Source organism: Corynebacterium breve, assembly GCF_030252165.1.
Taxonomy (GTDB): Bacteria; Actinomycetota; Actinomycetes; order Mycobacteriales; family Mycobacteriaceae; genus Corynebacterium; species Corynebacterium breve.
The window spans coordinates 514223-629228 of record NZ_CP126969.1 but is presented as its reverse complement, the minus strand read 5'-3'; the positions used below and the strand labels follow the sequence as shown (position 1 = coordinate 629228).

The window sequence follows — 115006 nt, the reverse complement described above, 5'->3', positions numbered from 1 at the left end:
TCGCCACTGCAATCCGTCCATTCGGTGCCTGAAGGGCGCCGAGCTGTCGCACAACATATGCTCCCGAAATATTCGGCCCCCAACCACCTTTAAATTTCGCGCCAGGCAAGTTGCCGATCCCGTACCGGTGTTCCGGTGTGATCTCCCCCATGAGCTGGAGAATTGGCTCCGCACCTTCAACGCACCCGAGGTTCGCCGCAAAATGCGCTTGGCTGGATGTACTCCACGAAGTTTGTCCGAAGGCGGTGAATCCCGGCCGGGTGACCTCCGTATTCAAAACCAATGGCGTATCAGCCTCGCTGATCACTCGATCAGCTGCACTAGGGGGCAGCGCCGCCCAGAGTGTCTCTGCCGCAGCGTTGTCGCTGAATTGGATCGCTAGTGCGGCGGTCTGTTGGAGAGACGGATCTTGTCGCACCGCAGCGATAGCGATGGGAACTTTCGAGGTCGACCAAGCTGGGTAGGCGGTGTCGTCTCCCGCCACGGTGTCCACCCTTCCATCAGAGACCGCGAGTCCTGCGCTTCCCCCGTAAGTTTCAACGCTTTCGTCGACAATTGCCTGAAGCTGTGGCTGCAATCCGGCCGCCGGCGTTGCTGTCGGAGTAGGTACCTCCGGTGAATCTTCCACCGTGGTCGTGGATGTCACAGTCAACGTTTGGCCAGTGCTTTGCGACGACCCCATCTCCTCGATGGTGCAGCCCGACAGCGCAAAGCCGACCGTGGCCGTCAAAGCGACAGTCCTAGTCCAACGGCTTAATTGCATCACGAAATGTACACTACCGCGTTGTTTCCACCTCGACAGGTGACGTACGAACCATTGTCGGTGCAGGTCATTTGGTAGCTTCGGCCAGTAACGGAACTATAGGCCGAAATCGTGCCATTGGTTTCCCCTGTGTTGGCCTCATGTTCCCGAAATGCCTGCCCTACCGACTCTGCGAAAGGTGCGCTGGTGACGCTCGATCCGGTGTAGACATTGAGAAATTCACCCGCCGCTTCTCCTCGCACTGCTTCCCCACTAACTGCTACCGCCCCGCCTGGCAAAGCTAGCGCAGTTGGACGATCGGGTTCGGATGGCGCTTCAGATGACGGTTCCTGAGTCGCAGAACTGGCCGCAGTTTCCGTCACAATTTCATACACCGTGGGTCGCGCGGAATTGCCTGTGCCAAATGCACCCAGAAAGTACGCAATAACTGCGCCGGCGATCAGCACAACCGCAAGTGTCGCCGCGACGGTGGCAGCTATCAGGCCTCCTCGCGACTTTTGTGGAGGCGACGGTTGATGGGTTTCCCATTGAGCGTGGTCGGGATGCGTCATGGTCACTCGCCTGCCGATGCTGTGTTGTGGATGATAGCCATCCTCCCAGCATTTACTGGACGGATCATGCAGTTACCATAACTCATATGCGTGTCCAAAAGCGGGAACTTCGCCACACTTCCCCGCATTTAAGCCACGACAGGAGGAATTGATGTGAGGAAAGTGCCAGAAACCGCATTGGTGTCATTATTGTTAGCGATTGCCCTAGTTGTGGGAGCTTTAGGTACTAGTGAGTGGCGCCGCACCGTGAGTTTCGGCGCTCCCCTGCCAGGGTCCGAAAAGTTGCAGACTTCCACCTTCTTCCGTTCGGGGTTTGACCTTGCCGCAGGACCACTTTGGTTCGCTCTGATCCTGCTCGGCCTCGCAACACTTGCGACGACGATTGGCTGGCGCCGAATCGGAGCCGTCACCGCGATCAGCGGGCCCCTCCCATTGGCGCGATACCTTGTGAGTTTCCATCTTCCTGAAACCAATCGCCTCGACGGAGCTACTCATTACCCCTTGTGGCCAGCCACGGTCGCTTTCGCGCTGGCTGTTATCGCGGCCGCCCTCGGCATCATACTTCTGGCACGGGCATTAGAAATGCCCCGCAGTGAGTGACTACGGGGCATCAAGCGCGATGTAACTAGTGCGCGAAGTGGCGGGTGCCGGTGAGGTACATCGTCACACCGGCTTCCTTCGCCGCTGCGATCACTTCATCGTCACGAATGGAGCCACCGGGCTGAACCACTGCGGTGACGCCTGCGTCGGCAAGCACCTGGAAGCCGTCAGCAAACGGGAAGAATGCATCAGATGCTGCGACAGCACCGTTGGTGCGGTTACGCCCTTCGTCGAGAGTATTTGCGCGCTCGACAGCGAGCTTGGCAGAATCGACTCGGTTGACTTGCCCCATGCCGACGCCGACGGTCGCCCCGTCCTTGGCGATAAGGATTGCGTTGGACTTTACGCAACGAATGGCGTTCCATGCGAACTGCAGGTCGGCCAGCTGCTCTGGAGTTGCCGCTTCGCCTGCGACGAGCTCCCAGTTCTCTGCTTTGTCGCCCTCAGCCTGCAAGACATCGCGCTCCTGAATCAGCAAGCCGCCGGAAATGTGCTTGACTTCCTGGCCCTCGCGTTCAGGCGCTTCTGCCTCGAGGACGCGAAGGTTCTTCTTCTCCTTGAGAAGCTCTAGCGCTCCCGGCTCGTAGCCCGGCGCGATGATGACCTCGGTGAAGATCGGCTTGACCTGCTCAGCGAATTCCTTGGTCACAATACGGTTGGATGCAACAACGCCACCATAGGCGCTCAGCGGATCGCACGTATGCGCCTTCATGTGTGCTTCGGCGATGGAGTCGTCGGAAACGCCAATGCCACAAGGGTTGGCGTGCTTGATGATGGCAACGCAAGGACGCACGTGATCCCAAGCCGCGCGCCATGCCGCGTCGGCATCCTGGTAGTTGTTGTAGCTCATTTCCTTGCCGTTGTGCTGTGTCGCGCCCGCAAGGCCAACACCGTCGGAGAAGAGTTTCGCAGATTGGTGCGGGTTTTCGCCGTAACGTAGGGAGGTCGCCTTAGACAGGGTGGTCATACCGGACCAATCTGCGTCGTCGAGCTGCTCTCCCAACCAGGTTGCCACCGCAACGTCGTAGCTCGCGGTGTGGCGGAATGCCTCCAAAGCAAGGCGACGGCGCTCGTCGAGGGTGAAGCCACCGTTTTTCATAGCTTCGATCACGTCTGCGTAGCGCTCTGGGGAGGATACAACAGCGACGGATGGGTGGTTCTTCGCAGCTGCGCGGACCATGGACGGGCCGCCAATGTCGATTTGCTCAACGCACTCGTCGTACGTTGCACCCGAGGCGACGGTTTCATTAAATGGGTACAGGTTGACCACGACCAGCTGGAATGGTTCAACGCCAAGCTCGGTGAGCTGGGTGAGGTGGTCTTCTTTGCGGGTATCTGCGAGGATCCCAGCGTGCACCTTTGGGTGCAAAGTCTTGACGCGGCCTTCGAGGCACTCTGGGAATCCGGTGAGTTCTTCGACCTGCGTGACCTTGACTCCTGCGTCAGCGATTCGGGCGGCAGTGGAGCCGGTGGAGACGATTTCTACACCTGCCTCTCCTAGCGCCTTTGCTAGGTCTTCGAGACCAGTCTTGTCGTACACGCTGATCAGCGCGCGGGTAATCGGAGTGCGGTCCTGAGTCATGTTTAGAACTTCACCTTCCTAGTGGTGGGGTCAATGGTGGCAGAGCGGAGCGTGTCGACGATCAACTCACGCTCAACAACTTTGATGCGTTCGTGAAGCGCTGCTTCATCTTCGCCTGCGCGGATTTCCACCGCACGCTGGGCAATGATCTCTCCCGTATCCACGCCGGCATCAACGTAATGAACTGTCGAGCCGGTGACTTTCACGCCGTAAGCGAGGGCGTCGCGCACAGCGTGCGCTCCAGGAAACGAAGGAAGCAATGCTGGGTGGGTATTAATAATGCGACCGTCAAAGCGGTTCAGGAAATCCTGGCCCAGGATCTTCATAAATCCCGCCGAAACCACAAGGTCTGGGTCGGTTGCTTCGACAGCGTCTGCGAGCGTGACATTCCAGGCAGCACGGTCCTCCATCATCGAGATAACTCGTGTGGGAACTCCCGCTTTGTCAGCGCGTTCGAGAGCAGCGCATTCGACATCAGCTACGACGTGGTTCACGTAGTAGTGGGAGTCTTGGTTGTCCAAAATGGATTGCAGGAGTGTTCCTGAACCAGACACCAAAACGGTTACTGAGATTCCTTGCGGGCTAGTCACCTGTCCGATCTTAGTACTTTCCACGTTAAACCGGATATTCCGTCATGCCTGCGGGTACGCCGAACGCAAATATTCCTGGTGCCCGATATGATCTGCGATTACGCGGGCGTCATACCACGCGCCCCACACGAACCCCGAGCCCACGCGCATTTGCCTGGGCAATCCGAGAAAAAGCAAGCCGGGTATCGCGGTGATCCCTCGCCTGTGGGCGATGCGGCCACGGTCGTCGATGAGTTCCGGCATGTTGAGCCACGAAATGTCCGGCCGATAGCCAGTTGCCCAGATTATGGTGCCGATCGACTCTTCAGCAACGCTTATCGACGAAGGCCCAGCCCCAGGTAGATCACCGATGTCATGCGCCTGCGGTTCCTCGGGGAGGTCGAGTTTGCGGGTGGCGATGAAGTCATCTATTTGAGTCAAGAAATTGCGGTAGTACAGGTCTCCGTGGGCGATGGTGTCGGCGAGTGAGTCGTCGAAAAGCAAGTGCCCGTCGTTTGAGCCCGTGATACGTCCAACTAGCGTTGCTTCAAGATTTCGGTAGTCAAGGGTGCGTCCGCCGTACGCACCGCTCATCAGGATGCTAGGGGTTCCTCCTGCGGGGATGTTGACGGATTCGTAGTGGTTAAGCACTCCTGTCCACCACACGACATCCCGGCCACGGTAGGTGCGAGGAACACGAGAATGGGTGCCTACGGAGATGAAGACTTTTCTTCCCGCAGCGATGAGCTCTTCGGCGATTTGGTAGGCAGATGTTCCACCGCCGACAACGACAACTGCACCGGGTGCGAGGACTGCGGGGTTGGAGTAGTCCACCGAATGTAGGTTGTTCACCCCTGCGATCGGAGGCAAGGGCATCTTTGGTACCTGTGTTGCTCCGGTTGCAACGACCACGTATCGCGCTTGTACCTCTCCCCTTGTTGTGGTGATGAGAAAGCCATCTCCGCAGCGCGTGACTTCATTAGCTGCGGTGTGCTCATAGACAGTTAGTCCCTGTTCGGCAACGTAATTCTCTAGGTAATCGGCGATTGTATTTTTCGGCAGGTAGGAGTGCGGATCAACGCCTGCGATCGGCTGGTCAGGGTAGCTGCTGGCCCACGCAGGGCCGTTGGTAACGAGGTTATCCCAGCGTTGGGTCCGCCAAGCTTCTGCGATGCGCGCTTTTTCCAACAACACGTATGGAATTTCGTGTGTTGAGAGGTGCCGAGCAAGTGCGATGCCGCCTTGACCCGCCCCCAAGATGGCGACAGTTGTGCGACTCGGTAGTGGTGTCATGGTCGTCACGATACGGCAATGCAGGAAAATTTTCGATTATTCACAATTAACCATAAGGGGTAGACAGGGGGAACATATGGAATTTTTTCCCGCTTTCAGTTGCACAGATCACACATCTTCCCCTAGTTTAGTTATTGATGATTAACTGAAATGCTTCCACTACCGAAAGGACTCCGCGATGCGCATCGTCGTTCTCGTCAAAGAAGTTCCCGATACATACGGAGAGCGCACCCTCAACCTCGAGACTGGTCTTGCCGATCGAGGCGCAACTGAGGCTGTACTCGACGAAATTAGCGAGCGCGCTGTCGAAGCTGCACTCAGACTCGCCGACACCCAAGCAACCGATGTCCAGATTGATGTCATGTCGATGAGCCCAGAATCCGCCTTACCAAGCATCCGCAAAGGCTTAGCCATGGGTGCCCATGAGGCGGTGCACATTGCCGACGAATCTCTTGCAGGCGCAGACGTCACGCTCACGGCTGAAGTACTCGCAGCAGCAATCCAGCAGCGTGGCTACGACCTCGTGGTGTGCGGCAACGTCGCCACCGATGGCAATGGAGGAGTGATCCCTTCGATGATCGCTGAACACCTCGACCTTCCCCAACTCACCGGACTCACCAATATTGCATCTGACGGTTCGAGCGTCACTGGAGAGCGTGACGACGACTTTGGCACCGCTCACCTCACCGCAGAACTGCCTGCAGTCGTCTCCATAACCGAGTCTTTCCCCGATGCACGTTTTCCCAATTTTAAGGGCATCATGGCGGCGAAGAAGAAGCCACTCACTACGTTGACGTGCGCGGACCTTGGTATCGACCCCGAGGATTTCTCCACGCCTCGATCCATCATGACCGAAGTGTCTCAGACCCCGCCACGAGAAGCAGGCACCAAGATTGTCGACGACGGCACCGCCGTCGACCAGCTAGTCACCTTCTTGTCTACGAACAAACTCATCTAAAGGAGCTCGCCATGTCTTTCGCACCAGATTCTATTCTCGTGATTGTCGAGTCCACCCCAGAAGGTGGCCCAGCCCCCTCCGCCGCAGAACTGCTCGGTGCAGCATCCAGCATCGGTACCCCAGTAGCACTCTTCCTCGGCCGCGAGTCGTCGCCAAGCAATAATGAGATCGCCAGCCAACTCGGGGCTATTGGCGCTGACCAAGTTCTCGTCGCGCAAAAATCCGAGTCCACGCTCACCGTCCCTGAAACCGACGCCGTCTGCGCTGCTATTGACGCGGTTCAGCCACAAGCAGTGCTGATCGCCAACTCTGTCGAAGGCCGCGATATCGCTTCCCGCGCAGCAGTACGTCAGAAGCGTGCTCTCTCTACCGATGCCACGGGAGTCGCGCGCGACGATCAAGGCATCCTCTTCCATCACGGCGTTTTCGGCGGCAGCTTCACGGTCACCTCTGCGCCTACCTTCGATGCTCCGATTGCAACAATCCGTCTGGGTGCTGTCGACGAGCGTGCTGGTGCGGCTGCCGGAACACTCACCGAGCTCCAAGTGGAAGCCTCCGGACGGCGCGCAGCAACCATCACTTCGCACGAGCCAGCTCCAGCGAACACCGAGCGCCCGTCGCTTCTCGGAGCCAAGAAGGTCGTTTCCGGCGGCCGTGGTTTTGGTTCCAAGGAAGGGTTCCAACCGGTCTACGACCTTGCCGATGCACTCGGTGCCGCAGTTGGTGCTTCTCGCGCCGCCGTCGATGCCGGATACATCGAGCCAAGCGCCCAGGTAGGACAAACCGGAGTTTCCGTCTCGCCCGATCTCTATATTGCACTGGGAATTTCAGGTGCAATCCAACACCTCGCGGGAATGCAGACCGCAAAGAATATCGTCGCAATCAACTCGGATCCCGAGGCGCCGATCTTCGACATCGCCGATTTCGGGATCGTCGGCGATATCTTCGACATCGTGCCAAAACTCACCGAAGCTATTATTCAGCAGCGCGGGTGATCAACATGACTTCCTCAATTAGAGTCCGCCGAGGTCTTCCACGCCACCCCGGTGCCGCTCCGTGGCCGCCCGTCGATGTGGTGGATTTGGATCGCGTTGTCGTCGATAAGGCTCCGACGCCTAACGCCGAACCTGTGGAACTTGCCCCTTCCGCCCCACAGTTCGAGGTCACACTGCGCCGAGGTCTTCCCCGCGTCCCCGGTGGCGACGGCTGGCCTCCGGTCGAGGCCACCCAGATCACGACTGCCCCGGGAGAAGTCGAAGAAGTCGCATCGGCACCTGTCATTGCAGAACCTGTTCGTCAAGGCACAATGCAGTCCGTCTCCCTGCGACAAGGACTTCCCCGCGTCCCTGGGGGTGCGCCGTGGCCGAGCGCAGTTCAGGCCGAACGAATGGTGTACTCCGTTGTCGAATCAGATGCACCTGCAATAACGTCAGAGCCAGAAGAAACTAGGCCTACCCAGAAGGTTTCCAACGCGAAGCCTGCTGACGCGCAAAAGGAACCTACTTCGACTGCTCAACCTAAGCCGACGAAGTACGGCATGTTCACCAGAAGCCAGTGGATCGCCGTGGGACTAGCAGCACTCGTCGGCGCGATCGCCCTGGTCGCGGCACTCGTTTGGGGTGCGCGTTCTTTCGTAAGTTCCGCTAATGGCACGGCTTTCATCGCCGAGCACCCAGGTCACGCACCTCTCCCCGAAAACGCACCCGTGGGATTTCCAGCATGGCTGGCATGGTCGCATTTCTTCAACGCGTTCCTCATGGTTCTCATCATTCGCTCCGGTATCCAGATCCGTGGCGAACGTAAACCACCAGCTTTCTGGTCGCCGCGCAAAGGCGGGGCAAAGATCAGTCTCACTATCTGGTTCCACATGGCGATGGATGCACTGTGGGTTTTCAACGGATTGTTGTTTTTCGTCCTGCTCTTCGCTACTGGGCAGTGGATGCGCATCGTACCTACCAGCTGGGATGTCTTCCCCGCTGCTGCGTCCTCAGCTTTGCAATACTTCACACTCGATTGGCCGACGGAAAACGGCTGGGTGCATTACAACGGCCTGCAGCAGATCGCGTACTTTGTCACGGTCTTCATCGCCGCCCCATTAGCAATCGCGACCGGTTACCGCATGAGCATGTTTTGGCCAAAGGACAATGATGCTTTAAACAAGGCCTACCCAGTCGAAGTCGCCCGCAAGCTGCACTTCCCAGTGATGATCTACTTCGTCATCTTCATCATCACCCATGTGTTCCTCGTCTTCGCCACCGGCGCGCTACGCAACCTGAACCACATGTTCGCAGCCCAAGGCTCCGTCGATCCATCTGAGTATGCAAATAACTGGCTCGGCTTCATTCTGTTCGTTGTTGCAACGCTCATTACCGTGGGCGCAACAATTGCGGCTCGGCCGATGCTTCTTGCGCCAGTTGCCCGAATTTTCGGCAATGTGACCATGCGCTAAATCTTGCTTAACGACGATTAATCCCCCGGAGGTCGCACCCTCCGGGGGATTAATCGTGTCTGGGTCTAGTTCACCCGTCGCAGTGTGATGCTCTGCTCCGCGCGACCGACTGGCCCTTCCACGTCGTGAAGAACTGAGCTGGTCAGACCAACTCCTTCGCTTCCCCAGGTAACCGTGGTATCTAAGCCTGTCCAGGTGCCTTTTGGCTGGCGGAATAGGTGCACAGTGAGATCGACGTTTGGGTAGGCCCACTCATTGGGTTCCTGGCGCGCAGCGATCCCATTTGCGATGTCGATCCGGCTGAAAAACTCTGCAACAGCGTTTCGCTCTTCGCCATCAACTATCTGGTTCGGTGAAGTCAGCCACGTTGCCGCCCGCCCAGGCCGAGGTACTAACGCATGGCGCGCGTGCACCTGCTTTAGGTGGCCACCTTCCCAGATCTCGGACAGCACCCTTTCCGGGCAATCGTCCGGGTTCGGCAGAAACGGAATCTCGCAGGCAGCTGCCGCTTCCGTTTCCGCAGGTTCAAGAAACCAAATGCGGGCCACGATCGCGTCTCGGTCACCCAACCGCACGGTCGTCTGCACTAGCTCAATCTGCCGGCCTGGGCGGATAGTTTTAACGCTTATCTCTACTTCTCCGTACGGCAGCCTGCCCAAGATGTCGTAGCTTACCCGGCTGATGTGCCTGCTATCGTCGCCACGCACCCGTAGTGTTTCGTGGACGATCAATCCTGCCAGAGAGGCGAAGTGGAAGTCCTCGGCAGACCATGCTCCCTCAGTATTTCTGGTCGGCGCAAAGGTAGTCGAGCCTGTGCGGGTGAACATGAAGTCTTCAGTCATTTTCTGTCCTTTCGAGCGTTTCTGTATGTGCGAAATCCGCAGCACCCGAAGGTACTGCGGATCCCTGCTAATTTCGACGATTCCCTTTAGTCGCGGTACAGCAAAAGTGCGTCGCCCTGCCCGCCACCACCACATAGGCTTACGCCGGCTTTGCCGGTACCCCGACGCTGCAGCTCATATGCAGCTGTCAGTGTCAGACGAGCCCCCGAGGCACCAATCGGGTGCCCAAGAGCAATAGCGCCACCGTAGATATTGCATTTGTCGGCCGAATAGTTCAGTTCGCGCAGTGATTTCACGGCAACTGCACCGAATGCCTCGTTGATTTCAATGAAATCCAAGTCCTCGGCTTGCCAATTGGCTCGTCGCAAAGCTTCTTTGAGCGAATCGGCGGGCTGGGCGTGCAAGGAATTATCCGGTCCTGCGGTTTGCCCCGCTTCTCCTAACACCGCGAGGTACTCCAGATTGCGTTCTTCGGCCCACGAACGTCGCGCGAGAACCACAGCTGCTGCACCATCAGAGATCGGAGAAGCATTTCCCGCTGTAATCGTGCCGTCTTTGGTAAACGCTGGTCGCAATGCCGAGAGGGTCTCAACGGTAGTTTCCGCTCGAATCCCTTGGTCAGTGTCCACAACGATGGGGGCTCCCTTCCGTTGTGGAATCTCCAGCGGCGCGATCTCGGCCGCAAAGATTCCCGCGTCTTGAGCTGCAGCCGCACGTTGGTGAGAGCTCGCAGCGACCTGGTCTTGATCCTCACGTGAGATGCCTAGATCGGCGATGGGTCCTTCAGTAAGCACACCCATCGAACACTGATCAAAGGCATCCGACAGACCGTCCCGCTCCAACGTATCCTCGAGCTGCAATGCGCCATATGCCTTTCCTTTACGCACCCCATGAGCGACGAATGGCGCGTTGGTCATCGACTCCTGACCACCGGCAACGGCAACATCGCACTCGCCAAGACGGATCATTCGTGCTGCTTGTATGACCGCCGTAAGGCCTGACAGACATACTTTGTTAATCGTCTCGGCCGGAACGCTCCACGGCAAACCAGCTTTGATCGCGGTCTGCCGGGCCGGGTTCTGCCCTTGGCCTGCCTGCACCACCTGACCGAGGACGACAAATCCAACATCACCAGGGACTACCCCGGCTCGTTCCACCGCGTTTTTCACCGCGTGGGCACCAAGTTCGACTGCATCAAGACCGGCAAGTGCGCCGAGCATTTTACCCTGCGGTGTACGTGCTCCACCAAGGATGACAACGTCATTGTTCTTGTTTGTTTGAGACATGAGTTAGTACTCCACTTCATCTAGTTCGACGACGAAATCAGCTTCAGTGTTGGCCTCGATATCCTTGATGGTGATGCCAGGAGCAAGCTTGCGTAGAATCAGCAGGTCTTCGCCGACATCGAAGACCCCCATGTCCGTAATGATGCGATCGACAACGCCGGCGCCGGTCAATGGGAGGTCGCACCGGTGTCGCAGCTTCGGCGATCCATCGCGAGCAACATGATCTGTCACAACAAGAACCCGTGGGGTTCCAGCGACCAGATCCATCGCGCCTCCCATGCCTTTGACCATCTTCCCGGGAATCATCCAGTTGGCTAGATCGCCATTCTGAGCAACCTGCATGGCACCGAGCACGGCCATTTTCACTTTGCCGCCTCGGATCATTCCGAAGCTTGTCGCAGAGTCAAAGGTAGAAGCGCCCGTTTGCAACGTAACCGTTTGCTTACCTGCGTTAATCAGATCCGCGTCTTCCTCACCTTCGAATGGAAACGGGCCCATCCCAAGGATGCCATTTTCACTTTGCAAGATCACGGAAACGCCTTCTGGGAGATTGTTCGCCACGAGCGTAGGAATTCCGATTCCTAGGTTGACGTAGTCGCCGTCTTTCAGTTCTTTAGCTGCCTCGGCAGCCATCTGGTCGCGGGTCCAACCAATAGTCGCGGTAGTCATCTAGTTCTCCTTTACCTTCGGACGGGTTGTCGCCTGCTCAATCGGCTTTTCGCGATCGTCAGCCTGAACTACGTGGTCAATATGCACTCCAGGGGTCATGACCAGATCGGGATCAATTTCTCCCAGTGGCAGGATCTCCTCACACTGCGCGATAGTCACCTGGCCGGACTCTGCACAAAGAGGATTGAAATTGCGGGCAGTGCGACGGTACACAAGGTTCCCGCCCACGTCGCCGCGCCAAGCATGCACTAGTCCCACGTCCGCGACGATGCCTCGCTCCATGACGTAGTGCTGGCCATCAAACTCCGCAGTCGGCTTTCCTTCCGCGATTACCGTGCCGTAACCAGTCGCAGTGTAAAACGCGGGGATGCCAGCGCCGCCTGCGCGGAGTCGTTCGGCCAGTGTGCCCTGCGGATTAAACTCCACTTCCAGCTCTCCCGCCAGATACTGTCGCGCAAACTCCTTGTTTTCACCGACGTAACTCGACAGCACCTTGGAAACTTGGCCATTTTCAAGCAGGATGCCCAGGCCCTTGCCATCGACGCCCATATTGTTGGATACGACCGTCAGATTCTTTCGCCCAACATCGCGCAACGCTTCGATGAGCAAGAACGGCACACCACAGAGCCCGAATCCACCAACAGCGAGTGTCATTCCGTCGCTGACGGTATCTGCGATGAGGTCCTTCAGCATTTCAGACGCAAAAGTCTTGTTCAGTGTCATTTAGATCCACCCCAGAACCTTCGGTGCCATTTCGCGCAGATCCACCTTGCGTACCTTGCCGGATACCGTCATCGGGTAACTCTCGACTACGTGGATGTAGCGTGGCACCTTGTGGCGAGAGAGCTTGCCGTGGGCGAACTCCGCTACTTCGTCAGCAGTGAGATCGTCGACGCCGTCGCGCAAAATGACATACGCCATGATTTCTTCGCCGTACTTGTCGTCAGGAACACCAATAACCTGGGCATCGACTACGTCAGGGTGGGTGAAAAGGAATTCTTCAATCTCACGCGGGTAAATGTTTTCACCACCGCGGATAAGCATGTCCTTCAAGCGACCAGTAACCGAAAGGTAGCCCTCGTCGTCCAGCACACCGAGATCTCCGGAGTGCATCCAGCCATCCTCGTCGATGGCCTCTGCCGTCTTTTCTGGGTGCTCCCAGTACCCTTTCATGACCGAGTAGCCGCGCACGAGAATTTCACCTTGCTCGCCAAGTGCCACCGGTTCGCCGGTTTCTTCGTCGACAAGCTTGCACTCGAGGTGTGGCATAATCTGGCCGACCGTGGTCACGCGCTTGTCCAGCGGTGCATTGGTGCGGGTTTGGAACGATACCGGTGAGGTTTCCGTCATGCCGTAGCAAATGGTGATGTCCTGCATACCGAAATCGTCCATGACCTCGCGCATCGTCTTAGTCGGACACGAGGTGCCAGACATAATGCCGGTTCGCAACGACGAAAGGTCGTAGGGGCTGCCGTACTCGCGGTGGTCTTCCGCCTCGTCGAGCTCCTGGATGAACATGGTCGGCACACCGTAGAGGGAGGTTGCCTTAGCCACTTGGACGGCCTTCAGGGTTTCTCGGGACTTAAAGGAGGGCGCTGGGATAACCATGCAGCCTCCGTGCGACAAGATCGCGATGGTTCCCATCACCATGCCGAAGCAGTGGAAGAAAGGCACCGGGGTAACAACACGATCTTCTTCGGTGTAGTGCAGGTTTTCACCTACAAAGTATCCGTTGTTCAAGATATTGCGGTGGCTCAGCGTCGCACCCTTTGGAAATCCGGTGGTGCCCGAGGTGAACTGGATGTTTACCGGATCGTCGTTGTGCAGATCCTTAGTGTGCTCGCTCAGATCATCGATGTCACCGTGCATCGCGTCGTACCACTCGGTGGAGCCGAAGTAGATGATGCGCTCAAGGTTTACTCCGCGCTGTTTGCGCGCCTCATTGAGCATGGTGCGGTAGTCGGAGTCCTTGAAACGCTGCGCCGCAAAGACCATCTTGACGCCGGCTTTCGCTAGTACATAATTCAGTTCCGACTGGCGGTAAGCAGGGTTAATGTTCACCAATACTAAGCCAAGGTGGTGGCAGGCCCACTGCACAATAAGCCATTCCCAGCGGTTGGTGGACCAAATACCGACACGGTCGCCTTTGCGGAAACCATGACGGATGAATGCGCTGGCCAAACGAAGAACGCGGTTGTAAAAGCGCTCGTAGGTAAAGGACACGTCCGCGTAGACATCGATGATGCAGTCGCGGTGCGGGTAACGCTCAACCACCGAACGAAGCATTTGTCCTAACGTATCTTCGCGCAAAGGCGGTGCGCCTTGATCAACACCTGGACCCTTAACCCATGAGATTCTGTTCCCTGCTTCGTCCACGGCGATCGATCCATTAGATACTGGGGTGAAATCGTAGCTGCAGCTAGTCATTGTCTTTTCTGCTTTCTTGATTGGAGAGAGTGAGTTGTAAGTGGTTAGATCCCGGCGCGACGCACAATAGCTTGGGCCTGGCGGAATAGTGGTTCATCAACCATCCGGCCTTCGAAACTAAAGGCTCCGCGGTTGCTTTGGGCCTCACGCAAGAGACGAGATGCCCAGTCGATTTTTTCTTCGCTCGGACGAAATTCTTCGCGAATGATCTCCACCTGTGAAGGGTGAATGCAGCAGGTGCCCGCATAACCGAGGGCCGCCGCATCTGCGACTTCTGCGCGGAGGCCTTCAGTGTCCGGAATGTTGACGTAAACGGAGTCCAACGCGGCCTTTCCATACGCTGCCGCCGCCACCTGAACGTGTGCACGCGCGTATTTTGGCAACATACGGTAGGTGCCGTCAGCTGTGCGCGACGAGGTCCCGCCAAGCCCAGCGACCAGATCCTCGGCTCCCCAAAACATTGCAACCACCGCGTCGTGAGCCGCAATCTGTTGCGCGTTGAGCACCCCGAGAGGCGTTTCGACGAGCGCAATGATCTGTACCTCTGGCAGGGCTTTGGCTAAGGTGTCGACGTTGTTTTCCGATTCCGCTTTCGCCAGCATGACTGTTCGGTATCGAGTGGTTGCTAGGGCCCGGCAGTCCAAGACAAATTCGTCCGTTGTCGTGGGGTTCACACGAACGATGACTTTGTCTGGATCAAGCTCTGAATCCTGGATGTTAGCCCGAGCCTCCTCGCGGTTTTCTGGTCGGCAGCCGTCTTCGAGGTCGAGGATGACCATGTCAGATCGTTCTGCGGCTTTGGCAAACCGCTCTGGACGATCCGCAGGTGCGAACAAGAGCCCTGGCCCAACTGGATTCCACTGGTTCGTCATCATTGGTTTTGCGCCCCTCCTGCTTCCGGGTCACACTGCACCAAAGTGGATCGCACAGCCTTGCACACAACGTCGCCCTTTTGGTTGCGCCCAATGTGCTCCAACTCGACGATGCCCTGTCCTGGACGAGACTTGGATAGACGCTTTCCTACGCACACTGTTTCTGCATACAAGGTGTCGCCGTGAAACATGGGGTTGGGAAAACTGATCTCGGTAAATCCCAAGTTGGCAACAATGGTGCCCAAAGTCAGCTGGGAAACCGACAGTCCGACGACGGTAGACAGCGTCCACATGGAGTTGACTAGGCGCTGGCCGCCAAAGCCCCCCTGCTGCGAAGACCAATGTGCGTCGAGGTGCAGCGGCTGGGTATTCATAGTCAGTGTGGTGAACACGACGTCGTCTGCTTCGGTTACGGTGCGGCCTGGTCGGTGAAGATAGCGAGTGCCTTCCTGGTATTCCTCAAACCACAGTCCGCGCTGTACTACATCAGTCATGGCAGATTCCTTTCCGAGTCTCTACAGTCCAAGCTCGCGTGCAATCAGCATGAGCTGTACCTCGGAGGTGCCCTCGCCGATCTCTAGGATCTTGGAATCACGGTAGTGTCGTGCCACGCGGTATTCGTTCATAAATCCGTAGCCGCCATGGATTTGGGTAGCGTCGCGCGCATTATCCATCGCAGCCTCGGAGGCGATCAGCTTGGCGATGTACGCCTCCTTGCGGAAGTCCTCACCTGCGATCATTTTCGCGGCGGCGTCCATCCATGCGAGGCGTGCTGCGTGGACACGAGCCTCCATGCGCGCGACCTTGAAGGAAATCGCCTGGTACTCGCTGATCTTGCGGCCCATGGAGACGCGCTCGTTGGCGTACTTGACAGATTCGTCAACACAGCCCTGGGCCGCACCGGTGGCAAGCGCTGCGATAGCAACACGGCCTTCAGTGAGGATGTGCAGGAAGTTGGCATACCCACGTCCGCGCTCGCCAAGCAAGTTTTCCTTTGGCACTCGTGCGTTGGCCAGAGTCAACGGGTGTGTGTCAGAGGCATTCCAGCCGACCTTGTCATACGCGGGTTCAACGGTGAATCCTGGAGTGTCCGACGGCACAATGATGGCGGAAATCTCTTTCTTGCCGTCCTCGCGCTGTCCGGTGACGGCGGTGAAGGTAACCAAGGAAGTGATGTCTGTCCCGGAGTTCGTAATAAACTGCTTGGAGCCGTTCATCACCCACTCGTCGCCTTCTTCTACCGCGGTGGTGCGGGTTGCGCCTGCGTCCGAGCCAGCGTCGGCTTCGGTAAGACCAAAGCCAGCTAGCTTGGTTCCAGAAGTCAGGTCGGGAAGGTACTTCTGCTTCTGCTCCTCGGTTCCGAAGTGATAGATCGGCATGGCGCCCAAGCCAACGCCAGCTTCGAGTGTGATGGCCACTGATTGGTCAACTCGCGCGATTTCCTCCAGAGCGATGCCAAATAGCAGGTAGTCGCCATCCATACCGCCGTACTGTTCAGGGAAAGGGAGGCCGAACAGGCCCATTTCACCCATCTGGGAGACAACTTCGTATGGGAAGGTGTGGTCTTTATCGTGTTGTGCTGAGACCGGATCGATGACTTCGTTGGCAAATTCGCGGACGACGTTTTGCAGCTCGCGGTACTCTTCTGGCAGCTGGGAGATGTTGAGGTCAGACATGTTGTGATTCCTTTTCTTGTGCTGTGTGAGGATTATTTTTCGGAGTTATCCGGGTCGATAGTGGCAAGAGCTTTGTCTGCTTGGACTTGGTCGCCAGGCGCAGCGTGAAACGTGACTGTGCCGTCGACGGCGGCACGCAAAACGTGCTCCATTTTCATTGCTTCGACGACGAGAACGGCGTCGCCGGCGCTGACGTGGGCGCCGCTTTCCACCGAATGCGCGATGACCGTGCCAGGCATTGGCGACGACAACACGGTGTCGGTGTTGGCATCCGCATCCGCAGCGGATCGGGCAGCTGCTTCACGACGAATCGTCCACGCGCCGTGGTCGGAGGAAACGATGACCTCGGCTGCTTCTTCGCCATGCTTACCGACGAAGTCTGCGTCCCAATGACCACCGACGCCGTCGATCACGACGCGCCAGGAGTCGCCTTGGCGATATACGGATGCCTGATAGTCACGCGGCTCGTGGTCGTCTTCGTCGCGAGTAATTCCCGGGACGTTTGCCCCTACGGTGACGGTCGCGGCAGTGGGTGTTCCATCGATGAGCACCAATGCCGAACCCTGGCTATCCGCGAGACGGACACGCTGCGGTACCGATCTACCCGGGCGCCAGCCGTCTGGGATATCCCAAGCCGACCCGGGGTTTTCTGGCCACCGGCTAGCCAGCCAGATCATGGCGGCCGCGATGAGTGCCTCATCTGGTGTCCGACTGACTTCATATTGATCCATCACGCGGTCAAGCAGCCCGGTGTCTAGGTCACCCGCAACCACCTCGTCGACGTTGATGAGGAAGCGACAGAAGTCTGCGTTGACTCCCACGCCAGCAACCACGGTGCCCGCGAGTGCCTTGTCTAGTCGATGCAGTGCTTCTTGGCGGTCCGCCCCGTGGACGATCACTTTCATGAGCATTGGGTCATACAGTGAGGTGACCTCGGAACCATCGATGATGCCGGAATCAACGCGCACCCCTTCCCCGCTCGGAGCTTTTACGCGATCAACGCGTCCGCCTGTCGGAAGGAACCCGTTGGCGGGATCTTCTGCGTAGATTCGTGCTTCGATGGAGTGGCCGGTGAGTGTCACATCCTCTTGGGCGACGGGCAACTCCTCACCGCGTGCGATCGCTAGCTGCAGCGCCACTAGGTCCAAGCCGGTGACTTCCTCGGTCACTGGATGTTCCACCTGAAGGCGGGTGTTCATCTCCATGAAGTAGAAATGATCGGGGCGAGCCGCAGGAACAATGAACTCCACAGTTCCTGCTCCGACGTAGCCCACGGACCGCGCCGCATCACACGCTGCCTCACCGATAGCTTGGCGCGTTTCTTCGTCGAGAAGCGGACTCGGTGCTTCTTCGATGACTTTTTGGTGGCGACGCTGCAAGGAGCACTCACGTTCGCCGAGGTGGATCACATTGCCATGGGTGTCGGCGAGAATCTGCACCTCAATGTGGCGCGGTGTGTCAACGAAATGCTCGATAAACAAAGAGTCATCGCCAAATGCACTTGCTGCTTCACGACGAGCTGTTTTCAACGCTTCTGGGAGATCTTTCGGATCCTCCACCCGGTGCATGCCTTTTCCTCCACCGCCGGCTGAAGGCTTGATCAGCACTGGGAAACCGATATTCGGTGCGGCTTCAATGAGGTCGTCGTCGGTAAGCCCCGGGCGAGAGATGCCTGGGACCGTGGGGACATCTCGGGCTTCAACGGCAGCGCGGGCGGAAATCTTGTCTCCCATGGTGTCGATAGCCGAAGCCGGCGGCCCCATGAAGATGATGCCGTTGTCCTCGCACGCTTTGGCAAAGGTAGCGTTTTCCGAGAGGAATCCGTAACCCGGATGGATCGCTTGGGCACCGCTGCGCTGCGCTGCGTCAATGATCTTGTCAATAACAAGGTACGAATCTCGCGCCGGTGATGGGCCGATGTGGATTGCTACGTCAGCTTCGTGAACGTGCGGTGCATTTGCATCCGCATCAGAAAAGACTGCGACGGAACGCACGCCTTCGGCTTTGAGGGTGCGGATGACGCGGCAGGCGATCTCGCCTCGGTTTGCCACGAGCACTGTGGTGATTGGTGTCTTGGTCATGTGCTTTCTCCTTTCTTGTGATGCGGGCTTACATGCGGAAGATGCCGAAGCCTGGGTCGGCCAGCGGAGCTCCAGAGGCTACGTCGAGGGCGAGACCAAGGATGCGACGAGTATCTGCTGGGTCAATCACACCGTCGTCCCACAGTCGAGCCGAGGAGTAATAAGGGTGGGATTCTTCGGCAAATTTGTCTCGGATCGGTGCTTCAAACTCTTCTTGTTCTTCGGCCGACCACTCTTGGCCAGAGCGCTCGATCTGATTGCGGCGCACGGTGGAGAGGGTCATTGCGGCCTGGGGGCCGCCCATCACCGAGATTCGGGCGTTCGGCCACATCCAGAGGAAGCGCGGTGAGTATGCGCGTCCGCACATGGAGTAGTTGCCTGCGCCGAATGCACCTCCGATGACCACAGTGAACTTAGGTACTCGTGTGGTCGCTACGGCATTGACCATTTTGGCTCCGTGCTTTGCGATACCGCCTGCCTCATATTCACGGCCGACCATGAATCCAGTAGTGTTTTGCAGGAATACCAGTGGAATACCGCGCTGGTCGCATAGTTCGATGAAGTGAGCACCCTTTTGGGCCGATTCGGCGAACAAGATTCCGTTGTTTGCGATGATGCCCACTGGGTGTCCGTGAATACGTGCGAAGGCAGTGACTAGGGTTTTGCCATACTCCGCTTTGAATTCTTCGTATTCGCCTCCATCAACGATGATCTCGATAACCTCGTGAACGTCATACGGCACCTTCGAGTCGACTGGGACTACATCGTAGAGTTCCTTCTGGTCGCGAATCGGTGCGATGGTGTCACGTACCTCCCACGGCGCCTTCGGGTTCGGGCGTAGCGTGTCGACGATACGACGCACGCGGTGCAACGCGTCTGCGTCATCTAACGCAAGGTGGTCGGTTACGCCCGAGGTACGCGAGTGGAGATCGCCACCGCCTAGGTCTTCAGGAGTTACCTCTTCTCCTGTTGCTGCCTTTACCAACGGCGGTCCTGCAAGAAAGATGGTTCCCTGCTCTTTCACGATGACATTTTCATCACTCATCGCTGGAACATAGGCTCCACCCGCCGTACAGGAACCCATGACGGCGGAGATTTGTGGAATTCCCCGTGCAGATAGGTTGGCCTGGTTGTAGAAGATGCGGCCAAAGTGATCGCGGTCGGGAAAGACATCCGCCTGATTCAACAGCATTGCTCCGCCGGAATCGACTAAGTAAATGCATGGCAGATGGTTGTCGGAAGCGATCTCTTGGGCGCGCAGGTGCTTTTTCACCGTCATCGGGTAGTAGGTGCCACCGGAGACAGTTGCATCATTGGCTACTACCATGCAGCGGCGCCCCTCTACCATTCCGATACCAGCTACGACGCCAGCGGCAGAAACACTGCCCCCGTACATCTCGTGGGCTGCCAATGGCGCGACCTCGAGGAATGGTGACCCTGGGTCAAGGAGTTCACTAATACGCTGACGTGCCAGAAGTTTGCCACGGCTAATGTGGCGCTCACGCGACTTCACAGATCCACCCTGTGCGGTGGTGTCCATTACTTCGCGGAGATCTGCGATCAAAGCTTCGTGCCTCTCTCGGTTGGTTGCGGGTGCAGTCATTGAGTCTCCCTGTACAAAATCTGCGACGAACAATCGTTGAGTTAATAGCCGTTAACTATTTCCTTGTGACAGAGACTACTTCCCCAGTATGTGTTCCACAACACTATTGGCCACCTTTATGGCACATGCCACCCCCATAGGAGTGGTTTCCGAAACAAAATGACCTCCTTCCTGCAACTTTGCAGGAAGGAGGTCCAATTTCAGTTACCCCCGATTAACTGACTAGTCTGCGAGCAGAGCCCCCATCGCCATAACGCCAGCATGTTCTCGAATCAGATCAGGCCCCGACCAATGAATCACGAATCGCGAAGAGTTCACCAAGCCCGCAGCAAACTGCGTCCGTAGCCGGGCAGCCTTTCGCCCCAAACTGGGGCGGGCGGATAGAAGCAAATCAGTCCAGATTCCCAGGTATGTGCGCTGAAGTGACTTCACCTTTTCCGCTGAGTTGCCATCCAGATTGTTGATCTCACGTTGTTGCACCCGGATCAGATTCGGTTCCGTCACCGCTATCTCGACGTGAAAATCAACTAACGCCTGAAGCACCTGAACAGGATCAGCCTCCTCGCCCTCACTCCCCTGGTGCTTTTCGACGATCTCGCGGGCCCCATCAACCAGACGGATCGAAATATCTATCAGCATTTCAGCCAAGAGATCTTCCTTGCTCGAAAAATAGCGGTACAACGCGGGACCCGAAATACCCACGGCAGCCCCAACATCACTAAGTCGGGCCTGGTGGAATCCCTTGTTCGCCATGATTTCTGCAGCAGCTTCCAAGAGCTCTCGGCGGCGCTTATCCTTGGCTTCTTTCCTAGACGTCACTGCGACACTTTCCTATTTTTCATCGGTAGACTCTGGTTCCTCCGATGAGTGTTCAACTTCATCTGACCCTTCGGAAGACATTGTCTCATCTTCGCCAGTCTCATCCTCCACAGATTCGTCCGGGTCTGCAGGCCCAGCTGACTCATCTACCTCTACATCGACGTCGTCCACGTCAACATCGTCCTCAACCGCGGCCACTTCTTCTACGTCTACAACTTCGTCGTCAAGTACTTCTTCTGGCTCTTGCTCTGGCTCGACAGTTCTCGCTTGCCGGTTACGCAGGACCGCTGCACCCCAAACAATTCCGGAACTCAGGCCGACCCACGCAAGCGCCAGGAGGCCCGCGAGCCACGGCGTTGGTCCGCTAAACCTATAAACACCGAGTACACCTGACGAGAAGTAGGTTGCAATAAGCACTGCGAGGCCAACGAAGACTGCGGTCGCTACGACTGTCGTCGCGTTCCAGCTTCTTGTCACAACAAAGTGAATAACTCCTGCCAGAGGGACAATCATCAAGGCCAGCACCCATTCACTTGCCGCACCCGGGATCGCAGCAAAGAGAGGAAATGCTGGAAGCGGGACAAGGTCAATGGAGAAAAGGCTGACTTGGGCATCACCGATGGTGAAGTTACCGCCAAGTAGTACAGCCAAGGTCGCAATAAATGCGTTTGGAAGATACAGCAAGCAGGCAAGGATGATTCCCGCGATTCCAAACCCTGTCAGCGATGGGTAGGCGCTGACAACTTCATCAATGCGCTGATAACCCGTGGCAAGCAAAATGAGGTAAACAATTCCCGCCGCAACTGCGAGACGCCCGAGAAGCTTTAGCGCATGCGTCGCACCTGCCACCAAGTCCTCTGGAACGCTTGACCGCTTCGCAATGGCGAGCCACAACTTAGGTCCCATTCCTATTGCCATTCCTATTGCATGGATGGCCACAGGATGGAGCACTGTCACCCAGACAGCCGGGGGCTCGACGGGGAAGACTTTGCTGGCGTCCCACAGCATGAACCAAGCGATTCCCGCCAGTGTGAGAGGAATCACAGCGGTCAATCCGAGGAGGGTATATAGATCCTTCATACCAACGCGGTTTTGGACCGATTTGCGCGTCCGCCATGCGACCAACGATGCGACACCTAGCGCCGGCAGCAAGGGAAGCATCCCCAGGGTCGTGGCGTCATAAGTCACTGGCACAAGGTGCAGGACCAACCACGCCTCGGCAATTACCATCGGAAGTGCCGCAAAGGCGCCTCCCGCAAAGAGGATGCCGGCAAAGGCTAGGACGATAACCAGCAGCAACACTGCCAAATTGGAGAATGCCACCGTCGGTAGATAGAACCGCAAACGCTCACTTTGATTAGTGGGTGGCGTCTTTACTTTCTTCTTTGTCGCGCTCGCAGCCGCCCGCGGGACACGCACTCCGGACCGAACGTCGGTAGGCGACTTCCGAGGGGGACGGGAACGAGGACTGGACTTATTACTCATCACGTTCCAGTGTCCCACGAAGCCGTCCAAGGAAAGCGTTAGGACACGATTTGATAACGCCCGTAACATTTATGTTTTTGATACGGATATGACTTTTTTGCTAAATCGGCTTGCCCCCTTAAAGTCGACTCGCTATTGTTACATCTCGGTAGATAACAAGATGGTTACGATCCCGGCACAGAATGGGAATCGTGAACAGACAAAGAAGAGGATTCATGCTTAACTCGACTACTCGCGCAGCACGCACCGGCGGCAAGCACCGCAAGCACTCCCCTAACAAGGGTCGCGTTGCCCTCGTTGCAGTTGCAACTGGTGCAGTCTCCACCGCAGGCGCAGGTGGCGCGGCAGCAGCCAACCTTCAGCAGACCTCCTCCACCGAGGCTGCAAACATTGAATACGAACTAGCTAACGATGTCGACGCTGCAGAAATCGTCGACCAGGTCGTCGAAGCTGCACCACAGATCCTCTCGATCGCAGAGTACAAGCCAACCACTAACCTGGAAGAACAGCTGGGGAAGGCTGTTCAGTACTCCACCGAGCGCGCAGAGGCTGACCTTGCAGCTCGTGCACCTAGCGTTGTAAAGCCCGCCGAAGGTACTTTCACTTCCGGTTTCGGCCCTCGCTGGGGCACCATGCACAACGGCATCGACATCGCTAATGCCGTTGGCACCCCAATCCTGTCCGTCATGGATGGCACCGTGATCGACTCCGGCCCGGCTTCCGGCTACGGCAACTGGATCCGTATCAAGCACGACGATGGTTCCATGTCCGTCTACGGCCACATGGTTTCCCTTGACGTTGCCGTTGGCGAGCGTGTCACCGCAGGTCAGAAGATCGCTGGCATGGGCTCCCTCGGCTTCTCCACCGGCTCCCACCTTCACTTCGAGATCCACCAGCCAGGCGGCGGCCCAATCGATCCGCAGCCTTGGTTTGCCCAGCACGGCATCTCCCTCTAACGCTTTTCACTTAACCCACCTTCGGACTGTGCCCCGAAGGTGGGTTTTTGCATGCTTGGCGACGATCACCTGCGCCGATCCCTTTAGTTAGGACAGGTGACCAACCATGCTGTACTATGCAGTTTTTAGAGCGCTGGCCCGCAGCAAATCGCGCGAAATGGCCCCTCAAATTACTCTTGCGAGAAACTCCGCAATTATTACAGATCAATTACTTCTTACATTTCTTCCCCTGCCGGAATTGTTAAGAAACAAGTAAGAAGCAATATTCTCGAAAACCATTGACCATCGCATGGTTACCAAGTAACCTGATAGTTACCGGGTAACCACTCCCGCGATCCTTGGAGCACCTATGTCAGTTCGTCACTCGCTTCTCGCTCTGCTCGCACACTGTCCAAGCACGCCGTCAAACTTGCAGGGGGCTTTCCACGAGGCCACTAATCACGAGTGGAAGCTCAATATGGGTCAGGTAACCCAAACGCTCGCTCGCCTAGAACGCGACGGCCTTGTCGCCCAATCTGGATCCACCCTGACTCCAACAGGCCACGAAGCCATCGAGTACTCCCTCACCGACCGCGGCATCGAAGAAGTCCAGCAGTGGTGGGCCTCCCCCGTTCTTAGACCGGACTCGGAGCGAGACGAACTGGTCATGAAGGTCTCCCTCGCTTTCGCCTGCGGCGACGTGGACCTCATCGGACTGCTCGATACGCAGCGGCAGGCAGTCTTACAACAGCTGCGAGAAGTGACAAAGCTGTCCCGCAATCTCCCCCACACCCTTTCCACCGATCGACTTATGGCGGAGCGGCGCGTCTTTGATCTCGAGGCAGACGTCCGCTTCTTAGACCGCGCGGAAGCCCTCCTCAACGAATCCCGAAAGGCCTAATATGAAACTCCTACTCGAAATGATGGACGTCACCTGCGTATTTGGCAGCGGGGCTCGGCAGGTCACCGCCTTGGATAGCGTGAGTCTCGTCGTCAAGCCGGGTGAGCTCGTTGCAGTGATGGGGCCGTCGGGATCCGGAAAGTCGACGCTGCTCAATGTCGCCGGCCTTCTTGAGCCCGTCACGTCCGGGCGCATGCTCATGGATGGTGTAGATACACGGGACTTCAGCGCCAACAAGCTCGCAGAATTGCGCCGAACAAAGGTTGGCATGGTCTTTCAGCACTACAACCTCGTGCCGACTTTAACTGTTGCCGAGAATGTCTCGCTTCCGTTGGAACTGGATGGCATCAGTCCAGCAGCGTGTCGGGCAGCAGCCGACAAGGCGCTCGAAGAGGTTGGACTCTCGGGACTTGGCGATTCCTTCCCCGAAAATATCTCCGGTGGCCAAGCTCAACGCGTTGCTATCGCCCGCGCACTGATAGGCACCCGCACCTTGCTGCTTGCCGACGAACCGACCGGCGCCCTCGACACCGCCACCGCAGACGACGTGATGTCAGTCCTGCGCGCCCGCGTCGACGACGGAGCAGCGGCGCTTCTGGTTACCCATGAGCCTCGATTCGCTGGCTGGGCCGACCGCACAGTCATGATGCGCGATGGGCGGGTGAGCTAACAATGAGCGCTTTCTCGGCCGCTACACGACCCACACTTCGCGACATGCGCTCTCACCCGTGGCGCACAATCGCTGGCCTTGTGATGATTTTCATTCCGGTGGCGTTGATTTCAGGACTTATCGTCCACGAATCCAGCGTCAGTACCCAGCAGAACCTTGATAGTGCGCGTACATCGATCAGATTTGTTGAAAGCGCTGATTGCCGTCAAGATATCCACGGTTCAAACTTCGACTGCCCCGGTGAGACTGTCAGTGGCAATGAGTACGACATGCTCACCGAAGAGCTCCCAGAGTTCGATATCTATCTCCACGTTGGCCAAGAAGTTGTGGCCCATCACGAGGACCGCACCGCTGCATTCAACGTCGATCAAGTTGGATATGCACCGCATGCTCCGCTGCCAAGCGCCAACGAGGTGCTTCTTCCAAAATCGACGATGGCAGTGCTGGATGTCGAAGTGGGTGACACCATTACGGTCGATGGTTTCGGCGAATGGAAGATCGCCGGAAGCTCAGCCACCTATCAAGCAATCGTATCGTCCCCAACGCTGATCGAGCCCAGAGAATTCTCGACGATCGCCTCCTCGCCTGTCCAAAGGTACGGAAGTTGGATAGCTGTTGGCTCCGATGAATTCACCTGGGAAAATGTATTGTCTCTGAACAAACTCGGGTTTATTGTCGCATCCGACGACGTGATTCAGAATCCTTCTAGCACCAACGAACAATACGACGAATTCGCCGGCGAAAATCCACCCTATGGTCAGCAGGATGCCCTGATGGGTGCCTACATCCTGGCGATGATTTTTGTCGGCTTTGTGTTCCTCCTCCTTTTCATCATGCCGGTCTTCGCCCTGTCCGCAGTTCGACAAGCTAGAAATTACGCAGTCATGCGCTCCCAAGGAGCGTCGCAACGACACATTCGTCTCACCGTCATGGCCTACGGCTTCGTCACAGGGCTGATCGGAGCGACGCTCGGCCTCGCCACCGGAGCAGTTGCAGGCGCTATTCTCTATTCAACGCGCTACCCTGGTTGGCCATTGGACTTCGGCTGGGGGCAACTTGCCGCCGCCTGGCTGGGGGCTGTCACCGGATCCACGATTGCCGCGTTCATTCCGGCGTGGATCACTGCACGACAGTCGATCGCCTCTGGCGTCCAGGGTGCAGCCCCCGACAAAATGATGAGATTCAGTCGCTGGTTCTTAGCAGGGCCAGTCGGAATTGTGGCCGGTGCAGTACTCTTGGCAGTCCCGTTCGGGCAATTCTGGTGGGAAAACCTGCTGCGACCTTTTGGTTGGCCAATCCTTATCCTTGGAGTGGCTGGCTGCGCGCCGCTCCTGGTGTATCAAGGGACACGTTGGGGATCATCACTCCCGCTCGTGGGTCGACTGGCGATGCGTGATGTCTCACGGCAGGCGCTCCGTTCCGTCCCAGCCATCGCGGTAATCCTGGCCGTCACGACCATCAGTGTCCTCGCCTACTCCACATCGCTTGCAACGATGAAGGCCGAAGCTACATGGACCCACAAGACTTACAACCCAGCTGCGATGTACGTGTCACCGTCATATTACGGCGGCAAGATGGATCCCGAGGCCTTGGATACCATCGTCGCGGAAGTCGAGAGCATCGTTGGCCCTGTTGAAACCTACACGGTCGAAGGTAATGCCGATGCCTACGCCCACACGGATTCAGGCCAGTGCAATTACACCGCCCAGTATGCCGGAGGCTTCGAGGTACAAAAGGCAGCCGACAGCCACGGAAACGACCCAAAGACCGATCCACAGGCTGCCCGCGCATGTCTTGGAACCCTCCGCAGCATTCCAATTTCGTCGCCGTGGGTAGGCGGAGTCACTGTCGCATCCGAAGCAACTCTCAAGGCATATGAGTTTTCCGATCCAGCGGACTACCAACGCGCTATGGGCGCATTAGATGAACCAGCGGTGCTCTCTGCCACAGGCAGCACGATCGTTGATATCGTCAGCCTCGACATCGAGGACTTCAGTGGCGCGCAAGACGTGGCAAACCCCACCGGCGACGTAAAAGCCGTCCCAGCTCTGCCCGAGGCGGAGTTCTACCAACTGATCACCGCCAGTGCGCTCGATAAGCTCAATACTGGCTACTACCCCGTGGGCGCGATATTCGTCGCAAAGCAGCCCTTAACTGCTGCTCAAAGCCACCAGTTGTCGGCCATATCTAACGATTCAACAATGGCGTACAGCGTCAGACCTCTTGTCTCGTTCGAAGCCGAGCGCTACATTTCCTGGCTGGTCGCAGGCGGGTTGTCCGCATTGATCGTGGTTGTCATAGCGCTCATCATGTCGCTGTCTACGCAAGGCACCAATCGCCACTTCGCTTTACTCACCGCGGTGGGTGCAGCGCCGACATTGCCTCGACGAGTTTCTGGAATGTACGCCGCCATACTCGCTTTCGTCGGCACCCTGTTCGGTACGACTGGCGGGCTGATCGCTTCTTGGGCATCCACGATTAGCACCAAATACGACATCAATGGAGAAGTCCTCTCTGTAGGCACCCGCGACTACCTCGCCGTGGATTGGCTTTTGTTGCTCACGTTGCTGGTGGTTGTCCCTCTCCTGTCTTATGGAATCGGCACGCTCGTTCACCGGGAACCACAACCAAACGCCTACAGGGAGACATAAGGCCTTACTTATCGACGATCACCCCCACACCACCCCCGAAACACCAGGTGTCACAAAACTAACTTTTGCCACTTTAGACACTCTGGTTTCAAGTGGGTGAGCTGGGGGTTTCCGGATTCCAGGGGCACAGACTTTCGACAAATGCGCAGTTCACAGCGTTGCCAGGGTGGTTTTGGGGCGTTAACCTTTGATCCGTTGTGCCCATACCTGTTTGAAAAGGACACCATGAAACATCGTTTGATTGCTGTCGCCGCTGCATGCGCAGTTGCCATCGCCCCAACCGCACACGCCCAAGCACTCACCGTCAACCTCGGTGGTGTCCCAGTGGACGATTACTCCGTTGTACTCGACGAGCTAGGCAAGGTTGCCACCGCCATTACCGAAACCGGCGCTACTATCTCCGCCGGCGGGTACTCAATCGTTTATGACCCTTCGACGCTTCTAGAATTCGAGCCGGAGGAAGTACAGCCACATCCTTTGTCCTATCAGGAGGGCGCCACAGCCGATGGTCGCCTCGTCGTCCTTCCATCCGAAGGCACCTACACGTCCGGTTTCGGACCTCGCTGGGGCGCGATGCACCAGGGCATCGACATTGGCAATGACTACGGCACGCCGATTCGCTCGGTGATGGACGGCACTGTTATCAATGCTGGCCCGGCGCGTGGGTTTGGCTACTGGGTCGTTGTCAAGCACGACGGCGGCGAGGTCAGTGTGTATGGACACATGCAGTCCTACAGCGTCGCCGTGGGCGATCGCGTTTCTGCAGGCCAGGTCATCGCCGAAATGGGATCCGAAGGCCAGTCAACCGGCCCTCACCTGCATTTTGAAATCAAGCCAGACGGCGTCAACCAGGTTGACCCAGTGCCATGGTTTGCAGACAAGGGCATCTATATCAGCTAGTTCGGTCTAAAGCTTCTCCATTGGCACGCCGCCAATCATCATCAGGCGGACTGTGCCCGAGGAGCCGAAATCGATAGTAACGGTTTCGCGAGCACCCACCCCATCCACGGCCATGACGGTACCCAAACCGTATTTGGCGTGGTTGACCTTGTCGCCCACCGCTAGCTGCAGATTCTTGTTCACCTTGGTAGAACCACGCGGTGACGAGTTGCGGGCGGGATGGGTGGTGCGTGGCCTGCGTGGTGAGCCCCACGCATCTGAGTTGTAGGAGTAGGTAGGTTCCTCCCTGCGCCAGTCGATGAGATCGTCCGGGATCTCTCCGAGGAAGCGACTGGCCGGGTTGGTCACCGGATTGCCCCACGACGAGCGCAGCATCGCGCGGGTGAGGTAGAGGCGTTCCCGCGCGCGCGTGATTCCGACGTAGGCGAGGCGCCGCTCTTCAGCGAGCTCGGCGGGGTCGCCCAACGCACGCAAATGCGGGAACTGACCATCTTCCCAACCAGTAACAAATACAACTGGAAATTCGAGTCCCTTAGCGGTGTGCAGCGTCATCAACGTCACCACGCCTTGATCATTGTCTGGGATCTGATCGGCATCGGCCACAAGCGAAACTCGCTCCAGGAAAGCCTGCAGCGATCCAGGTGCCGGCTCCCCTTCTTCCGGTTCAAACTCATCGTCGTAAGCCATTTGGTTGGCAGCTTCCGACGAAAACTCGCGCGCTACGGAGACAAGTTCATTGAGGTTATCCAGACGCGCGCCGTCTTGCGGATCGTTCGATGCTTCAAGCTCTGCCTGATAACCAGTCACATCGAGGATCCGTGCCACAAGCTGCCCGAGGTCAGGCATGCCAGTGATCTCGTTTTTCATCGCTGGCAGTTCCGCACGCAGCCCCGCCACCATGTCATTGAAGCCGGAAATCGCATTGCGCGCGCGGGTTGCAAGCATATCGACCTTGCCGTCCTGCGCGTCCAACAATGCCTTACCAAAGCTGATGTTGTTGTTATCTGCGTGTAGCGCAACCATCGCCTGGGCTTTATCACCGATGGCGCGCTTGGGCACGTTGATGATGCGGCGCAGACTAACGGTGTCGTCCGGGTTGTCGATCACGCGTAGGTAGGCGATGAGATCGCGAATTTCTCGCCGCTCATAGAACCTCGTGCCACCAACAACCTTGTACGGGATGCCCGAACGGATGAAGATATCTTCGATTGCGCGCGAGGAGTTGTTCGTGCGATACATGACCGCCATCTCGGAATAATGACGCCCCTGATCCGCCAAAGCATCTACTTCATTGGCGATAAAACGAGCTTCGTCGTGCTCATTGTCGGCGACGTATCCGACGATCTTGTCGCCAGAGCCGTGGTCAGTCCACAAATTCTTCGGGCGTCGGCCTTCGTTTTGAGAGATCACAGCGTTTGCGGCTTCTAGAATGTTCTGAGTCGAACGGTAGTTTTGCTCTAACAAAATGGTCTTGGCCGCTGGATAGTCGCGCTCAAACTCTTCGATATTGCGAATCGTAGCTCCGCGAAAGGCGTAGATTGACTGGTCAGAATCACCCACGACAGCAAGCTCGGAAGCATCCGGACCCTCCCCGACCAAGGTGTGGATCAATTCATATTGGGCATGGTTCGTGTCCTGGTATTCGTCGACAAGCACATGCTTGAAGCGACGCCGGTAGAACTCCGTGACCTGTGGGTGTTGCTTAAAAATGCGAACTACCTCACCAATCAGGTCATCGAAATCTAGCGCATTCGCCGCACGCAGCCGTCGCTGGTACTCGCTGTATACGTTGGCAACTGTGACCTCGAACGGATTTTTGGTCGTCTCGGCAGAAGCTTGGGCTTGGTCTGGATCGATGAGCTCGTTCTTCAAATTTGAAATCGCGTTGGCCAAGGCACGCGCGGAGAACTTCTTGAGATCAAGGTTCATGTCCTTGGCGATCATTGTCAGCAAGCGACGGGAATCATCAGAGTCATAAATAGTGAAGTTGGTGTTCAGGCCCGGAACCAATTGCGCTTGCTGGCGCAGGATCCGCACGCACACCGAGTGGAACGTAGCAACCCACATCCGCTCGGCTTGTGGTCCAATCAATCCGGAGACTCGCTCCTTCATTTCAGCCGCGGCCTTGTTTGTAAAGGTAATGGCAAGGATTCCCCACGGCGCAACCCCGCGTTGGGTCAACAAATAGGCGATGCGTCTAGTGAGAACAGCGGTCTTGCCGGAGCCCGCTCCAGCGACGATAAGCAAAGGGCTGCCACTGTGTTCGACTGCGGCGGCTTGCTGCGGATTGAGTCCTAAAGTGAGGTCAGTAGTCATGATGCTTATTAACCTACTAGCAGTGTCCGACATAGCGCCCACAGCGCACTGTCCCACAATCCGCATGGCACAATAAAGTTATGACCGAAGAGAACCTTGAAATCCGAATGCCATCCGGCACTGATGATCCGTTGTCTGATGCAGAGATTCAGGAATACCGCAAGGAAATCGATCGTCTCAACCGTGTCATCCTCGACGCGGTCAAGCGTCGCACCGAGGTGGCCCAAGCCATCGGAAAAACACGCATGGGCTCTGGCGGCACACGCCTAGTACATACCCGGGAAGTAGCCATCATCAACCAGTTCCGCGAAGAACTCGGAGAAGAAGGCCCGAACCTGGCTGGTATCTTGCTGCGCTTAGGTCGCGGCAAGCTCGGTTAAGCATTTACGACGAACGCCCAATCGCGTCGGTTTCTCACCTTCGCGATTGGGCGTTGCCGTTGATCCACTTTTACTGCTCTAGAGAGTCAAGGACTACTTCAAACTCCAGAAGTTCAGCCATTTGCGACACCGGCTTTCGTGGAGCCTCGCCTTCCTTGCTCGCGTGCTCTGCTTTGCCACGGCCGTCGCGCCACGCAGCATAAGATTCTTCGTCGGCCCAACGAGTGACAACGAAGTAGCGATCTTCACCCTTGACCGGACGCAGAAGCTGGAAACCTTCAAATCCAGGCGAGGAATCAACAGCGTGCTTGCGCTGCGCAAAGCGTTCTTCGAGGGTGGCACCTGCGCCTTCAGGCACGGTGATGGCGTTGATCTTTACAATACTCATGATCACCAGTATGCCCTTTTTCGTTCTGCGGGGTTTCCCGGACTGCACATACTTTCCACTTCAATTAGTATCGTCGGCATGAAACGAGCAGTGGCAGCCCTTTTCATCACAACACTCCCCTTCCTTGTCGCTGGCTGTAAGACGGCCAGCAACGACGAAGCAATAGCCGGAACCGCCCCCGCGATTTCCTGGGAAGTCTGCGGAGGAGACACTGCATGCGAATCTGACATGCGCGCCCTCACTGCTGAGGGAAAGCTGCTTAGCAGTGACGGGGTCATTTCACAAACGGAACTCACTGCTGCCTTTGAGCGGATCAAAAAAGAGAAAGAGGCCTCGGAATCCTCTACCGAATCTGTCTCCGAATCACCCACAGAGGAAACCGCGCAATCGTCGTCAGTTGAGCCGGAGCCAGCGCCCGAGCCGGAGCCAGCACCTGAGCCTGCGACAACTTCCAAGGTTCAACCAGTACCAGCTCCCGAGACTCCAGAGCCTGCTCCCGAACCTGCTCCAGAACCACCGCCAGCCCCCGCACCCGAGCCACCGCAAGTCGCACCCCCACCGCCACCAGAGGCCGCCCCTAAGCGTTTCGAGTGGTTCATGCGCGGCCCCTATGCCTCACTGTGGACGTGCGACCAAGCAGCCTCGACGTGGCCTGCCCTCACAGGAGCGTGCTTTGAAATGCCGGACGGAGCCTACCACTGGGCGCTGCGTCAAGCGTGGCCTCAGTAGTTTTTGCACTCCCCGGCACGAAGTGAATATTCCGACTAGATTTGGGAAATAGAAACCACCAATCAGGAGGAATTATGACTGACATCACTTCGACCGCATCGTGGACTGCGCTGTCCGAACTCTACTCAGCAAAGAAGGACGTCACCCTTCGCGAACTTTTCCAAGAGGAAGGTCGCGCACAGAAATACACCTACGATGCAGCAGGCCTCCACGTCGATCTGTCCAAAAACCTGATCGACGACCAAACCCTCGATGCCCTCGTCGCTTTGGCCCAGCAGGCAGATCTGAAGAACAAGATCGATGACATGTTCGCAGGTCAGCACATCAACAACACTGAAGATCGCGCGGTCCTCCACACCGCCTTGCGTCTGCCAGTGGAAAAGGACCTAGAGGTCGACGGTCAAGACGTCGCCGCAGACGTCCACGAGGTCCTCGGCCGGATGCGCGACTTCGCCTCTGCCCTGCGCTCCGGCGAATGGCTCGGCCACACCGGTCGCACCATCAAGAAGGTAGTAAACATCGGCATCGGCGGGTCTGACCTGGGTCCTGCAATGGCCACCAAGGCACTGCGTGCATACGCAACCGCAGGCATCACCGCAGAGTTCGTCTCCAACGTCGATCCTGCTGACATGGTGAGCGTTCTAGAGGCAGCCGATCCGGAATCTACTCTGTTCATCATTGCTTCCAAGACCTTTACCACTCAGGAGACTCTTTCCAACGCGCACGCGGCAAAGCGCTGGTTGCTAGAGAAGTTCGACGGCAATGAAGACGCGATTGCAAAGCACTTCGTCGCGGTGTCCACCAACGCTGAGAAGGTGGCGGAGTTCGGCATCGATACCCAAAATATGTTCCCGTTCTGGGACTGGGTCGGGGGTCGTTACTCCGTAGACTCCGCAATCGGACTAAGCCTGATGGCCGTTATCGGCCCATTGGACTTTATGCGCTTCCTCGAGGGCTTCAACGCGATGGACGAACACTTCCGCACCGCGGACCTGCGCGAGAATATTCCTGCACTGATGGGCCTGATCAACGTGTGGTACCGCAACTTCTACGGTGCGCAGACCCACGCGGTTCTGCCATACTCCGAGGATTTGGGGCGCTTCCCTGCTTATCTGCAGCAGCTGACCATGGAGTCCAACGGCAAGTCCGTACGACACGACGGCACCGCCGTTACTTACGACACCGGCGAGGTTTTCTGGGGCGAGCCGGGCACCAATGGCCAGCACGCATTCTTCCAGCTGATCCACCAGGGCACCTCGATGATCCCGTCAGATTTCATCGGTTTTGCCAACCCGAAGGCTGATCTGCCGACCATGTCCGGCGAGGGTTCTATGCACGATCTACTCATGGGCAACTTCTTCGCTCAGACAAAGGTCCTGGCGTTTGGCAAGACCGAGGATGAGATCATCGCTGAAGGCATCGCGCCGGAACTTGCACCTCACAAGGTCATGCCAGGTAACCGCCCAACCACTACGATCCTGGCAGAGGAACTTACCCCGTATGTCCTCGGTTCCCTGATCGCTCTCTACGAGCACATCACATACACCGAGGGGGTTATCTGGGACATCAACTCGTTTGACCAGTGGGGCGTTGAGCTGGGCAAGCAGCAGGCAAACCAGCTCGCTGCTGCTGTGTCCGGCGAGCAGGAGGCCGACACCGGCGATTCCTCCACCGATGACCTGATCAAGTGGTACCGCGCGCAGAAGTAATAGCGCATAAATAAAGCTTATCGACGACCCACCCGCCACAGGGGGTCGTCGATAAGCCTTGCAAAGGGCTTAGTTGCCTACATCTTGATCATCGGTTCCCAGCCGACTGGGATGCGGTCCGAATCGACGATCTTGCGGCCGAATGGGAAGCAAGTAACTGGGATCATCTTGACGTTAGCGATTGCAAGCGGGATGCCGATAATCGTAATTGCCTGCGCCGCCGCAGTAGTGATGTGCCCCACCGCTAGCCAGAGACCAGCGACGACAAACCAGATAACGTTGCCGATGGTGGAAAATCCCCCCGTGCCGCCGACTGGCTGCACAACGGTCTTGCCAAATGGCCACAGGGCGAACTTCGCCATGCGGAAAGATGCGATACCAGCGGGAATCGTCACGATGAAGACACACGCGATGATGCCAAAAAAGAAGTAAGCAAGGGCAAGCCAAATACCGCTGAAGAGGAACCAGATGATGTTCAGAATAAAGTTCATGGTTCCTACGCTATCGAAAATCGCTGGGAACCACCCGCTAAGTTGCCTAAAGCACTGATTTTGGTTGCCCAGATCTCGTGTTACTAGTGCAGAATGTATTCGTTATACTTATCCCTTTTGGAAGGACAGCCCGTGCAGGCAATTGTTGATTGGGTCGTAGGACTTATGGAAATCCTCGGCGCCCCCGGCGTAGGAATTGCGATTCTCTTGGAGAACCTCTTCCCGCCTATCCCTTCCGAAGTAGTTCTGCCACTCGCAGGGTTTACCGTGGCGCAAGGCTCGCTGCAGATGCTGCCGACTTTCATCTGGGCTACCGCGGGCTCAGTCGTAGGCGCATACGTACTCTACGGAGTCGGCGCATGGTTGGGCGCCGAACGCCTGCGCCGTATCGCAGATTGGATGTGGCTCGTCGAGCCAGAAGACGTGGACAAGGCATTGCATTGGTTTGATAAGTACGGTGCCGCTTCTGTGTTCTTTGGTCGATTGATTCCCGGTGTTCGCTCACTGATCTCAATCCCCGCGGGTATCGACCGAATGAATCTGGTGACCTTCGGTCTCTGGACGCTTGTCGGGTCCAGCCTGTGGAACGCACTGCTTCTCTACCTAGGTTTCATTCTCGGTGATCAGTACACCAAGGTTGCCGATTACGTTGACCAATATTCCAACGTCGTATATGTGATCATCGCGGTGGCCTTGGTCGCTTTCTTTATCTACCTCGTGATGCGTAAACAGAAGCGAGATAAGGCCCGAGCTTTAGCAGCAGAGCCAATTGAGAGCTAGTCCGCAGCAAGTACCCCGGCAGGATTCCCCGCGTCCTGCCGGTTTCTCTTTCATCCAGTATGGTGACACCACATGGCCCAACCTGATCCGCGCGAAGTAGTGACCACCAAGGCTCTCACTGTCTGGCTTGCTGCCATTGCGGTGTATATCGTTGCCACACTCGGTCGCTCTTCTTTCGGTGTCGCCGGGGTAAACGCGATCGAGCGATTCGAGGTCGATGCATCTGCCATTGCTGTCTTTACCTCGGTCCAGCTCGGAGTCTATGCACTGTCGCAAATTCCCATGGGTCTTCTCATCGATAAATTCGGCCCACGAAAGATGCTGGTCGCTGGCGCACTCGTCATGGCAGCTGGCCAAATCACGCTGGGCTTAACGACGAGTTACTGGGTCGCCATCGCCGCGCGCGTCTTCATCGGAGTTGGCGACGCCACCGGGTTCTTGTCCATCATGCGTATCCTGCCCTACTGGTTCCCGTTGAAGAAGACTCCACTTTTCTCCCAACTCACCTCGGCGATGGGGCAACTGGGCCAGTTCCTTTCGGCGGTGCCGTTCCTGTGGCTGCTCAATGTCCAAGGCTGGTCGGTTGCCTTCGTCAGCTTGGGTGCGATCGGCATCCTCGTGTCGCTAGCAGCGCTCATCGCTGTGCAGGACTCCCCCGAGGGAGCGGCCCCAGAAAGCGCTTCCAAGCCAGAGACACAGCGGCATTCTCTGCGTCAATCTCTGGCCATTGTTTTCACTTCCCCGGTGTGCTGGATGGCGTTTTTTGTTCACTGGATGTCCATGGTGTACATGTTCGTGTTCGGCCTGCTCTGGGGCATGCCATTGATGACTCTAGGCATGGGGATCGAACCTTCTACAGCCGGCATGGTGCTAGTTATCAACTCCATCGTCTCGGTGATCGCCGGGCCATTCATGGGAATCATTTCTTCGCGCGCTGGTTCGCAAAGAGTACCCATCGCTCTTGTTTTCTCCCTCGGCCAAGCCGTGGCATGGTTGATCTTCTTGTCCTCACCCGATCCGCGCGGTCTCGTGGCGGTTATCGTGCTCAACGTAATCTTTGCGTTGTTGACTCCGGCCGGCAATTACGGCTTTGACGCAGTACGCGAGAATCTTCCCAACAACGTGGTTGCCACAGGCACCGGCATGTCCAACATGGGTGGATTCACCGCATCCATGATCGCAGCACAAGGCGTCGGGTTCCTTCTTGACTATTCCTCGAATGGTGCATCCTACGAGTGGTCCGACTTCCGTGTCGCGTGGCTCGCCGTTTTTGCTGTGTGGGCCTTCGGTTTCGCCGGGGCCCTTGTGGCTCGGTCGCAATTCAAAAACTCCACTCGCGGCGTCGTGGTTGTCAACGAACAGGACCCGGCTGGCACTTCGGACACCACCAAATAACCCGCTCCAAGTCACCTTCGCCGCCAAGCATGTCCTTAACGATCAGCGTTCCGCAGCGTCGACATGGCTTGTTGTTCCTGCCGAAGACGTAACTGGTCTCCCCAGCACGCTTGATCCCTGTTGTCACGCGCACCGGCGATTCTCTATTCGCCCACATCAGCTTTCGAGCAATCATAAGGAGCTTGTCCACGTCTACGTCACAGACTTTCTCAGCCGGATGCACACCGGCAATGAAGCACACTTCTGCCCGGTATTCGTTGCCAATCCCTGCGACGTTTTTCTGATCCAGCAGGGCCCGACCGATTTCCATCTCCGGCTGGGATTCAATCCGCCGCAAGGCTTCTTCCTTGTCCCACTCCGACTCCAAAATGTCAGGTCCCAGATAGCCCATTCGCTCGGCGTACTCCCGCAGCGGAAAGACTTCAACAAGGCCCAAGGAGTGTCCCACCAGCTCGATGTCGCGCGAGTTGTCGTCGTCAAGCTGGAGGACAACGCGTGCCGTGTGGCCAGGTTTGCGCCACCGAGTACCAGCGCGATGGATGGCCCACGTGCCTTCCATTTTAAGGTGGGTGTGCAACACATTGGTGCCAAATTGCATGAAGAGGTGCTTGCCGTATGGCCAAACGCGATCGCAGGTAAGACCAGTGAAATCGACGGTGGCGTAGCTCGGCCAGCGAATCGAACACGCGGTAACCGTGCGATCCCGCATGAACTGCAGGCGTTGTGAGAGCTGGTAAAGGGAATCACCTTCGGGCATAAAGGCGAGGATACTCGGGGTCTCAAGGGGCGAACCTGAGCGCCCGCTTGTAACTACTTTTATAACAATTGGTAAACAGCTACAGAAGTTAGTCTAGGTATCCATCCCAGTTTTCCATCCTTAACTAAACTTCAGACTCATGAGAAATCCACAGATCCTTTTCCCAGGTTTTTCCAAGTCCCTTCGTCGTCCCCTACTCATCCTTGCTGTTGCTGTTGGCCTCATCGCGGGCATGCTCGGCGCTCTGCCTAACCAAACTTCGACTGCTAACGCTCAGGAAGCTGCCGAAGAAGGCTGGTGGGGCACCGTGTGGGCGAACGGTGTCACCGTCATCGATGAGTACACACTTGAGCTCAACATGACTAACTCCGACGGTTGTGCTGTTTCCTACCACCCAGTTCTCACCGAGACCGCCGGCACCGTCGAGATCACCATGCAGCGTAACGAAGTCCCTCGCGATCCTAACTTCATGTGCAGCATGGCTCTTCGCCCGTTCACTTTGACCATCGATCTTGAGCAGCCACTGAATGGTCGCGAGATCTACATCGACGGCGTACTGTTTGACCCAGTCTACCCAGAGCCAGTCGTGGAAGAACCGGTTCGCAACGAGTTCTACGACGGCTACCGCGTCGAGGCAATCGACCAGTACAACCTCAACGTCAGCAAGTGGCACCACAACGGTTGCGGCCCAGACAATTACCCACTAGTCCTTGAGACCGCGCAGACCGTCAAGATCTACATGATGGGTAACTACCCTCCTCGCTCTCGCGATATCATGTGCACCCAGGCATTTCGCGAGTTCAGCTTTGGCGTGACCCTCGATCAGCCACTCGGCGATCGCACCGTCATCATCGATGGTGTTGACTACACCCCTGCTGCCTCCTAACTAGTCATCAAAAGAGAGGTCCTCGAGAGCTTCGGCCATCGAGCGGCCTCTCTTTTTGCTTGCCGACGATCCCCCGCGCCCTCCAATTTTCGCGCCCCGCGGGGTCACGGCTGCACCATAATCGCGCAACACGTATGCCGGCTCACCGTTGAGCCGCTCAACGTTCAGTGGCTGGATCAGACCACGCGCAATAACATCGCCAAGACCATCGACAACCAATGGCATGGGATCTTCTGTGCCTTCTGGGAAGCCATCGAAAAACGTAGTCATGGTCTTTCCACCCCGGGTGATGTGGGCGGCCAAGAGGCCGTCGATAAGCACAACAAGTGCACCCGCCGCTCTCGTCGGCCCCTGCTCGGGCCATGGAAGCGCCGCACCATACGGGTTCGCGGGATCCGTTGCGGCCAGCACGGATACCTTTGGATCGTGGGTGCCGGACGGCCATCCCACGACGTCATCGGTGTCTTGGTGGCCTCGCAACCGGTCAATTATCGCCGGCGTGGAAAACTGCGACGCGCCCAGCCCTTCTACCAGATAGCCGCGCATTGCCTTTCCGGATTCTTCGAACCCTGAGAGCACCTTGTAGGCAAGCGCGAAACCGCCCGCGACATCTTCGGCTACGACCGAACCCCGTGTGACTACGCCATAGCGATCAAGCCAGGCCTCTCCTTGAGCGATCGAACGAGTCGTCGGATCAGTGTCTGCCAGCGGTGTCGCAGCCCAGCGGCCTGCCATGTCGGGCGGTGTCGTGGGAGCAAAATTCGTCCTCCCCATTCGGATACGGGAGCGCGAAGGACGCCGCTTCACCTTGTGCGCAGTCTTTCCACCCGCCAGCCGTGCACGAATCGGGGCAAAGGAATCCGGTGCGATAAGCCCGGCTTCGACTAGATCCCACATTGCTTCGCGTAGCTCGTCCGCATCTGTTCCCTCAAGGAAATCAGTAAAGAGGAATCCGCCGCCCGTTCGCGTGCGCTGCACAATCGCGTGTTGGGTTGTACTCAGCAGTGGTTCGTCGACAAGCGGGGTGAGCTGCTCAGCATAATCAGCCGGCAAGAGCATGAGCCAAGGATCGCGCGCACCTGCTTTGCCTTCACCAACTATGAGTACCTCACCAGACAGCGTGAGTTCGTCGAGCATCGTCGGCGAATAGTCGCCCACGCGCTGAGGCAGCACCATCGATTCCCAAGCGCTAGCGGGTAGACGAACTCCGGCTAACTGCTCGATGACGGTATAGACGCCGTCTGCCCCACGCAGTACGGGACGTTGCCCCACGGGTGCAACGTTGGCCCAATCTGCAGCAAACCGTGCCAGCGCTGCCTGAGTCACCGGACGGGTTTGGGCTCGCGCCGCGGCTAGCGAGCGCGAACGGATGATGCGCAGTACTTCTACGGCGCAATACTCCTGCTCCTCAACTCCCTGGCGGTAGCGTCCTTCGATCACCTTTTCTTCGTCGATTAACGGCTGAAGCGCCGAATACGCCGCGCCAATGGCGAGGCCGAATGCGTGCGCCAAGTCGCGCAAAGTAAATGGCCCACGCGTGCGCACCCACCTGCCGACAAGCTGTGCCAACGCGTCAGTGATCGTATCCACCTGAGCAGCCACTCCGGGAGGGACTGGGATCCCAAGGCCATCGCGTAGCAAAGGGGCGTCAAGTACTTGTGCAAGGTGGTCGCGCCCACCGATCCGCACCCGCATGATCCGGCCCGAAAGCGACTTCTCCACGGAGTCAATGGGCACCTCGGTGTAGAGGGCGAGCTCCTCGATAGGCACGGGGCCGGTCATGCGCAGCGTATCCGCAAACTGTTCACTGGTCTTCGCCTTGCCTACGCGGCGCATTGATGAATCGACCTCGTCGATGATCTCGGGAGACAGCAGTTCCCGCAGTTCGACGGTGCCCAACAGCTTGGCCAGCAGCGACGGGTCCAATGCCAACGCCGCTGCCCGCTTTTCAGCCAACGGGGTATCGCCCTCGTACATGAAGGCACCGGTGTAGTTGAACAGCAAACTTGAGGCAAACGGGCTTGGTTGGTCCGTGGTCACCTCCGCGATCCGGATTTTCCGGGTCGCCAGATCCCGCATGACCTCCTGAAGGGAGGGCAAGTCGTAGACATCTTGCAGACACTCGCGCACGGTTTCCAAAATGATCGGAAACGACGGATACTTCCGCGCCACATCCAACAGCTGTTCTGCACGTTGGCGCTGCTGCCACAGTGGCGCGCGCTTGCCCGGATTTCTACGCGGAAGCAGCAATGCTCGCGCTGCGCATTCACGGAATCGCGAGGCAAACAGTGCCGATCCGCCCACCTGCTGGGTCACGATCTCTGCAATGTCATCAGCGTCAAATTGGAACAGCGCGCCGTCCGGGTCCTTGTCCGCTTGAGGAAGGCGCAACACAATACCGTCATCACCCGCCACGGCCTGGGCATCCATACCGGTTTCTTGCGAGATGCGCCACCCGGTCGCAAGCGCCCACGCCGCGTTGACCCCCTTGCCAAACGGGGTGTGCAACACCACGCGCCAATCGCCCAATTCATCGGTGAAGCGCTCCAATACCAAGGTCGTATCGTCGGGCACAACACCGGTCGCTTCTTGCTGCTCAGTCAGGTATTGCGCAAGGTTGTCTTTGGCTCGCTGATCAAGGCTCTTGTCGACGATCTCCTGATCGCCATGAGCCTCTCGTCGAAAAGCACCGAGCGCCTTGCCCAACTCAAACGGTCTGCCTTGGGCATCCCCCGTCCAAAATGGCAAGCGGCCCGTGTGCCCCGGCGCGGGACTGACTTGAACCTGGTCTCTGGTGATGTTTTCGATACGCCAGCTCGACGCGCCTAGAGTAAACACGTCACCCACCCGGGACTCGTACACCATCTCTTCGTCGAGCTCGCCCACGCGACGGGGCACACGCTGGTCTCCTCCGACAAGGAATACGCCGAACATGCCACGGTCAGGAATCGTGCCGGCGTTTGTGACAGCGACGCGCTGTGCGCCAGGACGAGCCTTAAGTACCGTTCCATCAAGGATCGCTCGTGGCCGCAACTCTGCCAAATCGGTCGATGGGTACACACCCGTGACTAGGTCGATGACAGAATCGAATACGTCACGGGCAAGGTCGCGATAAGGCCAAGCGCGCCGGACGGTGTCGAACCATTCGTCCACGTCGAGGTCTTCCATCGCGACAGCTGCGACGGTGTGTTGTGCAAGCACGTCTAGCGGGTTCTTCGGAGTGTGCAGCTCTTCGATCAATCCCTCGCGCATGCGCGGCACAGTTACCGCGGTCTGCACAAGATCCGCTCGGTGCTTCGGGTAGAACGACCCCTGCGACACGGCTCCCACCTGGTGTCCGGCACGACCCACACGCTGCAGGCCCGATGCCACCGACGGAGGCGACTCCACCTGAACGACGAGCTCCACCGCACCCATATCGATACCGAGCTCCAATGAACTAGTCGCAACTACCGCGCGCAGCGAGCCTTCCTTGAGCATCTTTTCAGTCATCGCGCGTTCGTCTTTAGACACGCTGCCGTGGTGCGCCCTGGCGATCACAGGAGCTGCGTGACCGGCGGTGTCGGTGAACTTCATCAACTGCGCAGGAGGTCTGCGTTGCTGTGGCGACAAGGCTCCCGGGTCGTTTTGAGCAGCCCAACGCTCGTTGAGTTGGCTGGTGAGGCGCTCGGCGGTGCGGCGGGAATTCACAAATACCAAGGTCGAACGGTGGGCCATGATCTCGTTGTAAAGTTCAGCCTCGATGTGTGGCCAGATCGACGCTGCGGCTGCGGGCGGCGTGTCGAGTTGATCGTCGATAATGGCCTCACCGATGGTGGAGGCGTCTTCTGGAACGGGAAGATCGCTCATGTCATCAACAGGGACATGAACATTGAGCGACCACCGCTTTTCCGCCGGAGGGTTGATGATCGTGGTGTTTGGGCCCAGAAAATTCGCCACGGCCTCTAGAGGGCGGACAGTCGCTGACAGGCCAATGCGCTGAAAGTCTCCGGCGACGCGGCGCAAACGCTCCAGAGTCAATGCCAAATGAACGCCGCGCTTAGTTCCTGCCAGCGCATGAATCTCATCGATGATGACAGTATCCACGCTGCGCAAAATGGCCGAAGCTTTGGACGTGAGCATGAGATAGGCCGACTCCGGCGTTGTAATCAAAATGTCAGGCGGCTTGCGCAATTGTCTGTTGCGCTCGGCTTGCGGAGTATCGCCAGAGCGCACTGCAACAGAGATGTCCGGCATCTGGCGACCTAGACGCTCAGCTACGCGCGCTATTCCGGTGAGAGGCGCGCGTAGGTTGTTTTCCACATCCACACCGAGTGCCTTCAGCGGAGAGATATACAGCACCTTTACTCCACCGTGCGACGACGTTTTAGCACCGTCGATCGGAAGTGCCTGCTGCCCCGCCCGCTCCACTAACGAGTTCAGAGACCAAAGAAATGCCGCCAGTGTCTTACCTGAACCAGTTGGTGCCACTACCAGTGAGTTTTCCCCCGCCGAGATGGCTTCCCACGCCTGGGACTGCACGGCTGTGGGTGCTGCGAAAACTTCGTGGAACCACGTGGCCACCTGCGGGTGGAAGCGGTTCAGGATGTTTTCGGTCATGGGTTAACCTTAGCGCCCAGCTCGCACCGCACGATGACAAGAATCACTGTAAGGTCTTGAAGTATGACCGCTCAGTACTCCGACTCTCGGTTGACCAACTTGATCGCCCAAGGTACAGGCGAGATTCTCAAAGGAATCCGTGGCGTAGGCCTGCTTCGTGGCCGCGAGCTCGGTGAAGCCGGCGATGATCTTGCACAAAACTGGATCGCACGCGTGTTGCGTCAACACCGCCCCGACGATGGATTCCTCTCCGAAGAAGCAGCCGACAACCCTGCACGATTGGAAAAAGAGCGAGTCTGGATCGTCGACCCACTCGACGGAACCAAGGAATTCGCCACTGGTCGCCAAGACTGGGCTGTGCACATTGCATTGGTAGAAAACGGCGTTCCTACCCACGCTGCTGTTGGCCTGCCTGACTTGGGCGTTGTGTTCAAGTCCTCTGATGTCCGCCACGTGTCTGGGCCATTCGCGGGCAAAATCGCGATGTCTCGCAACCGTCCACCTGCTGTCGCACAGTTTGTCGCTGACAACTTGGGCTTTGCTTGTGAGGGCATCGGCTCCGCGGGAGCGAAGGCGATGCACGTCTTGCTGGGTGATTACGACGCATATATCCACGCAGGCGGCCAGTACGAGTGGGACCAAGCCGCACCAGTCGGAGTTGCACTGGCTGCTGGCCTGCACGCCTCCCGTCTCAACGGCGACGCGCTGCAGTACAACAATGCCGATACCTACATCCCGGACCTGCTGGTGTGCCGACCTGAGCTGAAAGACCAAATCCTCGAATTGCTTGCGAAGTACCACGACGAGCACGGTTCCTTCGAAGGCGTAGCTAAGTAGAATTTTGGCGTTTCGGTTAGAGTAGGCAACTATGACTGTGCCTACTCCGTACGAAGATCTACTTCGTGACATCTTAGAAAACGGCCAGGCAAAGGGCGATCGCACCGGCACCGGCACCACCAGCGTGTTCGGTCGCCAGATTCGCTACAACCTGGCCGATTCTTTTCCCCTGCTGACCACCAAGAAGGTCTTCTTCAAAGGCGTTGTCGGCGAACTGTTGTGGTTCCTGCAAGGCAGCTCCAACGTCAAATTTTTGCAGGACAACAACATCAAAATCTGGGATGAATGGGCCACCGAAGACGGTGAGCTCGGCCCTGTCTACGGCGTGCAGTGGCGATCTTGGCCAACACCAAACGGCGAGCACATCGACCAGATCCAAGTCGCGCTGGACACATTGAAGAACAACCCAGACTCGCGTCGCATCCTAGTTTCTGCCTGGAACGTGTCCGAATTGGACAGAATGGCGTTGCTGCCTTGCCACTTGCTCTTCCAGCTCTATGTCGTCGATGGCGTCTTGAGCATGCAGGTCTACCAGCGCTCCGCTGACATGTTCTTGGGCGTGCCGTTCAACATCGCCTCCTATGCCCTACTGACCCACATGTTTGCACAGCAAGCTGGCCTAGAAGTCGGCGAGCTGATCTGGACCGGTGGCGATTGCCACATCTACAACGATCACCTAGAGCAGGTCAAGGAGCAACTCTCCCGCGAGGCACGCCCTTACCCGCAGCTCAAACTGAACAAGGCCGCCAGCATTTTCGACTACAGCTTTGAAGACATCGAAGTTGAAGGCTATGACCCTCACCCGAAGATTTCGGCACCGGTGTCCGTATGATCGGCGCGATCTGGGCCCAAACCCTCGACGGTGTCATCGGCGACGGCAAAGGCATGCCTTGGCATCTCTCCGAAGACCTGCGCAACTTCAAAGCCACAACGTTGGGTTCCCCGGTTGTCATGGGTAGGCGTACCTGGGAGTCGCTGCCCAAGCGCCCGCTGCCGGGACGTGACAACTACATCGTGTCCAGCCGCGAGCCCGGCTATTGGTCCGACGGCGCTTTTGTCACCTCCGACCTCCCCGAACTGCATACCGACGCGTGGATCCTCGGCGGCCCAGGTCTGTGGGAGGCGTTCATGGGACAGCTCGACGTCATCTCGATTACGCTTATCGACGCTCACCTGAAGGACTACGCTGGCCAGCACACCGTGTATGCGCCCCGAGTCCCCGAGCATGAATTCGCTTTGATGAACGACTCTGGATGGATGGCCTCCGAGAAAGGTCGTCTACTAGATTCCCCCGAATCGGCAGAAACACTTCGCTACAGGTTTTTGCGTTATGAAAGAAAGGTTGCGAAAGACATTGTCTAGCGACGCGCACGTCACCCTCTACACCACTTCCTGGTGTTCCTTCTGCAACAACCTCAAGCGCCACCTGCGACGCACTGAAACCCCGTTTGCTGAGATCGACATTGAAGAGCCCGGCAACGAAGACGCAATTGAATGGGTCGAGTCGGTGAATGAAGGAAATCGCATCGTTCCCACCGTTCGCTTTTCCGACGACACGCACGCGACTAACCCGCGCGCCTCTGCTGTTCGAGCGAAGCTGCGCGAGTTGACCGGCGAAGAATAACTAGTCGTCTGCTTCGCCGAAGAGTTCCACCATATCCTTTGGCGAAAGCGACGCTACATTGCCGTTGAGTTCTCGGGCCGATGCCTCGTTGAGGTAGTTATCGATTGCAGTGCGGAAGCGACGCGCATCGTGCGGGTTCAGCAGCAGGACACGTTCCGAAGACCCGCCTGGGAGGATCTTATCCACCGAAAGCGCAGGGATTCCGTCCTTGGAGACGATCTCCACCTCGATCTTGCGGCGCTGGATATCTGTAAACGTCGGCTGGGTCTGAGCCATTCTGACTTCAGGTCCTTTCCCCTAGGAATTCAATGCAGTGTGTCCAGCCTAATTTATGAAGGCTTACTTCGTTGCGGTAGCCTTACATTTTGTCGCTGAGATGCGACATTTGCTCCTGTAGCTCAGTGGATAGAGCACGGCTCTCCTAAAGCCGGTGTCGGAAGTTCGATTCTTCTCAGGAGCGCTTTTTCTTTTCGTCCTCGCCACCCCCGAACGCAGCGACCAATGAGTTAAGTACTGCCCCGCACACGTACCGCAGGTACGCTTGCCGCCTATGAGTCAGATCACGCCCACTTCGTGGGCTCGCGCAGGTTTTGGCATGTTTGCCGTCGGATTCGGCGCCAACCTCTTCGCCCCAATGCTGCATGTATACCGCAATGAACACGGGTCCAGCGACGCGGCACTCACCGCGATGTTGGGCGCCTACGCAGTGGGGTTAATTCCCTCGCTTCTCTTCTTCGGAGCACTTTCCGACCGCGAAGGTCGCAAGGCCGTCATGCTTCCTGGCCTGTTCGTCTCTATGCTCGGTTCGGCGGTACTTGCGATGGGCGCCTTCGGCGTGGACTGGCCACTGTTCATCGGCCGGGTGATCATTGGCGTTTCGGTCGGCATGGGCATGGCCTCCGGTACGGCGTGGATCAACCAGCTTTCGACGGACAACTTGCGTGCGGGCCCAACGCGCTCGACGATTGCCGTGTCTGGCGGATTTGGGTTCGGCCCGCTGCTCTCTGGTCTCGTCGCCGAGTTTGCACCCGCCCCTCAGATCACTCCGTATGTCGTGCACATCGCTCTGACAGTGCTGGCGATTTTCCTTGTACGAAATTTGCCGGAAACGCAGGAGCGAAGCGACGTGCGTCGCCAGCTCGTCCCACCAACTGTGCTGACCAAGCAGTTCTTCTGGGCCATTGCGGCGTGGGCACCATGGTCTTTTGGAGTTACCACCACTGCCTTTGCATCGACCCCAGCGAATGTCCCAGTCACGGTTAATTGGCCATTGGCGTTCCTCGGTGTCCTAGCGTTCCTCACTCCACTAGCCGGAGTCTTGATCCAGCCAGTTGCCACGCGACTGGGCGCAGGCACCGGCCAACGCCCACTCCCACTGGCTACTGTCGGCCTCGGACTGGCCGCGCTGGGTCTGCTAGTCACCATCGCCACGGTGCTCACAGAATCGATGGGCCTGATGCTGCTTGCTGCATTCGTTTTGGGTGGCTCATACGGCATCATGATGGTCGGCGGTATCTCGCAGGCAAAGCTCCATGCTCCGCCCGAGCAGCTCGGTGGCGTGATCGGGGTGTTTTATTCTCTTGCCTACTTGGGCTTCTTCATCCCATTTGTCACCTCTCTTGTAGTATCGACGATTACTCACCTCGCCGGAGTGGACAATCAGCAGGCGTATATCTGGGTGCTCATATTTGGGATGGCGGTGTGCGCGGTTTCTATCCGGCCAGTTGCCCGAGCAAGCAAATAGCCCCGCGCACGGCGGGGCTAGAGTTTGCGGATCGGCTTGCGACTAGTCGGTTACTGCGGAATCTTCGATGCGCTGCTCGGTCCATTCCTTGATGTTGGAAGGCTCGATCGACTGCTCGCGACCGTCTAGGTCCTCAGCAACGAATGCCTCGTCGTCCTCGATTGCTGTACGCAGCTGCGCAACACGGTCGTCGCCGGTTTCCTTGTCAGCTGCGCGGAAGTAAAGGGTGTCGCCCTCGATCTGCTCAATAACGATTGCGTCTACGCGCATGGTGGTGTCCTTTCAATTGATAAGAGTTTTACCACTAAAAGGATAGCCGTGATGGCGGTCACGTGCTCGTCGAGAAGCAAAGGGTAGCACTTTGTTGCCAGTGTTGCTACCGTGACAAATGTGAATAAATCCATGCACCACACTCGTCGAGGCTTTCTCAAGTCCGCTTCTCTCGCTCTGGCCGCAGGCGCAGTTGGCGCAACAGTGGCACCACACGCTCAAGCCCAAGGTCGAATTCTTGGCACCGTCATCGACTACTCCGCTGGCGTACCTTCCGGCAAGTCCGTCAAGGCGGCTGGCCATCTGGGCGCTGTTCGCTACGTTTCTAATCCGCGTCCTGACGCGCAGTGGATGAAAGGCAAGCCAGTCTCCATCGCCGAGGCCCGCGATTTTGCCAACAACGGCCTTGCCACTGCATCGGTATACCAATTTGGACGTGCCGATACGGCAGACTGGCTCGGTGGAGCTGCAAGCGCTGCGATTCACGCGCCACAGGCCATCTCTTTGCATCAGGCCGCCGGCGGCCCAACCGGACGCCCAATCTACATTGCTATCGACGACAATCCAACGCGCACCCAGTACACGGAGCAGATTCGCCCTTATCTCCAAGCGTTTGGAACGGCCCTAACAGTGGCAGGCTACCGTGTCGGCGTTTACGGCAACTGGAACGTCATTGAGTGGTGCATCCAGGACGGCATCGGCCAATATTTCTGGCAGCACGACTGGGGTTCCGGCGGCAAGATTCACCCGCGCACCACCATCCACCAGAAGGCCAAGTGGCAGACTTATATCGACGGTATCCAGGTGGATATCAATAATGTCTACGCCTCGGATTGGGGCCAATGGAAGCCAGGTCAGGCAGCACCGTCCTCATTCCCGATTGATTTGAACTCCCTTTCTTCGCAGATTTCTCCGCAGGATATTGACAACGCGGTCAAACTCTCCCAGAACATCATGTAAGCCCAAAAGCCTAAGGCCCCGCAGAGATTATTCTGCGGGGCCTTCACTTTGGAGCTAGTGAAGTGGACTCTTAGTGATCCACTGGCTTTTCTACGCCAACACCGGTGAGGGAACGAACTTCCATTTCGGAAGCCAGGTGGTCCAGGTTGTCTGGCTTGCCGACGAAGGTGCCGATGATACCTGCAAGGAAGCCAAGCGGGATGGATACCAAACCAGGGCTGGTCAGCGGGAAGATGGACCAGTCTGCATTCGGGAACATCGCGGTCTCGGAGCCGGACACTGCTGGTGACAGGAAGATCAGTACCAGTGCAGAGATCAGACCGGTGTACATGGAGGCAACAGCACCGGTGGTGTTGAAGCGCTTCCAGTACAGGGAGAACAGAATGGTTGGCAGGTTAGCGGAAGCTGCGATCGCGAACGCCAGGGAGACTAGGAAGGCAACGTTTTGCTGCATTGCGAGGATGCCCAAGATGATGGATGCGATACCGATTACCACAACAGTAATTCGCGAGACGCGCACCTGCTCAGCCTCGGAGGACTGACCATCGCGGAGGACCGCGTCGTAGACGTCGTGGGCGATGGAAGCAGAAGCGGTAATTGCCAGACCAGCAACCACGGCCAGCACTGTCGCGAAGGCAACTGCGGAGATCAGCGCCATGAACAGGGAGCCACCGAGCTCGAAGGCGAGCAGCGGTGCGGCGGAGTTCGCGCCGCCTGGGGCAGCCAGGATCTTGTCTGGTCCGACGAGAGCACCTGCTGCGTAGCCCAGAACCAGAGTCATCAGGTAGAAGGCACCAATCAGGACGATTGCCCAGGTCACGGACTTACGTGCTTCCTTAGCGGTAGGAACCGTGTAGAAGCGCATCAGAACGTGTGGCAGACCCGCAGTACCAAGGCAGAGAGACAGACCCAGGGAGATGAAGTCCAGCTGGCTCATCGCGGTTGCACCGTACTTCAGGCCTGGCTTCATGATGTCTGCAGCTTCGTAGCCCTTCTCCTTGATGTATTCGGAGGCTGCGTGGGTGTTAATCGCCTCGTCGAAAAGCGTGCCGAAGCCACCCTTAACCGCTACGAATACCAGCACCGTCATGATCGCAACGCCACCAACAAGGAGGACGGCCTTGATCATCTGAACGTAGGTGGTGCCCTTCATTCCGCCGATGAGAACGTAAGCAATCATGATGACGCCGACGATGGCAACACAGATTGCCTGTGCGCTAAAGGAGTGCAGGTTCAGCAGAACCGACACGAGGGAGCCCGCACCAGCCATCTGGGCGATCAGGTAGAACAGGGAAACAAATAGCGTACCGAACGCCGCGGCGACGCGAACTGGCTTCTGCTTCAAACGGAAGGACAACACGTCTGCCATCGTGAAGCGGCCAACGTTACGCAGTGGCTCAGCAACGAGCAGCAGGGCCACGAGCCAAGCGACGAAGAATCCTACGGAGTAGAGGAATCCGTCGTAACCAGAGATAGCGATTGCGCCGACAATGCCCAGGAAGGACGCTGCGGAGAGGTAGTCGCCTGCGATTGCGAGACCGTTCTGTGTACCGGTGAAGGATGCGCCACCAGTGTAGAAGTCTGCAGCTTCCTTGGTGGTCTTGCCTGCGCGAGATACAACCGCCAGGGTGATGACAATAAACGCCGCGAAAACAGCGATGTTGAGGATCGGATTACCGGTCCCCTCCGGGGTGGCTTCCTGAGCGAGAATGAGTGGATTCATTGCTTAGCCCTCCATTTCTTCGCGAATCGCAGCTGCCTGCGGCTCGATGTTCTTGTTTGCGTAAACCACGTAGACGTACGTGATCAGGAATGTGGTTAAGAACTGACCAAGACCGAGCCAGATGCCTACGTTCAGGCCAAGGAACGGCTTCGCCATTGTGTCTGGCATGTAGGTTGCTACGACGACGTAGAAGACGAACCAAACGAAGAATGCGATCGAGACTGGGAAGGTAAAGTTTCGGTAAGTCGCGCGCAGCTTCTGAAACTGCGGGCTGTTCTGCATAGCGATGAAGTCCTCGGAGGTTGGTTCCCTACGAGTATCACCTGCGGCGGCCGGCACACTAGACATGGTCGACTCCTTTTCATGGTGTGATCGTTCAAAGTTCATTCGAAAATCAGTCAACTGTGATTGCCGATCTCGATTGGATAAAAAGTTACCTTCCTCACATTGCAACTTTGAAAGAAAAAGGGGCTAATTTGCCCCTTAGCACGATTAACTACCCCCATACCTGCCAACTACCTGCATTTTCAATTAGTACTACCACACCCCCGTGAACGCCAAAAGGTCCCACTTGCAAAGTTTGCAAATGAGACCTGGCTAACAATTAGGCCTTCACAGTTGTTGCAGAGACAAATTTCACAAACTTGTCACTGGCCCCGGAAACTCTCGCGGATCATTGGAAAGACGCTCACCCTGGACGCTAGCCAACACCTGCATATCATCGCGCGACAGGCGGAAAGACAGCGCACCGAGGTTTTCCTCTAGACGCTCGACGCTACCAGTCTTGGGGATCACCGAGATCCCAAGCTGTAGCAAGAATCGCAACAGAACTTGCGCACTTGTCTTCTCATACTTGGCAGCAATCGCTTTCACATCCGGGTTGTTCAGCATCGTGCCACGAGCCAAGGGCGCCCACGCTTCGGTCACAATCTTCTTTGAATCATGGTATTTACGCAGCTCATCCTGAGTAAATCCAACATGCAGTTCAATCTGGTTGACAACTGGCGTAATACCTGATTTCTCGATCAGCTCATCCAACACTTCTTCATAGAAATTCGCCACACCGAGCGATTGCAGCTGACCCATGCCCTGCAAACGTGCCATCTGTTCGAAAGACTCGACAAAGAGCCCACGCTCCGGCCATGGCCAGTGGATCATGTAAAGATCGATGAATTCGAGATCAAGCTTGCTCAACGACGACTGATAAGCCTCGAATACATTACCTTGGTCGCTATTCCACAACTTGGTCGTGATGAACAGCTCTTCGCGAGTAACGTCGCCGGCCTTGATCGCGTCATTGATTGCACGACCAACCCCTTCCTCGTTGTCATAAAACGAAGCAGTGTCGATGTGCCGATAGCCCAATTCGATGGCTGCGCGCACCACGCGTTCAGTTTCGCCCGGGTCAAGCTTGTACACGCCCAGTCCGAGCTGTGGGAGGTCGTAGCCGTCAATCAGCGGCAGCGTTGGCATATCGAAGTCAGTCATACCTTCCATCATGCCTTCTCTCCTACTTTTTCGACATGTCCGGCACCCCACAATGGGAGTTTGTAACCAAGTCAAAGTAAAAACCTCTCTGCGCCTCGTACTTGAGGCGCAGAGAGGTGTGTCGTCGTAAAGCAGCTTTGTGCTGTTACTTCGCGTCAATCAGGTCGATGATGAAGATCAAGGTGCGACCAGAAAGTGGGTGTCCACCGCCTGCGGCACCGTATGCCTTTTCTGGCGGAATAATCAGCTGGCGACGACCGCCAACGCGCATGCCTGGGATGCCTTCCTGCCAGCCTTCGATGAGGCCCGTCAGTGGGAACTCGCTGGACGCTCCACGGTCCCAGGAGGAGTCGAACTCCTCACCGGTCTCGTAGTCAACGCCTACGTAGTGAACCTCGACGAGGCCACCTGCCTGAGCTTCGGCGCCTTCACCGATGACGAGGTCCTCGGTGACCAGATCAGCTGGTGCTGGGCCCTGTGGGACGTCGATGGTGGGCTTGTCCATGGAAAAACTCTCCTTGATTGTTGAGTATTGGTTCCTAGGGGCACACTGATAGAAAACAGAAGCCGCCGGGTACGTGCTTCACAAGTATATGTGAGTACACGTCCCCGGCGGGAATCCATTGTGCTGTTAAGCGAAATTAACGCTGGTCACGTGGCACAAAGTCACGCTTGGTCTCGCCGGTGTAAATCTGGCGTGGACGGTTGATCTTGGTGTTCATCTGCAGCTGCTCGCGGTAGTGAGCGATCCAGCCTGGGAGACGACCGATGGCGAACAGGACGGTGAAGAAGTCCGTTGGGAAGCCCATCGCGCGGTAGATCAGGCCAGTGTAGAAGTCTACGTTCGGGTAGAGCTTGCGGGATACGAAGTAGTCGTCCTTCAGCGCAATCTCTTCCAGCTGCATTGCCAGATCCAGCATTGGGTCGCCGCCGAGGTGAGCGATGATGTCGTGCGCGGTCTCCTTGACGATCGCTGCGCGTGGGTCGTAGTTCTTGTACACGCGGTGGCCGAAGCCCATCAGGCGAACGCCCTTTTCCTTGTTCTTCACGCGGTTCATGAAGTCGGTTGCGTCGCCACCGTTGTTCTTCTGGATGTCTTCAAGCATCTCAAGAACAGCCTGGTTTGCGCCACCGTGGAGTGGGCCGGACAGAGCGTTGATGCCACCTGCGATGGAGACGAACATGTTCGCCTGCGCGGAGCCGATCATGCGCACGGTAGAGGTAGAGCAGTTCTGCTCATGGTCTGCGTGAAGGATGAGCAGCTTGTCCAGAGCGTCTACAACGACTGGGTCAACCTCGTAAGGCTCGGTTGGGTAGCCGAACATCATGCGCAGGAAGTTTTCGCGCGCGTTGAGGGAGTTGTCTGGGTACATGTACGGGGTACCCTTCGATGCGCGGTACGCATATGCAGCGAGCATCGGAACCTTAGCCATCAGACGAACGGTGGCCTTGTCTAGGTGCTCTTCGTTCAGCGGGTCAAGCTGGTTCTGGTAGTAGGTCGACAAAATGTTGACCGAGGAAGCCAGAACAGCCATTGGGTGCGCATCGCGTGGGAAGACGTTGAACTGGGACTTGAAGTCCTCGTCCAGCAGAGTGTGGTGACGGATGTCATCGTTGAACGCGTGCAGCTCCTCGTTAGTTGGAAGCTCGCCCTTGATCAGCAGGTAAGCAACCTCGTTGAAAGTTGCGTTTTCTGCTAGGTCTGCGATGTCGTAACCGCGGTGGCGTAGGATGCCTGCGTCGCCGTCGATGTAGGTGATCTTCGACTCGGTAGAGCCGGTGGAAACGTAGCCTGGGTCAAAGGTGACCAAGCCCGTGTTTCCGAGCATATTTCCAAGCACAACACCGTCGTTTCCTTCGGTAGCGCGCATGATGTCCATCTCGTACTCGCCACCTGGGTAGTGGAGTACTGCCTTGTCCTGATTATCAGTTGCCACTGTGAACCTTTCCACATCTTGCTGTAGGCGTTGCCGGTAGTGATCACGCCTGGTTATATGCTGACGCTAGCACTTTTCTTATTTGCGCTTCCAGCATCGTCGTTAAATTCGAGTCCAGTTAACGTTTTGCGCCCCGTGAAGGGGTTCCCCGAAACTGCCTCTAAAGAATCCAGTGAGATCCTGTTGAGCCAGTATCGGGCAACTACAGCGCACTGTTGACCTCAACCCAGCTTAGCAAAGTTTGTGACGCACGCGACAAATTTTCGGGTGGAGACTAAAACTCACTCCCTACCCCCGTATGGGCCCGTGAATTGGTCACAATCCCACTTCTTCGGGATATGTCCCCGACTAGAGTAATTTGAGGAATGCCCCCGCATGGTGGCGCAACTCTAGCGCCGCATCACGAGTATGGAGATGGACAAGGATCAATGACTGATTACCCAGTACTGAAGGAAGACCTCATTCCTGTAGATGGCCGCTTCGGCTGTGGCCCATCGAAGGTGCGACCTGCACAGATCGATGCAATCGTCGCAGGCGCAGACGGCATCATCGGCACGTCCCACCGTCAGCCAGCTGTCAAGAACGTTGTCGGCGAGGTTCGCGATGGACTCTCCGAGCTGTTCCAGCTGCCAGAAGGATACGAGATCATCCTGTCCCTCGGTGGCGCTACCGCATTCTGGGATGCAGCTACTTTCGGCTTGATCGAGAAAAAGTCGGCACACCTTTCCTACGGCGAGTTTTCCTCAAAGTTCGCAAAGGCTGCAAAGCAAGCTCCTTGGCTCGATGACCCTGAGGTAATTGAAGCTCCAACTGGCGATGCGCCTGAACCACGCGCCGTCGACGGCACCGACGTCTTGGCATGGGCTCACAATGAGACATCCACCGGCGCAATGGTCCCTGTCACCCGCCCTGCTGGCACTGACGCACTGATCACTATCGACGCAACCTCTGGCGCTGGCGGTCTCCCAGTTGATATGTCCCAGGCAGACGTTTACTACTTCTCCCCACAGAAGTGCTTCGCCTCCGACGGCGGCCTGTGGCTCGCGGCAATGAGCCCTGCAGCGATCGAGCGCATTGAAAAGGTCAAGGCTTCCGGCCGTTTCATCCCTGCCTTCTTGGATCTGCAGACTGCGGTGGACAACTCCCGCAAGAACCAGACCTACAACACCCCAGCGGTAGCTACCCTGCTCATGCTTGCCAACCAGGTCAAGTGGATGAACGAGAACGGCGGCCTCGATGGCATGGTTGCCCGCACTACCGAGTCTTCCAACACCCTGTACACCTGGGCTGAGAACAACGAGGTCACCTCGCCTTACGTTGCCGATCCAGCCAAGCGATCCCTGGTTGTCGGCACTATCGACTTCGCTGACAACATTGATGCAGCTGAAATCGCAAAGGCACTGCGCGCCAACGGCATCCTGGACACCGAGCCGTACCGCAAGCTCGGCCGCAACCAGCTGCGCATCGGCATGTTCCCGGCCATCGACCCATCGGACATCGAGCGCCTGACCAAGGCAATCGACTTCCTTTTGGAGCAGGGCGTCGGCGTGAAGTAGGTTTTCACTTCGTTTTTCACGGAACACAAGGATTTCCCATGCGGAAGCCCTTGTGTTTCGCCGTTTCCAGGGCAATTTACGTTAGGCTGAGACAAACTACAGTCATGTAAGGAGTGAAGATGCGCGAGCTTTTCCCTATTGAGGAGGAATCCACCACCGATTCATTAGTGTTGCGCACTGATGATGGAGAGCGGTTTTTCATCCCGCGCGCGTCGCTCTCTTCGCTTGTCGACGATTCCCCTGCCGGCGCCGAATCCAATGTCCGAGTAGTGGAATCCACTGAACCAACAGCCGCGCCGACTAAAAAAGTTGAAGAGTCCACTCCAGCTGTTGAACGCGCGTTGCCCGAGCCTGATCCCCTCTACGCCAAGCCGCTGTCGATGCGCCCCTCCGAAATTCAGGCGCGCATCCGTGCAGGTGCATCGGCGGAGGAAATTGCAGACGAAATGGGCGTGGCGATTTCGCGCATCGATCCTTATTCGCACCCAGTCCTTCTCGAACGCGAACAGGTCGCAGAGGCTGCTAAGCGCTCACACCCCATTCGTGAAGACGGGCCGGCAAAGCTCACCTTGTTTGAGATCTTGGCCACCGCCTTTGCTGCCCGCGGACACTCGATATCTGACGCCTCTTGGGATGCCGTGCGCCAGCCTGGTGATGATTGGGTGGTCCGTTTGTCTTGGAAGGCGGGTTTGTCCGACAACGTGGCCGAGTGGTCTTTCAAGCGCGGCATGGGGTTCAATGCCACAACCGAGGCACGCAACCCAATCGCGGCAGACCTTACGGACCCAGACTTTGTACAGCCCGTTCGCTCGTTAACCGCCGTCTCGCACCCGAGCGAGGAAGAACTGGAAGAAGATTCCTTTGAGGATGCCGAGATCACTCCAGATAAGGAGGATAACGGCCCAGATACTCGCGAGGAGTTCTTTTCCGAAGGGGATTTCTTGCAACACCCCGAACCTGAACAGGCTCCTTCAAAGCGGAAGCGCAAGGCAGTGACTCCGCACTGGGAAGACGTTCTTTTGGGCGTGCGCACGAACACTAAGCGCCCCCGGAAGTAGATAGCAAAGGGGTCGATGAAATTATGAGTTTCCCCGCAGTAATTACGCTTTGGTTTGTCAATGCGGCTGATGTCGCAGCGGTGGTATCTCGCGAACCAAAGGCTGACCGTGGCTTCGGCCGAAAGTACTTGGCGCAGCTAAACCCGACGTGGCCGATTACTCCGATTGGCCAGTTCCCCTTGAATCGTTCCACGCAGCCGTCGCGCGACGAGTTTTACATCGCGGGCTACCCAGGAATCACGATCGTCCAGACATTCGTTGACAGCATTTCCAAGCTCTCCGAAGTGCCTCCGCGGTTGCTTCGCTCCGTCGCTGCTGCTGATGTATACGCCTTTGGCGTTGGAACAGATAGCACCTTCGCAGGGTTCGCCCACTTCCACGGTGACAGCGTGCGCCGCGCTTTTTCTGCGACGAGGACGACGATCTTTGAGGACGTCGGTCTGCCTCAGCCTTTCGAGGCCCCTTACTGGGCTGGTGAGATGGCGCAACAAATCGGCGGCATCTCCCTTCCTTTCGAGCCGTGCGATCTTGCCACGGCCGCGCAAGAGAGTTGGCTGGGGCTCGACGTTTCCCCAACCGGCCCAGATATCAACGTAGTCGCATATGCGGTCGATGGACGCCCAGAACCAAAGGTGAACACCACAGTCAAGAGATCTCCCAGCACAAACGAGGCTGCAGCAAAGTTCGCGGCATCACGCAGCGATTATGACGACTACCAAGCCATTGACACCGAGCCAGAAGGCGATGGTTTTGCCACCGTCGTGGATCAATCGCTTACTGCGGCACAGCGCCTCGGACAGCGCCTTATGCGTGGTGCCCGCGGTGTCAAAAACAACGTTATCGAGCGTATCCGTCACTCCGATCGTCGAAGCTCCGACTAATCGCGCAGGCTGCGGGAGCGCTCATAGAACGCGATCGCAGCGCTTGTCGCCACGTTGAGGGAATCAGTACCTGCCGCCATCGGAATGCGTGCTCGGACATCTGTTGCGCGCATTGCATGCTCGGTCAATCCGGGCCCTTCAGCACCCACGAGGAGCGCCACTTTCTCATATGGGGCGCCCGTGTCGTCGACAAGCGCATCAGCAAGGTGTTCGGCCTGCGGATCAGGAGTCAATGCCACTAGTCGGTAGCCAGACTCACGGAGCTGATCCAAGGAGCGCTGCCAGGTAGTAAAGCCGCCATCTAGGTGTGCAAAAGGCGTGCGCAGCACATGGCCCATAGAAACACGCACGCTTCGCCGATACAGCGGGTCTGCGGTTCCAGAGCCCAGCAGCACCGCGTCAACGTCCATCCCCGCAGCGTTGCGGAATATTGCGCCGATATTCTCATGGTCCCCGACGCCTTCGAGAACAACGACTGTGCGCGACTCTTCAACGATTTGGCTTATCGACGATTCCCCTGCCCGATCAGCCACGGCTAAGAGCCCACGGTGCATGTCATAGCCCACCACTTGCGCAAGCACTTCCCGAGTAACGGCGTACACCGGCGCTTGGACTTTGTGGGTGGCCAGGAATTGTTCTAATCGCGCCTGGAAACCAATCAAGCACCGCAGCGGGTACCGAGATTCCACGAGCCGGCCTACAATAAGAGGACCTTCGGCAACGACGAGAGTTTTCTCGGCGGTCTTTAGATCCCGAATGTCGTCGAGACGCGGGTCTAGTGGATCGGTGATGTGCTGCGGTGCTGGGTTGTTGGAACTCACAAGGTGCTAGCTTAGCGCCTGCATGATCGGGTCCATTCCGAAGTAGACGACAAACAGCGCGGAAATAAACCACATGATCCAGTGGACATTCTTTGCCTTGCCTGCTGCTAGCGCCATGAGGGAGAAGGAAATGAAGCCCACGCCGATACCGTTTGCGATGGAGTAGGTAAACGGCATTACTGCGATTGTAAGAAAGGCTGGTAGGGCGATGTAGAACTTGTTCCAGTCAATCTGGGTGATCTGCGACATCATCATCGCGCCGACGATAACCAAGACTGGAGCTGCTGCCTCGATCGGAACGATCTCATACAGCGGGGTGAGGAACATCGCGAGCAGGAAGAGGATGCCTGTGACGATGTTCGCTAGGCCTGTGCGGGCGCCGTCAGCAATACCCGCGGAGGAGTCAGCGTAGACCGTCGCGGAGGACGATGAACCCAGGCCACCAGCAACCGCGCCAAGGCCCTCGACGACCAGTGCGCTCTTCAGGTTTGGCAGGTTGCCGTCTTCGTCGTTAAGCCCAGCCTGCGCACCGAGGCCGTTCATGGTGCCCATGGCGTCGAAGAAATTCGCTAGAACCAGAGTAAAGACCAGCAGCGTTGCGGTGAGCGCACCAATGTGTACAAACGCGCCGAACAGGTCAACGCGACCGACGATGGAGAGATCGGGAATCGAACCTAGTGAATTCGGGAGTTCTGGCACCGCGAGTCCCCAGCCGGTAGGGCCGGAGTCAGCAGACGAGCCAACGCCGGTGATCGCTTCCACAATCATCGCGATGATGGTGGTTACGACGATCGCGATGAACAGGCCACCAGGGACATTGCGCACGACTGCGAAGCCACAAATGATCAGGCCGATGACAAAGGTCAAAGTAGGCCAGGACGCGATTGAGCCACCGAGTCCCAGGGTAACCGGGACGGTGGTGTGGGCAGCGTCTGGGATGCGGGTAACAAAGCCACCGTTTACCAGGCCGATCATCGCGATGAACATGCCAATACCGACACTCATCGCTGCTTTCATGGAACGTGGGATCGCCTGGAACACCGCGGTGCGGAAGCCGGAAATACCCAGGAGAACGATGATGATGCCGTCGAGGACCACCAAGCCCATCGCCTCAGCCCAGGTCAGGCCCTCGCCTCCGACAAGCGTGACTGCGACGAGTGTGTTCAGTCCTAAACCTGCCGCGATACCGAAAGGGTACTTGGCGATGAGGCCGAACAGAATCGTCATCACGCCGGCGACAAGCGCTGTCGCAGCCGCGACCTGCGGGATGCCAAGAACGGTTCCCTCTCGGTCCGGGCTTGTGCCAAGAATGAGCGGGTTGAGCAAGACGATGTACGCCATGGCGAAGAACGTAACCACGCCTGCGCGAACCTCGGTCCCGATGCTGGAACCGCGTTCTGTGATGTGGAAGAACTTATCTACGGCAGATATGTCCTGGCGCCCGCTGGTAGTGCTGGTTGATCCATTTTGACTCATGCCGAGTCCCCTTATCTGGAAAGAAAATTGAATTCAGTTTTCGCAGATAGGTTTGCAGAAATTGTTGATGATTCAAAATTGAAAAGAAAAGAGACTACCATAAAGGGGGTGACGGCTATTCGACGGCCCCTCAGGGGGTAACATGAATTCAGCGCTACCCCTCCACCTCCATGTACTGGATATATATCGGAGTATCTCGCACATCGTGCCTAATTGGGGCACAATTGGGGCAGTCGCTGATAGCGTGACGTTAGACCGTCTGTCCAACGGATTCTGGTTTGAAGGGTTGATTCCTTAAGTGGAAGTTTATACATTTGTCGTCCGCGATGGTGCCGTCATAGACCTTCACCGTTACCTCGATTCGTGGCGCGAACGAGGACTCTCCCACTCAAAGTTGAATAAACTCCGCATCCGCTTGGCACAGGTCAGCGGAACCCGGCGCGCCGTCCTCGAAGTAGCCAACGAAGATTATTCTTTGTCCCTACGCCCTCTCGCTGCACGACCCGAAGAAATCGTGGTCGATTCCGCAGGCATCGTCGACAAGCGCGAAAACCCCACCCGACGTGGTGAAGATCTAGGTTGGCAGCACGGCCAGCTCGCCCGCGTTTCGGCCGACGACGGCTTGCTTATCGACGAGGCGGGCCGCATCATCTCCTCCATCGTCGCCCCGATCGTCATGATTAAAGACGGCGCTGCCCACATTTCGGCACATCCCCGCACCACTCCGTCGGTTGCACTCGAGGGAGTGCTGGAGATTCTGGAGGAACAAAACGTTGAGATCCGTTTCAAGGAGCTCGGCTTTGCGCGTGCAGAATTGATGAGCACAGAAACCTGGCTAGTCAGCCCGCTCTATGGCGTCCGCTTGGTCTCCGGATGGCTGGAATACGGTGGCGTAGTTCCTGCCCGTACCGGTGTCGACCGCATGGGCGTGCCCACCCACCGAGAGGTGAACCAGTTGCGCGATCAACGGTGGGAAAACGCCTAGTTGTAGATCGGCTTCTCGTCGTCGTAGAAATGATCCGGCTGCTCAGGGCCTTCATCCACCTGGGTATCTGAATGGGCGCCACAGCCGTAGCTCGACGCTACAAGGCGCCCGTCGGCAGAGTATTCGTTAACACACACGCCGAAGTTCTCCCCGATTGGCTCACCGGCTGGAAGATAGAACGCGCATGTCCTGCACTGCAGCGCGGCCTTTTCCGCGAATTCGCTGGTGGGCCCGAAGTCTCCTTTACGCCAGCGCGACTTGGCACCTTCAAGGCCGGTCGTCGTTAAGTATTTCTTGGTGGTACGTCCCGTGAAGGTTACTGCGTCGCGGGCGAAAGAATCCTCCGTCAGACGGTCATCGTCTGGAGCCGGGGCCATCAAGTCGCCTGGGCCTAAATCACCTGGGCGTAGTCGTTCTGAGTATGGCACCCACTCGGGAGCTTGGAGTGCCTCGCCACTTGGAGCCGGAACCAGCGCAACCTCGTTTACGGTGAGGTAGTTAGAGCCGGCAGCGCAGGCGAGCACCGCGTTCCATTCCCACCCTGGATAACCAGGTACATCAGCATGGAAGCGGTGCGTCGCAACGTTGCGAGCATTGGCCGTGACTCCGATGTGCTCGCCGATTTCCTCTCCGTCGGCAACTTCGATCAGGGCTTCACGCGCAACTTTGATTGCGGTTCGGCCCAACAGCGGACTAGTTTTCTTGCGGTTTCTCGGTTCGGACACGTACCCATTATGGACTAGCTAAGGCAAGATGGTTCCCATGGGCTACACCAACTTCCCTCGTTTCGCCCCAGCATTCGCAGTTTTCCTCCTTGTGTCGTGCTCGGATGAAGGCATCGCACCGCTTAACGACGACTCCACCGCTAAAGTCGAGCAACTCTCAGTCCAAGTAGAAAAGCGCTACCCGTTCGATGACACCTCGTTTACCCAAGGTCTTGAGGTCGCACCCGACGGAACGTTGTTGATCGGCACAGGACAGGAAGGCGAATCTCGCCTTTACCGCAGCACTCTGGCTGGCCAAGAGCTCAGCAGCCTTGACCTTGATCCTGAGTTTTTCGGCGAAGGCATCACTCAGTTCGATGACTTCATTTGGCAACTGACGTGGCAGGACAATGTCGCCGTAAAACGCGACGCTGAGTCGTTGGTAGAGCTGGAACGGGCCAAATTCGACGGCGAGGGGTGGGGACTGTGCTCAATGGAAAATCACATCGTATTCTCTGACGGCACCAGCGAGCTCCGCCGGATGGATCCAGACACTTTGCAGGAGCAAGAGCGCTTCACGGTGACGCTGGAAGGCGAAGCGGTCACCGGGCTTAATGAGCTGGAATGCGTTGACGACGAGGTCTACGCAAACGTATTTACGACGACCGATATTTTGCGCATTGATGCCGATTCTGGCGAGGTTACCGGCGTAATTGACGCATCAGGACTGGAAAATAACGCCACACCAGATCCGAACAATGTACTCAACGGCATCGCACACGTGCCCGGCTCAGACAAGTTCCTTCTTTCCGGCAAGAGGTGGCCGGATCTTTACGAAGTGACCTTTGTACCCGCCGACTAGTTCCTCCTGCTCTAAAGCTAGACTGTGTGACCATGGCGAAGAAGAATTCCCAATCGCTCAAGTTGCTGGCCATCATCGTTATTGCTGTGGTCGCCTTCGTGGCTGGCGTGTACGCATTTCTCACTTGGCAGAGCAGTCAGCCACCAACCAATCCAAAGGATATTGCGATCACGGCTTCGGTCGGAGATGACAGCCTTGAGGTCACCCCGTACATGGTGTGCGAGCCTGGCGTTGAGTGCCCGGAGGGGGACGTTCCCACGCTCAAAGTCTCGGCGGATGACACGGTGACGATCGAGATCCCAGAAGAAATCTACGACCACGATTGGCAGCTTCTCACGATTTACGACGACCCAGGCGCAAACGATCAACAGGTTCATGGGCCGCGCGATGTGAACAAAGTCGAGGTCCCTGTTTCCGCAGCCCCGGTTGGCGATTCCCCCGAAAAACCCCAGCTAGTTGTAGTGGAGGTTTCGTCCGTGATGATCGGTCTTGATGACCATGACGAAGAAACCCCCTACCTAACTACTTGGTCGGTCGCGTTTGAGCAAGCCTAAAGGCGCTGCCTTAAGCGTCTAGCTCTTTAGCGACGGCCCGCAGGATCTCCGCGATCTGGCGGGCTTCTTTGCGCTCCGGGTAGCGACCCTGGGCCAAAACTGGCTGTACTTGGCTCTCGATTACTGTCATGACGTCCATCAACATGCTCGAAAGCTCTTCCGGCTTCCGTGTGTGCGCAGGACGGCGTCGAGGGGTGTCCAAGACCTTGACCCGCAGGGCTTGTGGTCCACGACGTCCAGCAGCAAAGTCGAATTCGATGCGCTGCCCTGCGGTGAGTGCCTCTACCCCTTGAGGTAGGACATTCTTTGCGATGTACACGTCTTCTTCGCCTGGGTTAGAGGCAAAACCGAAGCCTTTGTCGGCGTCATACCACTTCACTTTTCCGACAGGCACGATCATCACCACTTTCTTTCAAAAATACTTGTGTGCGCTTGGTCCAAGCCAGCGCGATAAAGGGCTAAGTTTACTCCTTTATTTACCGAAAATCGAAGTCCCAACAACTTGTCCCACAACCAAGGCTTCAAAGCCAAAAATGATCGTCCATTTCGCAGCGGGCCGCTTGATGCCAAAGCAAGACACAATGAGCACACGTCAACCAAATGTCGTTACTATTGGGGCGGGTGTGAAAGTTGTGATTTAGCCGTGACGGGGATCACATTGCAAAACTGTAACGCCCCTACCTGCATAAATAATTTCTTCTGCACGCACAGGAAATAAAATTTGCGCCAAACCGTGCCTGTTACGTGACTCAATCGTTATAAAGCGTTAGAGTCGTCGGCAGGCCTTCAATGAGGCAATACAACTTCACCGCCCACGCCGAGCCTTGTCCGGGTGGTGAAAGCTACAACCAAGACCTAACAAATTTCATAGGACAAGGACGGGGAACCCACCGCACACACGTGCACCGTGACACCTTCACTAGGTAGCTCACTTGGGGTGAAGCCCAGAACACTGGGCCGGGAATCTTCCAATCTCAACCCGAACCCGACAGCTCACCTCGTAGGCGCAAGAGAGAGGAAAACTCACATGGCACGCTTTACCGCAAAGTCCACCAAGTTCATCGCAGGCGCAGCAGTTGCTGTTGCAGCTTCCACCCTTGCTGCACCTACCGCAAACGCTGCCCCAGACTCCGACTGGGATCGTCTCGCACAGTGCGAGTCCGGCGGCAACTGGGCAATCAACACCGGCAACGGCTACCACGGCGGCCTGCAGTTCTCCCGCTCCACCTGGCAGGCATACGGCGGTGGCGAGTTCGCACCAACCGCTAACCTTGCTACCCGCGAGCAGCAGATCGTAGTCGCAGAGCGCACCCTGGCTGGCCAGGGCTGGGGAGCATGGCCAGCATGTTCCGCTCGTCTGGGCCTGAACTCCGCACCTACCCAGCGCACCGCACCTGCTGCAGCCCCTGCACCAGCGCCAGCTCCTGCACCAGTCCAGGCAGCAGCCGCCCCTGCACCAGTCCAGGCAATCGAGGACGAGGCTCCTACCCAGGAAGCAGCTTCTGATGCACTGTACAACCTAGTTGCAGACAACTTGGCTCAGTACGGCTTCGCAATGCCTACCGTTGTCACCGACTTCTACAACGCTAACCGTGGCAACTTCGACGCGTTCTACAGCAGCAACCGCGCGATCATCGACGCAGCACTGTCCAGCAACCCAATGAACATTGCATCCGCTCTGGCTGCACAGGTTCAGGCTCCAGTTACTGACTTCCAGAAGTCCCTCGGCCTCTAAGACCACAGAGCCACAAGCCGCTACAGGATCTCGTCCTATAGCGGCTTTTTCATGCCTTCCGTGTTTCGGAACCGGTTTTGGGCACGACAAATCCCCAGCAGGCCGTGGCTAGCTGGGGAAAGTTATTCGCGCTGGATACGCTTAGCGGTTGACGCGGGTGTAAGGGTGGACGTAACCGGTCTCTTCCACTGGGCGAGGAAGAATTAGTTCATCGCCGAATGGGCTGGACGCGCCCTGAAGCTTGGAGGAAATCTCAGTTACTGGGTGACCATTGCCTGGGGTATCTACAGGCCACGCAGGGTTCTGGTCAGCAATCTTGTCAACGTTCTTAGCCATACCGCTATTGTGCCAAAGACCATTCAGAAAAGTAACTAAACCGTGCACGTATGATGGCCTCTATCATGACCACGGCCAACTCGCTCCCCGATTTCCGCACGTCCCTGGCTAAATTGAGTGACGAGGAACTCGCTGCGCTCCTTAGGGCGCGCCCAGATACAACCTTTCCATTACCCCCAGGGATCAACCCCTTGGCCACGCGTTTAACGCTCCCGGGTTCACTGTCTCGCGCCGTGCGCACCCTCACGTCCCTCGAAATCGCTGTGCTGGAGAGCGCGGGCGATCTCGGTGCCGAACTTGAGCCGGTTTCCACTGACGCGATCGTCGCTAAGCTGCCTGTCGCTAGCGAGCTTGCACTTGCAGCTATTGAACGTCTCCGTCGCCTAGCGCTACTGTTCGGGGATCAAGATGTGCGGGTGACTCCAGGCGCATTGGGGGCGTTGCCGCAAGGGTGGCGAGTGCTTGACCACGCCCCCGCCACCGTGCAGAAGTTGGTGGAAGGGTTGGATCGTCAACAGCGCGCGGTATTGGACACTTTAGCCAGTTCCGGCGGTGTTGGCTCGACCCATGACGCCGGGCCTGATGCCGACCCTTCGCGACCGATCCCCCAGCTCATCGCGAAAGAGCTACTGGTGCGCGTCAACTCATCAACTGTGCGCCTCCCCCGCCCGGTGCGCGATGCTCTACGCGGTGAAACCCCCCAAGATTTTCCTCTCACTCCCTCCCAACGTTTCTCTAACCACACTGCTCCAAGCCCGCTTATCGACGAGGCCGCAGCCGCACAAGGCCTTGACGCCACAAGGACCATGCGGCGTATTATCACGCGGCTGGGCCATGAGCCTGTGGCATTGAACAAAGACGGATCGGTCGGCGTTCGAGCGTTGAGCACTCTGGCAAAGGAGCTCGACCTGGAAGTTGAAGACCTGGCCTTCCTTATTACTGTGGGCGAGTCTGCGGGACTTATCGGACGCGGTGAAATCGACGTCGACATCAATGGCCTCGCACCGACCAAGGACGCCCCGAACTGGGTTGACGCTCGCATCTCCGAGCAGTGGGCGATCGTGTTTGCCGGCTGGGTCGCGTCCCCTTGGCAAGTCGGCAAACTCAATGGAACCGATGAGCGCGGTCAAACCATCCGGCTCTTGTCCGAATCAATGCACTCCCCCGACGTTCGACGCGCCCGCACGCTTGTCCTGCGCCAATTCGCCCGCACACCCGGAGCCCCACTCACTCTCGACGACGTACTGGCCGATCTCCGCTTCTCCGCCCCCATCCTCGCTTCGGGCATCCGCACCGCGGAAGTCAGCACGATCGTTAGCCAAGCCCACCTGGTCGGGGCGCTCGCACAGCACGCCGCATCCTCCGCCCTTGTCGCTTTGCTTAACGACGAGAACCTCGCCCAGGCCACTTCTGCCTTGGTCCCAGCAGAAGTGTCTTACGTCATCCCGCAAGCCGATATGACGATCTTGGCTCCAGGGCCACTTACCCCGGAATTGCAGTCCGAGCTGGAGCGTTTTGCCATCCTCGAATCCCCTGGGCTTGCAAGTGTGTACCGGGTCAACGAGTCGTCGATACGCAAAGGACTCGATGAGGGACGGCAACCCTCCGAAATCATCGCGTGGTTACATGAGCACTCGCCGACCGGTGTGCCCCAGCCAATGGAGTTCTTAATCAACGATGCCGCCCGCGGACATGGCAGCATTCGTGCCGGCGAGGCCGTGAGCTACATCCGAAGTGAAGATCCCGCCCTAATTACGCAGGCGTCCACACTGCTTAGTCAGGCTTTGACACGCATTGCGCCCCAAGTGGCGGTGTCGCAGCTGCCGCTAACCAAGTTGCTTGCACTTCTACGCGGAGTGGGGTTGCAGCCAACGGCCGAGGATGGATCCGGCGCGTCGATAAGCATGGCGCCCGAGCCGGTACTGGTCACCGCCTCCCCATCAGTGCTGTTGCGTGAGCCACAAGTGGACGATGAGCATATCGCTCGGGCGGTTTCCGCAATCCGCGATGCTGGCGGTGAGGAACAGTCTGGCGAAGAACCTGGCGCCGACGATCACGTGTCGTTGTTGCAAGCAGCGGCGCGGGCCGGCAAGCAGGTGGCGATCGGGTATGTGAACCGTAATGGCCAAGGTAACCAAGTGACAGTCACCCCGTTGTCGGTTAACGCTGGTCAGGTTGATGCGCTCAATCCGAAAAATGGCGCTGTGGTGAGGATCGCATTGCCACGAATTACAAAGGTCATTGTGTTGTAATTCGGCGGTTTTGATTGCTCGCACTGCAGATTTGTTACGTCATTGTTACGCTGATCGTGTTCTTGATACTTGAGAGTTCAACTTTTTTCATACAGACTGCAAAAAGGACGGACAGCATGGCAGCACCCCGCGAGGCAAAGAAGGCAGACACTCGCGCACGCCTCATGCGTGAAACTGCACGGCTTGTCATCACCCAAGGCACAGAACGCACCACGGTCGCGGACGTGGCAGCTGCCGTCGGAGTCTCCGCACGCACATTCCACAACTACTTCACGTCTCGTGAAGAAGCGCTGGAAGAGTTTGCAGCTACTCGCGCCATTCTCCTCAAGGAAGAACTCCGTAGCGCAGGTAGCCACGCAAATCTCATCGACACCGTTGAGGGCCTAGTCCTCGACTCTCTCACTAGCGCACCAATGGAATGCGTGGACAACATCGTTGCGCTGTCCCGCGTGTGCACCATCCTGGAAACCCTCCAGGGCGAGTACACCTGCCCGCTCACGTTCCCAGAGGACGAGAGTGGTGACTTCCGCTTCGCCTTCCAGGCCATCATCGCAATTGCATGGGCCGCAGTCGATGCATATCACCAACTGCCCGAACCCCGCGATCCCTCCGACGGCGAAAACATCGTCCGCGAAGCGTTTGGTCTTGCCCGTCGTCTTTCCGAGATCGAGATCCCCTAAATCGGACGCCGTATTAGAAGACGCGACAATATATTGTGTTCATGTCTCCCAAAAAGAACCGGGAACCCAATCTTTCATTGGGCACAAGTCCTACGCGCAGAGCACAACTGGCCCACATTCACGTTGGATGAACAGCGACCTCCTCGAAGATGTGGACTCCTAGACGTTGCATAATGGGAAGCCGAAGGAAAGGATGTTCCCATGGCGTTAGGCGACGGCCCCTTGATTGTTCAGTCAGATAAGACTGTGCTGCTCGAAGTAGATCATCCACAGGCAAGTCTCGCCCGTGCAGCACTGGCCCCTTTCGCGGAACTGGAACGTGCCCCAGAGCACATCCATACTTACCGAATCACACCACTCGCCTTGTGGAACGCCCGCGCCGCCGGCCACGATGCCGAGCAGGCCGTCGATGTACTCGAACGCTACTCACGCTTCCCAGTGCCGCAGTCCCTGCTGATCGGTGTCGCAGAGACCATGGCGCGCTACGGGCGCGTCCGTCTGTTGAAGCACCCCGCCCACGGGCTGGTGCTGGAGTCCGATGAAGCCCCGATCGTCGAGGAGATATCACGCCACCGCAAGATCACACCGATGCTGGGCGCACGTATCGACGACCACACCGTCCCCGTTCATCCCTCCGAGCGCGGACGCATCAAACAAGAGCTAACGAAAATCGGTTGGCCTGCTGAGGATCTCGCGGGCTACGTCGACGGCGAATCTCATCCCATCGCATTGGATTTCAAGGGTTGGGAGCTGCGCGATTACCAGGAGTACGCCAAGGATTCTTTCTGGGAAGGAGGATCCGGGGTTGTCGTCCTGCCGTGTGGCGCCGGTAAGACGATCGTCGGTGCGGCTTCGATGGCCGAGGCACAAACCACCACGTTAATCTTGGTGACCAACACGGTTGCAGGCCGCCAGTGGCGCGACGAGCTGCTGCGCCGCACCACACTCACCGAAGAAGAGATCGGCGAATACTCCGGCGAGCGCAAAGAGATCCGCCCGGTGACCATCGCCACGTATCAGGTAGTCACACGCAAAACCAAGGGCGAGTATCGCGCATTGGAACTCTTCGATTCTCGCGACTGGGGACTCATCATCTACGACGAAGTCCACCTCCTCCCCGCCCCAGTCTTCCGTATGTCCGCTGACCTGCAATCTCGCCGCCGCTTGGGTCTCACCGCAACGCTCGTGCGCGAGGACGGGCGCGAAGACGACGTCTTCTCCCTCATCGGGCCCAAACGCTACGACGCCCCTTGGAAAGAACTCGAGGCCCAAGGCTTTATCGCGACCGCAGAATGTATCGAAGTGCGCACCACACTCACCGAAGCCGAACGGATGGTCTACGCCACCGCCGAGACCCGCGAACGCTATCGCGTGGCGGCGACAAGTAATGCGAAGCTGCGCGTCGTCGACAAGCTCCTGCGCAAACACGAGGGCCAGCAGACCCTGATTATCGGCGCATACCTCGAGCAACTTGAGCAGATCGCCGCCCACATTGATGCACTGTTGATCGATGGAAAGACCTCCAACAAGAAGCGTGAGGAAGCCTTCAACGCTTTCCGACGAGGCGAGCTCCAAACCCTTGTGGTGTCTAAAGTAGCGAACTTCTCCATTGACCTGCCCGAAGCCGCAGTGGCTATCCAAGTGTCTGGGACCTTCGGTTCGCGCCAGGAAGAGGCCCAACGCCTTGGCAGATTGCTGCGTCCCAAAGCCGACGGATCCGAGGCACACTTCTACACCGTGGTCGCACGAGACACCCTGGATGCCGAATACGCCCTGCACCGCCAGCGCTTTTTGGCGGAACAAGGCTATGCCTACCGCCTCGTGGACTCCTCGGACGTTTAGACTGGTATTCCATGAGCGGGATGAAAGTTTTCAAGTTCGACGTCGACGAAGCATTTGCCAAGAAGAACAACGAAATGCTTAAGGACACCAATCGCCTGGTGATCTCCGGCATCTCACTTTTTGTTCTAAGCGAAATCGCGGCTGTGCTGATCTGGTTGTTTGTCTCACCGGACTCACCGTGGCGACTCCTCGGCACCCTGAGCCTCGCCCTTTTCGGCCTCATGATGCTCATCGTCGCCTTCGCGGTCCCACGATCAGTGGGAAACGCCCAGAGCCTCTACGACCGCTACCCCCTTGCCGCCGGCACTATCGCCGAAGTCGCTGACCGTGACTTTGTCATCATGGCGCTGGTCAACACAAACGTTGATCCCGCCCTTCCTCCGCGCTGGGGAGCAGCCCTTCGTACTGTCACTCGCATCAACGGCGTAGAGCCGAAACTTGGCGCCAAAATCCCGGTAGTCGCAGTCCAAGGACAACGCACCAGCCGTGACACCGACCATTGGCACGAGATCTCCCCAATGCCAATTGCTTGGGGAACACCCGACCAAGAAGTGGTAGCCGAAGCCCGCAAGGCAATCCCTCAGGATCACTGGCAAAAACTAGAAAAGGCACGCAAACGCCTCGACGAAGTAAAAGCCACCCCCAACAATCTCCTGGTTCTCTAAATGACAGTTCAACGACTTCAACCATTCGGCGAAACAATATTCGCCACCATGACCGCGAGGGCCGTTGAATTCAACGCGATCAACCTCGGCCAAGGCTTTCCCGACTCGGACGGCCCCACTCGCATGCTTGAGATTGCGCGCGAAGAGATCGCCGCGGGCAACAATCAATACGGTCCCGGTCGTGGCATGCTTGCACTGCGCGAGGCCATCTCGCGCCAACGACTCCGCGACTACAACGTAGCCTATGACCCCGACACCGAGGTCTTAGTCACCGTGGGAGCCACCGAAGGGATCACCGCCACCGTCCTCGGCCTTGTAGAGCCCGGTTCCGAAGTCATCGTCCTCGAGCCCTACTACGACGCCTACGCGGCCGCCATCGCCTTGGCAGGCGCGCACCGAGTGTCGGTCCCATTAGTTACGGCCGGAAACAGCTGGACGGTGGATGTCGACGCCGTCCGAGCGGCGATCACTGACCGCACCGCCATGATCATTGTGAATTCACCGCACAACCCGACGGGATCCGTTTTCGCGGCTGCAGACCTCGAAGAGCTCGCCGAAGTGGCCGTCTCTTGCGACCTCCTAGTGCTATCCGACGAAGTCTACGAGCACTTGCTTTTCGACGACCATACCCACACCGCCTTGGCTTCCCTCCCCGGGATGTTCGAACGCACGGTCACCGTGTCCTCCGCAGCGAAAACGTTTAACGCAACCGGCTGGAAGACTGGATGGGCTCTGGCTCCAGTTGAGCTGATGGAAGGAATCATCAAAGCGAAACAGTTCATGACTTACGTCGGTGCGACCCCATTCCAACCTGCGGTTGCATGGGCTTTGGATAATGCGGGCGACTGGCTCCAAGGTATGGTCGCTGAACTCGCCGAGGGGAGAGACCTTCTCCAAGAAGCGTTGCGAGCCACAGGACTGCAGGTACACGACACGCACGGCACATACTTCACTGTTGTCGACCTTCCCACCGGCTACGACGGAGTAAAATTCTGTATGGACTTACCTGAAAAGGCTGGTCTTGCGGCGATTCCCGTCGAAGTCTTTACGGACCAATCAGAATCATGGCGCCGACAGGTCAGGTTTGCCTTTTGCAAGAAACCCGAGACACTTTCACGAGCATCATCCCTACTTGCCCAGCTTTCATTCTAAGGAGACAAACCGACCATGCGTATCGCCATTGCGATCATCATCTTCATCGCGGTCCTGGTGACTGGGCCTTTGTGGTTTGCAGGCCTGCTCGGCATTTTCCCGTCCGAATCACTGGAGTTCATGAGCGGCTTCATCACAGTCTTCGTCGCAGCAGCTGCCGCTGGCACCTACTGGTGGATCAGCAGTCCACGCGACGACGCGAAGTAGTGTCAATCCGTACAGTGGTGGCCGTTTTAGGTGGTGTCGGTACCCCGGCAGGTGGTAAAACGTGCATCATTGTTCAGACACCGTGCCCCCCTTTGACCGCTACCACCGTACAGTGGTGGCCGTTTCAGGTGGTGCAGGTACCCCGGCAGGTGGTAAAACGTGCATCATTGTTCACCACCCGGGCTCACAACAAGAAAAAGGAGGGCACATTCCCCCACACCCCCAAGCACCCACCACACACAGCAGGGGCGCTCACACGGGGTGTGGGAAGAACATACCCTCCACACACAAACACTATTCAATTATCCTATTTACATATAGGCCGGCGGTAACTTACTCTCCCACACCCTCCCAGGTGCAGTACCATCAGCGCGGGCGGGCTTAGCTTCCGGGTTCGGAATGGGACCGGGCGTTTCCCCGCCGCCATCAACCACCGACACACCTAAAAACGGCACATCGATCAATCCAGCGAACAAGTGGACCACACAACACACACCACACGGTGCATGCCATGCACATAATCATTCAGATGCGCCTGACACGTATTGTGTCAGACACTGCACAGTGGACGCGAACACCAAACCTCATCAGTGATCAAACAAATTTTTACTCGCTGCATCACCACACACAAAAGTGCGGGTATGTGTTTGTCGGCATATTAGTACCAGTCACCTCCACACCTTACGATGCTTCCAGATCTGGCCTATCAACCCCATAGTCTCTAGGGAACCTCAAAAGAAACCTCATCTCAAAACAGGCTTCCCGCTTAGATGCTTTCAGCGGTTATCCCTCCCGTACGTAGCCAACCAGCTATGCCCTTGGTAGGACAACTGGCACACCAGAGGTACGTCCGTCCCGGTCCTCTCGTACTAGGGACAGCCTTCTTCAAGTTTCAACGCGCGCGGCGGATAGAGACCGAACTGTCTCACGACGTTCTGAACCCAGCTCGCGTGCCGCTTTAATGGGCGAACAGCCCAACCCTTGGGACCTACTCCAGCCCCAGGATGCGACGAGCCGACATCGAGGTGCCAAACCATCCCGTCGATATGGACTCTTGGGGAAGATCAGCCTGTTATCCCCGGGGTACCTTTTATCCGTTGAGCGACACCACATCCACAAGTAGGTGCCGGATCACTAGTCCCGACTTTCGTCCCTGCTCGACCTGTCAGTCTCGCAGTCAAGCTCCCTTGTGCACTTACACTCACCACCTGATTGCCAACCAGGCTGAGGGAACCTTTGGGCGCCTCCGTTACATTTTAGGAGGCAACCGCCCCAGTTAAACTACCCACCAGGCACTGTCCCCAACCCAGATCATGGGCCAAGGTTCAGGTATCCAATACAGTCAGAGTGGTATTTCAACAACGACTCCACCACCACTAGCGTGGCCGCTTCACAGTCTCCCACCTATCCTACACAAACCGCATCGAACACCAATACCAAGCTATAGTGAAGGTCCCGGGGTCTTTTCGTCCTGCCGCGCGAAACGAGCATCTTTACTCGTACTGCAATTTCACCGGGCCTGTGGTTGAGACAGCAGGGAAGTCGTTACGCCATTCGTGCAGGTCGGAACTTACCCGACAAGGAATTTCGCTACCTTAGGATGGTTATAGTTACCACCGCCGTTTACTGGGGCTTAAATTCTCCGCTTCGAACACAAAGTCCTAACAGGTCCTCTTAACCTTCCAGCACCGGGCAGGCGTCAGTCCGTATACATCAACTTCAACGTCTTCGCACGGACCTGTGTTTTTGATAAACAGTCGCTTCCCTCTATTCTCTGCGACCACCACACGCTCAACAAAGAAAATCTGATCACATGCGATGGTCCCCCTTCTCCCGAAGTTACGGGGGCATTTTGCCGAGTTCCTTAACCACAGTTCACCCGACCGCCTTAGTATTCTCTACCTGACTACCTGTGTCGGTTTAGGGTACGGGCCGTCCACGCACTCGCTAGAGGCTTTTCTCGACAGCATAGGATCACCAACATCACCCCAAAGGGCTACGCATCACGCCTCACACAAAAAAGCACCGGATTTACCAAGCACTCGTGCCACACGCTTACACCACACACCATTAGGTGGCTCGGCTACCTTCCTGCGTCACCCCATCACTGAACTACTACAGATCAGGCCCTACGCACGCACCAACCACACACCCGAAGGCACATGATCAGATTATGGGTAGTTAGTATCACTGCCTCACTCTTGAACGCACATGAACGGGTACGGGAATATCAACCCGTTAACCATCGACTACGCCTGTCGGCCTCGCCTTAGGACCCGACTCACCCTGGGAAGACGAACTTGACCCAGGAACCCTTAGTCATTCGGCGGATAAGATTCTCACTTACCACTCGTTACTCATGCCTGCATTCTCACTCGCACACAGTCCACACCCCCTCACGGTAATGCTTCACCCCATGCACGACGCTCCCCTACCCAATACAAAATATTGCCGCGGCTTCGGCGGTGTACTTGAGCCCCACTACATTGTCGGCGCAGAACCACTCGACCAGTGAGCTATTACGCACTCTTTCAAGGATGGCTGCTTCTAAGCCAACCTCCTGGCTGTCTTCGCGATCCCACATCCTTTTCCACTTAGTACACCCTTAGGGGCCTTAACCGGCGATCTGGGCTGTTTCCCTCTCGACTACGAAGCTTATCCCCCGCAGTCTCACTGCCATGCATCACTTCACCGGCATTCGGAGTTTGGCTGACATTGCTAAGATAATAGTCCCGCTCAACCAACCAGTAGCTCTACCTCCGGCAAGCTAACACAACGCTGCACCTAAATGCATTTCGGGGAGAACCAGCTATCACGGAGTTTGATTGGCCTTTCACCCCTACCCACAACTCATCCCCTCAGTTTTCAACCTAAGTGGGTTCGCGCCTCCACAAAGTCTTACCTCTGCTTCACACTGGCCATGGGTAGATCACCCCGCTTCGGGTCCAGGACATGCCACTCAAACACACAAATTTAGTATTCGCTTTCGCTACGACTACCCCACACGGGTTAACCTCGCGACATGCCGCTGACTCGCAGGCTCATTCTTCAAAAGGCACGCCATCGCACATAAGAAGTGCTCTGACGGATTGTAAACACACGGTTTCAGGAACTATTTCACTCCCCTCCCGGGGTACTTTTCACCATTCCCTCACGGTACTATCCGCTATCGGTCACACTAAGTATTCAGGCTTACCGGGTGGTCCCGGCAGATTCACAGCAGATTCCACGAGCCCGCTGCTACTCGGGACAACAACAACACACACAACCACGCCTTCATGTACAGGACTCTCACCTTGTTCCGTAGGCCATCCCAGACCACTTCCACTAACGCTTCGCGCACGCTCCAGGTCAACAGCCCTGAACAGTTGCATCCCACAACACCACACACGCAACCCCTGTCAGGTATCACACGCATACGGTTTAGCCATCATCCACGTTCGCTCGCCGCTACTAGCAGAATCATTACATTATTTTCTCTTCCTACGGGTACTGAGATGTTTCACTTCCCCGCGTCACCCCCACACCGACTATGAATTCACCGGCAGGTAACACCACATAACTGGTGCTGGGTTTCCCCATTCGGACATCCTCGGATCAACGCTTAGTTGGCAACTCCCCGAGGCATAACGCAGCCTCACACGTCCTTCATCGGCTTAGCATGCCAAGGCATCCACCATGTGCCCATAAAAAACACACACAACCACCAACAAACAGTCAATGGATGAACACAACAAACAAAAAAACACAAAAAAGAATAAAGATGCTCGCGTCCACTATACAGTTCTCACACAACACAACCACCACACGGAAGCAACCACACAACACGATCACCCCACGACATGACAGTCACCCACAAGGACAATGCTGCCCCAGACACCCAACAGCGCACCAACATACCCCACACCACGACACAACACCGCAGCATGCACATTCATGGAAAGACATCTAACCCAGCATGCACCCGAACACACAACAACGTGTATCGGTATGCCTCCACCCGGATTTTTAAAAAAAACACAGCAGCAACACATCCGGTCACTTAACTGCCTTCACCAACAACTGTTGATGGAAAAAACAAACTCCTTAGAAAGGAGGTGATCCAGCCGCACCTTCCGGTACGGCTACCTTGTTACGACTTCGTCCCAATCGCCGATCCCACCTTCGACAGCTCCCTCACAAGGATAGGCCACTGGCTTCGGGTGTTACCAACTTTCATGACGTGACGGGCGGTGTGTACAAGGCCCGGGAACGTATTCACCGCAGCAATGCTGATCTGCGATTACTAGCGACTCCGACTTCATGGGGTCGAGTTGCAGACCCCAATCCGAACTGAGGCCGGCTTTGTGCGATTAGCTCCACCTCACAGTGTCGCAACGCGCTGTACCGACCATTGTAGCATGTGTGAAGCCCTGGACATAAGGGGCATGATGATTTGACGTCATCCCCACCTTCCTCCGAGTTAACCCCGGCAGTCTCTCATGAGTCCCCACCATCACGTGCTGGCAACATAAGACAAGGGTTGCGCTCGTTGCGGGACTTAACCCAACATCTCACGACACGAGCTGACGACAACCATGCACCACCTGTATACAAGCCACAAGGGAAACCATATCTCTATGGCGATCTTATATATGTCAAGCCCAGGTAAGGTTCTTCGCGTTGCATCGAATTAATCCACATGCTCCGCCGCTTGTGCGGGCCCCCGTCAATTCCTTTGAGTTTTAGCCTTGCGGCCGTACTCCCCAGGCGGGGCGCTTAATGCGTTAGCTACGGCACAAGAAACGTGGAAGTCCCTCACACCTAGCGCCCACCGTTTACAGCATGGACTACCAGGGTATCTAATCCTGTTCGCTACCCATGCTTTCGCTCCTCAGCGTCAGTCACTGCCCAGAGACCTGCCTTCGCCATCGGTGTTCCTCCTGATATCTGCGCATTTCACCGCTACACCAGGAATTCCAGTCTCCCCTACAGCACTCAAGTTATGCCCGTATCGCCTGCACTCCCGGAGTTAAGCCCCGGACTTCCACAGACGACGCGACAAACCACCTACGAGCTCTTTACGCCCAGTAATTCCGGACAACGCTCGCACCCTACGTATTACCGCGGCTGCTGGCACGTAGTTAGCCGGTGCTTCTTATCTAGGTACCGTCACTTACGCTTCGTCCCTAGCGAAAGGAGTTTACAACCCGAAGGCCGTCATCCCCCACGCGGCGTCGCTGCATCAGGCTTCCGCCCATTGTGCAATATTCCCCACTGCTGCCTCCCGTAGGAGTCTGGGCCGTATCTCAGTCCCAATGTGGCCGTACACCCTCTCAGGCCGGCTACCCGTCGACGCCTTGGTAGGCCATTACCCCACCAACAAGCTGATAGGCCGCAAGCTCATCCCGTACCGCAAAAGCTTTCCACTTACGTGAATATCCGGTATTAGACCCAGTTTCCCAAGCTTATCCCGAAGTACAGGGCAGATAACCCACGTGTTACTCACCCGTTCGCCACTCGAGTACCCTGCAAGCAGGGCCTTTCCGTTCGACTTGCATGTGTTAAGCACGCCGCCAGCGTTCATCCTGAGCCAGGATCAAACTCTCCACAAAAACATTTCAGAAGAAACATCAAGCAAAAAGCCCGAAAACCCAACCAAAACAACACTGACAAACAACAAAAAATATCATTCGCCAATTGTCCAAAAAATTACAAAACAACCACTGACCCCCATCCCTTGACGAGGAACAAAACAAAGGGCCAGCAAACAATCATCAACAAACTAAAAAGTCCATCAACAAAAACAAAAATGTCTTCATTCACAAACCAGTCCGCAACAATCATGCATCTTGTACCGCTATCAAAAAACAACACGCACCCCACGAAAAAGCACGCATCACCGGCACACACCCACCACACAACCCCACAACAGGATCACGCAGCCGGCACACACAAAAGCCACACACCAATCCACAAACAAAAGTACATTGGCACACTATCGAGTTCTCACACAACATTCGCACGCTTCTCTGCGGTTTCTTTCGAACCCGGTTTGAAGCAGCGGATTTAGAACTTACCTTCATGATCTGATCTGTGTCAAATCTGCTGGTATTTGGTTCTTTGTCTCACCTGGTTAACCTCGCGGTTACCGTTGCGGTGGCGACTTGAAGAACTATATCCAGCTCGAATGAAATTGGTCAAATCCCCTGGTTAACAGCACAATTGTTCGTCGTTAAGCGAAAGCTTAGTGATACACCGCGAGTAGACCGTCTGGGCCGTCGATGACTTTGACTTCGGTATTGAAGATGTCAGTAAGTAGGTCAGACTGGAGTACTTCCTCGGGCGTACCGAACGCACTGATCTGGCCGTCCTTGACCGCACAAATGTAGTCGGCGTAACGGGCTGCAAAGTTGATGTCATGAAGTACAACGATGATCGTCCGCCCGAATTTCTGAGCCGCTTCCTGCAGGTGCTGCATCATTTGGACGGAATGCGCGATGTCGAGGTTGTTCAAAGGCTCGTCGAGAAGGACGTAGTCAGTCTCTTGGCATAAGACCATTGCCACGTAGGCGCGCTGTCGCTGTCCACCGGAGAGCTGGTCAAGATAGCGGTTTTCGAGTTCAGTGAGGTGAAGGAAGTCGATGTACTTGGTGATGATTTCCTCGTCCTCGGCGTTGAGTCGTCCCTGTGTGTACGGGAAACGGCCAAATCCAACCAACTGGCGCACGGTGAGCTTGGTAACGAAGTGATTTTCCTGGCGCAGGATCGAGATGACCTTGGCTAAGTCCTTGGACTTCGTTTTAGAGATGTCGTGCTGCGCAACGGTAACGGCACCGGAGTCGATGGCCAGAAGGCGTCCGATCATCGTGAGAAGAGTTGACTTACCTGCACCATTGGGCCCCACGAGTGCGGTGATTCCTCCCGCGGGTATCTCCAGATTGACAGGACCGATCGCAACATCAGAGTTGTACTCCTTGCGAACATTAGTAAGTGTAATCACAGTCGACCCTTTCTCAGTACGACGACTAGGAACACGATGCCGCCCACCATTTCGATGATGATGGACACAACGCCCTGCGCGTAGAAAATGTGGTTCATGATGAAGTAGGCGCCGGTAAGCACAACGAATCCGATTAGCGCAGCCATCGGAAAGATGAAGCGATGATCGTAGGTTTCGGCGAACTGATACGCCAAGGTTGCTACGAGGAACCCAAGGAACGTCATCGGCCCAACCAGTGCGGTGGACACAGCCATCAAAATGCTGACCATAATCAAGGTGCCAATGGCATGGAACTTGTAGTTCACACCGAGATTAATCGCGGCATCTCGACCCAAAGCGAGGACGTTGAGTCGACGTGAGTTCAGGTACAACACCACCACTGCCACCGCGATGAGTGGTATCGCCACAGGGTAGTACGACGCATCGGCGTTATTGACCGAGCCGAACATTCGCGCTGTAAGCACGTCGAATTCGCTGGGAGTCAGCATGCGCTGCATGAATGTCGACACGCTGCCAAGACCTGCGCCGATAATAATTCCGATCAGCAGCATCGCGTGCATGTTGCTGTTCTTCCCGGTCAAAAGCCACGCGTACAGCAGTAATGACAGACCGACCATCAACACGATTTGAAGCACGAACATCTCTAAGTTTCGGGCATTGATCAGCCCAGATGCACCGAAGAAGAACACGGTAGAGGTGTGAATCACGGTGTAGAGCGACTCAAAGCCCATGATTGAGGGCGTAATAATGCGGTTATTGGTCACGGTCTGGAACGACACCGTCGCCATCGCTTGGCACAGCGCAACGATGGCCATCGCGATGACGGCATCGAGACGGCGCTCTGCAATAAGCCAAAACCCACGGCTGCCAAATTCCATTGGGTTGTCCCAGGCTAAAAGCCCTGCAGTAAACAGGCCTGCTGCAAGAAGCATCGAGCACAGGACGATCCAATACCGACGAGCGGACTTGGAAGATTGAAACGCCCCGACCTCGCGACGAGTATTTTTGCTGAGCACTAGGGTTCTAGCCACGACGCGTCTGCCTCACAATCAAGATGACGAAGACGATGGCACCGACAATGCCCAGGATGACGGAAACCGGCATCTCGAACGGCGCGATGATGGTCCTACCGATGAGGTCACAGATCACGACGATCGCGATACCGAGCAGGCAGACCCAAGGAAGATTCGAACGAAGATCGTCTCCGCGGTACATGCTGACAATGTTGGGCACGATCAGACCCAAGAACGGCAACGAGCCCACGGCCACCGTCACCACCCCCGTCGCGATGGAGACAAGTCCGGTGCCGATCAAAATGATGCGGTTGTAGTTCACGCCGACATTTGTCGCGACCTCTTCCCCTAGTCCGGCAACGGTGAGGCGGTCAGCATAGAAAAACACCGCTACGACGACGATCGCCACGATCCACAACACCTCGTATTGTCCAGCGACAATGTCGGTGAAGGTTCCAGCGAACCACACGCCGAGCTGCTGCAACATATCGGTCTGCAGTGCAAAGAAAGTAGAAACCGAACCGACGACTGCGCCCAACATGATGCCGATGATCGGAACGATCAAACTGGATCGCAGGGTTACGCGGCGCAGGAAAAGGAAGAAAATCATGGTCCCGATGAAGGCGAAGATCACCGCGCCTGCCATGCGCTGCAGGATCGTCGCGGCCGGTGCGAAATACAGGACAAAAAGTAGACCAAGCCCGGCCCACTCGGTGGTTCCCGTGGTCGTCGGTTCTACAAAGCGGTTCTGGGTAAGCAGCTGCATGACCAAGCCCGACATCGCCATTGCGGCTCCGGCAAGCGCAAGAGCCAGCGTTCTCGGAATGCGGGTAATGGCAAACATCTCGCCGCCGTCGTCCGCGCCGAAGATGTCGTACTGCCCCACGAACAGGGACAATGCGAGTAGGGCGAGAACAGCAACGCTTGCAACCACGAGCCTCCAATCGATTACTCGTGATCGGGTCCGTGGTTTTTCAGCGCGGGCGGCGACTTCCGTCATTTACTTTGCGGCCTCAAATGCGTCGGCGATATCGTTCAGAATCTCGGTATACGTAATGATTGATTCATTAGTGTAAGTGTCGTTTGGCGCGTAGACGACATGGCCCTCGTTAATTGCCGTGACGTTTTGTAGTGCCTGGGATTCCTCCACCACCGCTTTGGCAGGCTTTGAGCCTTCTGCAGTGCTGGTGCCAGCGTCGCGATCAAGCACGAGCAGCCAATCTGGGTTGGACTGCGCAATCGCTTCAACGGAGATGTCGTCGCCCTCGTGGTTCGACGATCCTTCAGGCACCTCGAGTGCTGGGGTCAAGCCGATCAGATCGAAGATCGGACCGTAGGTACGTCCGACAGTCGGAGCGACGTAACCAATGTTGCCACCGGAAACGTTGATGGCCATGACCTTCTTCTCCGGATCGTATGCTGCCTTGGCGCGCTCGACTGCGTCCGTGAAGTCCTGCACCAAAGAATCAGCTTCCGCTTCTTTGCCAAAGATCTTCCCGAGTTCTTCCACCTGGCGGATTAGCTCTTCGTCAAACGGCTCTCCGTCACGGGGCTCAAAGTCCACGATCGGGGTATCAGGGTTGAGCTTGGCGATCGCCTCCGCGTGAGAAGTGAAGCGCTGGCCGTTGATGATCAGGTCGGGCTCAGCCGCAGTTAGCAATTCAAGATCGGGCTCACGGTGATTACCGATATTCAAAATCTCACTGTTTTCGGAGTATCCGATGGTGTTCGGCATCAAATCGATTGGCGCTGCGACCAGATCGACACCCCACTGCTCAAGCACCTCAAAGGTGCGGTTGTCCAGCGACGCGGCGGAAGTCGGCGGACTAGGAACGGTTTGGGTTCCGTTGTTGTCTTCGACTTCGATCGTGTTTACAGAATCGCTTGACGACGACGCGTTGTCCGTCGGTGCAGCGCCTTCCGAACACGATACGAGCAGCAGTGATGCACTTGCAACGATTGCCACGAGTGCCTTTGGGGTAGAAAGTCGTGCGACCATCAGTCTCTCCCTTTTGTTCAAGTTAGGTTAGCCTTACCTGACTTAATTTAGCGTTCGGGCCTTTGGTAGCCAACCCTAACTCCGATGAGTCTGATTATTGAATCACATAACCCCAAGAAAATGGGGCAAAAATGAGAAATAGGGGCACCCCCAACGGGCACCCCTATTTAGCAAACAAGAATGTTCACTAAATCATTTACTTACGCTTCGATGGAAAGAACATCAGGCCTAGACCGATCGCAACGAGCCAGGAATCCTTGGCCAAGGAAAGACCAGCCTGGGAAGGGCGGATTCCGTCAGCTTCAGTATTCTCATCGTTGTTGAAGTACATCGTCATCAGGCCCGCGCCAAAAGTGGTCAGCGCAGCACCCGCAAGTCGGCTTGGAATAAACGGTGCCAACAGGGCTCCGCCAACACCGATTTCCGCGATGCCTAGGTTTCGGGCAAAACTGTCCGCAGGCAATTTCTCGATAGCCTTAATGCCCGAGGTAGCAGCTTGATGAAGACCGTGAGAAACTTCAGCTGGCAGCTGCAGCTTGCCAACGCCAGAATTAACAATGAGCGCACCGGGGATTGCTCGGAGAGCGATTTCAGAGATGGACATTATGTCCCGCCTTTCGTAAATAACATCCTGTCGCTGGCTACCTTAACAACTTTTTGGTGACACAGCACCTATCCATTTTCGATTTAGCCCGAGTTGCGCAGTGCAGTAGACAGACCATTCATAGTCACCTGAATTGTCTTAGACACTAGGAATGAATCGTCGCCTGCACGATAGCGACGAAGCAATTCCAGCTGCACTGCGTTCAGAGGCAAGAGGTACGGGTAACGGCGCTTCAAAGAGCGAGCTTGACGCTGGTTTTCGGAAACCAAATCCTCGTTGCCCGTCACACGCAGGTACACCGAGCGAGAGAGCTCAAACTCATCCGCAATCATCGTGTAGATGCGATCAGCGAGCTCCTTGTCATCGACAAGATCCGCGTAGAGACGCGCCAGCGAGATCTCAGCCTTGGCCATAACCTGCGCCATATTGGAGAACACAGTTCGGAAGAATGGCCACGTGCGGTACATTTCGCGCAATTCCTCCCAGCGTGACTCGTCGTCGCCGGCCCACTCGCTCACTGCAGTTCCCACGCCAAACCAGCCTGGAATGTTGGTCCTAGACTGCGACCAAGACAGTACCCATGGGATTGCGCGGAGATCCGAAATCGCCGTGGTCTGCTTACGCGCAGCCGGCCTTGAGCCAAGGTTGAGATCACCGATCTCGTGCAGAGGGGTCGACTGGGTGAAATAGGTGATAAAGCCTGGATCCCCCACCAACTCTTGGTACTTCTTCCCGGAAAGATCAGCAATCTCTCGCATCGTGGCGTAGGCACGCTCAGGCGCTTCGATCCGCTCAGTGTCCGTAAAGGATGCTTCCAACGCGCCGGAGACAAATGCTTCTAGGTGTCGGCGCGCAGTATCCGGCGACCCGTACTTGGCCGAAATCACTTCGCCCTGCTCGGTGATACGCACCGAGCCAGAAACCGCGCCCTTGGGCTGAGCCAGGATCGCATCATAAGTAGGGCCTCCGCCACGGCCCACGGCACCGCCACGTCCGTGGGACAGGCGCAGCTCAATACCGTACTTGTCAAACAGCTCCACCAACTCGCGCTCGGCGTCATACAGAGCCCAGTTGGCAGCGAGGTAACCGCCGTCCTTATTGGAATCCGAGTAACCCAACATAACTTCTTGGACATCACCGCGATCGCGCAGGTGCTCACGGTACATCGGTACATTCCACAGCTCTTCGAGGATCTTCGCGCCCGACTTCAGGTCATCAATAGTCTCAAACAGCGGAACTAGGTTGAGCTGGGTCAAGCCCACCTCTTTGAGCAGAACCATCGGCTCCAGAATGTCGCTGACGGCTCCGGTCATCGCAATGATGCAGTTCTGAATCGTACGCGGGCCAAAATTCTTCACGGCCTTGGCTGCCGCGCGGAAGATACCCAGTTCTTTCTCGGTGTCAGGGCTCAAGCCTTCGACATCAGGAAAGACCAGCGGGCGGTTTCGTTGGATTTCCGCGATAAGCAGTTCTTGTTTTGCGGCTTCGTCCAGGGACGCGTAGTCGTCGCAAAGCCCTGCGGTGGCAAACAACTCGGAGAGGACCTTTTCAAACGACTCAGAGTTTTGGCGAATATCCAGGGTGTACAGGTTGAAGCCGAAGGTGCTGACTGCCGAGCGGATGCGTGCGAGGCGATCGTCCGCGATAACGTCGTCGTTGAACTGACGCAGCGACCGATCGATCACATCGAGGTCGCGCAGGAGTTCAGCAGGCTTGGAGTACGGCTCGTACCCAGCCGCATCATCGAGGTTCGCGGTTGCACGGACTCGGTTGCGCACGCCAAAGATCGCGCGACGGTAGGGCTCATCGACGCGCGACGGCCAGTCATTCTTGCCGGACTCGGCAAGCGTAAGGAGTTCGCCCGAACAGGATGAGTAGCGGTCGGACAAGCTGAGTTCGCGCTCGAGCTCCCCCAGCTCGGTCTCGTAGTGATCCAAAGCGGTCGCCGCGGCGCGCTCCGTGGCGTAGGTCAAAGTCTCCGCATTCACATAGGGGTTGCCGTCATGGTCGCCCCCAATCCAGGAACCGGTACGAACAACCGACACTCCCTGCAGCTGCAGACCAAAAGCTTCCTTGGCACCCTTACGAATCGTGCGGTTCAACGCTGGCACCTGATCCAAGAGAGACAGCTTGTAGTAACGCAGCCCGACATCGACTTCATCTTCCAAAGTGGGGCGCGAGATACGGATCAGCGCAGTCTGCCACAGCAGGGTCATGCGCAGGTAAATCTCTTGATCAATCTCTTCCAACGCCACAGCATTGGTGATGGAATGACGCTGCTTGAGTAAAGACTTGATGCGGGTCTGAGTATCGAAAACGGTGCGGCGTCGTGTCTCCGTAGGGTGTGCAGTTAAAACCGGCGAGATTTGTGCATTACGAAGCACATCGGAGGCCTGCGCCGGTGTCACCTTCGACGCCTTGAGCTTTGCAAAGTCTTTTCCAGCGAAACCTCGGCAGGAACCGACTCGTCATCAAGGTCCTCAGCCAGGTTTGCTAGCAGCGCGAAATAGCTAAACGAGCGCGCAACCAAGTTCGCTTTCGTGATGTCCAGGTCCCGGAAGATAGCGAGCAGTTCGCGAGCATCAGCATCCCCGTGCGCCACATCAAACGCGGTCCGGCGCGTTGATTCCACGAGCTCAAAGATGTCTTCGCCCTCTTGCACCGCAATCACATTGCCAAGGATGCGACCTAAGACTCGGATATCTTCGTGAACTTGCTCTGCCATGAGCTCGCCTTTCGTCAAAATGATCTGTGATATCCCTCATAACATAGACGGCTTTTTGTTGTAGCGCACGCGAAAAGTGAACGTTGTTAAGGCAACTTTTGCAAGTACCCCCACTTAGGTAGACAAAAAGCGCCCTCGCAGCACTTTAGGCTGCAGGACGCTTATCGACGATGGCGCAATCGGTTTACTTAGCGCCGATTTCTTCCATTAGGTGATCAGACTCATCCGGGAAGATGAACTTGTAGGTAAAGCCTGCGATCGCAGCACCGATCAGTGGCGCGACGATGAAGACCCACACCTGGGACAGAGGCTCTGCACCTGCAAACCACGCGACGCCAAGGGAGCGCGCAGGGTTGACCGAGGTGTTAGAGATTGGGATCGAGATCAGGTGGATCAGGGTCAGCGCGAGGCCAATGGCGATCGGCGCGAATCCCTGTGGCGCACGACGATCAGTCGCGCCGAGGATGACATAAAGGAACAGTGCGGTGAGGACGATCTCTGCGACCAGAACCGCGCCCAGGGAATAACCGTCAGGAGAAAGCTCGCCGTAACCGTTCGTCGCAAAGCCAGACTCGGCTGCGGAGAAACCCTCCTTGCCGTTCGCGATGATGTAAAGGACGCCACCTGCCAGCGAGGCACCGACAATCTGGGTGATCCAGTACGGAAGAACCGCGCCAGCTTCGACGCGGCCTGCCAGGAAAGCGCCAAGGGTAACAGCCGGGTTGAAGTGACCACCGGAGATGTGACCGACAGCGTATGCCATTGTCAGAACGGTCAGACCGAATGCGAGGGAGACACCGAGGAAACCGATGCCCATGTTGACGTTCGCATTGTCGCTAGCAAGAACGCTTGCTGCGAAAATTGCGCTGCCACAACCACCGAAGACTAGGCCAAAAGTACCCAGCAGTTCGGCACCTAGGCGCGCAGCCATTGATTCGTGCATTTAGAAGCTCCAATCCTCATCATGTGAGCGCGATTGCCACGCCCAACTGTTGGGAGACAAGATGACCTTACAACATTTCTCCACATACATAAGTACTTGTCGCTTCCACCGAACCACAAATCTTTCGCAAATACAGGTTACGGCGTGAGCATAACCTTGATAGCTTTGCGCTCATCCATCGCTTGGTACGCCTCGAGCGCTTGGTCAAGCGGAAGAGTCAGGTCGAATACGTCGCCTGGAGTGATCTCTCCGGAGTAGATCCGGTCCACCAATTCGGGAAGGTATCGGCGCACCGGTGCGGGGCCACCGTGAAGATGGATCAATGCACCAAATAGTTCTGCTCCGCGCAATTCAACACCGTGGGACACACCGACGAAGCCGAGGGAGCCTCCGCGTCGGGTCGCGCGGATTGCCTGGTGCATCGCTTCATTGGACCCCACCGCCTCGACGGTGGAATGCGCGCCGTATCCACCAGTCATCTCCACGACCTTGTCCGCGAACTCGTCGCCACGCTCCTCCACGATGTCCGTCGCACCGAAAGCCTTGGCCAACGCCTGTCGCTGTGGGTTGCGGGAGGAAATGATGATGCGCTCGGCACCGAGCGCTTTGGCACCAAGCACAGCCGACAGACCCACTGCTCCATCGCCGACCACCGCGACAATTTTGCCCGGTCCGGCAGCTGCTGCATCTGCGGCGAACCAACCGGTACCTAATACGTCGGAGGCGGCCAGCACGTGGCGTAGCTGTTCGGGCGTCGGCGCTGCAGGCAACTTGACCAAAGTGCCGTCGGCCCAAGGGATGCGCGCATACTCGGCTTGGGTACCAACTCCGCCCATGAATTCACGATTGATGCAGCCGGAAGGGTCGCCGTCAACACAAATTTCACAGTTCCCGCAGCTTGCGACGAAGGAACCGACGACCCAGTCCCCCACTGCGATGTTCTTAACTTCGGCCCCGATCTCAGACACAACACCGACATACTCATGTCCCATTCGGGCCCCTGCGTCCACTTTTTCAAGTCCCCGGAACGGCCACAAGTCAGAGCCACATACGCAAGCGGCTTTGACTTCGATAACGGCATCAGTTGGATTTTCAACCGTGTCCTGTTCAACTTCCTCGACACGAATATCGCCGGGGCCGTGAATGATGACAGCGCGCATAGGGACTCCTTAAATAAAATATAGACGTAGTTTCAGCGGTGCTTTTCCGCCGAGACTACGCCTAATGGAGAGACCGTGTTGGTGTTCTAGAGCACCATCGCTGCGACCCAGCCCGAGATGATCAGGGGAATGTTGTAGTGCAGGAAGGTCGGAATCACTGTGTCACGAATGTGATCGTGTTGACCATCCGCGTTCAAACCAGAAGTTGGCCCAAGGGTGGAGTCCGATGCCGGCGAACCTGCATCACCGAGGGCACCAGCCGCGCCAATAATGGCGACGGTGGCGGCTGGGGAGAATCCCATCGTCATACACAGCGGCACGTAGATCGTCGCTATGATTGGCAATGTAGAAAAGGACGAGCCGATTCCCATGGTGACGATCAAGCCGACCAAAAGCATTGCGAAGGCCGCTGCTCCCTTGCTGCCTTCAAACAGGTTCGCCGACGCAGTCACCAGCGATTCGACCTCGCCAGTAGCCGACATCACGGACGCAAAGCCCTGGGCGGTAATCATGATAAAACCAATGAGTGCCATCATCTTCATTCCGCCCGTGAACACATCATCGGCCTCGCGCCAGCTCACGCCACCGGTGAGCAAGAAGATGGACAGACCGACGAGCGCACCTACCAGCAGCGAGTCTGCTTCGGTGCCGATCGACTGCATGACAACCTGGACCAGGAACGTAGCGACGATCGCGACCAGAGCCACGATGATCTTGTAGCGCGAAATCGGCTCGTCTTCCTTCTCCTCCGCTAGGCCCTGGATTGGCTTATCTGCGTAGATGCGCGGCTTGCGGTAGGAAACAAAAACGGCGATGAGCAGGCCGGCGACCATGCCCAGCGCAGGGATGGTCATGACAGACAAGATGTTGATGTTGCTGACATCCATCCCGGCCTTTTCGATGTTGCCCAAAAGGATGTCGTTCAAGAAGATCGAACCAAAACCGACGGGCAACCACATGTATGTGGTGACAAGGCCGAAGGTCAGAATCGAAGCGATCAAGCGACGATCAAGCTGCAGTCTGTTAAACACCACCAGCAGTGGCGGGATCAGCAAAGGAATGAAGGCAATGTGCACAGGGATCAGGTTCTGCGACATGATCGACATCGCGAGAATTCCCAGGAGAAGACCCCACTTTGTAGCGGTGACAGCACGGCTCTTCGTAGTTTCGTCAGTGACCCCGACGCGACCAATCAACCATTCCGCAAGGACGCGCGGCAGCCCCGAGGCAGCCACTGCCATGGCGAAAGCACCAAGAAGTGCGTAGCTGAGGGCGATCTTTGCGCCACCTTGCAGGCCCTCTTGGAAGGCGACCATCGTGCCTTCAAGACCCATTCCGGCCAGGAGGCCACCGACGAGAGCACCAATAAACAGGGACAATACAACGTGTACGCGAGATACAGAGAGGATCAGCATCACAAGGACTGCGATCAAGACAGCATTCATGGCAATGACATTACTGGCTGTGATCTAGCTGGGTAAAACCGTGTGAACATCTGTGGGCAGACCTCACGAGGACTCGGCGCGAAGATGGTCGTCGATTAGCGGATTATGCTCAACCCAGTAGCCTGCGAGGCCTCTTCCATCGACCCTAAGTCAGTGACGTTGTCAAAGCCATTTTCTTCGAGGAGTGCCACGGTTTGCGCTGACCGATTTCCGGAACGGCAATACACCATATATTCAGCATCGGGATCGAGCTGCGAAATTTCTGCCTCAACTTCTCCAGAGTTGAAGTCGAGCAACCGTGAGTTTTCCAAATAGCCGACGGAATCGGCTTCCGCTGGGCTGCGGGCATCGATGATGATCGTGTCGTCGTCGATAGTTACTAGGGCAGTTGGCTCAGAAGAACAGGCAGCCAGCCCGACAACAGTCAGACCAGCCGCAAGGGCTACGGACAGGGAACGGAACATGTGATGCCTTTCTATCGGGCGGTCGGAGCTGGGCAAACCCCGCCCGCGCAGTATTGAGGTGCTTCTTTGGAAAAACGCGCCTGGAGTACACAGCCAACGCAAATGCCAAAGGACGTCTCTAAGAAGAGGAAGACGAGACACACGCTGCAAAGCGCAAGAGTAAGAGACAGAGGGGCGGACAGTAGTCCCATTCCTAGACACGAGATCGTCGCCAAGCTAAACCCGAGCCACCATGCGAATTTCTTTTGTGGCGCACCTACCCATTCGGGCTGCTGATTGCGTACTGCTAACCTGCCGAGGAACATCGACGGCGACCAGCGGTCCCCCAATGTCACGCGAATTAGCATGTCCAGCATGAAGATCATTCCGAACGGCTGCAAGGGCTGTATCGACTGTTTGAAGTAAGCGTTCGCGAATGCGATTCCGCCACAGAGGAAAAGGATTCCGGCGGACGCACGAACTGCACGTTCGTTGATCATCGGAATCTCATAACCCGGAAGGCGGATACCGATCTGCCTGGAGCCAGGGACGGAAGACATGAGGGCCTTTCTTTCAGGACGCGGATTTTTCGCCCGGATCAGCTTTTCCGCGAGGTGAGCACGGTCCAGCCACCACTATACCCACGGGGGTATGTAGATTGTCAATGCGATTACCTGGGAAAGATGGATCCCCAGCTCGACCCCAACCCCTCAATCGCCCCGGGGACCAACCCACCATCTCCACAAGCACCAACGGAGACAACGCCGTTAACGATTTTTACCCCACTACCGCAACCCGCTCCCGCCCACGCCATTTCCACCTTGAAGTTTGCACGAAAATTCGCCTCGACGACCAGCGGCCCATCACACACAACGCTGCGCACTCTGACTAGTTCAGCGTCCCCCTCGATCCCCGCCCACGACAGAAGTTGGTGTGGAGCGTGAACCTGCACATCCTGAAGTAGGGCGGCGACAGCGTCGGTGAGCTCGTGGGGTGCCGTCCTCACTAAATCACCCCACCGAGGATCCGGATTCGTAATGTGGTTGTGAAAGGGTATTTCGAGCTTTGCGTCACCCTGCATCCCCGCAGCTAACCCAAGCGAGACCGTCAACGATATGGGGTCCCGCCCATCAGGAACGAAGACGGTCACTACTACGTCGCCACTATCCATTCCGCGGGTGGAGACTGCTTTCTCCAAATGTAGGCCGATTGCATGCGCCGGAACCCAGGCAGGCATCTGGCTAGCGTCCACAGCCCGCGGAACAGTCAGAATATTGAGCTCGGCCGAGTAGCGCACGGAGCCAATCAGATGGTCGGCAAAGTTGCGCCATTTCAGGTTAGATTCCCAACCACGAGAAATATCACCCACCTCATTGCGATATCCAGGAACCCCCGCACAGTCGATATAAACAAAGTCATCGAGGACCTCATCATTTTCACGAATGATATGGTTTGCCACCTTCTTGCACAGTTCATGCCACGGCGAGCCGAGCACGATCACGCCCACCTCCTCCAACGGCGGTAAAAGCCTGTCGAGTTCGTCTATTCCGTATGTCCACGATGTTTGCTTCGTGCTTCAACGAATATCAGCGGCACCCGACACCGAGGCCACAAAATTGGAACGTTCGAGCGATAGTGTCCACTACAAGCAAGAATTCCGCTTGAATGCCTATTAGTGCCATCTCAACTACTGATCGTTCGTAGTGGAGGTACAGAAAGTCTCCCACCGTAAGGAATCAGCAACCACTACAAGCCAGGCCTCTTTGGGGATTTCCAAAATTACCCCCTTGCCCCACACCTCAAATAGTGTAGCCTGTGACACCGGCCATACGAATAGCGATTCGTAGCACTAGTTAGGATAGGGCACGCGTCCCCCGTGATCGTCGGTAAGCACCACTGCCCTAATCACCACACAACATCATCCCTGGCCCGCGCATTAGCAACTTAAGTATCTTGCCGAATGAATAAACAAGGAGTAATCCCCATGTCGTACACCAGCCCTTTCGCAGAAGTGACCATCCCAGAGGTCGATGTCTTTACCCATATCTTCGGCAACCTGTCTGAGGAAGATGCCGCGCGCCCTGCGATTACCGAAGTAAACACCGACACCACCATCACCTACGGCGAGCTGCGCGATCGTGCATTGTCTGTCGCTGGCGCTTTGGCTCAGCGCGGCATCGGTAAGGGCGATGTGGTCGCACTCCAGATTCCAAACTCGATCAACTACGCCACCGCGCTGCTTGGAATCGCACGCTCTGGCGCGACCGTCTCCCCACTCGGCGCCCTACTCAACCGTTCCGACCTTGAGAACCTGCTCAAGCTATCCGGCGCGAAGCTTTACATCGGTACCACCGACGTTGAAGAGATGCCGCAGATCTTCTCCGGTGAAATCCCACCCCTCGCAGCTAAGGGCTTCGCCGCACCAGACGTGGACATCTCCCCGGACGATCTGTTCGCGATTCCATTCTCCTCCGGAACAACCGGAGTGTCTAAGGGCGTGATGCTGACTCACTCCAACATCGTGTCCAACATCGAGCAGACCGGTCACATGTTCATCGAGAACGAAATCCCTGACCACTCCAACTTCTTGTGCCCACTGCCTTTCACCCACATCTACGGCATGACCACCCAACTGCTTTGCCAGCTTGCACATGGCCACCAAGTATTCAGCATGCCGAAGTTTGACCTCGACGCATTCTTGGGCGCGCACTCGAAGCACAAGATCGTGATGACCTTCATCGCTCCACCGTTGGCGGTTGCGCTGGCTAAGCACCCAGCGGTGAAGAAAGAGGACTTTGAGTCGTCCCGCCTCATGATCTCTGGTGCAGCCCCACTGGACAATGAGTTGGCCCGTGCGGTCGAACAGCGCCTAGACACGAATCTGGTGCAGGGCTACGGCATGACTGAAACCTCGCCCGTTACCCACGTGGGCCTTAAGGGCAAGAGTCAGCCAGGCTCCATCGGTTTCGTGGTACCGAACACCGAGTTCAAGATTTTCGAGCTCGAAAGCAACAACGAGGTTCCGGAAGGCGAACCAGGCGAGCTGACCATCCGCGGACCTCAGGTGACCAAGGGCTACCTGAACAACGAAGAGGCAACCCGCGAGGCTCTCATCGGCGATGGCTGGCTGCGCACCGGTGACATCGCACGAGTCGACGACGACGGAACCGTCTACATCGTCGACCGCGCGAAGGAAGTCATCAAGTACAAGGGTTACCAAGTCGCACCGGCTGAGCTCGAGGCACTGCTGCTCACCCACCCCGACATAACCGACGCTGGCGTTGTCGGCGTTTACCGTGACGGTCTTGAGATCCCGCGCGCGTTCGTCGTCAAGCGTGAGGGCGCCGAGCTCACCGAAAGCGAAATCATGCGCTGGGTAGCCGAGCGTGTCACCCCTTACAAGAAGATTCGCGCTGTGGACTTCATCGACGAAATCCCGAAGAACCCAACCGGTAAGATCCTGCGTCGCGAACTGCGCGATATCCCGTTTGAAGGCTAGTCGGAAATAAAAAGGCCGCTCGTTCTGGTCCAGAACGAGCGGCCTTTGGTGGAGCTGCCGGGAATTGAACCCGGGTCCTTCATCACCGTGCCAGGGCTTCTCCGTGCGCAGATTGCGCGCGATCTCTCATCGACCCTCCGGTTCGGGCAAACACGACCGGATGATGGGCCCAGTCAGTGAGAAAGTCCCTACCTAACGCACTGACACGCTAGGCAAGCAAGCCTCTTAAGTCGATGCCAGGGTCCGAATGCGAGGCTCACTCGGTCTGACAGACACGCGGCGCTACTTAAGCAGCGAGGGCGTAGTCACGCTGAGAGTTCTTCTCTGCGTTTATTGTGTTGCTGCGACGCTCACGGTGGTCTCCAGCCTGCACCGGCACGCTTCCCCTGGCTAAGTCAACGAAGTCGAAACCAAAATCAGCCCCATTGCCTGTGGCGGGATCATGCAATCTCCACAGGAGAGATAACTTTACCGCACTGCCCCGCCGAGCACAAGACCCGACGGACGCACAGAGATCTCGTCCACCGATGCGTCCTCACCCATGTCCACCGCCAGACGCACCGCTCGGGCGACCGATTCCGGTGTGGCATACAGCGAGCCGTCGTATCCCGTGGCACCCATGTCCTTTTGCAGCTGCACCTGCATGTCCGTGTCCACGCGCCCTGGGTGCACGGATGTCACCCGCAGTCGCCCCTTTTCCTCTACTCGCAGCGCATCGGTAAACGCGCGCAGGGCAAACTTCGTGCCGGAATACACCGCAGCTTTCTCGCCCGAATGAAAGCCCGACCCTGAATTAATAGCCACGACGAGGCCAGTGGTTCGTCGCAAAGCAGGCAGCAGTAGGCGCGTCAGCTCCGCCACGGCGAATACGTTCAGCTCAAAAGCTTCGCGCCATGTGCTTAACGACGACCCCTCCACCGTTTCCCACGGGCACACGCCAGCCGAGTGAACGAGCACGTCCAACGATTCAATCTGTGTGGCAGCCTGGGCAAGCGCGGCCGCGTCGGTGAGGTCCACTTCAAACGGCTCGGCCGATGGCAGCGTGGCCACTACTTCGGAGGCGTCACGGGTGGCACCGACCAGCACGTGGTGGTCGCGACCGAGGTCCTCGGCTATAGCGCGCCCGATCCCTCGGGAAGCACCGGTGACTAACGCGGTTTTCATTCCAGCCATCCTTTCAACACCACGGCGTGATTGATGTCGCGGTCCTTGGCTGCAAACAATAGGGTCACGTCGCCTGCTTTGGCAAGGTCTCTTAGCTTGTCAACGTCCGCATTGCCTTCATCCAGCTCTGCGCAGTAGCGGCGGGAAAACTCATCGAAACGCTCGGGGTCGTGCCCAAACCACTTGCGCAGCTCCGGAGAGGGCGCAGCGTCTTTGAGCCACAGATCAACCTCAAGATCGGTCTTGGCCACGCCACGCGGCCATAGTCGGTCCACCAGCACAGAGGTGCCTTGGACTTGCGCCGAACCGTCCAGCACGTCGTGGACCTTGGCTGTATAAATCACGCCTTGATGCCCTTGAACTTCTTACCCATCTCGCGAGCGATTTCGCGGTCCTCAGTGCGACGCTTAATGGTTTCGCGCTTGTCGTAGTCCTGTTTACCCTGCGCCAGCCCGAGCTCCACCTTGACTAGGCCTTCTTTGAGATACATGGACAGCGGCACCAAGGTGCGGTTGCCGTCGCGCAGCTTGCCTTCAAGCGAGTCGATCTCGCCGCGGTGGAGCAACAGCTTGCGCGTGCGGCGCGGCGAGTGGTTGGTCCACGATCCCATCGAATACTCCGGGATGTGGAGATTGCGCAGCCAGACCTCGCCGTTATCGATCGTCGCAAAGGCTTCTACCAGCGAGGCTTTTCCCTCGCGCAGTGACTTAATCTCGGTGCCGACGAGCACGATCCCACATTCGTAGGTGTCCAGAATGTGGTAATCGTGCCGGGCTTTCCGGTTCGACGCGATAACAGATCGGTCTTGCTTTTTCTTTTTCTTTGCCATAACGCCTAACAGTCTACTTGCGCACGTACATGCGCAAAGTCGCCTGGGCGACGATGCCTGCCAGCATGATGCCGACAAGCGAAACAAGCGGCATGGTGGTCCACACTGCGCTGTCCGGCAGCTTCGACACCAACTGGGAGGCGTAAAGATCGTTCATCATCGGATCGACCAACTGAGTCTTGCCCAGCCATACGCCCAGGGTTGCAAGCACGCCACCAATCAGTACCGACAGCGCTGCCTCCAGCACGAACGGAGCCTCGGTGAACCAGCGCGACGCGCCGACCATGCGCATAATCGACATCTCTTCACGACGGTGATACGCCGCAAGCTGCACCATGTTACCGATCAGGAAGATCGCCGCGATCGCCTGCACCGCTGCCACCACAAAGGTCCCATTACGGAAAGCATCGAGGTTATCGGCCGTGGTGCGCACGCCTTCAGCCTGGTCAACGACAAGCTCTACCTGTGGCAGATCGCGCACAGCATCAATCGGAGCGACATCGGTAGGATCCTCAAGCCGCACATGCAGCGTCGCTGGCAGCGCGTCCGGGGAGGTCTCCTGCACCAGGATCGGGTCGGTCTGCCCGAACAGCTCGACAAAGCGATCATAGGACTGCTCGCGGGAACGGAACGTCACCGACTCCACGCCGTCATCGCCGTCCAGCGAATCACGCACTTCCAAACATGCCGGGCTGGAGCAGTCCTTATCGTTTGCCGAAATCTCCTCGTCCAGCTCAATCATGACCTCGACGCGGTCCAGATACAGTTCCTTCGTATCCGAGGTGACCTGCGAAATCAGAATGCCTGTGCCCACCAAAGCCAAAGAAATCGCGGTGGTAATAATCAGCGCCAGTGACATCGTCAGGTTGCGCCCTAGTCCGCGGAAAGCCTCGCGGAAAACATATCCAAGATTCATAGTCGGCTCTTCCTAATCGTTGACGGTTCCGTAGACGCCGCGCTCGTCGTCACGCACAAGCTTGCCCAAGTGCAGCTCGATCACGCGCTGGCGCATATCGTTCACAGCGCGCGCGTTGTGCGTTGACATCACAACAGTGGTTCCGGTGCGGTTGATACGCGCGAGCAGCGCCATGATGTCATCTGCAGTTGAGGGGTCCAAGTTGCCGGTGGGTTCGTCGGCAAGCAGCAAAGGAGGCTTATCGACGAATGCACGCGCAATCGCCACTCGCTGCTGTTCACCGCCCGAGAGCTCGTTTGGCATGCGCTTCGCCTTGGATTCCAGACCGACCAGCTCCAGCGCTTCCGGCACAAGCTTTTTGATGCGGTTCTTCGGCTTGCCAATAACTTCAAGAGCAAACGCTACGTTGTCGTACACGTTGAGCTTTGGCAGCAGGCGAAAGTCCTGGAAGACGTAGCCAATGCGTTGGCGCAGCTTGTTGATTTCCCTGCCCTTGAGCGTGTTGACGTGGAATTCGTCGAAGAAAATATCGCCATCAGTGACGTTTTCCTCGCGAATCATCAGCTGCAGGAAGGTTGATTTTCCCGAGCCCGAGGGGCCAATGAGGAAGACAAACTCTCCCTTGTCGATCTCAAAGGAGACGTTGTCTAACGCTGGCCTAGTCGAGGTGGGATAGACCTTGGTTACGTTGGAAAATGTGATCACGCCTGTCCACCCTAGCCGGAGCGGTGGGACAGGAGAAACTAAAGTTACGGCCTCACGCTAACTCTCAGCGTTTTCTTCGGCCATCCGCCAGCGAATGCCAGACTCCAAGAAGCCGTCGATGTCTCCGTCGAGAACCTTTTGCGGGTCATTCACCTCGAAGTTGGTGCGCAGATCTTTCACCATTTGGTACGGGTGGAGCACGTAGGAGCGCATCTGGTTGCCCCACGACGCGTTTCCACCAGCACCCAGCGCATCCATCTCGGCCTTTTCTTCTTGGCGCTTCAATTCCAAAAGCTTCGACTGCAAAACAGCAAGCGCCGAGGCCTTGTTCTGGATCTGCGACTTTTCGTTCTGACAGCTCACCACGATGCCGGTCGGAAGGTGAGTGATGCGCACCGCCGAGTCCGTGGTGTTTACCGACTGTCCACCTGGACCGGACGAGCGGAACACGTCGACGCGAATATCGGCATCTGGGACATCAATAGAGTCAGTCTTTTCCACCACCGGAAGCACCTCGACCTCTGCAAACGACGTCTGCCGCCGGCCCTGGTTATCAAACGGCGAGATACGCACCAGGCGGTGCGCTCCCTGCTCGACTGAGAGCTGGCCATACATGTACTCTCCGTGCACCACGAACGTTGCCGACTTAATACCGGCCTCTTCCGCATAGGAGATGTCGTACACGTCGACCTTGTAGCCGTTCTTCTCAGCCCAACGGATGTACATGCGCATCAACATCTCAGCCCAGTCCGCAGCATCCACTCCCCCGGCGCCCGAACGGATATTGATCATCGCCTCACGCTGATCGTATTCGCCCGACAGCATCGTGGTCACTTCCAAGGCCTCGATTGCTTTCGTCAGTTCAGCGAGCTCGTCTTCTGCCAACGACGCATCGCCCTCTTCTTCGGCAAGCTCGAACATGACCGGGAGATCGTCGACACGCGTACGCAGGTTTCGCACCTTGCGCAGGCGGCCTTGCACGTTCGACAGCTCAGTGGTGATCTGCTGAGCGTGGTCAGGGTCATCCCAGAGACTCGGCTCCGCGGCCTTCTGCTCCAATTCGCGTACCCGATCAGACATCTCGTCGAGGTCCATCACCTTCTCAATGGTGGTCAACGTCGAATCAAGATGCTCAATCGTGGAAGTGGTCTCTGGCTGCATGTGCGTTGATCTTACCTGCCACCCCTCCCCCGAAGCACACCGCAATGGCCCATAATAGAAAGCATGCGTCCCACCACAGAAGAATTCATCGCCTCACATGCCCACTCCACCGACCTCGAACTCGCGCGCGACCTTGTCGAGTACGCCGGCTCGTTGGCACTCGAGATGCGCGATGCCGGTGTAGCCACGGATTTCAAGACCTCTATCTCTGACGTTGTTACCGACGCCGACCGCGCCGCCGAAGAGTTCGTAGCCCGTGCGCTCGAGGCATTGCGCCCCGATGACGGCATCGTGGGCGAAGAAGGCACGGCCAAGCACTCCGCGAGTGGCAAGACCTGGATCATCGACCCCGTCGATGGCACATACAACTTCGCCTCCGGATCGGACTACTTCTGCTCCGCACTCGCTGTGGTGACCGGCGAGCCTTCTGCCCCGGATGAACTGTTAGTCAGCGCCGTCAATCGCCCCGCGTTGTCCACGACGTGGCTGGGTACTCCTGACCAGGCCACCGTAAACGGAACGGCCTTGCCGCTGCTCGAAGACGCTCCACTTTCTACGCTCAGCGTCGCTTCCTACTTGCACCCAACTTCGATGCAGGTCGACGACATCCGTGAGACCTGGCTGCGCGTAGCCCAAGGTGCAGCGACGATCCGCATGTTCGGCGCGGGTTCCATCGACCTAGCAACTGTTGCCGCGGGTGGCGTCGGCGCGTGGATTCAACATTCGGTGGCTGATTGGGACTGGTTGCCAGGCAAGATTTTGGTTGAAGCGGTCGGTGGCGCAGCAGTGAAAGTTGATGCCGGCGGGGTTACCTGGTGCGTCGCGGGCAATAAACAGGCGGTCGCTGACATCACTTCGGCCCTGGAAAATAGCTAAGATCGGTACCCATGAGTAACTACGCCGATGATCTGGCCCTCGCTCTCGAACTCGCCGAGCTCGCCGATTCCATCACAGCCGAACGCTTCGAAGCCGCCGATCTAGAAGTCAATTCCAAGCCGGACATGACCCCAGTCTCCGACGCCGATCTCGCCGTCGAAGAGGCCATCCGCGAAAAGCTTTCCGACGCCCGCCCCAACGATGCCCTCCTCGGCGAGGAGTTTGGCGGCGAACCGGTCCTCGAAGGCCGCCAGTGGATTATCGACCCGATCGACGGCACCAAGAACTTCGTCCGTGGCGTTCCAGTCTGGGCTACGCTCATTGCGCTGCTCGACGACGGCGTCCCCGTAGTCGGTGTCATCTCCGCTCCCGCGCTGGCACGCCGTTGGTATGCATCGCAGGACGCGGGCGCTTGGCGCACTTTCAAGGGCGAAGGGCTAAAGCGCCTGAATGTCTCCGGCGTGGAAACTCTCGACGACGCTTCCTTGGCGTTCTCTTCCCTAGAAGGCTGGGCTACCCGCGACCTGCGCGATAAGTTCATCGAGCTCACCGACAAATGCTGGCGTTTGCGCGGCTACGGCGATTTCTTCTCTTACTGCCTCGTTGCAGAAGGTGCCGTAGACATCGCTGCGGAGCCCGAGGTTTCGCTGTGGGACTTGGCCGCGCTGAGTGTCCTCGTCACAGAGGCCGGCGGTCGCTTCACCTCCATCGCTGGCGAAGACGGCCCTCACAGCGGGGACGCTGTGGCCACCAACGGTCTGCTGCACGATCCGGTGCTGGATTCGCTGCGGTAGGTCGTCGCCGAGCAGCAGATCCCGAACGGCAAAACCCGAACGCCCTGGATGCGCTCCTTCGTGGAGTTCGCGCGTCCAGGGCGTTCGGGTTCTCTGGTTCGGGTTTTACTGAGAGGCTACGACGAAGCCCTTGCCCGGCGCGCCCGAGTTGTTCATATCCGAAATCACGGAGTCCATGCGCGCACCTGCAGTCGGAGCGTGCAATGCGCCCTGCAGCGGAGTCACGCACTGGACGTTGAAGGGTGTTGGCAGCACCCCACCGTTGACCATGCCCACTAGACGACCATCGCGGTACAACGGTGCGCCGGAATCGCCCACCATCGAACACACGTGGTTGATCTGTAGATCCTTGGAGGTCACGAAGGTCACGCCACAGGTCTCATTCGATGCGACGCCCTTCTTGCACACGCGCTCGCCTGGTTGTGGCTCGCCTCCGACAGAGTTCACTGTGACACCGTTGTATGTGTTGGTCACCTCGGCGTTGGAACCGAACTCGATTACGGAGTAGTCAAGGTAGTCATTGCGATGCACCACAGTGCCGGATGGGCCAACCTGCCACGAGTCAGCCGACGATACGCTATCCCCCACCTCGCCACAGTGGCCTGCAGTGATACCGATCTTGCGACCCTGCTCATCGGTGCCGGCGACGGTCAATGTGCACATGGTATCTTCGCCAACGTAGATCGGGGTACTCGGACCATAGAGAGAATTGCCACGGCTCATTGCTTGGTTCGACTCTTCCGGCACGCGAGGGGCATCAAACCACGAGCCATCCACACGATGCAGCACATTTTCCTCGAACGGCTTGCCAGCCATGACTTTGGACACTGGGTCATTGCGCCAGACGTAGTTCTGGTTCGTGGTCACTGGGAGCGGCTCGGGGACAGTGTCCATGCCCACAGGCTCTGGGTTAGTCATACTGTAGCTTTCGGCAGCTACCTCTTCCGGGGCCTCTACCGGAGCGACGATTTCTTCAACTGTGACTGGTTCCTGCGGTAGGAACTGGTTCACAGCCTGGTCGATGGAGTCAGTGACAGCCGCGTCTACCTGTGGGATTTCGATGCCGAACTGCGCTGCGTCGTCGCGCGCCTGCTCAACATACGACGATGAGTCCATCGGCGTGACAGATAGCTCCGGCAATTCCGGAAGCTCAAACGGCAACCCCGCGGAACTTTGCGCCGAAGCGATCGGGCTAGCAGCTGTGACCAGGCACAATGTTGCTGAGATGGCTAGAGTCCGAAGCGTTGTACGGCGCAGCATCGTTTGAGTTCTCTTTCTACACAGATTGAAATTTTCATGCCCTCCGAAGGCACTAAGTTCAGTCTGCCACCCGCCCAAAGCTTAGGAAGCTCTTAGATTGGGTTTGTATCCGAATCGTTGTACTCGGCCTATTCCGTCACCCGCGCGTCATTTTATGTACACCCGTGTGCATTTTCACTTCACTTCCAGTAGATCCACTTGAATGAACAACAATCACTTGCGTCACATCGTCACCGCGACAGCTTGTGTCGCGGCACTGTCCTGGACCCCAGCTGTTGCCACCGCCGATATTTACCGCGACATCGTCGATGCATCCAGTCAGAACTCAGATTCCTCTCAATCCTCCATAAACACAGGCACTGGTGCGCTAGCACTCATGGGGTCATCCCAGATCCCGATGCCCGAATTCAACGTTGAGCTTTCCGACGAGTACCCCAAAACCATCGATGAGTCGATCACGACCACGGAAATCGTCGATAAGCAAGTGACTGCTGGGAGTCGCTGGGAGCGTTGGACCATTGCTTCTCCAGCAATGAAGCGCAACGTCTCTGTGCAGATTTACCGCTCGGCCGACACGGATGCCCCGGCGCCTATGGTGTACATGTTGGATGGCATCAATGCGGAATACGAAAGTGGTTGGCACGTACAAAGAAGAGACATCGATAGAGTCTTCGGTGCAGAAAATGTGACACTTGTGATGCCTACCGAAGCCCGAGGCTCGCTTTACGCCGACTGGCAAAAGCCAGACCCCGAGCTTGGTGTGAACAAGTGGGAAACGTTTATCGTCGATGAACTCGCACCACTTCTCGAAGCAGAGGAAGAGCTGAATTTCAACGGCAAGCGAGGGATCGGCGGTCTTTCTATGGGGGCGAACGCAGCAGTCCATCTTGCTAATGACAATCCCGATGTCTTCGATGGTGTTTTCGGACTCTCGGGCTGCTACTCACCAACTAGTCCGATCGGTAGCCAGATGGTCAGCCTTATCGTGACCTCACGAGGAGCCAGCACAGACAACTTGTGGGGCCCGTTTAAGTCCGAGGATTGGATTTCCCACGACACCGTGCTCAGTCCGAAAGGGCTCCGCAACCAAGCGGTGTACCTCTCTACGGGAAATGGTGCCCTCACCCGAGAAGAGCGCGCACTGTACGACAAGCAAGAAAGCCCGTTTAGCATGTCCAACGGCGTCATGCTTGAAGCCGGCGTCCTATCGTGTACCAAGGATCTCGATGCCTCGATGCGTAGCGAAGGCATGACACATCACCGCGTCGATTACAGCGACCATGGTGCCCACAACTGGATTACATTCCTTGAGCACCTTCAGCCAGCTTGGGACCACGTGAAACCGGCTCTGTACTAAATCTCGGTTAGCTCATCCACCCCACCCGAGAAATACGCAACCCAGTCACGGGATTTCGATTTCGTGACTAGGTAGTTAAGCTTTTCCGAACGCTGGCCCGGGAGCTTTACGACGATTCCTTCAGCCTGCCCGCCTACGTTCAAAGTCCTCGAAAGTCCTCGGTGGGGTGCTGCCTTTCAATCTGGTTCGTCATCAAGAAAACCCCCGCCAGAATGGTATCTGGCGAGGGCACGTCACTGAGAAAGTGGGGAGTTTTTACACGTCGTGGCCGTGACCATGATCTACATGATCCTGGTTGGAATCATTTGCCACCATAACTGCCAAGACGATGCCTACGATGGTTTGAATAACGGTAAATGCCGTATTCCAGCCAACCTCACCGGTCTGCATGTTATGGAATGCCGCGAAGATACCCATCAAGATACCGATCAATGCAAAGATAAGGATGACTTGGCGCGTGCGTGACATTGCTCTTTCTCCTCTGACTTGAGCTGACTAAAACTCGGAAAATTGACTGCTGATTCAAATTATATCTAAAAGATATGTCTTTTTCTCTGTTCTAGGAGGCAATGTGGCATAAACGTCATATGAATACGAAAAAAGGCCCCTCTCCGCAATGGGACGGTTTTGGGTTACACCCCAAAAATCGTTTGGGAAACTGCTAGAGATGAACGATCCCCGCTGATTTTCAGCGGGGATCGTTTGTTTTTATCTCTTGCCCCGGGGCTCGACCGCCCCTCCAGGCAGCTTCACGGCCCCCTTACACCGCCTCGCTCCACTTGCGGGCATGGCAGATCACCAGCACTCCACGGGATCGCTGGTGGTCGGGTTCAAACATGTAATTCTTCACGTTTAGGCCGCCATCCCGTCGGACGTATCGTGCGGAGGCCCATGAGGTTTCCCCACCGGCGACGACGTACCGGGCGGAGATGGCGGTGTCGTCACCGGCGGCGGCGCCGTGAGGTTAGCCGCTACCCGGTGCAGGAACTGCGCGATCAAGGAGAGGATCACGCTAATGACCCCCAGCGCGGTGAACATCCACGCGGCAGCGAAGCCACGCACCAGACGACGAGTGTGATCACCAATGGAGGCACCCCGGCCGTTCTTAAGGAGAGCGTTACGCGTCTCGATGACGTTACGGAAGGTTGCGAATATCTCCCGCCACTCCGCAGTCTGATATGCCGGCCCGGTCTGACGATACTTCATCCCCTCGCTGTGAGGAATGCTCACCGACGTCGAATTGTCACAGCACTTACGACGATCCTTCGGCAGCTGGGCCGGGAGAATGCGGGGCAGCCTCTTCTTCTTGGCGTCACCACGCTCTGAATTTTGAGCGCGCGGACAGTAGACCGTCTTGCCTGATCCCCGGGCCGGACACATGAACGCCATCGACGTATCCGTGTCGTCGGCACCTTTACGACGCATCGCGTACAAGCGCCGCCGCTCGATACGGTCGTCATAAGTCTCCTGGTCGATGCGCCCAGCCTGCTTATCTTCCGTGGCGTGAATGAGATGATCCGGAAGGGCCGGGCAATACCACTCGCCCTCCACCAGTTTCATCGACTCGAACTCATGGGTTTTGCCCAGCTTGTCCTCGGGGTAGTCACCCACCAGCGTGTACCCCGCATGACGCAGTGGCTCGTGGTAGTTCTCTACTCTCGCATTAGGGAAATAGGCTCTCTCACCGACAATGATGCCCTTATGCACGTCGTCGTTACCTATGAGATGCCGAATGGCCTCCAGGGCGCGGACAGCCGGGTCATGACCGGGCCTGTCCATGGACATGGCGTGAATCAGATGCGGTTGGCCATGCTGTCCTTGATCAGTCATCACGCCAGCGACAAGGGTGGCTTCGTAACCCCATCGCACCTCGTCCTTGGTTTTTGCCAGCGCTGCCCGGGTGCCCTTATGGTCGCCGTCACGCACGTGCCACCCTCCCTCAGGGGCACTGGAGACAAGATCATCTGGACGCAGGTCCTTGCGCGTTCCGCGCTGGGAGCCGGCAATGAACGTGCCGTCCACAGCGAGGTCACCGGACCAGTTGTCGCGGTAGTGCTGGGGCAGTTCCTCCATCGACGCCGCAATGAGCCTGTTGAAGAACTCCGTCGCTCTAGCCCAGCACAGTTTCTCGCGGTCCTCGTCGTGCTCAGCCATGATCGCGTCATATTCCTTCTTGGTGAGCCTGCGCCAATGCGGGAGGTCATTGAAAGGATCAATGGGCTGAAGCACTCGTTTCAACGCTCGCCACAACCTGTTGTACCAGCGCTGCGAGGTGATCTCATAGGCGTCGCCGAGGGCGCGCGCCTCTCTACGCGCAGGCAGGCCCAGCGACTCCAGCGCTTTATCAGTGGTGTCCGGATCAGTCAGTAAGTCAGTGCATTGTTGGAGGTGCAGCGGTTTTCCGGAGGTAACCACGATGAGAAAAATGATGAGTATTGCGCGATCAGACACGACCGCAGGCCGCCCACCCCGGCTGGGATCATAACCGTCCTCGGCACGCCACTGCGCTAACAAGTCACACGCCCCGGCCCCGTCGACGATGGCACCGAAACGTCTGACTTGTTCCGCGTCTATACGAAAGAGTGGCCGCGGCAACGGTGTGATCGTTGATCTCATGTGGTTCACCTCCTTTCTCGGGCGGGGATGATCTTTTGAGGGTGTCGGGTACTACAGCGCAGTCAGTGGCGGGTAGTCAGCGGGTGCAGCGTCATGTTGCCAAGCGTCATATTCGTCCTCACTCATCACCCCAATGGAGATGAGGGTGCGTTTGTAGGCGCGGCCGAGACCTCGGTTGATGCCGGCGGCGTGGTTAAGAAGCTCGAAGGGAACACGGTGACGGGCATGTCCAATCACCCACGCGTGCCGTAGCCGTCCGATAACGGGAGCGCGGCCATTACCAGTGGCCCTACTGCGCTCAATAAACTTCCTGATAACCCTGGTTGGTGGTTGCTGGGTGATAGTTCCACGCCGGGATGCGACGATCGGAGAGGAGTCCGTGTGACCGGATGGTCTGTAATGAATGACGTCTGAGAGCACCGCGTCCCAGGGCGCAGTCACGGGGACATGGCGACTCCGCGTGCCTCGAGCACCACGCGTGAACACGATGATGGCGTGCGCGTGAGCCGTCACGTCGTCGTAGGTGACGTCGGTCATTTCACTGATCGTGACACCGGCACCGAGGGCGAGAGCGACGATCGAGGCAGCACGGCGCTGTGAGTAGGGCGTCGGTTGAGTATTGACCCAGTCCACGACCCCTCGCAACTCGCGCATCGTGTATGGCAGAGACTGAGGCGGCTGCCCCAGGCCATAAGGTTCCGGGATCCAGCGATGCACAGACTCATGAGATATTGAAGCATCGCCCCAGCATTCCTTGAGGCGTCGCACCAGCCGAGTGAGGACCCTGAGTTCCTGTTGCAGACTGGACGGCTTCTTCTGACCCTCGTGAGCATCAATGTAGTTCTGTACCGCCGCATGATCCGCGATGTACGGCAACGCCGCCCGAAGTTCGAGCTCGAATCCGTATTTCTCGTGAAGCCACGTAATATAGGTCGTTAAATGTGAGTACTGGCTCCGCCGGGTGTTTTTATTGCCTGCGAGAATGTCATATTTTTCATGAAGCATGTCGATCGGTGCTGTTGCAAAGTTGGATACAGCTCGCGCAGCTCAGTCGTGCTGGCCTTGTCGCGGGTGCGCCACGCGCCGGTGTAGGACAGGCGCGTGCGGTGCGACGCGGTCAGCAGGTTGGAGTCTTTTCGGCCGCGTGCACCCACAATCAAGTCTGGAAAATAATTGGCTCCGATGACGTATCGCGTGCTCACTTTTCCTCGGTCTGCCCACCGCATGATGCGCTCAGGCACCACGCCTGCGCCTATCGCTGCGTAGGTCACCGCCACATCCATCACCAGCAAATCGTGCGTGATGGTGCTGAGGCTGTTCAGCGTCACCGGTTTGAAGTCGCCGGTGCGGTTTCCAGCGTCGGTGATGGTGTGCCAGCGTGTCATCGCGGACGCTTTGGCCGTAGCTGCAACAGCACCTTCGAGACTGCCTAAGCAGGCTGGGCCATAATGCCGGCCGGGCGACGAAGAAAGGAGTGTTCGCGGTTCTCCACCCAACTTTGCAACAGCACCCTTGGGTTTGTGTTGATGCCTTTTATCCGCGGCACTCTTTAGGGGGTTAGCACTTAGTGGTAATGAAAGCCCAGAAAGCGATTTGTCCACCTGCTACAACTAGGCGAACTCCAGGGTGAACCTTCGCGATCGCAGGGGCGGTCTGCCAAGCCCAGCTCTGGGATGCGGCAGCTGTGCCAGCGAAGAGGTTGCACAGGTATGTACGCGTTCCCTCACTTACAGAGACGGTTGTCGCCATGCGACTGGCCTGCTAGCTCGTGGAGATGTGGGCGGCCATGTCCAGGATTTCAGCTCGATCGAAGACTGCCTTTTGTCCAGTTTCATCAATAACTGTGATGGTTTGGTTCTCGAGATCTTCAGTGACGGTTGCAGTGCCGTCAGGCGTGACGATGTGGTCAGTGGATGTGCCGCTGGCCTGGGTTGTGGGGATAGGGGTGTGGTCCTAAGAAGTGTTGGCCAGGGCAGCATTTCCGCCTGAAAAGGCAACGGCGAAAGCAAGAGGTAGTGCGAGCGTTCTTGCGAGGAGCTTCTTCTGAATCATTGCTTTTCCTTCGTTAGTGTGTAGATGTTAAATCTAGCCACTACTCCTACCATGTGAACAGGAAACTTTTATGGAAAGAAGAATATTCGCTGTTGGGATATTAATCATGGCACTGGGGGCCGGGCTTTTTCTGCTCGGTAGCATTACGCCGGGATCCCTCATAATGACGTTAGGCGCATTAGACCTGGTGGCCGTTATTTTTTGGCCAAAGCTAACGGGTCGTGCTTCGGATCGGAAGGAATACAGCCTGGGAAATCAGCTGGTAGACGCCGCTTTGATTGTCATCGGCGTGGTTCTTACCTTTATTACCGGTATGCCGGTTTTCCTGGCGCTAACAGTGGGGGGAGTGGCAGCTCTCGCTTACCGTTACCAGAAAAAGCCGACGCTAGCTTAAACCACTAAGTAATACATTTTTCGTTCCTGTTGGAACAATTGTATTTCAATTATGTTTATCTTTGGCAATATTTGCTATTAGAAACACCGGGGTACGAAAATTTTTCCTCATATCAGGGGTCCTATTCCATATAGCCATATGGATAATTTTGGACTACCTTCATTTGGGCTGGTAATGACATCTTGCCTTTTGCTTGTGCTCGGAGGAGAGAATTTTCTTTGCAAATTGGGGGATAAATGGATTGAAATAATAAGTAACTCTTCGGAAAAGATGACTATACTTAAGGGCAAGGAAAGATTGAAATGACTATATTTTCAATTATTATGGCCGCAACGTGGCTAATTGCTGGGGTCTGCGTTTTGATGGTAGGCATAAAAGCTGGTCAGGGGACCCTGGCCAAAAATAAACTAATTGGCATCAGAACCCCGGAGCTTCTGGCCAGTGAAGAAGCGTGGTTTAAAGGTCACAAAGCCGCCTCTCCCTATTTAAAAATCAGCAGTGTACCGCTATTTATCGGCGGAATCATCTGTCTATTCGCCGATGATGATCTGATTGGTTGGGTGAGCATACCCGTGGTGGTACTTCTAACTATCATGATCCTAATTTCTTCCAAGAAAGCTCATTCTTCCATAAAGTAGAAATCGGCATTCCTTGTTATCCCTAGCGGGCAAGGGGATCAAATGGGCTATGTCAATTCTTGTTAACGGTAAAATTCTCGAGCTCGGAGGTTAGGCTGTTTGCGGGACGGCGGTTGCAGTATGGTTCGATCCATTCGCCGAGGCTGACCGTGCTTCTAATCTAGTGACAAACTGTTTTACAGCCAAAAGTACAGTTCGATATACATTCTCCGCACGGTGCTGTTGCAAAGTTGGGTGGAGAGCAGCGAAGACTCAGTTTCTCATTCCCTGATGGCCGCTGCGTGTGGGCGTTCTCAGGACGTCTCGAAGACCCGGTTGACGATCACCGCATCCGGGTTCGGGTGCCCGTAGGCAAACATCGTGCCCTGGCCTTTCCGTAATGAATGCATCGCTTCCATCCCTTTCAACGTCCGGTAGGCGGAAATTCGGTTTTTGAACGCTCCCTTCGGCCCCAGGATTCTTTTAAGTCGGCCATGATCTCCCTCGAGAACGTTGTTCAGGTATTTCACCTGACGGTGCTCCACTGTCGGTGGACAGATGCCTTCTTCCTTGAGCTCGGAGATCGCCTTGGCCAGGGAGGGTGCCTTATCTGTATTAATCACCCGCGGGGACCCGGCCGACGCGTTTGACCTCAGGGTCTTAGCCAGGAAACGCTTCGCTGCCGCAACGTTACGCTTCGGAGAGAGGTAAAAGTCCAGGGTATACCCACCGGCGGTGATCGCCCGATAGAGATAGCACCACCTGCCGACCCGGATATAGGTCTCATCCACCCGCCAGGAACTGGCCTGCCAGTCAGGTACCTGCCGGTACCACCGCGTTTGCTTGTCCAGCTCAGGGGCGTATTTCTGGACCCAGCGGTGAGAATCGTGGTGTGATCGACCTGCACGCCCCGCTGAAGTCATCATTTCCTCCAGATCGCGGTAGCTCACCCCGTAGCGGCAGTACCATCGCACTGCCCACAGAATGATGTCACGGGGGAAATGACGACCGGAGAAGATACCCATGGCTGCGATTATTTCACGTCGCTCTTCCTACTGCCCCAACTTTGCAACAGCACCCTTTGCACCTTCGAGACTCGTAGGTGCAAGTTCTGCACGTTCGGCGTGACCAGCACGTTTCCTCGTAGGTGCAGATTTTGCATCTTCGACAGAATACGTCGTGTCCAGATGCAGAATGTAGCGATTCGACGCCCGCCGGATGGAGCCCGTGCCGTTGCTATAGGTTCGACGCTCCACTGAGATCAGGCCCAGCTCCTCCAGCTCCTTCAAATGCGAAATGACCGAATGCTTCGAGCAACGCGCCCGCGCAGCGATTCTGTCCTGACCCGGAAAGCAGGAGTTGCGTTCATCCGCAAAATCGGCCAGAGCCAACATCACCAACGATGGCCCTTGCTTCAACCCTTGGAGGTCGTCAAGGACCCAAGAAACGGCCTTAACGCTCATTCCCTAGCCTCCCCACGCTTCTCGAATGAAAAGGGGTTGACGAGACGAGACACGTTTGGGATGATGACCACGTCAACATCAACAAGCCAGTTGAGTTGTTCTCGATGCCCCTGTTAGCCGCAGGGGCATTTCTTATTGTTCTCATGACGCTTCGATCCCATCCATTAGGGCATCCACGGCCGTTTCCGGGATTTGCCAGCGTCCGTTCGGTAGTTGAATGGCTCCCGGGATTCTTCCCTGTCTTGCCCACTTCCGGACCGCAGCAGCGCCTAATCCGCCTGGAATCGCCTCGCCAAACTCCTCAGGAGTCAGCCATGCGCTAACGTTCCTATCGTTCCGTTTCGGTACACGTGTTACGCTTGCAGCATGATTCAGACCCGTCAATTGATGACTGCCAACGAGGCAGTCGGCGCAAAGGTTAACGAGCTCATGTTCCGCTCACGGACAACACGTAAAGAGCTGGCAGCCCACCTGGGCATCACGGGGGCTGCGGTCAGCAGGAAGGTGTACGGCCAGAACAGTTGGACCTTGGAAGAATTGTTTGCCACGGCTGACTTCTTCGGCCTGGAGGTCGCCGACCTTCTCCCCCGCCGAGTCGAGGCGCCGGTGGAAAATGAAAAATCCCCCTCCGAAGAGGGGGATTCGAAGAAGATGGTAGCGGGGGCAGGATTCGAACCTACGACCTCTGGGTTATGAGCCCAGCGAGCTACCGAGCTGCTCCACCCCGCGTCGGGTGATCTTCTTTAATTTTCACCTTGCTGCCTCACTGGGCAACGTCATGTAACTATACATAGCAGCTCCAGAAAGGCCAAATCCCCTGTTCAAGAGCACTTCTCAATCAGGGGATTCACCTACCCATAACGACCAATTAACCAGCCGTTAAACCTACGGGCTAGCCGGCGAGTTTCTGGTATTCCTCGACTGCCTTATCCAGATCGTCAAGGGCGCGACCATATTCCTCAAACGAGCCATCACGGGCGTCTTCGAGACCTGTCAGGGCATCGTCGATCTGCCGCAATGCCGCGTCAGCATCAGCAGGCGCAGGAGGCTCAGCATCAGCGGGCTGCTCCTCTGCAGGTGCGTCTTCCTCTGGCTTGGCTGCGTCGTCGGTAGCTGGAGCTTCCTCCCCATCGACAAGATCAATGTCTTGCGCTGCCGCGGGGTCGATGCCTACCTGCTCAAGCGCCTGGGAAACGGTTGGCGCATATCCCACCTGACCCTTGTAATAGACCAGCACACGCAGCAGCTTCGGGAAGGCCGAAGCCTGGTCCTTACGCTGCGAGTAAATCGGCTCAACGTAGAGAATCTCACCGTCACCGACTGGAAGGGTAAGCAGGTTACCGTTCTGCAGGTCGTTCGTACCCTCCCACAGAGTTCGGTCACGCGCGACTTGGTCCGAGGACATCATTGCGTCTTGAACTTGCTTTGGACCAAACGTTTGCGTGTTCGTTGGGAGCACGCGCACGGTCATCTTGCCGTAGTTATCCGGATCCGATGTCACCGTCATGTGTGCCGCCAAGAATTCGCGGTTCAGGCCACGGTAAGGGGTGATTAGCTGGAAGGTGGAATCTCCGCCTTCTGGATCAGCCGCCATGATGTAGTACGGAGGCTGGTTCAGCTCTTGGAGTCCTTCCTGCGCGGTCGGATCGTTCGGCACGGACCAGAAGGCATCGTTGTTGAAGAACACGCCTGGATCGTCAACATGGTAGCGAGCCAAAAGTTCACGCTGAACCTTGAACAGGTCCGACGGGTAACGAAGGTGTTCGTTCAGCTCGTCGGAAATTTCACTCTTCGGCTTGACAGTATCTGGGAAAACGCCCATCCATGCCTTGAGCACTGGGTCTTCTTCATCAAACTCGTAGAGAGTGACAGTGCCGTCGTAAGCATCCACAGTGGCTTTGACGGAGTTGCGGATATAGCCCACGTCATTGGTGATCAGGCGCTGGGTAGTTCCGTCAGGATTCAGCGCGTCCTGAGTGGTATCCGTCAGGGAGGTCCGGGTCGAGTACGGCAAGGCCGACAGCGTGGTGTAGCCATCGACGATCCACTTGACGCTGCCGTCGATCACGGCCGGGTACGTCATGGAGTCGGTGGTCAGCCACGGCGCTACCTTTTCAACTCGCTCGCGCGGATCGCGGTCGTAGAGAATCTTGGAATCTTCGCCCACACGATCCGACAGGATCATATTCATCTCCTGGTACTTCAGCGCGTAGGCGGTGCGGTTCACCCAGTTGCCAACGTTGACGCCGCCTTCGCCGTCGTAGGTGAACTGGGTGGTGTCAGTGTCGTATTCCACCGGATCCGAGCCATTCTTACCGACGATCGCGTAGTCCATGCCATCGTCAGCGGAAGCGATGACTGGCCCGTAGTAGATGCGTGGCTGCTCGACGGTAATACCGAGTTCTTCTGCCTCTTCCTTTTCCTCTTGCTTGGCGTTGGACTGCAAGTCAGACACGGTAAACACCGGCAGGCCGCCACGGGTAGAACCAGCGTCCTGCGCCGCCTCGTCGACAGTGTTGGCTTGTGCTGCGATGAAGCCGTTGCCGTGGGTGTAGACGGTATGGCGGTTGATCCAGTCGCGCTGGTTTTCACTCAGCGCGTTGGGATCAAGCTCACGAGCTGCGACGACGAAGTCACGCTTCTCGCCTTCGATCTCGTAACGGTCCATCGCCAGGGTCTCGGGGAAGCCGTAGAAGTTCTTTAGCTGCTGGTTCTGCGTGAAGGTCGGAGCGATAATCTCCGGGTCCAGCAACCGGATATTGGAAATCGTTGCCTCGTCCGATGCGACCTTCTCGTCGTCAGCAGAACCAGTGCCCCAGTTGTCAATGTAGGTGACCTTGTCGTCGGTAATGCCGTAGGCCTCGCGGGTCGCCTCGATATTGCGCGCAATATACTCACGCTCTTTCGCCTGGCGGTTCGGCTTAACGGAGAATTGCTCCATCAGGACCGGCCAACCTTGACCGATTACCAGCGCGGACAACACCATCAACACGGTTGCGAGGACAGGGACGCGAAGATCGTTGTAGACAATCGCAACGAAAAACGCGATAGCGACCAACACCGAGATCACCATCAAAATGATTTTGGCAGGTAGCTGCGCGTTGATGTCGGTGTAAGAACCACCGGTGAAAATGTCGTTCTGCGTGTAAAGCAAGCTGTAGCGCTGCAACCAATAGTCAAACGCCTTGATCAGCATCCACAGGCCACCGGTGACCGCAAGCTGGACACGCGCGGACTTAGAAATATGTCCCTTCACGCCCGCAACCTGATTGCCGATGCGAATTCCGCCCAGAAGGTAGTGCCCCACGAGACCGATGATGAATGCAACCATCAGCAGGGTGGCCGAGGTGCCCACCACTGTGGAAAGACCAGGCAAAGTAAATGCGTAAAAACCAAGGTCGCGACCGAACTGCGCATCGGTGGTGCCAAATGGCTTACCGTTAAACCACAGCAGGAAGGTGCGCCACGTGCCCTGCCCGATGAAGCCCGCGATGAGGCCGACTACGAGGGGAACCCAGGTCAGAAGGCTCTTCACACTTGCCTCGATGTTTTCGCGGTATTGCGCCATCGGAGAATTAGCGTCGATGAAGGACAAATCCTTCGGGCGTCCGCGCCAGGTAAAATAGGCCGCAAGGAAGGCGATCAAGCCTGCCACCAGGGCGAAAACAACAAATAGGACAACGCGGGAGATAACCACCTGGTTAAACACGCCACGGAAATCAAGCTCGCCGAACCACAGGAAATCTGTGTAGAGGCCGATGAGAAACGGCGACAGCAGCAAGATCACTGCAATGACAATCACCGCGGCCATCATTTTGTTCGGTGGTCGCTTCATTGGCTGTTGAGGATTAGTTAGGCCAGTCGCCAAAACCCTGCTCCTTATAGAACTAGTGATGAAAGAAGTCGTATACTCTTCTACTCTAAATAATCCAACGTTTGATTGACCAGAAGGGTTCCCTCTGTGACCGACCTACCACTTTCCCAACAGGCACTTAACAAAGCCATGGTGGAAGCCGTGGAGTTTATTCACGCCGAAGGGTGGGATGCCCCACCAACCCTGTTCGCGTTGGTTCCCTCTCACCTGCTCGTCGACCAGCTCGATCAATTCGAACACGAACTGGACGATTCCCCTCTGACCCTTGTTGTCCAAGATAATTTGCCTGACAACATTCTCCCCGGATCGGAGGAACTGGCGGAGTATGTTTCACGCCTTGCGTGGCCTGAAGAGATTGAGGGCGTGATCTTGGCTCAAGAGATCAAGTTCCGCGATGCCTCGGCTCCGGCGAATTCCCCGGCTCAGCCGGCACGTCTTTTCTCTGGTGTGCTGCGCGAAGAGGACCTAGAGCAAACGCTTTTGCAACTGCGCCCGACAGAGGAGGAACTCGCTGAGAAGGGCCCATTTGCGCAAGACGAGATCGAACTGCGCGGTGGCCCTGACGTTGCCCCGGGGGTTATCGCTGCTCTCCGCTATGGCCTCGAACGCGATCCTGAGGATATGCTCTAAGCTAGTAAGAGTTTTTCAATCCCTTAGCTTGAGGAGAAACCTCGTGTCCCGCATCCGTATCGCCCGCCTTTCAGCGGGGATCTTGTCTGTCGCGCTCGCCGGCACGATGCTTTCTGCTTGCACAGACAAGGACGATCCTCAAGCGGCGAATCCTACCCCACCGGCAGAAACAACCGAGGTCAGCACGCCTGCTGAAACCACCTCTCCGTCTCTTGAAAGTACAACGGCAGAGTCGAGCACCAAGGAATCTACCTCGAAAGAATCGACTAAGTCTGCGCCGAAGACCACCGGCCGGACGTCGACTGCCTCGGAACGCAACTCCAAGCAATCCAAGCTTGTCGACGAAGTCTCGGAGAAGTTTAGCTCTCTCGCACCCGAGTCCCTTTTCGAACAGTTTGATGCGTGCACGGAAACTGCCCTGAAGGGCTCCTACGACTGCTCCGGGCCTGAAGTCGGCCAGTTCCAGTTCTTCGACTCAACTTCCAAGGCCGCATCGACCACCCAACTACTCACTGAGCTGCGCAGCTCGCGCGTCGTGGAAGACACTGGTCGCACCGTTGTCGGCTGGTCCACGTTGGGAACCACCGCGGTGATTACCGTCGTAGACAACGAGCTGGGATTGGTTATGCAGCAAATGGTCTCCTCCGATCAGGAAGATCCGGAGGAAAAGATCTACGAGCTAGGCCTCGCTACCCCAAAGGCCGACCCTGAAGAAGAAAAGCCTGCGAAAAACGACGACACCGACACGGTCTAGGGCTACTACTTAGCGCAGGTACGCACTTCTTTTCCTGCGGAGAAGGCGTCCATGGCTTCGATTGCGTCGTCGAGCGTGTCAACTCTAGCCACCACCATTTCGCCCGTGTCTGCGCTTAGTGCTTCAGCACAGTTTGCAGATGGCGCCAGGAAAAGCTCCGCCCCTTCCTCTTCCGCAGCAGCGACCTTGTGCGAGATACCGCCAATGGGCCCGACCGTGCCATCTTCAGAGATCGTGCCTGTACCAGCGACAAAGCGTCCACCGTTGAGCTCACCGGGAGAGAGCTTGTCAATCACGGCCAAAGAAAAGATCATGCCTGCGGATGGGCCACCAACATCGTTTAAGTTGTAGGCAACGCTAATGTCGTCTGCAGGCTCCGAAGTCATCGTGATGCCTAGGAGCGCCAATTTCTCGTCGTCAGGGTGGGAGCCCAAAGTGACGGTCTCGGTCACTTCCTCATCCCCGCGACGCAGGGTGAGTTCTACCTCTTCCCCCGGCTTTTTCGCCTGTACTAATTCTTGTACGGTGCCCGGCTGAGAGACTTCTTTCCCGTCCAGCGCGACGAGAACATCCTTCGCTTCAACCTTGCCCTCAGAAGGGGCATTGTCAACGACCTCGTGAACAACGACAACCGTTGGCTTGTCCAGGTAGTTCATCGCCGCGACAGTTGCGGCTGCCTCAGACGAGACAAACGCTTGTTGGTTGCTTTCCTGGATCTCCTCTTCCGAACGGTCCGGCGGAAGGACTTGATCGATGGGGATCAGGGTGTCGTCGGTAAGCAACCAGCGACCAAGCGCCTGTGCCAGCGTCATATTCGTACGCACCGAGACAGTGGTCATGTTGAGGTTGCCGGAAGTTTCGTCGGTATCGGCGCCTTCGATTTCGACAACGGGCGTACCGTCAACGTCTCCGAGAGTGTTAAAGGTTGGGCCCGGCCCCTGAGCGGCATACGGCACGGTCAATGAAATGTCGGTGCCAGGGATATGATCGATGGTGACAAGACCTGCCAACAAGACGACAGGGATGGCACCCCACACAACGGTGGACATGCGGCGATTAATACTGCGGCGCGGACGGTTCACGTTCAGACACATTACCCTTGTTCGCTCTCAGCGTTACAAGCGCCATAGCTTCCTGCTCTGGTAAGCCGGTAGTCTGGAACTTATGAGTAACGGATTCGGTTTCTCCTTCCCTAGTGATGGACGCGACGACGACGATGACAACCGCCGCGACGGCGACAACCCGTTCGGTGCTTTCGGTTTCAATTTTGGAGGCCAACAAGGTGGAGGCTTCGGTGACATCCTGAACCAGTTTGGTCAGATGCTTTCCGGCATGGGTGATTCCATGAATTCTGCCGAGGCTGGTGCCGC

The 115006-nt window shown here is 56.9% G+C and carries 104 protein-coding genes, 2 tRNA genes, 3 rRNA genes, 1 other RNA gene, 1 pseudogene and 1 riboswitch (2 of these 112 cut by a window edge); of the genes and pseudogenes, 45 read left to right on the top strand and 66 right to left on the bottom strand.

Translation table 11 applies throughout. The features are described 5' to 3' along the window. Both QP027_RS03140 and QP027_RS03135 read right to left on the bottom strand, forming a co-directional pair. Positions 1–763 carry the 5' portion of a serine hydrolase gene (locus QP027_RS03140; RefSeq protein ID WP_284826897.1) on the bottom strand. The gene continues 110 nt to the left of window position 1, outside the view, so the window shows 763 of its 873 coding nt (coding positions 1–763); the start codon lies at positions 761–763; its stop codon lies off the left edge, out of view. Further along, the gene (locus QP027_RS03135) at positions 763–1314 is read right to left on the bottom strand and encodes a hypothetical protein (RefSeq protein ID WP_284825922.1); all 552 of its coding nucleotides are present in this window, start codon (positions 1312–1314) and stop codon (positions 763–765) included. Before QP027_RS03135 ends, QP027_RS03140 begins: the two co-directional genes overlap by 1 nt. Before the next feature lie 153 nt (positions 1315–1467). Here QP027_RS03135 and QP027_RS03130 point away from each other — a divergent pair, with 153 nt between their 5' ends. After that, positions 1468–1914 (top strand): hypothetical protein, encoded by a 447-nt coding sequence (locus QP027_RS03130; protein ID WP_284825920.1) that lies wholly within the window; start codon positions 1468–1470, stop codon positions 1912–1914. Between the two features lie 25 nt (positions 1915–1939). Here QP027_RS03130 and purH read toward each other — a convergent pair whose 3' ends face one another. The 3 genes from purH to QP027_RS03115 are packed head-to-tail and all read right to left on the bottom strand — an operon-like array spanning position 1940 to position 5358. Further along, positions 1940–3496: a bifunctional phosphoribosylaminoimidazolecarboxamide formyltransferase/IMP cyclohydrolase gene (gene purH, locus QP027_RS03125; protein ID WP_284825919.1), complete on the bottom strand. Its 1557-nt coding sequence runs from the start codon at positions 3494–3496 to the stop codon at positions 1940–1942. 2 nt (positions 3497–3498) lie between these two features. Then, positions 3499–4086: a phosphoribosylglycinamide formyltransferase gene (gene purN, locus QP027_RS03120; protein ID WP_284825918.1), complete on the bottom strand. Its 588-nt coding sequence runs from the start codon at positions 4084–4086 to the stop codon at positions 3499–3501. A gap of 42 nt (positions 4087–4128) precedes the next feature. After that, on the bottom strand, positions 4129–5358 hold the full coding sequence (locus tag QP027_RS03115; protein ID WP_284825916.1) for a flavin-containing monooxygenase: 1230 nt from the start codon (positions 5356–5358) through the stop codon (positions 4129–4131). A gap of 178 nt (positions 5359–5536) precedes the next feature. On the opposite strand from QP027_RS03115, the gene QP027_RS03110 reads away from it, so the two are divergent. Genes QP027_RS03110 through QP027_RS03100 form a run of 3 tightly spaced genes read left to right on the top strand, consistent with a single transcriptional unit; the run spans position 5537 to position 8765 of the window. Next, a complete protein-coding gene (locus QP027_RS03110; RefSeq protein WP_284825914.1) occupies positions 5537–6316 on the top strand; it encodes an electron transfer flavoprotein subunit beta/FixA family protein in 780 nt (259 codons plus the stop codon). Positions 6317–6327: 11 nt separating this feature from the next. Continuing rightward, positions 6328–7311 (top strand): electron transfer flavoprotein subunit alpha/FixB family protein, encoded by a 984-nt coding sequence (locus QP027_RS03105; RefSeq protein ID WP_284825913.1) that lies wholly within the window; start codon positions 6328–6330, stop codon positions 7309–7311. Between the two features lie 5 nt (positions 7312–7316). Further along, positions 7317–8765: a cytochrome b/b6 domain-containing protein gene (locus QP027_RS03100; RefSeq protein WP_284825911.1), complete on the top strand. Its 1449-nt coding sequence runs from the start codon at positions 7317–7319 to the stop codon at positions 8763–8765. Between the two features lie 65 nt (positions 8766–8830). On the opposite strand, the gene QP027_RS03095 is transcribed toward QP027_RS03100, so the two are convergent. The 12 genes from QP027_RS03095 to QP027_RS03040 form a co-directional block, all read right to left on the bottom strand. Next, entirely contained in the window at positions 8831–9607 is a 777-nt protein-coding gene (locus QP027_RS03095; protein WP_284825910.1) for a thioesterase family protein, read from the bottom strand. Positions 9608–9693: 86 nt separating this feature from the next. Next, a complete protein-coding gene (locus tag QP027_RS03090; RefSeq protein ID WP_284825908.1) occupies positions 9694–10893 on the bottom strand; it encodes an acetyl-CoA C-acetyltransferase in 1200 nt (399 codons plus the stop codon). Positions 10894–10896: 3 nt separating this feature from the next. Further along, on the bottom strand, positions 10897–11562 hold the full coding sequence (locus QP027_RS03085; protein ID WP_284825906.1) for a CoA transferase subunit B: 666 nt from the start codon (positions 11560–11562) through the stop codon (positions 10897–10899). Then, positions 11563–12285, bottom strand: a complete 723-nt coding sequence (locus QP027_RS03080) for a CoA transferase subunit A (protein WP_284825905.1) — start codon at positions 12283–12285, stop codon at positions 11563–11565. After that, positions 12286–13989, bottom strand: a complete 1704-nt coding sequence (locus QP027_RS03075) for an AMP-binding protein (RefSeq protein ID WP_284825903.1) — start codon at positions 13987–13989, stop codon at positions 12286–12288. It lies immediately after the preceding gene. Positions 13990–14033: 44 nt separating this feature from the next. Beyond that, a complete protein-coding gene (locus QP027_RS03070) occupies positions 14034–14864 on the bottom strand; it encodes an HpcH/HpaI aldolase/citrate lyase family protein (protein WP_284825902.1) in 831 nt (276 codons plus the stop codon). Further along, positions 14861–15355 carry a MaoC family dehydratase gene (locus QP027_RS03065; RefSeq protein ID WP_284825901.1) on the bottom strand — a complete coding sequence of 165 codons (495 nt, stop codon included), beginning with the start codon at positions 15353–15355 and terminating at the stop codon, positions 14861–14863. Before QP027_RS03065 ends, QP027_RS03070 begins: the two co-directional genes overlap by 4 nt. 21 nt (positions 15356–15376) lie before the next feature. Then, complete coding sequence (locus tag QP027_RS03060) at positions 15377–16537, bottom strand: acyl-CoA dehydrogenase family protein (RefSeq protein ID WP_284825899.1); 1161 nt, start codon at positions 16535–16537, stop codon at positions 15377–15379. Between the two features lie 32 nt (positions 16538–16569). After that, entirely contained in the window at positions 16570–18618 is a 2049-nt protein-coding gene (locus QP027_RS03055; RefSeq protein ID WP_284825898.1) for an acetyl/propionyl/methylcrotonyl-CoA carboxylase subunit alpha, read from the bottom strand. A gap of 28 nt (positions 18619–18646) precedes the next feature. Further along, the gene (locus tag QP027_RS03050) at positions 18647–20221 is read right to left on the bottom strand and encodes a carboxyl transferase domain-containing protein (protein ID WP_284825896.1); all 1575 of its coding nucleotides are present in this window, start codon (positions 20219–20221) and stop codon (positions 18647–18649) included. A gap of 222 nt (positions 20222–20443) precedes the next feature. Continuing rightward, positions 20444–21040, bottom strand: coding sequence for a TetR/AcrR family transcriptional regulator (locus QP027_RS03045; protein WP_284825895.1), 597 nt, complete (start codon positions 21038–21040; stop codon positions 20444–20446). 12 nt (positions 21041–21052) lie between these two features. Continuing rightward, entirely contained in the window at positions 21053–22363 is a 1311-nt protein-coding gene (locus QP027_RS03040; RefSeq protein ID WP_284825894.1) for a cell division protein PerM, read from the bottom strand. 377 nt (positions 22364–22740) lie between these two features. On the opposite strand from QP027_RS03040, the gene QP027_RS03035 reads away from it, so the two are divergent. From QP027_RS03035 to QP027_RS03015, 5 genes are all read left to right on the top strand, one after another. Next, on the top strand, positions 22741–23481 hold the full coding sequence (locus QP027_RS03035) for a M23 family metallopeptidase (RefSeq protein ID WP_284825892.1): 741 nt from the start codon (positions 22741–22743) through the stop codon (positions 23479–23481). Positions 23482–23830: 349 nt separating this feature from the next. Continuing rightward, positions 23831–24361 carry a PadR family transcriptional regulator gene (locus tag QP027_RS03030; protein WP_284825891.1) on the top strand — a complete coding sequence of 177 codons (531 nt, stop codon included), beginning with the start codon at positions 23831–23833 and terminating at the stop codon, positions 24359–24361. A gap of 1 nt (position 24362) precedes the next feature. Continuing rightward, positions 24363–25031, top strand: a complete 669-nt coding sequence (locus QP027_RS03025; RefSeq protein ID WP_284825889.1) for an ABC transporter ATP-binding protein — start codon at positions 24363–24365, stop codon at positions 25029–25031. 44 nt (positions 25032–25075) lie between these two features. Further along, the gene (locus QP027_RS03020) at positions 25076–27682 is read left to right on the top strand and encodes an FtsX-like permease family protein (protein WP_284825888.1); all 2607 of its coding nucleotides are present in this window, start codon (positions 25076–25078) and stop codon (positions 27680–27682) included. Between the two features lie 225 nt (positions 27683–27907). Further along, complete coding sequence (locus QP027_RS03015; RefSeq protein WP_284825886.1) at positions 27908–28582, top strand: M23 family metallopeptidase; 675 nt, start codon at positions 27908–27910, stop codon at positions 28580–28582. Between the two features lie 6 nt (positions 28583–28588). Here the strand turns inward: QP027_RS03015 and pcrA are convergent, their stop codons facing one another. Then, positions 28589–30898 (bottom strand): DNA helicase PcrA, encoded by a 2310-nt coding sequence (gene pcrA / locus QP027_RS03010; protein WP_284825884.1) that lies wholly within the window; start codon positions 30896–30898, stop codon positions 28589–28591. Between the two features lie 80 nt (positions 30899–30978). On the opposite strand from pcrA, the gene QP027_RS03005 reads away from it, so the two are divergent. Beyond that, the gene (locus tag QP027_RS03005; protein WP_284825883.1) at positions 30979–31278 is read left to right on the top strand and encodes a chorismate mutase; all 300 of its coding nucleotides are present in this window, start codon (positions 30979–30981) and stop codon (positions 31276–31278) included. A gap of 70 nt (positions 31279–31348) precedes the next feature. Here the strand turns inward: QP027_RS03005 and QP027_RS03000 are convergent, their stop codons facing one another. Then, positions 31349–31666: an antibiotic biosynthesis monooxygenase family protein gene (locus QP027_RS03000; protein WP_284825880.1), complete on the bottom strand. Its 318-nt coding sequence runs from the start codon at positions 31664–31666 to the stop codon at positions 31349–31351. Between the two features lie 78 nt (positions 31667–31744). Here QP027_RS03000 and QP027_RS02995 point away from each other — a divergent pair, with 78 nt between their 5' ends. Continuing rightward, positions 31745–32395, top strand: coding sequence for a hypothetical protein (locus QP027_RS02995; protein WP_284825878.1), 651 nt, complete (start codon positions 31745–31747; stop codon positions 32393–32395). 74 nt (positions 32396–32469) lie between these two features. Continuing rightward, the gene (gene pgi, locus QP027_RS02990) at positions 32470–34104 is read left to right on the top strand and encodes a glucose-6-phosphate isomerase (protein ID WP_284825876.1); all 1635 of its coding nucleotides are present in this window, start codon (positions 32470–32472) and stop codon (positions 34102–34104) included. A 77-nt stretch (positions 34105–34181) separates the two neighbouring features. On the opposite strand, the gene QP027_RS02985 is transcribed toward pgi, so the two are convergent. Next, entirely contained in the window at positions 34182–34595 is a 414-nt protein-coding gene (locus QP027_RS02985) for a YccF domain-containing protein (protein ID WP_284825875.1), read from the bottom strand. A 132-nt stretch (positions 34596–34727) separates the two neighbouring features. Between QP027_RS02985 and QP027_RS02980 the strand changes: the two genes are divergently transcribed. Then, positions 34728–35375, top strand: a complete 648-nt coding sequence (locus QP027_RS02980; protein ID WP_284825873.1) for a DedA family protein — start codon at positions 34728–34730, stop codon at positions 35373–35375. A gap of 72 nt (positions 35376–35447) precedes the next feature. Further along, positions 35448–36770 (top strand): MFS transporter, encoded by a 1323-nt coding sequence (locus QP027_RS02975; protein WP_284825871.1) that lies wholly within the window; start codon positions 35448–35450, stop codon positions 36768–36770. On the opposite strand, the gene QP027_RS02970 is transcribed toward QP027_RS02975, so the two are convergent. Next, positions 36727–37527 carry a DNA-formamidopyrimidine glycosylase family protein gene (locus tag QP027_RS02970; RefSeq protein ID WP_284825869.1) on the bottom strand — a complete coding sequence of 267 codons (801 nt, stop codon included), beginning with the start codon at positions 37525–37527 and terminating at the stop codon, positions 36727–36729. The two genes, QP027_RS02975 and QP027_RS02970, sit on opposite strands and share 44 nt — an antisense overlap. A 139-nt stretch (positions 37528–37666) precedes the next feature. Between QP027_RS02970 and QP027_RS02965 the strand changes: the two genes are divergently transcribed. Beyond that, the gene (locus QP027_RS02965) at positions 37667–38413 is read left to right on the top strand and encodes a hypothetical protein (RefSeq protein WP_284825867.1); all 747 of its coding nucleotides are present in this window, start codon (positions 37667–37669) and stop codon (positions 38411–38413) included. Here QP027_RS02965 and QP027_RS02960 read toward each other — a convergent pair whose 3' ends face one another. Then, positions 38414–43012, bottom strand: a complete 4599-nt coding sequence (locus QP027_RS02960) for an ATP-dependent helicase (RefSeq protein WP_284825866.1) — start codon at positions 43010–43012, stop codon at positions 38414–38416. A gap of 63 nt (positions 43013–43075) precedes the next feature. On the opposite strand from QP027_RS02960, the gene QP027_RS02955 reads away from it, so the two are divergent. Genes QP027_RS02955 through QP027_RS02940 form a run of 4 tightly spaced genes read left to right on the top strand, consistent with a single transcriptional unit; the run spans position 43076 to position 45473 of the window. Continuing rightward, on the top strand, positions 43076–43849 hold the full coding sequence (locus QP027_RS02955; RefSeq protein ID WP_284825865.1) for a 3'(2'),5'-bisphosphate nucleotidase CysQ: 774 nt from the start codon (positions 43076–43078) through the stop codon (positions 43847–43849). 31 nt (positions 43850–43880) lie between these two features. Then, positions 43881–44681: a thymidylate synthase gene (locus QP027_RS02950; protein ID WP_284825864.1), complete on the top strand. Its 801-nt coding sequence runs from the start codon at positions 43881–43883 to the stop codon at positions 44679–44681. Further along, positions 44678–45211 carry a dihydrofolate reductase gene (locus QP027_RS02945; RefSeq protein WP_284825863.1) on the top strand — a complete coding sequence of 178 codons (534 nt, stop codon included), beginning with the start codon at positions 44678–44680 and terminating at the stop codon, positions 45209–45211. Before QP027_RS02950 ends, QP027_RS02945 begins: the two co-directional genes overlap by 4 nt. After that, positions 45204–45473, top strand: coding sequence for a glutaredoxin domain-containing protein (locus tag QP027_RS02940; protein ID WP_284825862.1), 270 nt, complete (start codon positions 45204–45206; stop codon positions 45471–45473). The genes QP027_RS02945 and QP027_RS02940 overlap by 8 nt, the downstream gene beginning before the upstream one ends. Here the strand turns inward: QP027_RS02940 and QP027_RS02935 are convergent, their stop codons facing one another. After that, positions 45474–45749 carry a cg0963 family protein gene (locus QP027_RS02935; protein WP_284825861.1) on the bottom strand — a complete coding sequence of 92 codons (276 nt, stop codon included), beginning with the start codon at positions 45747–45749 and terminating at the stop codon, positions 45474–45476. Positions 45750–45860: 111 nt separating this feature from the next. Between QP027_RS02935 and QP027_RS02930 the strand changes: the two genes are divergently transcribed. After that, positions 45861–45933 (top strand) — tRNA-Arg (locus QP027_RS02930). Positions 45934–46023: 90 nt separating this feature from the next. Beyond that, a complete protein-coding gene (locus tag QP027_RS02925) occupies positions 46024–47217 on the top strand; it encodes an MFS transporter (RefSeq protein WP_284825860.1) in 1194 nt (397 codons plus the stop codon). 42 nt (positions 47218–47259) lie between these two features. Here QP027_RS02925 and QP027_RS02920 read toward each other — a convergent pair whose 3' ends face one another. Continuing rightward, positions 47260–47487 (bottom strand): hypothetical protein, encoded by a 228-nt coding sequence (locus tag QP027_RS02920; RefSeq protein ID WP_284825859.1) that lies wholly within the window; start codon positions 47485–47487, stop codon positions 47260–47262. 132 nt (positions 47488–47619) lie between these two features. Between QP027_RS02920 and QP027_RS02915 the strand changes: the two genes are divergently transcribed. Beyond that, positions 47620–48447: a DUF1906 domain-containing protein gene (locus QP027_RS02915; RefSeq protein ID WP_284826896.1), complete on the top strand. Its 828-nt coding sequence runs from the start codon at positions 47620–47622 to the stop codon at positions 48445–48447. A gap of 70 nt (positions 48448–48517) precedes the next feature. Here QP027_RS02915 and QP027_RS02910 read toward each other — a convergent pair whose 3' ends face one another. The 5 genes from QP027_RS02910 to QP027_RS02890 all read right to left on the bottom strand — a co-directional run bounded on the left by QP027_RS02910 (position 48518) and on the right by QP027_RS02890 (position 53595). Further along, complete coding sequence (locus tag QP027_RS02910; RefSeq protein ID WP_284825858.1) at positions 48518–50170, bottom strand: solute symporter family protein; 1653 nt, start codon at positions 50168–50170, stop codon at positions 48518–48520. A 3-nt stretch (positions 50171–50173) separates the two neighbouring features. Then, positions 50174–50518 (bottom strand): DUF485 domain-containing protein, encoded by a 345-nt coding sequence (locus QP027_RS02905; RefSeq protein ID WP_284825857.1) that lies wholly within the window; start codon positions 50516–50518, stop codon positions 50174–50176. Positions 50519–50806: 288 nt separating this feature from the next. Beyond that, positions 50807–51667, bottom strand: a complete 861-nt coding sequence (locus tag QP027_RS02900; protein WP_284826895.1) for an aldo/keto reductase — start codon at positions 51665–51667, stop codon at positions 50807–50809. A gap of 136 nt (positions 51668–51803) precedes the next feature. After that, the gene (locus tag QP027_RS02895; protein ID WP_284825856.1) at positions 51804–52163 is read right to left on the bottom strand and encodes an FKBP-type peptidyl-prolyl cis-trans isomerase; all 360 of its coding nucleotides are present in this window, start codon (positions 52161–52163) and stop codon (positions 51804–51806) included. 136 nt (positions 52164–52299) lie between these two features. Further along, entirely contained in the window at positions 52300–53595 is a 1296-nt protein-coding gene (locus QP027_RS02890; RefSeq protein ID WP_284825854.1) for a citrate synthase, read from the bottom strand. A 428-nt stretch (positions 53596–54023) separates the two neighbouring features. Between QP027_RS02890 and serC the strand changes: the two genes are divergently transcribed. The 3 genes from serC to QP027_RS02875 all read left to right on the top strand — a co-directional run bounded on the left by serC (position 54024) and on the right by QP027_RS02875 (position 57090). Then, on the top strand, positions 54024–55151 hold the full coding sequence (gene serC / locus QP027_RS02885; protein ID WP_284825852.1) for a phosphoserine transaminase: 1128 nt from the start codon (positions 54024–54026) through the stop codon (positions 55149–55151). 119 nt (positions 55152–55270) lie between these two features. Beyond that, positions 55271–56209, top strand: coding sequence for a septation protein SepH (sepH, locus tag QP027_RS02880; protein WP_284825850.1), 939 nt, complete (start codon positions 55271–55273; stop codon positions 56207–56209). A 23-nt stretch (positions 56210–56232) separates the two neighbouring features. Further along, the gene (locus tag QP027_RS02875) at positions 56233–57090 is read left to right on the top strand and encodes a DUF6928 family protein (protein WP_284825848.1); all 858 of its coding nucleotides are present in this window, start codon (positions 56233–56235) and stop codon (positions 57088–57090) included. Here QP027_RS02875 and QP027_RS02870 read toward each other — a convergent pair. Beyond that, a complete protein-coding gene (locus QP027_RS02870; RefSeq protein WP_284825846.1) occupies positions 57087–57911 on the bottom strand; it encodes a TrmH family RNA methyltransferase in 825 nt (274 codons plus the stop codon). The two genes, QP027_RS02875 and QP027_RS02870, sit on opposite strands and share 4 nt — an antisense overlap. A 6-nt stretch (positions 57912–57917) precedes the next feature. Beyond that, positions 57918–59387 (bottom strand): NCS2 family permease, encoded by a 1470-nt coding sequence (locus QP027_RS02865; protein WP_284825844.1) that lies wholly within the window; start codon positions 59385–59387, stop codon positions 57918–57920. Positions 59388–59685: 298 nt separating this feature from the next. Here QP027_RS02865 and QP027_RS02860 point away from each other — a divergent pair, with 298 nt between their 5' ends. Further along, positions 59686–60372: an aminotransferase class IV gene (locus QP027_RS02860; RefSeq protein WP_284825842.1), complete on the top strand. Its 687-nt coding sequence runs from the start codon at positions 59686–59688 to the stop codon at positions 60370–60372. Here the strand turns inward: QP027_RS02860 and QP027_RS02855 are convergent. After that, the gene (locus tag QP027_RS02855) at positions 60369–61097 is read right to left on the bottom strand and encodes a DUF3027 domain-containing protein (protein ID WP_284825839.1); all 729 of its coding nucleotides are present in this window, start codon (positions 61095–61097) and stop codon (positions 60369–60371) included. The genes QP027_RS02860 and QP027_RS02855 overlap by 4 nt on opposite strands. A 37-nt stretch (positions 61098–61134) precedes the next feature. Here QP027_RS02855 and QP027_RS02850 point away from each other — a divergent pair, with 37 nt between their 5' ends. Together QP027_RS02850 and QP027_RS02845 are read left to right on the top strand one after the other, a co-directional pair. Next, on the top strand, positions 61135–61938 hold the full coding sequence (locus tag QP027_RS02850; protein WP_284825837.1) for a glutaminyl-peptide cyclotransferase: 804 nt from the start codon (positions 61135–61137) through the stop codon (positions 61936–61938). A 32-nt stretch (positions 61939–61970) separates the two neighbouring features. Further along, on the top strand, positions 61971–62492 hold the full coding sequence (locus tag QP027_RS02845) for a DUF2771 domain-containing protein (RefSeq protein ID WP_284825836.1): 522 nt from the start codon (positions 61971–61973) through the stop codon (positions 62490–62492). A 10-nt stretch (positions 62493–62502) separates the two neighbouring features. On the opposite strand, the gene QP027_RS02840 is transcribed toward QP027_RS02845, so the two are convergent. Further along, positions 62503–62886, bottom strand: a complete 384-nt coding sequence (locus QP027_RS02840; protein ID WP_284826894.1) for a cold-shock protein — start codon at positions 62884–62886, stop codon at positions 62503–62505. A gap of 448 nt (positions 62887–63334) precedes the next feature. After that, positions 63335–63514: riboswitch (cyclic di-AMP (ydaO/yuaA leader) on the top strand. 5 nt (positions 63515–63519) lie between these two features. Here QP027_RS02840 and QP027_RS02835 point away from each other — a divergent pair. Next, on the top strand, positions 63520–64227 hold the full coding sequence (locus tag QP027_RS02835) for a resuscitation-promoting factor Rpf1 domain-containing protein (protein WP_284825833.1): 708 nt from the start codon (positions 63520–63522) through the stop codon (positions 64225–64227). A gap of 141 nt (positions 64228–64368) precedes the next feature. Here QP027_RS02835 and QP027_RS02830 read toward each other — a convergent pair whose 3' ends face one another. Next, positions 64369–64563, bottom strand: a complete 195-nt coding sequence (locus QP027_RS02830; protein WP_284825831.1) for a hypothetical protein — start codon at positions 64561–64563, stop codon at positions 64369–64371. A 191-nt stretch (positions 64564–64754) separates the two neighbouring features. Between QP027_RS02830 and QP027_RS02825 the strand changes: the two genes are divergently transcribed. From QP027_RS02825 to QP027_RS02800, 6 genes are all read left to right on the top strand, one after another. Beyond that, positions 64755–66815 carry a helicase-associated domain-containing protein gene (locus tag QP027_RS02825; protein WP_284825829.1) on the top strand — a complete coding sequence of 687 codons (2061 nt, stop codon included), beginning with the start codon at positions 64755–64757 and terminating at the stop codon, positions 66813–66815. Positions 66816–66931: 116 nt separating this feature from the next. Next, positions 66932–67495 carry a TetR family transcriptional regulator gene (locus QP027_RS02820; protein ID WP_284825828.1) on the top strand — a complete coding sequence of 188 codons (564 nt, stop codon included), beginning with the start codon at positions 66932–66934 and terminating at the stop codon, positions 67493–67495. Positions 67496–67696: 201 nt separating this feature from the next. Beyond that, complete coding sequence (locus QP027_RS02815) at positions 67697–69337, top strand: DNA repair helicase XPB (protein ID WP_284825826.1); 1641 nt, start codon at positions 67697–67699, stop codon at positions 69335–69337. 20 nt (positions 69338–69357) lie between these two features. Then, entirely contained in the window at positions 69358–70002 is a 645-nt protein-coding gene (locus tag QP027_RS02810) for a DUF3239 domain-containing protein (RefSeq protein WP_284826893.1), read from the top strand. After that, positions 70003–71154, top strand: a complete 1152-nt coding sequence (locus tag QP027_RS02805) for a pyridoxal phosphate-dependent aminotransferase (RefSeq protein ID WP_284825824.1) — start codon at positions 70003–70005, stop codon at positions 71152–71154. A 15-nt stretch (positions 71155–71169) separates the two neighbouring features. Beyond that, the gene (locus QP027_RS02800; RefSeq protein ID WP_284825823.1) at positions 71170–71361 is read left to right on the top strand and encodes a hypothetical protein; all 192 of its coding nucleotides are present in this window, start codon (positions 71170–71172) and stop codon (positions 71359–71361) included. 320 nt (positions 71362–71681) lie between these two features. Here the strand turns inward: QP027_RS02800 and rrf are convergent. The 15 genes and pseudogenes from rrf to QP027_RS02725 all read right to left on the bottom strand — a co-directional run bounded on the left by rrf (position 71682) and on the right by QP027_RS02725 (position 90176). Beyond that, positions 71682–71799 (bottom strand): 5S ribosomal RNA (gene rrf, locus QP027_RS02795). A 199-nt stretch (positions 71800–71998) separates the two neighbouring features. After that, positions 71999–75062 (bottom strand): 23S ribosomal RNA (locus QP027_RS02790). A 389-nt stretch (positions 75063–75451) separates the two neighbouring features. Next, a 16S ribosomal RNA gene (locus QP027_RS02785) occupies positions 75452–76955 on the bottom strand. Together the 16S, 23S and 5S rRNA genes form the textbook arrangement of a ribosomal RNA operon. 632 nt (positions 76956–77587) lie before the next feature. After that, a complete protein-coding gene (locus QP027_RS02780; protein WP_284825821.1) occupies positions 77588–78343 on the bottom strand; it encodes an iron ABC transporter ATP-binding protein in 756 nt (251 codons plus the stop codon). Beyond that, positions 78340–79374, bottom strand: a complete 1035-nt coding sequence (locus QP027_RS02775; RefSeq protein WP_284825819.1) for an iron chelate uptake ABC transporter family permease subunit — start codon at positions 79372–79374, stop codon at positions 78340–78342. The genes QP027_RS02780 and QP027_RS02775 overlap by 4 nt, the downstream gene beginning before the upstream one ends. Next, entirely contained in the window at positions 79367–80356 is a 990-nt protein-coding gene (locus tag QP027_RS02770) for an ABC transporter permease (RefSeq protein WP_284825817.1), read from the bottom strand. Before QP027_RS02770 ends, QP027_RS02775 begins: the two co-directional genes overlap by 8 nt. Continuing rightward, entirely contained in the window at positions 80357–81355 is a 999-nt protein-coding gene (locus tag QP027_RS02765; RefSeq protein WP_284825814.1) for a siderophore ABC transporter substrate-binding protein, read from the bottom strand. 196 nt (positions 81356–81551) lie between these two features. Further along, positions 81552–81959, bottom strand: a complete 408-nt coding sequence (locus QP027_RS02760) for a hypothetical protein (protein ID WP_284825812.1) — start codon at positions 81957–81959, stop codon at positions 81552–81554. A gap of 83 nt (positions 81960–82042) precedes the next feature. Then, positions 82043–84684: pseudogene (gene ppc, locus QP027_RS02755) on the bottom strand (phosphoenolpyruvate carboxylase). 184 nt (positions 84685–84868) lie between these two features. Then, positions 84869–85627, bottom strand: coding sequence for an aquaporin Z (gene aqpZ, locus QP027_RS02750; RefSeq protein WP_284825810.1), 759 nt, complete (start codon positions 85625–85627; stop codon positions 84869–84871). 137 nt (positions 85628–85764) lie between these two features. Beyond that, entirely contained in the window at positions 85765–86787 is a 1023-nt protein-coding gene (locus QP027_RS02745; RefSeq protein ID WP_284825809.1) for a zinc-binding dehydrogenase, read from the bottom strand. A gap of 86 nt (positions 86788–86873) precedes the next feature. Next, positions 86874–88232, bottom strand: a complete 1359-nt coding sequence (locus tag QP027_RS02740) for a Na+/H+ antiporter family protein (RefSeq protein WP_284825806.1) — start codon at positions 88230–88232, stop codon at positions 86874–86876. Positions 88233–88327: 95 nt separating this feature from the next. After that, complete coding sequence (locus tag QP027_RS02735; RefSeq protein ID WP_284825805.1) at positions 88328–88696, bottom strand: rhodanese-like domain-containing protein; 369 nt, start codon at positions 88694–88696, stop codon at positions 88328–88330. A gap of 11 nt (positions 88697–88707) precedes the next feature. Further along, on the bottom strand, positions 88708–89235 hold the full coding sequence (locus QP027_RS02730; RefSeq protein ID WP_284825802.1) for a DUF4395 domain-containing protein: 528 nt from the start codon (positions 89233–89235) through the stop codon (positions 88708–88710). Positions 89236–89345: 110 nt separating this feature from the next. Continuing rightward, a complete protein-coding gene (locus tag QP027_RS02725; protein ID WP_284825801.1) occupies positions 89346–90176 on the bottom strand; it encodes a hypothetical protein in 831 nt (276 codons plus the stop codon). Positions 90177–90659: 483 nt separating this feature from the next. Here QP027_RS02725 and QP027_RS02720 point away from each other — a divergent pair, with 483 nt between their 5' ends. After that, positions 90660–92174 (top strand): AMP-binding protein, encoded by a 1515-nt coding sequence (locus tag QP027_RS02720; protein WP_284825799.1) that lies wholly within the window; start codon positions 90660–90662, stop codon positions 92172–92174. A 46-nt stretch (positions 92175–92220) separates the two neighbouring features. Here the strand turns inward: QP027_RS02720 and ssrA are convergent. The 7 genes from ssrA to prfB form a co-directional block, all read right to left on the bottom strand. Then, positions 92221–92598: a transfer-messenger RNA gene (gene ssrA, locus QP027_RS02715) on the bottom strand. A 44-nt stretch (positions 92599–92642) separates the two neighbouring features. Further along, a complete protein-coding gene (locus QP027_RS02710; protein WP_284825798.1) occupies positions 92643–93338 on the bottom strand; it encodes an SDR family oxidoreductase in 696 nt (231 codons plus the stop codon). After that, on the bottom strand, positions 93335–93682 hold the full coding sequence (locus QP027_RS02705; RefSeq protein ID WP_284825797.1) for a DUF488 domain-containing protein: 348 nt from the start codon (positions 93680–93682) through the stop codon (positions 93335–93337). Before QP027_RS02705 ends, QP027_RS02710 begins: the two co-directional genes overlap by 4 nt. After that, positions 93679–94167 carry an SsrA-binding protein SmpB gene (gene smpB, locus QP027_RS02700; RefSeq protein ID WP_284825796.1) on the bottom strand — a complete coding sequence of 163 codons (489 nt, stop codon included), beginning with the start codon at positions 94165–94167 and terminating at the stop codon, positions 93679–93681. The genes QP027_RS02705 and smpB overlap by 4 nt, the downstream gene beginning before the upstream one ends. A 13-nt stretch (positions 94168–94180) precedes the next feature. Then, the gene (gene ftsX / locus QP027_RS02695) at positions 94181–95083 is read right to left on the bottom strand and encodes a permease-like cell division protein FtsX (protein ID WP_284825795.1); all 903 of its coding nucleotides are present in this window, start codon (positions 95081–95083) and stop codon (positions 94181–94183) included. Between the two features lie 12 nt (positions 95084–95095). Beyond that, a complete protein-coding gene (ftsE, locus tag QP027_RS02690; protein WP_284825794.1) occupies positions 95096–95788 on the bottom strand; it encodes a cell division ATP-binding protein FtsE in 693 nt (230 codons plus the stop codon). A 57-nt stretch (positions 95789–95845) separates the two neighbouring features. Beyond that, entirely contained in the window at positions 95846–96949 is a 1104-nt protein-coding gene (prfB, locus tag QP027_RS02685; RefSeq protein ID WP_284825793.1) for a peptide chain release factor 2, read from the bottom strand. A gap of 63 nt (positions 96950–97012) precedes the next feature. Here prfB and QP027_RS02680 point away from each other — a divergent pair, with 63 nt between their 5' ends. After that, positions 97013–97825: an inositol monophosphatase family protein gene (locus QP027_RS02680; RefSeq protein WP_284825792.1), complete on the top strand. Its 813-nt coding sequence runs from the start codon at positions 97013–97015 to the stop codon at positions 97823–97825. Positions 97826–97836: 11 nt separating this feature from the next. Continuing rightward, a complete protein-coding gene (gene hisN / locus QP027_RS02675; protein WP_284825790.1) occupies positions 97837–98619 on the top strand; it encodes a histidinol-phosphatase in 783 nt (260 codons plus the stop codon). A gap of 105 nt (positions 98620–98724) precedes the next feature. Here hisN and QP027_RS02670 read toward each other — a convergent pair whose 3' ends face one another. After that, a complete protein-coding gene (locus tag QP027_RS02670) occupies positions 98725–99879 on the bottom strand; it encodes a S1 family peptidase (RefSeq protein ID WP_284825789.1) in 1155 nt (384 codons plus the stop codon). Between the two features lie 202 nt (positions 99880–100081). Between QP027_RS02670 and QP027_RS02665 the strand changes: the two genes are divergently transcribed. Beyond that, complete coding sequence (locus tag QP027_RS02665) at positions 100082–101236, top strand: alpha/beta hydrolase (protein ID WP_284825787.1); 1155 nt, start codon at positions 100082–100084, stop codon at positions 101234–101236. Positions 101237–101491: 255 nt separating this feature from the next. Here QP027_RS02665 and QP027_RS02660 read toward each other — a convergent pair whose 3' ends face one another. From QP027_RS02660 to QP027_RS02645, 4 genes are all read right to left on the bottom strand, one after another. Next, positions 101492–101704, bottom strand: a complete 213-nt coding sequence (locus tag QP027_RS02660; protein WP_284825785.1) for a hypothetical protein — start codon at positions 101702–101704, stop codon at positions 101492–101494. A 384-nt stretch (positions 101705–102088) separates the two neighbouring features. After that, the gene (locus QP027_RS02655) at positions 102089–103687 is read right to left on the bottom strand and encodes a hypothetical protein (RefSeq protein WP_284825783.1); all 1599 of its coding nucleotides are present in this window, start codon (positions 103685–103687) and stop codon (positions 102089–102091) included. 216 nt (positions 103688–103903) lie between these two features. Next, positions 103904–104857 carry a site-specific integrase gene (locus tag QP027_RS02650; RefSeq protein WP_284825781.1) on the bottom strand — a complete coding sequence of 318 codons (954 nt, stop codon included), beginning with the start codon at positions 104855–104857 and terminating at the stop codon, positions 103904–103906. Beyond that, positions 104788–105237 carry a hypothetical protein gene (locus QP027_RS02645; protein ID WP_284825779.1) on the bottom strand — a complete coding sequence of 150 codons (450 nt, stop codon included), beginning with the start codon at positions 105235–105237 and terminating at the stop codon, positions 104788–104790. The genes QP027_RS02650 and QP027_RS02645 overlap by 70 nt, the downstream gene beginning before the upstream one ends. 773 nt (positions 105238–106010) lie before the next feature. On the opposite strand from QP027_RS02645, the gene QP027_RS02640 reads away from it, so the two are divergent. Next, entirely contained in the window at positions 106011–106298 is a 288-nt protein-coding gene (locus QP027_RS02640) for a hypothetical protein (protein ID WP_284825778.1), read from the top strand. Between the two features lie 302 nt (positions 106299–106600). Next, positions 106601–106936, top strand: a complete 336-nt coding sequence (locus QP027_RS02635) for an SdpI family protein (protein ID WP_284825777.1) — start codon at positions 106601–106603, stop codon at positions 106934–106936. Between the two features lie 293 nt (positions 106937–107229). On the opposite strand, the gene QP027_RS02630 is transcribed toward QP027_RS02635, so the two are convergent. Both QP027_RS02630 and QP027_RS02625 read right to left on the bottom strand, forming a co-directional pair. Continuing rightward, complete coding sequence (locus QP027_RS02630; RefSeq protein ID WP_284825775.1) at positions 107230–107940, bottom strand: IS6 family transposase; 711 nt, start codon at positions 107938–107940, stop codon at positions 107230–107232. A gap of 27 nt (positions 107941–107967) precedes the next feature. After that, positions 107968–108378: a helix-turn-helix domain-containing protein gene (locus QP027_RS02625; protein ID WP_284825774.1), complete on the bottom strand. Its 411-nt coding sequence runs from the start codon at positions 108376–108378 to the stop codon at positions 107968–107970. A gap of 366 nt (positions 108379–108744) precedes the next feature. Here QP027_RS02625 and QP027_RS12335 point away from each other — a divergent pair, with 366 nt between their 5' ends. Then, on the top strand, positions 108745–109074 hold the full coding sequence (locus tag QP027_RS12335; protein WP_084560722.1) for a helix-turn-helix domain-containing protein: 330 nt from the start codon (positions 108745–108747) through the stop codon (positions 109072–109074). On the opposite strand, the gene QP027_RS02615 is transcribed toward QP027_RS12335, so the two are convergent. Continuing rightward, positions 109031–109107: transfer RNA gene (locus QP027_RS02615), tRNA-Met, on the bottom strand. The two genes, QP027_RS12335 and QP027_RS02615, sit on opposite strands and share 44 nt — an antisense overlap. A 163-nt stretch (positions 109108–109270) precedes the next feature. After that, positions 109271–112246 (bottom strand): UPF0182 family protein, encoded by a 2976-nt coding sequence (locus QP027_RS02610; protein ID WP_284825772.1) that lies wholly within the window; start codon positions 112244–112246, stop codon positions 109271–109273. A gap of 135 nt (positions 112247–112381) precedes the next feature. Between QP027_RS02610 and QP027_RS02605 the strand changes: the two genes are divergently transcribed. After that, the gene (locus QP027_RS02605; RefSeq protein ID WP_284826892.1) at positions 112382–112882 is read left to right on the top strand and encodes a PPA1309 family protein; all 501 of its coding nucleotides are present in this window, start codon (positions 112382–112384) and stop codon (positions 112880–112882) included. A gap of 43 nt (positions 112883–112925) precedes the next feature. Continuing rightward, entirely contained in the window at positions 112926–113636 is a 711-nt protein-coding gene (locus tag QP027_RS02600; RefSeq protein WP_284825770.1) for a hypothetical protein, read from the top strand. Between the two features lie 5 nt (positions 113637–113641). On the opposite strand, the gene QP027_RS02595 is transcribed toward QP027_RS02600, so the two are convergent. Then, positions 113642–114685 (bottom strand): YlbL family protein, encoded by a 1044-nt coding sequence (locus QP027_RS02595; protein WP_284825767.1) that lies wholly within the window; start codon positions 114683–114685, stop codon positions 113642–113644. Positions 114686–114800: 115 nt separating this feature from the next. On the opposite strand from QP027_RS02595, the gene QP027_RS02590 reads away from it, so the two are divergent. Continuing rightward, a protein-coding gene (locus QP027_RS02590; RefSeq protein WP_284825766.1) for a zinc-dependent metalloprotease crosses the window boundary here: on the top strand, positions 114801–115006 show its 5' portion. It continues 1201 nt past the right edge of the window; the window shows 206 of its 1407 coding nt (coding positions 1–206); it begins with the start codon at positions 114801–114803; its stop codon lies beyond the right edge, outside the window.

Excerpts from the sequence above, each read along its gene's own strand:
- QP027_RS03005 (WP_284825883.1), top strand. The coding sequence starts at position 30,979 with ATGACCGAAGAGAACCTTGAAATCCGAATGCCATCCGGCACTGATGAT.
- QP027_RS02935 (WP_284825861.1), bottom strand. The coding sequence starts at position 45,749 with ATGGCTCAGACCCAGCCGACGTTTACAGATATCCAGCGCCGCAAGATC.
- QP027_RS02720 (WP_284825799.1), top strand. The coding sequence starts at position 90,660 with ATGTCGTACACCAGCCCTTTCGCAGAAGTGACCATCCCAGAGGTCGAT.
- QP027_RS02985 (WP_284825875.1), bottom strand. The coding sequence starts at position 34,595 with ATGAACTTTATTCTGAACATCATCTGGTTCCTCTTCAGCGGTATTTGG.
- QP027_RS02800 (WP_284825823.1), top strand. The coding sequence starts at position 71,170 with ATGCGTATCGCCATTGCGATCATCATCTTCATCGCGGTCCTGGTGACT.
- QP027_RS02945 (WP_284825863.1), top strand. The coding sequence starts at position 44,678 with ATGATCGGCGCGATCTGGGCCCAAACCCTCGACGGTGTCATCGGCGAC.
- QP027_RS03135 (WP_284825922.1), bottom strand. The coding sequence starts at position 1,314 with ATGACGCATCCCGACCACGCTCAATGGGAAACCCATCAACCGTCGCCT.
- QP027_RS02815 (WP_284825826.1), top strand. The coding sequence starts at position 67,697 with ATGGCGTTAGGCGACGGCCCCTTGATTGTTCAGTCAGATAAGACTGTG.
- QP027_RS03075 (WP_284825903.1), bottom strand. The coding sequence starts at position 13,989 with ATGACTAGCTGCAGCTACGATTTCACCCCAGTATCTAATGGATCGATC.
- QP027_RS02730 (WP_284825802.1), bottom strand. The coding sequence starts at position 89,235 with ATGTCTTCCGTCCCTGGCTCCAGGCAGATCGGTATCCGCCTTCCGGGT.
- QP027_RS02835 (WP_284825833.1), top strand. The coding sequence starts at position 63,520 with ATGGCACGCTTTACCGCAAAGTCCACCAAGTTCATCGCAGGCGCAGCA.
- QP027_RS02660 (WP_284825785.1), bottom strand. The coding sequence starts at position 101,704 with ATGTCACGCACGCGCCAAGTCATCCTTATCTTTGCATTGATCGGTATC.
- QP027_RS02830 (WP_284825831.1), bottom strand. The coding sequence starts at position 64,563 with ATGGCTAAGAACGTTGACAAGATTGCTGACCAGAACCCTGCGTGGCCT.
- QP027_RS02955 (WP_284825865.1), top strand. The coding sequence starts at position 43,076 with ATGACCGCTCAGTACTCCGACTCTCGGTTGACCAACTTGATCGCCCAA.
- QP027_RS03110 (WP_284825914.1), top strand. The coding sequence starts at position 5,537 with ATGCGCATCGTCGTTCTCGTCAAAGAAGTTCCCGATACATACGGAGAG.
- serC (WP_284825852.1), top strand. The coding sequence starts at position 54,024 with ATGACTGATTACCCAGTACTGAAGGAAGACCTCATTCCTGTAGATGGC.
- QP027_RS02960 (WP_284825866.1), bottom strand. The coding sequence starts at position 43,012 with ATGACCGAAAACATCCTGAACCGCTTCCACCCGCAGGTGGCCACGTGG.
- QP027_RS02630 (WP_284825775.1), bottom strand. The coding sequence starts at position 107,940 with ATGGGTATCTTCTCCGGTCGTCATTTCCCCCGTGACATCATTCTGTGG.
- QP027_RS02605 (WP_284826892.1), top strand. The coding sequence starts at position 112,382 with ATGGTGGAAGCCGTGGAGTTTATTCACGCCGAAGGGTGGGATGCCCCA.
- pgi (WP_284825876.1), top strand. The coding sequence starts at position 32,470 with ATGACTGACATCACTTCGACCGCATCGTGGACTGCGCTGTCCGAACTC.
- QP027_RS03065 (WP_284825901.1), bottom strand. The coding sequence starts at position 15,355 with ATGACTGATGTAGTACAGCGCGGACTGTGGTTTGAGGAATACCAGGAA.
- QP027_RS02910 (WP_284825858.1), bottom strand. The coding sequence starts at position 50,170 with ATGAATCCACTCATTCTCGCTCAGGAAGCCACCCCGGAGGGGACCGGT.
- QP027_RS02950 (WP_284825864.1), top strand. The coding sequence starts at position 43,881 with ATGACTGTGCCTACTCCGTACGAAGATCTACTTCGTGACATCTTAGAA.
- QP027_RS02875 (WP_284825848.1), top strand. The coding sequence starts at position 56,233 with ATGAGTTTCCCCGCAGTAATTACGCTTTGGTTTGTCAATGCGGCTGAT.
- QP027_RS02645 (WP_284825779.1), bottom strand. The coding sequence starts at position 105,237 with ATGACACGCTGGCACACCATCACCGACGCTGGAAACCGCACCGGCGAC.
- QP027_RS02745 (WP_284825809.1), bottom strand. The coding sequence starts at position 86,787 with ATGCGCGCTGTCATCATTCACGGCCCCGGCGATATTCGTGTCGAGGAA.
- QP027_RS02925 (WP_284825860.1), top strand. The coding sequence starts at position 46,024 with ATGAGTCAGATCACGCCCACTTCGTGGGCTCGCGCAGGTTTTGGCATG.
- QP027_RS03020 (WP_284825888.1), top strand. The coding sequence starts at position 25,076 with ATGCGCTCTCACCCGTGGCGCACAATCGCTGGCCTTGTGATGATTTTC.
- QP027_RS02740 (WP_284825806.1), bottom strand. The coding sequence starts at position 88,232 with ATGAATGCTGTCTTGATCGCAGTCCTTGTGATGCTGATCCTCTCTGTA.
- QP027_RS02760 (WP_284825812.1), bottom strand. The coding sequence starts at position 81,959 with ATGTCCATCTCTGAAATCGCTCTCCGAGCAATCCCCGGTGCGCTCATT.
- QP027_RS03090 (WP_284825908.1), bottom strand. The coding sequence starts at position 10,893 with ATGTCTCAAACAAACAAGAACAATGACGTTGTCATCCTTGGTGGAGCA.
- QP027_RS03015 (WP_284825886.1), top strand. The coding sequence starts at position 27,908 with ATGAAACATCGTTTGATTGCTGTCGCCGCTGCATGCGCAGTTGCCATC.
- QP027_RS02810 (WP_284826893.1), top strand. The coding sequence starts at position 69,358 with ATGAAAGTTTTCAAGTTCGACGTCGACGAAGCATTTGCCAAGAAGAAC.
- QP027_RS02680 (WP_284825792.1), top strand. The coding sequence starts at position 97,013 with ATGCGTCCCACCACAGAAGAATTCATCGCCTCACATGCCCACTCCACC.
- ftsX (WP_284825795.1), bottom strand. The coding sequence starts at position 95,083 with ATGAATCTTGGATATGTTTTCCGCGAGGCTTTCCGCGGACTAGGGCGC.
- QP027_RS02770 (WP_284825817.1), bottom strand. The coding sequence starts at position 80,356 with ATGACGGAAGTCGCCGCCCGCGCTGAAAAACCACGGACCCGATCACGA.
- QP027_RS02920 (WP_284825859.1), bottom strand. The coding sequence starts at position 47,487 with ATGCGCGTAGACGCAATCGTTATTGAGCAGATCGAGGGCGACACCCTT.
- QP027_RS02650 (WP_284825781.1), bottom strand. The coding sequence starts at position 104,857 with ATGCTTCATGAAAAATATGACATTCTCGCAGGCAATAAAAACACCCGG.
- QP027_RS03000 (WP_284825880.1), bottom strand. The coding sequence starts at position 31,666 with ATGAGTATTGTAAAGATCAACGCCATCACCGTGCCTGAAGGCGCAGGT.
- purH (WP_284825919.1), bottom strand. The coding sequence starts at position 3,496 with ATGACTCAGGACCGCACTCCGATTACCCGCGCGCTGATCAGCGTGTAC.
- QP027_RS03115 (WP_284825916.1), bottom strand. The coding sequence starts at position 5,358 with ATGACACCACTACCGAGTCGCACAACTGTCGCCATCTTGGGGGCGGGT.
- QP027_RS03030 (WP_284825891.1), top strand. The coding sequence starts at position 23,831 with ATGTCAGTTCGTCACTCGCTTCTCGCTCTGCTCGCACACTGTCCAAGC.
- QP027_RS03100 (WP_284825911.1), top strand. The coding sequence starts at position 7,317 with ATGACTTCCTCAATTAGAGTCCGCCGAGGTCTTCCACGCCACCCCGGT.
- QP027_RS02665 (WP_284825787.1), top strand. The coding sequence starts at position 100,082 with ATGAACAACAATCACTTGCGTCACATCGTCACCGCGACAGCTTGTGTC.
- QP027_RS03080 (WP_284825905.1), bottom strand. The coding sequence starts at position 12,285 with ATGACACTGAACAAGACTTTTGCGTCTGAAATGCTGAAGGACCTCATC.
- smpB (WP_284825796.1), bottom strand. The coding sequence starts at position 94,167 with ATGGCAAAGAAAAAGAAAAAGCAAGACCGATCTGTTATCGCGTCGAAC.
- QP027_RS02965 (WP_284825867.1), top strand. The coding sequence starts at position 37,667 with ATGAGAAATCCACAGATCCTTTTCCCAGGTTTTTCCAAGTCCCTTCGT.
- QP027_RS03095 (WP_284825910.1), bottom strand. The coding sequence starts at position 9,607 with ATGACTGAAGACTTCATGTTCACCCGCACAGGCTCGACTACCTTTGCG.
- QP027_RS02970 (WP_284825869.1), bottom strand. The coding sequence starts at position 37,527 with ATGCCCGAAGGTGATTCCCTTTACCAGCTCTCACAACGCCTGCAGTTC.
- QP027_RS02805 (WP_284825824.1), top strand. The coding sequence starts at position 70,003 with ATGACAGTTCAACGACTTCAACCATTCGGCGAAACAATATTCGCCACC.
- hisN (WP_284825790.1), top strand. The coding sequence starts at position 97,837 with ATGAGTAACTACGCCGATGATCTGGCCCTCGCTCTCGAACTCGCCGAG.
- QP027_RS02850 (WP_284825837.1), top strand. The coding sequence starts at position 61,135 with ATGGGCTACACCAACTTCCCTCGTTTCGCCCCAGCATTCGCAGTTTTC.
- QP027_RS02995 (WP_284825878.1), top strand. The coding sequence starts at position 31,745 with ATGAAACGAGCAGTGGCAGCCCTTTTCATCACAACACTCCCCTTCCTT.
- QP027_RS03050 (WP_284825896.1), bottom strand. The coding sequence starts at position 20,221 with ATGACTGCACCCGCAACCAACCGAGAGAGGCACGAAGCTTTGATCGCA.
- QP027_RS02915 (WP_284826896.1), top strand. The coding sequence starts at position 47,620 with ATGCACCACACTCGTCGAGGCTTTCTCAAGTCCGCTTCTCTCGCTCTG.
- QP027_RS02895 (WP_284825856.1), bottom strand. The coding sequence starts at position 52,163 with ATGGACAAGCCCACCATCGACGTCCCACAGGGCCCAGCACCAGCTGAT.
- pcrA (WP_284825884.1), bottom strand. The coding sequence starts at position 30,898 with ATGACTACTGACCTCACTTTAGGACTCAATCCGCAGCAAGCCGCCGCA.
- QP027_RS02900 (WP_284826895.1), bottom strand. The coding sequence starts at position 51,667 with ATGGAAGGTATGACTGACTTCGATATGCCAACGCTGCCGCTGATTGAC.
- QP027_RS02865 (WP_284825844.1), bottom strand. The coding sequence starts at position 59,387 with ATGAGTCAAAATGGATCAACCAGCACTACCAGCGGGCGCCAGGACATA.
- aqpZ (WP_284825810.1), bottom strand. The coding sequence starts at position 85,627 with ATGCACGAATCAATGGCTGCGCGCCTAGGTGCCGAACTGCTGGGTACT.
- QP027_RS02640 (WP_284825778.1), top strand. The coding sequence starts at position 106,011 with ATGGCACTGGGGGCCGGGCTTTTTCTGCTCGGTAGCATTACGCCGGGA.
- QP027_RS02710 (WP_284825798.1), bottom strand. The coding sequence starts at position 93,338 with ATGAAAACCGCGTTAGTCACCGGTGCTTCCCGAGGGATCGGGCGCGCT.
- QP027_RS03060 (WP_284825899.1), bottom strand. The coding sequence starts at position 16,537 with ATGTCTGACCTCAACATCTCCCAGCTGCCAGAAGAGTACCGCGAGCTG.
- QP027_RS02975 (WP_284825871.1), top strand. The coding sequence starts at position 35,448 with ATGGCCCAACCTGATCCGCGCGAAGTAGTGACCACCAAGGCTCTCACT.
- QP027_RS02735 (WP_284825805.1), bottom strand. The coding sequence starts at position 88,696 with ATGTTCCGTTCCCTGTCCGTAGCCCTTGCGGCTGGTCTGACTGTTGTC.
- prfB (WP_284825793.1), bottom strand. The coding sequence starts at position 96,949 with ATGCAGCCAGAGACCACTTCCACGATTGAGCATCTTGATTCGACGTTG.
- QP027_RS03055 (WP_284825898.1), bottom strand. The coding sequence starts at position 18,618 with ATGACCAAGACACCAATCACCACAGTGCTCGTGGCAAACCGAGGCGAG.
- QP027_RS02625 (WP_284825774.1), bottom strand. The coding sequence starts at position 108,378 with ATGAGCGTTAAGGCCGTTTCTTGGGTCCTTGACGACCTCCAAGGGTTG.
- QP027_RS03105 (WP_284825913.1), top strand. The coding sequence starts at position 6,328 with ATGTCTTTCGCACCAGATTCTATTCTCGTGATTGTCGAGTCCACCCCA.
- QP027_RS02820 (WP_284825828.1), top strand. The coding sequence starts at position 66,932 with ATGGCAGCACCCCGCGAGGCAAAGAAGGCAGACACTCGCGCACGCCTC.
- sepH (WP_284825850.1), top strand. The coding sequence starts at position 55,271 with ATGCGCGAGCTTTTCCCTATTGAGGAGGAATCCACCACCGATTCATTA.
- QP027_RS03025 (WP_284825889.1), top strand. The coding sequence starts at position 24,363 with ATGAAACTCCTACTCGAAATGATGGACGTCACCTGCGTATTTGGCAGC.
- QP027_RS03085 (WP_284825906.1), bottom strand. The coding sequence starts at position 11,562 with ATGACTACCGCGACTATTGGTTGGACCCGCGACCAGATGGCTGCCGAG.
- QP027_RS03070 (WP_284825902.1), bottom strand. The coding sequence starts at position 14,864 with ATGATGACGAACCAGTGGAATCCAGTTGGGCCAGGGCTCTTGTTCGCA.
- QP027_RS02670 (WP_284825789.1), bottom strand. The coding sequence starts at position 99,879 with ATGCTGCGCCGTACAACGCTTCGGACTCTAGCCATCTCAGCAACATTG.
- QP027_RS02595 (WP_284825767.1), bottom strand. The coding sequence starts at position 114,685 with ATGTCCACCGTTGTGTGGGGTGCCATCCCTGTCGTCTTGTTGGCAGGT.
- QP027_RS12335 (WP_084560722.1), top strand. The coding sequence starts at position 108,745 with ATGATTCAGACCCGTCAATTGATGACTGCCAACGAGGCAGTCGGCGCA.
- QP027_RS02765 (WP_284825814.1), bottom strand. The coding sequence starts at position 81,355 with ATGGTCGCACGACTTTCTACCCCAAAGGCACTCGTGGCAATCGTTGCA.
- QP027_RS02845 (WP_284825836.1), top strand. The coding sequence starts at position 61,971 with ATGGCGAAGAAGAATTCCCAATCGCTCAAGTTGCTGGCCATCATCGTT.
- QP027_RS02905 (WP_284825857.1), bottom strand. The coding sequence starts at position 50,518 with ATGTCTAGTGTGCCGGCCGCCGCAGGTGATACTCGTAGGGAACCAACC.
- QP027_RS02635 (WP_284825777.1), top strand. The coding sequence starts at position 106,601 with ATGACTATATTTTCAATTATTATGGCCGCAACGTGGCTAATTGCTGGG.
- QP027_RS03035 (WP_284825892.1), top strand. The coding sequence starts at position 22,741 with ATGCTTAACTCGACTACTCGCGCAGCACGCACCGGCGGCAAGCACCGC.